This window comes from Marinobacter sp. SS21 (assembly GCF_028369065.1).
GTDB lineage: Bacteria > Pseudomonadota > Gammaproteobacteria > Pseudomonadales > Oleiphilaceae > Marinobacter.
The window spans coordinates 341,835-428,806 of the sequence record NZ_JAQNDA010000003.1 but is presented as its reverse complement, the minus strand read 5'-3'; the positions used below and the strand labels follow the sequence as shown (position 1 = coordinate 428,806).

The 86,972-nt window shown below is 60.4% G+C and carries 81 protein-coding genes (1 of these 81 only partly in view); 60 read left to right on the top strand and 21 right to left on the bottom strand.

Annotated elements, in window-relative coordinates; all coding sequences use genetic code 11:
* Positions 1 to 409: 409 nt before the first annotated feature.
* From N6L25_RS06445 to N6L25_RS06430, 4 genes are all read right to left on the bottom strand, one after another.
* On the bottom strand, positions 410 to 1,891 hold the full coding sequence (locus tag N6L25_RS06445) for an amidase (RefSeq protein ID WP_271978939.1): 1,482 nt from the start codon (positions 1,889 to 1,891) through the stop codon (positions 410 to 412).
* Complete coding sequence (locus N6L25_RS06440) at positions 1,888 to 2,913, bottom strand: hypothetical protein (RefSeq protein ID WP_271978938.1); 1,026 nt, start codon at positions 2,911 to 2,913, stop codon at positions 1,888 to 1,890. The genes N6L25_RS06445 and N6L25_RS06440 overlap by 4 nt, the downstream gene beginning before the upstream one ends.
* 193 nt (positions 2,914 to 3,106) lie before the next feature.
* A complete protein-coding gene (locus N6L25_RS06435) occupies positions 3,107 to 4,312 on the bottom strand; it encodes an acyl-CoA dehydrogenase family protein (RefSeq protein ID WP_271978937.1) in 1,206 nt (401 codons plus the stop codon).
* 13 nt (positions 4,313 to 4,325) lie between these two features.
* Positions 4,326 to 5,630, bottom strand: a complete 1,305-nt coding sequence (locus N6L25_RS06430) for an acyl-CoA dehydrogenase family protein (RefSeq protein WP_271978936.1) — start codon at positions 5,628 to 5,630, stop codon at positions 4,326 to 4,328.
* 234 nt (positions 5,631 to 5,864) lie between these two features.
* On the opposite strand from N6L25_RS06430, the gene trhA reads away from it, so the two are divergent.
* Genes trhA through N6L25_RS06415 form a run of 3 tightly spaced genes read left to right on the top strand, consistent with a single transcriptional unit; the run spans position 5,865 to position 11,958 of the window.
* Positions 5,865 to 6,527 (top strand): PAQR family membrane homeostasis protein TrhA, encoded by a 663-nt coding sequence (gene trhA / locus N6L25_RS06425; protein WP_271978935.1) that lies wholly within the window; start codon positions 5,865 to 5,867, stop codon positions 6,525 to 6,527.
* Positions 6,527 to 8,260 carry an autotransporter assembly complex protein TamA gene (locus tag N6L25_RS06420; RefSeq protein WP_271978934.1) on the top strand — a complete coding sequence of 578 codons (1,734 nt, stop codon included), beginning with the start codon at positions 6,527 to 6,529 and terminating at the stop codon, positions 8,258 to 8,260. Before trhA ends, N6L25_RS06420 begins: the two co-directional genes overlap by 1 nt.
* A complete protein-coding gene (locus tag N6L25_RS06415) occupies positions 8,257 to 11,958 on the top strand; it encodes a translocation/assembly module TamB domain-containing protein (RefSeq protein ID WP_271978933.1) in 3,702 nt (1,233 codons plus the stop codon). The genes N6L25_RS06420 and N6L25_RS06415 overlap by 4 nt, the downstream gene beginning before the upstream one ends.
* Positions 11,959 to 12,297: 339 nt before the next feature.
* Here N6L25_RS06415 and N6L25_RS06410 read toward each other — a convergent pair whose 3' ends face one another.
* Positions 12,298 to 13,032: a gamma-glutamyl-gamma-aminobutyrate hydrolase family protein gene (locus N6L25_RS06410; protein WP_271978932.1), complete on the bottom strand. Its 735-nt coding sequence runs from the start codon at positions 13,030 to 13,032 to the stop codon at positions 12,298 to 12,300.
* Positions 13,025 to 14,026: an amidoligase family protein gene (locus N6L25_RS06405; RefSeq protein ID WP_271978931.1), complete on the bottom strand. Its 1,002-nt coding sequence runs from the start codon at positions 14,024 to 14,026 to the stop codon at positions 13,025 to 13,027. Before N6L25_RS06405 ends, N6L25_RS06410 begins: the two co-directional genes overlap by 8 nt.
* Positions 14,027 to 14,318: 292 nt before the next feature.
* Between N6L25_RS06405 and lexA the strand changes: the two genes are divergently transcribed.
* Together lexA and N6L25_RS06395 are read left to right on the top strand one after the other, a co-directional pair.
* Positions 14,319 to 14,927 carry a transcriptional repressor LexA gene (lexA, locus tag N6L25_RS06400; protein WP_271978930.1) on the top strand — a complete coding sequence of 203 codons (609 nt, stop codon included), beginning with the start codon at positions 14,319 to 14,321 and terminating at the stop codon, positions 14,925 to 14,927.
* 222 nt (positions 14,928 to 15,149) lie between these two features.
* Positions 15,150 to 15,581, top strand: a complete 432-nt coding sequence (locus tag N6L25_RS06395; RefSeq protein ID WP_271978961.1) for a cell division inhibitor SulA — start codon at positions 15,150 to 15,152, stop codon at positions 15,579 to 15,581.
* A gap of 177 nt (positions 15,582 to 15,758) precedes the next feature.
* Here the strand turns inward: N6L25_RS06395 and N6L25_RS06390 are convergent, their stop codons facing one another.
* Positions 15,759 to 16,019 (bottom strand): hypothetical protein, encoded by a 261-nt coding sequence (locus N6L25_RS06390; RefSeq protein ID WP_271978929.1) that lies wholly within the window; start codon positions 16,017 to 16,019, stop codon positions 15,759 to 15,761.
* 84 nt (positions 16,020 to 16,103) lie between these two features.
* A complete protein-coding gene (locus tag N6L25_RS06385) occupies positions 16,104 to 16,580 on the bottom strand; it encodes a DUF6586 family protein (protein ID WP_271978927.1) in 477 nt (158 codons plus the stop codon).
* A 396-nt stretch (positions 16,581 to 16,976) separates the two neighbouring features.
* On the opposite strand from N6L25_RS06385, the gene N6L25_RS06380 reads away from it, so the two are divergent.
* The 24 genes from N6L25_RS06380 to flhB all read left to right on the top strand — a co-directional run bounded on the left by N6L25_RS06380 (position 16,977) and on the right by flhB (position 39,788).
* On the top strand, positions 16,977 to 18,335 hold the full coding sequence (locus N6L25_RS06380; RefSeq protein WP_271978926.1) for a DUF1329 domain-containing protein: 1,359 nt from the start codon (positions 16,977 to 16,979) through the stop codon (positions 18,333 to 18,335).
* 81 nt (positions 18,336 to 18,416) lie between these two features.
* Entirely contained in the window at positions 18,417 to 19,337 is a 921-nt protein-coding gene (locus N6L25_RS06375) for a LysR substrate-binding domain-containing protein (protein ID WP_271978925.1), read from the top strand.
* Between the two features lie 27 nt (positions 19,338 to 19,364).
* Positions 19,365 to 19,685 carry an SOS cell division inhibitor gene (locus tag N6L25_RS06370; protein WP_271978924.1) on the top strand — a complete coding sequence of 107 codons (321 nt, stop codon included), beginning with the start codon at positions 19,365 to 19,367 and terminating at the stop codon, positions 19,683 to 19,685.
* Positions 19,686 to 19,835: 150 nt separating this feature from the next.
* Positions 19,836 to 21,281 (top strand): sigma-54 dependent transcriptional regulator, encoded by a 1,446-nt coding sequence (locus N6L25_RS06365; protein WP_271978923.1) that lies wholly within the window; start codon positions 19,836 to 19,838, stop codon positions 21,279 to 21,281.
* Between the two features lie 202 nt (positions 21,282 to 21,483).
* Positions 21,484 to 22,746, top strand: coding sequence for a sensor histidine kinase (locus N6L25_RS06360; protein WP_271978922.1), 1,263 nt, complete (start codon positions 21,484 to 21,486; stop codon positions 22,744 to 22,746).
* A gap of 12 nt (positions 22,747 to 22,758) precedes the next feature.
* A complete protein-coding gene (locus N6L25_RS06355) occupies positions 22,759 to 24,180 on the top strand; it encodes a sigma-54-dependent transcriptional regulator (protein ID WP_271978920.1) in 1,422 nt (473 codons plus the stop codon).
* A 265-nt stretch (positions 24,181 to 24,445) separates the two neighbouring features.
* Positions 24,446 to 24,814, top strand: coding sequence for a flagellar hook-basal body complex protein FliE (gene fliE / locus N6L25_RS06350; protein WP_271978919.1), 369 nt, complete (start codon positions 24,446 to 24,448; stop codon positions 24,812 to 24,814).
* Positions 24,815 to 24,829: 15 nt separating this feature from the next.
* Complete coding sequence (gene fliF / locus N6L25_RS06345) at positions 24,830 to 26,548, top strand: flagellar basal-body MS-ring/collar protein FliF (protein ID WP_271978918.1); 1,719 nt, start codon at positions 24,830 to 24,832, stop codon at positions 26,546 to 26,548.
* Positions 26,541 to 27,581 carry a flagellar motor switch protein FliG gene (gene fliG / locus N6L25_RS06340; protein WP_271978917.1) on the top strand — a complete coding sequence of 347 codons (1,041 nt, stop codon included), beginning with the start codon at positions 26,541 to 26,543 and terminating at the stop codon, positions 27,579 to 27,581. The genes fliF and fliG overlap by 8 nt, the downstream gene beginning before the upstream one ends.
* A complete protein-coding gene (locus N6L25_RS06335; RefSeq protein WP_271978916.1) occupies positions 27,581 to 28,432 on the top strand; it encodes a flagellar assembly protein FliH in 852 nt (283 codons plus the stop codon). Before fliG ends, N6L25_RS06335 begins: the two co-directional genes overlap by 1 nt.
* Entirely contained in the window at positions 28,413 to 29,780 is a 1,368-nt protein-coding gene (gene fliI / locus N6L25_RS06330) for a flagellar protein export ATPase FliI (RefSeq protein ID WP_271978914.1), read from the top strand. Before N6L25_RS06335 ends, fliI begins: the two co-directional genes overlap by 20 nt.
* On the top strand, positions 29,780 to 30,220 hold the full coding sequence (gene fliJ / locus N6L25_RS06325) for a flagellar export protein FliJ (protein WP_271978913.1): 441 nt from the start codon (positions 29,780 to 29,782) through the stop codon (positions 30,218 to 30,220). Before fliI ends, fliJ begins: the two co-directional genes overlap by 1 nt.
* A 115-nt stretch (positions 30,221 to 30,335) precedes the next feature.
* Positions 30,336 to 30,641 carry an STAS domain-containing protein gene (locus N6L25_RS06320; RefSeq protein WP_271978912.1) on the top strand — a complete coding sequence of 102 codons (306 nt, stop codon included), beginning with the start codon at positions 30,336 to 30,338 and terminating at the stop codon, positions 30,639 to 30,641.
* Positions 30,642 to 30,671: 30 nt separating this feature from the next.
* Positions 30,672 to 32,387, top strand: a complete 1,716-nt coding sequence (locus N6L25_RS06315; RefSeq protein ID WP_271978911.1) for an ATP-binding SpoIIE family protein phosphatase — start codon at positions 30,672 to 30,674, stop codon at positions 32,385 to 32,387.
* Positions 32,368 to 32,784, top strand: coding sequence for an Hpt domain-containing protein (locus N6L25_RS06310; protein ID WP_334312387.1), 417 nt, complete (start codon positions 32,368 to 32,370; stop codon positions 32,782 to 32,784). Before N6L25_RS06315 ends, N6L25_RS06310 begins: the two co-directional genes overlap by 20 nt.
* A gap of 79 nt (positions 32,785 to 32,863) precedes the next feature.
* Positions 32,864 to 33,982, top strand: a complete 1,119-nt coding sequence (locus N6L25_RS06305; RefSeq protein ID WP_271978910.1) for a flagellar hook-length control protein FliK — start codon at positions 32,864 to 32,866, stop codon at positions 33,980 to 33,982.
* Between the two features lie 229 nt (positions 33,983 to 34,211).
* Positions 34,212 to 34,709, top strand: a complete 498-nt coding sequence (locus N6L25_RS06300) for a flagellar basal body-associated FliL family protein (RefSeq protein ID WP_271978909.1) — start codon at positions 34,212 to 34,214, stop codon at positions 34,707 to 34,709.
* A gap of 91 nt (positions 34,710 to 34,800) precedes the next feature.
* On the top strand, positions 34,801 to 35,799 hold the full coding sequence (fliM, locus tag N6L25_RS06295; RefSeq protein WP_271978908.1) for a flagellar motor switch protein FliM: 999 nt from the start codon (positions 34,801 to 34,803) through the stop codon (positions 35,797 to 35,799).
* Positions 35,792 to 36,343: a flagellar motor switch protein FliN gene (fliN, locus tag N6L25_RS06290; protein ID WP_271978907.1), complete on the top strand. Its 552-nt coding sequence runs from the start codon at positions 35,792 to 35,794 to the stop codon at positions 36,341 to 36,343. Before fliM ends, fliN begins: the two co-directional genes overlap by 8 nt.
* A gap of 11 nt (positions 36,344 to 36,354) precedes the next feature.
* Positions 36,355 to 36,813, top strand: a complete 459-nt coding sequence (gene fliO, locus N6L25_RS06285) for a flagellar biosynthetic protein FliO (protein ID WP_442915212.1) — start codon at positions 36,355 to 36,357, stop codon at positions 36,811 to 36,813.
* 44 nt (positions 36,814 to 36,857) lie between these two features.
* Positions 36,858 to 37,559, top strand: coding sequence for a flagellar type III secretion system pore protein FliP (fliP, locus tag N6L25_RS06280; protein ID WP_442915216.1), 702 nt, complete (start codon positions 36,858 to 36,860; stop codon positions 37,557 to 37,559).
* Positions 37,560 to 37,584: 25 nt separating this feature from the next.
* Positions 37,585 to 37,854: a flagellar biosynthesis protein FliQ gene (gene fliQ / locus N6L25_RS06275; RefSeq protein WP_271978905.1), complete on the top strand. Its 270-nt coding sequence runs from the start codon at positions 37,585 to 37,587 to the stop codon at positions 37,852 to 37,854.
* 3 nt (positions 37,855 to 37,857) lie between these two features.
* A complete protein-coding gene (gene fliR, locus N6L25_RS06270; RefSeq protein ID WP_271978904.1) occupies positions 37,858 to 38,640 on the top strand; it encodes a flagellar biosynthetic protein FliR in 783 nt (260 codons plus the stop codon).
* Between the two features lie 11 nt (positions 38,641 to 38,651).
* Positions 38,652 to 39,788: a flagellar biosynthesis protein FlhB gene (flhB, locus tag N6L25_RS06265; RefSeq protein WP_271978902.1), complete on the top strand. Its 1,137-nt coding sequence runs from the start codon at positions 38,652 to 38,654 to the stop codon at positions 39,786 to 39,788.
* On the opposite strand, the gene N6L25_RS06260 is transcribed toward flhB, so the two are convergent.
* Genes N6L25_RS06260 through upp form a run of 3 tightly spaced genes read right to left on the bottom strand, consistent with a single transcriptional unit; the run spans position 39,785 to position 42,535 of the window.
* A complete protein-coding gene (locus tag N6L25_RS06260) occupies positions 39,785 to 40,657 on the bottom strand; it encodes a class I SAM-dependent methyltransferase (RefSeq protein WP_271978900.1) in 873 nt (290 codons plus the stop codon). The two genes, flhB and N6L25_RS06260, sit on opposite strands and share 4 nt — an antisense overlap.
* On the bottom strand, positions 40,638 to 41,894 hold the full coding sequence (locus tag N6L25_RS06255; protein WP_271978899.1) for a uracil-xanthine permease family protein: 1,257 nt from the start codon (positions 41,892 to 41,894) through the stop codon (positions 40,638 to 40,640). The genes N6L25_RS06260 and N6L25_RS06255 overlap by 20 nt, the downstream gene beginning before the upstream one ends.
* A 2-nt stretch (positions 41,895 to 41,896) precedes the next feature.
* Positions 41,897 to 42,535, bottom strand: coding sequence for a uracil phosphoribosyltransferase (gene upp / locus N6L25_RS06250; protein WP_271978897.1), 639 nt, complete (start codon positions 42,533 to 42,535; stop codon positions 41,897 to 41,899).
* Between the two features lie 194 nt (positions 42,536 to 42,729).
* Between upp and flhA the strand changes: the two genes are divergently transcribed.
* The 14 genes from flhA to N6L25_RS06180 all read left to right on the top strand — a co-directional run bounded on the left by flhA (position 42,730) and on the right by N6L25_RS06180 (position 57,242).
* Positions 42,730 to 44,901 (top strand): flagellar biosynthesis protein FlhA, encoded by a 2,172-nt coding sequence (gene flhA, locus N6L25_RS06245; RefSeq protein ID WP_271978896.1) that lies wholly within the window; start codon positions 42,730 to 42,732, stop codon positions 44,899 to 44,901.
* A gap of 59 nt (positions 44,902 to 44,960) precedes the next feature.
* A complete protein-coding gene (gene flhF / locus N6L25_RS06240) occupies positions 44,961 to 46,250 on the top strand; it encodes a flagellar biosynthesis protein FlhF (RefSeq protein ID WP_271978895.1) in 1,290 nt (429 codons plus the stop codon).
* 98 nt (positions 46,251 to 46,348) lie between these two features.
* Positions 46,349 to 47,161 carry a MinD/ParA family protein gene (locus N6L25_RS06235; protein WP_271978894.1) on the top strand — a complete coding sequence of 271 codons (813 nt, stop codon included), beginning with the start codon at positions 46,349 to 46,351 and terminating at the stop codon, positions 47,159 to 47,161.
* A 36-nt stretch (positions 47,162 to 47,197) separates the two neighbouring features.
* Positions 47,198 to 47,938 carry an RNA polymerase sigma factor FliA gene (locus N6L25_RS06230; RefSeq protein ID WP_442915211.1) on the top strand — a complete coding sequence of 247 codons (741 nt, stop codon included), beginning with the start codon at positions 47,198 to 47,200 and terminating at the stop codon, positions 47,936 to 47,938.
* Positions 47,939 to 48,089: 151 nt separating this feature from the next.
* A complete protein-coding gene (gene cheY / locus N6L25_RS06225; RefSeq protein WP_271978893.1) occupies positions 48,090 to 48,473 on the top strand; it encodes a chemotaxis response regulator CheY in 384 nt (127 codons plus the stop codon).
* 21 nt (positions 48,474 to 48,494) lie between these two features.
* Positions 48,495 to 49,280 (top strand): protein phosphatase CheZ, encoded by a 786-nt coding sequence (locus N6L25_RS06220; protein WP_271978892.1) that lies wholly within the window; start codon positions 48,495 to 48,497, stop codon positions 49,278 to 49,280.
* A 13-nt stretch (positions 49,281 to 49,293) separates the two neighbouring features.
* Positions 49,294 to 51,360: a chemotaxis protein CheA gene (locus N6L25_RS06215; protein WP_271978891.1), complete on the top strand. Its 2,067-nt coding sequence runs from the start codon at positions 49,294 to 49,296 to the stop codon at positions 51,358 to 51,360.
* A gap of 170 nt (positions 51,361 to 51,530) precedes the next feature.
* Complete coding sequence (locus tag N6L25_RS06210; RefSeq protein WP_271978889.1) at positions 51,531 to 52,649, top strand: protein-glutamate methylesterase/protein-glutamine glutaminase; 1,119 nt, start codon at positions 51,531 to 51,533, stop codon at positions 52,647 to 52,649.
* Positions 52,649 to 53,389 (top strand): flagellar motor protein, encoded by a 741-nt coding sequence (locus N6L25_RS06205; protein ID WP_271978888.1) that lies wholly within the window; start codon positions 52,649 to 52,651, stop codon positions 53,387 to 53,389. Before N6L25_RS06210 ends, N6L25_RS06205 begins: the two co-directional genes overlap by 1 nt.
* 41 nt (positions 53,390 to 53,430) lie before the next feature.
* Positions 53,431 to 54,213: a flagellar motor protein MotD gene (motD, locus tag N6L25_RS06200; protein WP_271978887.1), complete on the top strand. Its 783-nt coding sequence runs from the start codon at positions 53,431 to 53,433 to the stop codon at positions 54,211 to 54,213.
* Positions 54,214 to 54,411: 198 nt separating this feature from the next.
* On the top strand, positions 54,412 to 55,203 hold the full coding sequence (locus tag N6L25_RS06195; RefSeq protein ID WP_271978886.1) for a ParA family protein: 792 nt from the start codon (positions 54,412 to 54,414) through the stop codon (positions 55,201 to 55,203).
* Positions 55,204 to 55,251: 48 nt separating this feature from the next.
* Entirely contained in the window at positions 55,252 to 56,163 is a 912-nt protein-coding gene (locus tag N6L25_RS06190) for a chemotaxis protein CheW (RefSeq protein ID WP_271978885.1), read from the top strand.
* Positions 56,164 to 56,292: 129 nt separating this feature from the next.
* Positions 56,293 to 56,781, top strand: a complete 489-nt coding sequence (locus N6L25_RS06185; RefSeq protein WP_271978884.1) for a chemotaxis protein CheW — start codon at positions 56,293 to 56,295, stop codon at positions 56,779 to 56,781.
* 68 nt (positions 56,782 to 56,849) lie between these two features.
* Positions 56,850 to 57,242, top strand: a complete 393-nt coding sequence (locus N6L25_RS06180; RefSeq protein ID WP_271978883.1) for a DUF2802 domain-containing protein — start codon at positions 56,850 to 56,852, stop codon at positions 57,240 to 57,242.
* Positions 57,243 to 57,260: 18 nt separating this feature from the next.
* On the opposite strand, the gene N6L25_RS06175 is transcribed toward N6L25_RS06180, so the two are convergent.
* A complete protein-coding gene (locus N6L25_RS06175; RefSeq protein ID WP_271978882.1) occupies positions 57,261 to 57,569 on the bottom strand; it encodes an EscU/YscU/HrcU family type III secretion system export apparatus switch protein in 309 nt (102 codons plus the stop codon).
* A complete protein-coding gene (fliK, locus tag N6L25_RS06170; protein ID WP_271978881.1) occupies positions 57,566 to 58,765 on the bottom strand; it encodes a flagellar hook-length control protein FliK in 1,200 nt (399 codons plus the stop codon). Before fliK ends, N6L25_RS06175 begins: the two co-directional genes overlap by 4 nt.
* Before the next feature lie 520 nt (positions 58,766 to 59,285).
* Between fliK and N6L25_RS06165 the strand changes: the two genes are divergently transcribed.
* The 11 genes from N6L25_RS06165 (at position 59,286) to ccmI (ending at position 68,831) form a co-directional block, all read left to right on the top strand.
* Positions 59,286 to 59,525 carry a nickel-binding protein gene (locus tag N6L25_RS06165; RefSeq protein WP_271978880.1) on the top strand — a complete coding sequence of 80 codons (240 nt, stop codon included), beginning with the start codon at positions 59,286 to 59,288 and terminating at the stop codon, positions 59,523 to 59,525.
* 416 nt (positions 59,526 to 59,941) lie between these two features.
* The gene (locus N6L25_RS06160) at positions 59,942 to 61,246 is read left to right on the top strand and encodes a mechanosensitive ion channel family protein (protein ID WP_271978879.1); all 1,305 of its coding nucleotides are present in this window, start codon (positions 59,942 to 59,944) and stop codon (positions 61,244 to 61,246) included.
* A gap of 375 nt (positions 61,247 to 61,621) precedes the next feature.
* A complete protein-coding gene (gene ccmA / locus N6L25_RS06155) occupies positions 61,622 to 62,263 on the top strand; it encodes a cytochrome c biogenesis heme-transporting ATPase CcmA (RefSeq protein WP_271978878.1) in 642 nt (213 codons plus the stop codon).
* Complete coding sequence (gene ccmB / locus N6L25_RS06150) at positions 62,253 to 62,975, top strand: heme exporter protein CcmB (RefSeq protein ID WP_271978877.1); 723 nt, start codon at positions 62,253 to 62,255, stop codon at positions 62,973 to 62,975. The genes ccmA and ccmB overlap by 11 nt, the downstream gene beginning before the upstream one ends.
* A gap of 31 nt (positions 62,976 to 63,006) precedes the next feature.
* Positions 63,007 to 63,750, top strand: coding sequence for a heme ABC transporter permease (locus N6L25_RS06145; RefSeq protein ID WP_271978876.1), 744 nt, complete (start codon positions 63,007 to 63,009; stop codon positions 63,748 to 63,750).
* Between the two features lie 5 nt (positions 63,751 to 63,755).
* The gene (gene ccmD, locus N6L25_RS06140) at positions 63,756 to 63,983 is read left to right on the top strand and encodes a heme exporter protein CcmD (protein WP_271978875.1); all 228 of its coding nucleotides are present in this window, start codon (positions 63,756 to 63,758) and stop codon (positions 63,981 to 63,983) included.
* Positions 63,984 to 64,004: 21 nt separating this feature from the next.
* Positions 64,005 to 64,466 carry a cytochrome c maturation protein CcmE gene (gene ccmE, locus N6L25_RS06135; protein ID WP_271978874.1) on the top strand — a complete coding sequence of 154 codons (462 nt, stop codon included), beginning with the start codon at positions 64,005 to 64,007 and terminating at the stop codon, positions 64,464 to 64,466.
* A 9-nt stretch (positions 64,467 to 64,475) separates the two neighbouring features.
* On the top strand, positions 64,476 to 66,476 hold the full coding sequence (locus N6L25_RS06130; RefSeq protein WP_271978873.1) for a heme lyase CcmF/NrfE family subunit: 2,001 nt from the start codon (positions 64,476 to 64,478) through the stop codon (positions 66,474 to 66,476).
* Positions 66,476 to 67,012 (top strand): DsbE family thiol:disulfide interchange protein, encoded by a 537-nt coding sequence (locus N6L25_RS06125; RefSeq protein WP_271978957.1) that lies wholly within the window; start codon positions 66,476 to 66,478, stop codon positions 67,010 to 67,012. The genes N6L25_RS06130 and N6L25_RS06125 overlap by 1 nt, the downstream gene beginning before the upstream one ends.
* 5 nt (positions 67,013 to 67,017) lie before the next feature.
* Complete coding sequence (locus N6L25_RS06120) at positions 67,018 to 67,488, top strand: cytochrome c-type biogenesis protein (RefSeq protein ID WP_271978872.1); 471 nt, start codon at positions 67,018 to 67,020, stop codon at positions 67,486 to 67,488.
* Between the two features lie 71 nt (positions 67,489 to 67,559).
* Positions 67,560 to 68,831 (top strand): c-type cytochrome biogenesis protein CcmI, encoded by a 1,272-nt coding sequence (gene ccmI / locus N6L25_RS06115; protein WP_271978871.1) that lies wholly within the window; start codon positions 67,560 to 67,562, stop codon positions 68,829 to 68,831.
* A gap of 53 nt (positions 68,832 to 68,884) precedes the next feature.
* On the opposite strand, the gene N6L25_RS06110 is transcribed toward ccmI, so the two are convergent.
* The 6 genes from N6L25_RS06110 to N6L25_RS06085 are packed head-to-tail and all read right to left on the bottom strand — an operon-like array spanning position 68,885 to position 75,794.
* Positions 68,885 to 70,597 (bottom strand): BatD family protein, encoded by a 1,713-nt coding sequence (locus N6L25_RS06110; RefSeq protein WP_271978870.1) that lies wholly within the window; start codon positions 70,595 to 70,597, stop codon positions 68,885 to 68,887.
* Positions 70,591 to 72,414, bottom strand: a complete 1,824-nt coding sequence (locus N6L25_RS06105; RefSeq protein ID WP_271978869.1) for a VWA domain-containing protein — start codon at positions 72,412 to 72,414, stop codon at positions 70,591 to 70,593. Before N6L25_RS06105 ends, N6L25_RS06110 begins: the two co-directional genes overlap by 7 nt.
* Positions 72,407 to 73,399, bottom strand: a complete 993-nt coding sequence (locus N6L25_RS06100; protein ID WP_271978868.1) for a vWA domain-containing protein — start codon at positions 73,397 to 73,399, stop codon at positions 72,407 to 72,409. Before N6L25_RS06100 ends, N6L25_RS06105 begins: the two co-directional genes overlap by 8 nt.
* Positions 73,393 to 73,860 carry a DUF4381 domain-containing protein gene (locus N6L25_RS06095; RefSeq protein ID WP_271978867.1) on the bottom strand — a complete coding sequence of 156 codons (468 nt, stop codon included), beginning with the start codon at positions 73,858 to 73,860 and terminating at the stop codon, positions 73,393 to 73,395. Before N6L25_RS06095 ends, N6L25_RS06100 begins: the two co-directional genes overlap by 7 nt.
* Before the next feature lie 10 nt (positions 73,861 to 73,870).
* Positions 73,871 to 74,824: a DUF58 domain-containing protein gene (locus N6L25_RS06090; RefSeq protein ID WP_271978866.1), complete on the bottom strand. Its 954-nt coding sequence runs from the start codon at positions 74,822 to 74,824 to the stop codon at positions 73,871 to 73,873.
* A 7-nt stretch (positions 74,825 to 74,831) separates the two neighbouring features.
* Positions 74,832 to 75,794, bottom strand: coding sequence for an AAA family ATPase (locus N6L25_RS06085; RefSeq protein WP_271978865.1), 963 nt, complete (start codon positions 75,792 to 75,794; stop codon positions 74,832 to 74,834).
* Between the two features lie 223 nt (positions 75,795 to 76,017).
* Here N6L25_RS06085 and N6L25_RS06080 point away from each other — a divergent pair, with 223 nt between their 5' ends.
* The 4 genes from N6L25_RS06080 to N6L25_RS06065 all read left to right on the top strand — a co-directional run bounded on the left by N6L25_RS06080 (position 76,018) and on the right by N6L25_RS06065 (position 83,616).
* Entirely contained in the window at positions 76,018 to 80,901 is a 4,884-nt protein-coding gene (locus N6L25_RS06080) for an NAD-glutamate dehydrogenase (protein ID WP_271978864.1), read from the top strand.
* Positions 80,902 to 81,037: 136 nt separating this feature from the next.
* On the top strand, positions 81,038 to 81,208 hold the full coding sequence (locus N6L25_RS06075) for a hypothetical protein (RefSeq protein ID WP_271978863.1): 171 nt from the start codon (positions 81,038 to 81,040) through the stop codon (positions 81,206 to 81,208).
* 152 nt (positions 81,209 to 81,360) lie between these two features.
* Positions 81,361 to 82,401 (top strand): class I SAM-dependent methyltransferase, encoded by a 1,041-nt coding sequence (locus N6L25_RS06070; protein WP_271978862.1) that lies wholly within the window; start codon positions 81,361 to 81,363, stop codon positions 82,399 to 82,401.
* Positions 82,402 to 82,764: 363 nt separating this feature from the next.
* The gene (locus N6L25_RS06065; protein ID WP_271978861.1) at positions 82,765 to 83,616 is read left to right on the top strand and encodes a UDP-2,3-diacylglucosamine diphosphatase; all 852 of its coding nucleotides are present in this window, start codon (positions 82,765 to 82,767) and stop codon (positions 83,614 to 83,616) included.
* 145 nt (positions 83,617 to 83,761) lie between these two features.
* Here N6L25_RS06065 and N6L25_RS06060 read toward each other — a convergent pair whose 3' ends face one another.
* Positions 83,762 to 84,202 carry a hypothetical protein gene (locus tag N6L25_RS06060; RefSeq protein ID WP_271978860.1) on the bottom strand — a complete coding sequence of 147 codons (441 nt, stop codon included), beginning with the start codon at positions 84,200 to 84,202 and terminating at the stop codon, positions 83,762 to 83,764.
* A gap of 146 nt (positions 84,203 to 84,348) precedes the next feature.
* Here N6L25_RS06060 and N6L25_RS06055 point away from each other — a divergent pair, with 146 nt between their 5' ends.
* Positions 84,349 to 85,491: a class I SAM-dependent methyltransferase gene (locus N6L25_RS06055; RefSeq protein ID WP_271978859.1), complete on the top strand. Its 1,143-nt coding sequence runs from the start codon at positions 84,349 to 84,351 to the stop codon at positions 85,489 to 85,491.
* On the opposite strand, the gene N6L25_RS06050 is transcribed toward N6L25_RS06055, so the two are convergent.
* Complete coding sequence (locus N6L25_RS06050; RefSeq protein WP_271978858.1) at positions 85,470 to 86,084, bottom strand: riboflavin synthase subunit alpha; 615 nt, start codon at positions 86,082 to 86,084, stop codon at positions 85,470 to 85,472. The genes N6L25_RS06055 and N6L25_RS06050 overlap by 22 nt on opposite strands.
* A gap of 222 nt (positions 86,085 to 86,306) precedes the next feature.
* Between N6L25_RS06050 and N6L25_RS06045 the strand changes: the two genes are divergently transcribed.
* A protein-coding gene (locus N6L25_RS06045) for a hypothetical protein (RefSeq protein ID WP_271978857.1) crosses the window boundary here: on the top strand, positions 86,307 to 86,972 show its 5' portion. 240 nt of this gene lie beyond the right edge of the window; 666 of the gene's 906 nt are visible here — the first part of the coding sequence; it begins with the start codon at positions 86,307 to 86,309; its stop codon lies off the right edge, out of view.

The window sequence follows — 86,972 nt, the reverse complement described above, 5'->3', positions numbered from 1 at the left end:
CAACGCTCGGGGGGAGCAGAAGCGTCTGACTGCGAGGTGTGCCTTCCTTGTGCCTCATAAAAATAACCGCGAACCATGTCGCGGTTATTTTGCCAGCTTCGGAGACTGTTTTCACACAGCCTCCAATGACTGGCCTTTCTTGCTTTTGGCGGGGGCTTTTGTGTCACCACTTTCTTTTCGCACTGCGTGCTGCAAGGTTGGTGCCGCAGAAGCTGGTCGCTTCTGCTCCCCGCTACCACATTAGATAAAGCCGGTCTGTGACCGGCTTTATCTGTTTTTGCAGGGGGGGAGCACGCGTAGGATGCCGGTGAGGCTCGCCGAACCGCATCGCCGGTATTCGCGGCGATCTGGGTTTGATGCGGTTCACTTCGTTCACCGGCATCCTACGGTGTGGAGGATCTACGTCGGGTCAAAACCCATCTGGCATTCTGAATCCTGCCAATCCCTTTTCTTCCAGCAGCTGTGAAAACCGGATCGTGGTTAGATCCTTGCCTGGCGCGCCGATCACCTGAATGTTATAGGGCAATCCGCTGGCGGTGCGGCCCACCGGCACCGAGGTGGCGGGCAGGCCGAGCAGGGTGGCCAGGGCGATCCAGCAGAACTGGTCGAGATAGGAACGGGGCTGGTCATTGACCGTCACCCGGCGTTTGAATAGGGGTTGGCTGAGGTCGTGGGGGATGGCGGTGGTCGGCGTCACCGGGGTGAGCAGGACGTCGTGGTGTTCGAACAGGGATTCGATCTGGGCGCGCATCTTCTCCCGGGTTTCGTGCCACTGAATCCACTGATGGATGGGCTGATTGACGCCGCGACCATATTGACCGACGCCGACGGTCATCGGCACCACATGCCGCAATACTTTTTCGAGACGACTGATCCACAGTAACTGCTGGCGTTGGCCCGGTTTGAACGAGGTGCTCAGCAGGCTGCCGAGCAGGTTGAAATACACTGGCATGATCCGGTCCAGGCTCAGCAGTGGATGGCGAGCTTGCGCCACCTTGGCTCCGGTCTGCTCCAGTTTTCCAGTCAGTTCCTTGTAACCTTCGCTCAGCTCTTTGCTAATGGGACACTGAGGATCGTTCAGCCACAGGCCCACCCGCGCCTCGCTCAATTCGGTCAGGTCAGCAGGTTCCATGGCCAGTTGCCAGCTACGGCTGTCGGCCGCAGTGGGGCCGGCAATAACACCCAGCAGCAGTTCCAGATCTTTTGCGGTACGGGCCATGGGACCGCCTTCGGCCAGATCGGGCTGGCTCATGGTGCCCGGTGGCCCCGGAATGTGCCCGCGCAGGGAGACGAGGCCTCGGCTGGGCTTGTGTCCGAAGACGCCGCAAAAATGGGCAGGGGTGCGGATAGAGCCGGCCAGATCACTGCCTACTTCCAACGGGGACATGCCCGCGGCCAGTGCCGCCGCCGCGCCGCCGGATGAGCCGCCGGGGGTGTGCTTGGCGTCATAGGGGTTGTTGGTAACGCCGAAGAGCTTGTTGTAGCTCTGGATATCGGCGGCATACAGCGGCACGTTGGTCTTGCCGATCACAATGGCCCCGGCGGCCGCCAGTCGCTCCGCCACGTCAGCGGAGCGTTGGGGGATGTGCTGTTTGAGGGCCGGTGCGCCGGCGGTGCAGGTCATCGCTGCAACTTCCCAGGTGTCCTTGATGGTCAACGGCAAGCCGTGCAGGGGGCCGGGCGCCGCGCCGGATTTCAGCCGCTCATCGGCTGCTGCTGCGGCTGACAGAGCGACGTCTTCGTTCAGGTGGATGACGGCGTTGATCTGGCCGTTACGCTCGGCGATCCGGTCTAGGAAGGCGCGGGTGACCTCGACACTGGACAGGCGGCCCGCCCGAAGGTCGGTGAGCAACTCGTGGGCGGGGCGATAAACAACGGGGGTATCGGTCACGGAGTATCCTTCTGTGCTTTCAGGTCAGCGCGCCAGTGCTTGACGCGGACCTGGCTCTTGATGGCTTCGATGATGTCGTGGATGAGTGAAATTAATGCCTCGCTCTGCTGGTGGCGGGGCTCGGTGGCGGCGGGCGCCGGCAACAGCACGTCCACAATGTCCTCCACGAAGGCATGATTGCCGGTAGAGGCCAAGTCCTCCAGGATCTGGTGGATGACGTTGGCGACAATGTCACCGACGGCGTCTTCCAGGGTTTCCTGAATGGTTGGCCCGACCACGGGCAGGTAACGCAAGCGGGACAGTTCCAGGTTCTGTTTCAGCGCGGCGTCAACCCGCTCCTCCAGATAGACCCTCAGTTCGCCCCGTTTGGGCATGTAGCCTTCGCTTGCCGCCTTGGCGATCCGTCCGGACAGCCAGTCGGTCAACATGGTCTTGCGAGGGTAGAGGATATCGTGCTGAATGCGCTCAAACAGGGGAGAGCCACGCTGAACTTCGCTTTGTACCCCGGACAGAACCTTGATCACGATCCGGTCCGACAGCTCTTCCAGGAATGCCTCGTAGTAAAAGCTGAAAAAACGGTAGATCCGGGATTGGGTGATGTCGATGATCTTGTATTGGTGCAGGCGATAGATAATGGAAATGACCCGCAACACCCGGAGAAAACGCAGACTGCCGACCGGGATGCAGCCCACCAGGTCGTACCAGTGGATGAATGGATAGAAATACCAGCGGTCATAGACCCGGGCACGGATGGCGTAGCCCCAACGCAGAAAAAACTCGGTGAGAAAGACTGCGACGAAGAGCAGATCATAGAACAAGAAGTTTTCATGCACCGGATGGTAGAGGTCCCTGAATCCGGTGGCGTGCTCGGCCAGCAGCTGCTGAACGGCGTTAAGCCCGTAAATGGCGTCGAAAATGATCAGTCCCAGATTGAGGATTAGCAAACCGAGCATCAAAAAATCAATGACTAACCAGACGAGCTGATGGCTGGTTCGCAGGTTCTCCCTGTTTATCGTGAGCATGAGGTCGCCTTCATCGAGTGTCCAGGCATCTGCGAGGTTTGGCATGAGCCAGGCTGGCCTTGTTGCCGGTCTGGCCCTGCTGGGCCCGAAAGGGCAATGGTTGTCGTCCAGTGCAAGCGGCGCAACAACTCAAAGGCGCGTTTCAGGGCCCGCAGAGTACGCGAGGGGTTATTCGGAAGCTCCCTATACTAGACTATTTGAGTTCGCTGGACGACTTGTCTAGCAGTCGGCGAGCGATGATAAGTAGCTGAATTTGTTGGGTGCCCTCGAAGATGTCAAGAATCTTCGAATCTCTGGCCCACTTCTCCAGCAGCTCGGTTTCGCTGTATCCCAAACTGCCACAGAGCTCAACGCAGCGCAGGGTAATGGCGTTGCCGACGCGACCGGCCTTGGCCTTCGCCATGGACGCTTCCATGGAGTTGGGCACGCCGTTATCGGCCATCCAGGCGGCTCGCAGTGTCAGCAGGCGAGCCGCTTCCAGTTCCGCCTCCAACAGCTGCAGTTCACGATCGATGGCCGGCAGGCTCCAGGGCTGGGCGGCGTAGCGGAACCTGTGACCGGCCCCGGCAAGTAGTTCCCTGGTCTTTTCTAGTGCTGCGCGCGCCACCCCGATGGCCATGGCAGCTACCACCGGCCGGGTGTTGTCAAAGGTCTGCATGGCGCCAGCGAAGCCTTTATCGACGCTGGGGTCCCCCAACAGGTTGGCCTTGGGAACCCGACAATTCTCAAAACGAAGGGTGGCGGTGTCGGAGGCTCGGATACCAAGTTTCTTTTCCAGCCGTTCCACGGTCATGCCTGGAGTGCCTTTTTCCACCACGAACGATTTGATGGCCGCCCGGCCCAGACTTCGATCCAGGCTCGCCCATACCACGACGGCATCCGCGCGATCGCCGGCCGTGACGAAAATCTTTTCGCCGTTGATCACATAATGGTCGCCATCCTCGGTGGCGGTGGTGCGAATCGCGGCGCTGTCGGAGCCGGCAGAGGGCTCGGTGATCGCCATGGCGGTCCAGGTGTCGCCGAAGCGCGCCAGCTGTTCTTCGTTGGCCACCGCCGCGATGGCGGAATTACCCAGCCCCTGGCGGGGAATGGACAGCGCCAGTCCCACGTCGCCCCAACACACCTCGGTCAGGCTGAGGACCGTGTTCATGTTGGTGCCGTTCCGATTGCCGCCGCCGTTGCCGTTGCTGGAGCGGGACAGTTTGGCGGCACCGGCAGCACCGGCTTCGCCCGCGCCGGCGTTCATGCCATCGACCACATGAGCGAACATGTCCAACTCCTTGGGGTAGGCGTGTTCGGCGCGGTCGTACTTGCGGGAAATTGGACGGAAGACCTCACGGGCGACCTGTTGGGCCTGGTGGATGATGGGGCCAAACTTACGGGGAATTTCCAGGTACATAGTGTTGGTCTCCTCAGGCGTGGACGCCGCCAAAGTGTACGGAGGTGGATCGCAGATCCCGGTACCAACGTTCCACCGGGTGCTCCTTCACAAAGCCGTGGCCGCCCAGCAACTGGATGCCGTTGGTGCCGATCTCCATGGCTTTCTCATTGCACAGGGTACGTGCCAGACAGGCCTCCCGGTGCCAGTCCAGGCCGGTTTCGGCCCGACTTGCGGCACGCCAGGTTATCAGGCGCATGCTGTCGATCTCGATGGCCATGTTGCTGATCATGAACGCCACCGATTGACGATGGCTAATCGGTTCGCCAAAGGCCTGGCGGTCGTTGCAGTAAGGAATGACGTGGTCCAGCATGGCTTGCGCCGAGCCGATGGCCAGGCCGCACCGCATCAGGCTGCCACGATCAAGGAAGCTCAGGTAGTCGAAGTCGTCATCGCCAAGCAGGGCGTCTGCCGGAACCCTGACGTTATCCAGCTCCAGGCGGGTCAGTTGGGCCGCCCGCAGGCCCATGCCCGGGTCGGCTTGCTTTCGTAGCCCCTTGCTGTTCCCGGGAACCAGAAACAACCGGGGGCTGCCCGCCAGCTGCGCCGCCACCAGGATCAGTTCGCTCACATCCCCCAATACCACGCCGTTTTTCACGCCAGACAGCCGGAAACCATCGCTGGTGCGGGTGGCGGTGGTTTTCAGGGTGGTCGGGTCGAACAGGGGGGTGGGTTCATCAACGGCAATGGTGGCGATTGGCGGTAGATCCTCGCAGAACGCAGGCAGGTACCGTGATTGTTGCTCGCCGGTTCCCCATTGGGTGACGGCCTGGGCGAACCCGAAAGGCGCCAGCAGTGCTGCGGCCAGACCCATATCGCCCCAGGCCAGATGCTCTGCAATGAGCACACTGCTGACCGGAGACTGGCTTTGTGCCACGCCGCCAAACTCCTCGGGGATGGCATAAAGCGGCAAACCCAGGGTCGCCGCTGCTTCAAACAGGTCGGCTGGTATTGCCGACGCTTCGTCGGCGCTGGCCGCGACGGGGCGTAGCGCTTCCAGAGCCAGTCGGCGAACGCTATCGACAATGAGTTGCTGGTCCTGATCCAGGTTCAGATCGAAGAGATCGCGGGCGGTCTGGTTTGGAAGTCGATTTCGGGGCAGCCAGCCCTTTACGCGCTTGTACTCGCGGGAGGCCATCGCAAGGGTTCGAAATCCGGCCTTGGTGCCCTGATACGCGACCTTTTCCACCGGACTGCGCATGCCCAGACGGTCCAGCCAGGTACTGGCGGCCAGTCTGTTCATCGCAGACAGGGCAAGGCCGATCGGATCTCGGTTCATCGAGTAACTCCTTTAATTGTTGTTGTGGCGCTGTCTTTCGATCATGTAACCAGGCTCAGGCCTCGCCATTGGCATGATCGGCGAGGCCCCGGGGCAGTCGGGTCAATTGCCGCGCACTGGGGGGCCGACAAAGGTTCTTAAGCGGACCGGCAGGCGTTACACTCACAGTTTAGGAGCGATCAGGTCCGGATTCTGGAGTTCGGTCTGGCAATTTGAGCATTGGGGAGACAGCGCGTGTCACAGTCGGTTTCGTTGGAGCCATACCCGAAGGTTGAGGAGTGGTTAAACCAGCTAACGCACGGGGTGGCGGCCCTGGCCAGCGTGGCCGGTATGGTGGTGTTGCTGGTCTTGGCGGTGGAAAAGCAAGATGTCTGGAAGATTGTCAGCTTCAGCATCTACGGTACCAGTATGACACTGCTGTTCCTGGCCTCCACCCTGTACCATTCGGCCCGGCGCTACGAGGTACGCAAGGTCTTCAAGATGGTGGATCACTGCGCCATTTTTTTGCTGATCGCCGGTACCTATACGCCCTTTTTGTTGGTCAACATGCGCGGGGGTATCGGTTGGACGCTGTTCGCCATCATTTGGGGGTTGGCGGTTGCCGGCATCGTGCTGAAGCTGGTCTTCGGGCACCGCTTCAAGCCCCTACAGATCACCATTTACCTGCTGATGGGCTGGCTGGTGGTGGTGGCCTCCCGCGAATTAGCAGACAGTGTCAACAGCCTGGGGCTGTGGCTGGTGGTTGCAGGCGGCATTACCTACACGCTGGGTGTGGTGTTCTATCTGATCAAGGCGATTCCCTATAACCATGCGATCTGGCACCTGTTTGTGGTGGGCGGCAGCACCTGTCATTTCTTCGCCATCTACCATGGGGTGCTGAACGGCTATACCGCCTGATGTCTGCGAGAACACGGACGTTTAGGGTACTGATTGCGGCCGCGTTGTGGCTGTCAGGGTCGGTGCTGTATGCCCAGCAGGTGGAGGTGAAGGTGCTTGGCGACTATCCCGGCCTGCAGGACAATGCCGAGGCGTTCATCGGCGAGGTGGAAGGGCGCAGTGAGCAGCGCCTGCGCCGATACGTGCCCACCGCGGTTCGGCAAGTGACCGACGCATTGCGTGCGCTCGGTTACTACCAGCCCACGATTGAGTGGGAAATGCTGCCAACCGAGTTGCCCAAGGTGCGCCTCACGGTAACGCCTGGTGCGCCGGTGCATATTCGTTCGGTTTCCGTCACCATCAACGGACCGGCGCGGAATGACCCGACCTTCCTGCCGGTGCTGCCGGAAAAACCGGCGGTGGGTGACGTGCTCAATCACGGGCATTACGACGCACTGCGCCAGACCATCCGCAACCGAGCCCTGAGACTGGGGTATTTCGATGGTGACTTTTCCAGCCATCGTCTGACGGTTGATCCCGAACAGCGGGTCGCGGATATGGAGCTGGCGTTCGACAGCGGTGAGCGCTACCGGCTGGGCGAGGTCCGCTTTACCGGGGATACGGAAATTGGCCTGCCGCTGTTACGCCAGTTTGTCACCATCTCGCCGGGGGAGCCGTACCATGCCGACAAGGTGGCGACGCTGAACGGGGATTTGTCCAATAGCGGCTATTTCCGTGAGGTGCTGGTGGACGCCAATCCCGCGGAGGCGGACGATTTTGTCATTCCCGTCAAGGTTCGACTCTCCATAAGGCAGCCCCGCTCGGTGTCGGCTGGTGTGGGCTTCTCAACCGACGTGGGCCCGCGCTTTCGAGGCACCTGGCGGGAGCACTGGATCAATGAAATGGGCCACCGTCGTGGCGCCGAAACAGAGTTGTCGGTGCCTCGCCAGAGCCTGAGCACCTGGTACGAACTGCCCCTGGATCCGCCGATGACCGATTTGATTCGGTTGTCGGCCGGCTATCAGCGTGAACACATCGAGGATGTGGAATCGGAACGGCTGACGCTGGGCCAGCAATGGCAGCATGAACTGGACAACGGCTGGCTGCAGATCCTGTCCATGCGCTGGGAAGGCGAACGGTTTCGGATCGGTGACGACCCGTCCACCACCAGTTCGCTGTTTTTGCCAGGCGCCGGCTACTCCAAGTTAAGGGCGGATACCGCCCTTGATCCCTCGCGAGGTTATCGCCTTCAATTCGACGTGACCGGCTCTCACCGGGCCGCCCTGTCGGATGCCGATATTCTCCACGTCAGCGTTCTGCTCAAGGGGTTGATCACCCTGGCCGACAAGCACCGTTTCCTTGGCCGCTTTCAGTTCGGCGGCGTGGCAACCAACAGTTTTGACGATGTGCCGCCGTCTCTGCGTTTCTTTGCCGGTGGCGACCAGAGTGTAAGAGGGTATGGCTATGAAACCCTGTCACCCGAGGACAGCGATGGCTCGCTGGTGGGGGGGCGCTATCTTTTGGTAGGCAGTCTGGAATACCAGTATGAGCTGTTTGAACGTTGGCGTGCGGCCGTGTTCTATGATCGGGGTAATGCCATCGATAACCCATTCGACCCCCTGGCCAATGGCGTTGGCATGGGGGTGCGCTGGGTGAGCCCGGTGGGCCCGCTTCGCTTCGACATCGCCAAGGGTCTGGATCCCGAGTTCGGGGGTGAATGGCGGGTGCATTTCTCCATGGGGCCGGAACTATGAAGCGTCATGTCCACTGGTTGCGATGGCTGGGCGGGAGCCTGCTGCTGGTGGTGGTATTGCTGGTCCTTGTCGTCACCGCGCTGATTATGGCGCTGCGCTCCGACCCGGGCACCCGTTGGGTGCTCGGCCAGGTGCCCGGGCTCGAGATTCGCGGCGACCAGGGCACCCTGCTGGGGCAATGGCAAGCCCAGTGGCTCCGCTGGCGCGGTTATGGTGTTGAGCTGGAGCTGGTTGCGCCATTCGTTGACTGGTCGCCAAGCTGCCTGTTGCAGAAGCGTCTCTGCCTCGATGTCTTGCGGGCTGAACGCATTCGTCTCGACACTCAGCCCGACAACGGCACTGAGCCATCAACTCAGGTTCAACTCCCCGCTCTTGAACTGCCAATTGCCTTGGTGGTCGGCGACATCCATCTGGGGCCGTTGGCGCTCAACGGCAATACGGTGTGGACCAACGCCAAGCTGGCGGCGTCGTCCAGTGGTTCAGCCTGGATCATCGATCATCTCCACTACCAGCTTGACGACATCAGCGTGTCGGCCCAGGGGCGGGTGGAGACGCGGGGTGACTGGCCCTTGAATCTGAGCGTCGTTGCTGAGTTGCCGCCGCCGCACGGTGATGAATGGCGAGTGGACCTGGAACTTGCCGGAAGCGTCGAGGCGTTGCGCGTCACCGGTGCCAGTGCGGGGTATTTATCCGCCCAGTTGCAGGGTTCCGTCAAGCCACTGGATTCCACCCTTCCGGCCCAGCTCAAGCTGACCTCGCCGCGATTCCGGACGCTGGATACCCTGCCGGAGACGTTGACGCTCCATGACTGGAGCATCTCGTTGCAGGGGAGTCTGGCGCAGGGGTTCCGCACGCGCAGCCGGGCGACCCTGGAAGGGACTGAAGGACCGGTTCAAGCCGACGTCCAGGGCCTGTTGACCACGAGCGCTGTGAACGAACTGCGGCTCACACTCGAGTCCCCGGCCAGCGCGGACGCCGCTGCCGGGCAATGGGCATTGCATGGTGATCTTTCCTGGCAGGAAGGCCTGGTTGCCGAAGCCAAGGCGGAACTGCAGCGATTCCCCTGGTACTCACTGTGGCCAGACCTGGCGCCTGCTGCAGTCAAGCTGGAAACCCTGATGGTTGAGGGCCGGTATGACAACGGCGCCTACCAGGCCGACCTGGAGGCGGCCGTTTCCGGGCCCATGGGCGAAGCGTCGCTGACAGGACGCGCGGTGGGCGATCTGGCATCGGTGCGGCTGGATCGTCTGATCCTGACCACGGGGGCCGGCAAGGCTAGAGGCGAGGTGGCTGTGGACTATGCCGAGGCGATGGCCTGGGACGGTCGTTTGAATCTGGACCAGTTTGATCCCGGGTACTGGCTGCCCTGGCTCCAGGCCCAGATCAACGGGGAGGTCACCAGCACCGGTCGCCTGGATGAGGGCGGTCTTCAGCTGGCGGCCGCTTGGCGGCTGGACGGGCGTTGGCAAGGGCAGGATGCCAGCAGCCGGGGGACAGTAAGCGGCCAAGGGGAGGGCTGGACGGTGTCTGACGCTACCCTTAACGTCGGTGCCAACCAGCTCCAGGCGAAGGGCGAGTGGGGGGAGCAGGTGTCCGGCCAATTGAGCCTGGCGTTCCCTGATCCGGCCGCTTTGCTCCCTGAGCTGGCAGGGCAACTTTCGGCACGCCTCCGGGTTAGCGGAGCCCCGGATGCGCTTGACGGAGAACTGCGGGCCACGGGCTCCGGATTGGCCTGGGGGGACTCGGCCACCCTCGATAGCCTGACGCTGGCGGCAACCCTGTCCAAGGGCGAATCGGTGGACGCCAGCGCTGAGGCACGGACGTTGACCTTCGCTGGCCAGTCGATAGACCGGGTGGCGCTGTCCCTGACCGGTACCGTCGAGGAGCATGTGGTGACGCTGGAATCCCGGCAGCGGGAGCTGATCACCCAACTGGCGGCATCCGGCAGTTGGCACAATGGCTGGCTCGGGCAACTGACCGAGGGCCTGCTTGCACTCCCCGAGCAAGAGCAACGGTGGGCACTTCAGCGACCCATGGCCATTGCCTATCAGCTCGATAACCGCCTCACCCTGGGGGGGCATTGCTGGCGCTGGAAGCAGAGTACGGTCTGTGCCGACGAGCAGGTGCTCATGCCCGAGCTACAGATCCGCTACCAGCTCAGCCAGTTTCCGACCTCTGCCCTGGCACCGTTGTTGCCGGATACCCTGCGGTGGCAATCGCTACTGAGCGGTGGCTTGTCGTTGTCGCTGCCGGATCAAGACCCGAACGGTCTGATCAACCTGCAGGCTGAGCGAGGCTCGTTCGATGTCTATCTAGTGGATGAGTGGCACGCCATCGCCTACGAGAAGCTGTCTGCCCAGCTCACATTAACGCCGACGGATGCAACGATTGCGGTTGATCTGGCCGGGCCAGAGCTTGGCACCTTTAGCAGTCAGGTCAGGCTGGACCCCAGCCAAGAGGGGTATCCCATGGACGGACGGTTTGAATTGCAGGGCCTCGATTTGACCCTGCTGGGCCCGCTTCTTGATCTGGAGTCTGTCGGTGGCCGGCTTGATGGCAGCGGTCGTCTTGCCGGTCCGCTGCAAGCGCCACAGGTCTATGGCGAAGTGGCGCTGAGTCAGGGGCAGCTCATCGACCAGCGGGTGCCGATCCCGCTGGAAGATGTGGCACTGGGTCTTGAACTGCGAGGGCGATCCGCCGATGTGAGTGGGCGTTGGAAAAGCAGTGATCGAAGTGAGGGGCAGCTGGATGGTGAGCTGAATTGGGGCGATAAGCCCTCGGTGAGCATGAATGTTCGGGGTTCGCGCTTGCCGATCACCTATGAACCCTATGCGGATTTGGAACTGGAACCGGATCTGTCGGTACGGTTCGCCAATGGCGCCCTCCAGGTCAGCGGGAGTCTGGCCGTGCCCAGAGGGACGGTGAAAATCCGTCGTTTGCCGGAACAGGCGGTTGCGGTCTCCGAGGACGAAGTGATCGTCGGCGAGGCGGCGCAAGAGCCGGTGGTACGTTCGATCCTGATGGATGTGATGGTGTCCGTCGGGGAGGACCAGGTCAGCTTCGACGGTTTCGGGGTGTTGGGCGACCTTGAGGGAACCCTCCGGCTGGGCAATAACCTCGATACCCGGGGTGTACTCCAATTGACACATGGCACCTTCGAAGCCTATGGCCAGGAGCTTGAGCTGCGTCGGGCCCGCCTGGTGTTTGTCGGTCCGTTAGCGGAGCCCTATCTGGACATAGAGGCGATCCGGAAAGTGGATACCGTCGTCGCGGGCATTCGATTATCCGGTCCGGTGTCCGAGCCTCAGACCGATGTGTTCTCCGAGCCGTCCATGTCTCAGGGTGATGCTCTGTCTTATGTCATTCTCGGGCGCCCCTTGCGCTCGGAGGGGGACCAAGGCCAGGTCAGCCAGGCGGCTATTTCCCTTGGTTTGACCCAGGCCAGCAAGGTGACCCAGAAGATCGGTGAGGAAATTGGCATTGAGGAATTCATTCTGGAAACCGAGGGCTCCGGCGAGGAAGCTGCGGTTGTGGCCAGCGGCTATATCACCGACAAACTGAGCCTTCGATATGGCGTTGGCATCTTCGATCCGATATCGACGGTGGCACTGCGTTACGATCTGGGGCGCTACTTCTACCTGGAAGCAGCCAGCGGCTTGGCCGCGTCGCTGGATATTTTCTATACCCGTGATTTCTGACTCCGCGAAGGCAGGCGCGGTGCAAAGCGGTGACCTATACTCTGTTCAGGAAGCAGCCTTGTGTAAAGGGACACTAAGCAGCTTGTTCTGTCAGGGACGGCGGCCAGCAGTCAGTGCGTCGGGCCGAGTTCGTATCAACCCTGTCATGGAAAGCGCTTACGTGAGTAAAAGGCATGCTTTTACACGAACAACAAGTACGGCTTACGGAGCGGGAGCGGGCGATTCTCTACCGCCTGACCGGTTCCGACCCCTGTCACATAACCACCAGACAGCAACTGAAGGAATGGGCGGACTGTTATCTTCAATCGTTTCCGGATGAAGGGATGGAGATACAGTTGATCAAGAAAGTGCTGCGTCTTCACCTTCCAATCTAGCCAGCTTAAGATCGCGGGCGGCATGAACGAAGCTGGTGAAGATTCGCCGGTGTCCGGGATGGTAAAGCAGGTATTCCGGATGCCACTGCACCCCCATGACCCAGTGTCCGTGGGTGTTCTCGATGCCCTGAACAAACAGGTCATTGTCCACGGCAACCACTCGCAAATGCCTTCCCAGCACCTTGATCGCCTGACTGTGAATGCGGTTGGCACCGATCGAGGGGGCGGGCATGATCTCACCCAACAGGCTATCGCGAACCACTCTGACCGTTTGCAAGGGAAACAGGAGCGGATGATGGCGGGTGTGAACACGCAAGGGCGCCACGTTCTGGCACAGTGAGCCACCCCGGAACACATTCAACAGCTGCGCGCCGCGGCAGATTCCCAGTACCGGCAAGCCCAGTTTTTCAGCCTGTTCCAGCAAGTGCCAGTCGGTGTTGTCTCGTCGATTGTCGTAGCGGGCGGTCACTTCCGGTTCCTGGCCGTACCGACCGGGATGTACGTGGGTGCCGCCGGACAGCACCAGACCATCCAGCAAGGTGACATCGACCCGATTGCCGGGGCGAATATACAGGGTACCGGCGCCTGACAGTTCCAGCGCCAGACTGATCAGCCGGTGGGGCAGCCCTTTGCGGCTGGGGCCGCTAACGCCAATAGTCAGACCCGGGTGCTGGCTCAGGGGTTTGTCGGAGTCATACATAGCCACGCTTTTGAAGCCATTGGTGACAGGTATCCAGCCAATTGTGTGTCAGGTTATGCAAGTTCAGCTTTCGGCTGGTGCGAAACTCAATCATCAGGTCGGCCAGGTCGGCGGCGTTGTGGGCAAGCTGTTCCACAACTACCCAGTCATTCCATACTGTGGAAAAGTGCCATTGGGGATTGTCGATGTCGCAGTCGGGCAGGCGGTAGTGCAGGGTGGGCCTGGCTTTTATGCGGGGGTCATTGGTGTAGTTCAAAACCAGTTCGGGATCGATGAACGCAAACAGCGGCAGTAAATCCAGAGCGCGATTGCGGGTAGGGTTGTTGCGCAGATAGTCCACCATCAGCTCGCTCCGGGTAGGCGCGTAATTGGGGGCGATGAGGCGATCGACGAACAGGTTGTCCCAAGGCTCGATATAACTGGTGAGCTTGCGACTGATATCAAGCTGGTGCCGGGCTTTTAGCCAGTCGTACAGGCAGGCAAACACCCTCAGATAGCGCACCAACGTATCGGTTCGCAGGTCCGGAAGTTCGGGGTTGAGCTGGAGGGCAAAGGCATAGTAGATGGCTTCCCGGCTGCCCAGCGCGCCGGCATCCCGCAATTGATCGCACAAGTGTTCGATGCGTTCCAGGTCGGTGAAGCGAATGGGCGGTGTGACAATCTCAAGGGGAACGATCTTTTCCGCCGCAGCGTCGATCAGCTGCATCGCCTGCTCCCCAAGTTCGCGAAGAGCTTCTGGCAATTCCTCGTCCTGCAGGTCCAGATCCTTGATCGGGTCTGAGTCCAGCTCGATGGTGAAGTCGCCGAACCCGGATCGAATCCGGCTGATGTAGCGTGACTCCTCCACCGCTGTGCCGTCCAGCAATCCAGCCGCTAAGTCAACCAACCGGCGATAACTGAGGCCCGAGATCTCAATCTCGATTCCGACACGACGCTCAGACTGGTCTTTGGTAAAGCAGATATCCGGAAGACGACAAGTCCTTGGGCTGTCCACTGTTTTCCCTCCCCAGTGCGCGAAAATATAGCGTTTGGGAACCCATGTACCGGCGGCGAACAGCTATGACCCTGACCGCTCGGTAGCTGCCGGCCCTGATGACAAAGCTGGCTGAAAGTGCAGGGTTCTGGGCGTTATTCCAAGGCTCCCTTCTGCCTACAGTATCTGACTTGGTTGTGGAAACGGCCAATGAAAGTGGGGTGGTATTCAGTGGCTCCTAAAAAATCCCGCTTTACACTGGATAAAACACTGTATATATTTTCGTTACTGTATAAAAAAACAGGATTGAACCATGAAGCTGACCGCACGGCAAAGCCAGGTCTTGGACATTATTCGCCGCTATCTGGACGAAACAGGCTATCCGCCAACCCGGGCCGAAATTGCCTCGGAACTTGGTTTCCGCTCAGCCAACGCCGCGGAGGAGCATCTGCGTGCCCTGGCCCGCAAGGGTGCGATCGAAATGGTACCGGGCGCCAGCCGGGGCATCCGGCTGCCGGAATCGGAAGAAGATCTGGGGTTGCCGGTGATTGGTCAGGTTGCTGCAGGCAGTCCGATCCTGGCGCAGGAGCACATCGAAGACCATTGCACGCTCAAGCCGGACTTCTTTTCACCCTCCGCCGACTATCTGCTGCGGGTCCGTGGGATGAGTATGAAGGACATTGGCATTCTAGATGGCGACTTGTTGGCCGTACATCGTACCCAGGATGTCCACAATGGCCAGGTCGTGGTGGCCAGGGTGGGGGAGGAGGTGACGGTCAAGCGTTATCGCCGTGATGGCACCAAGGTGCTGCTGATTGCTGAGAACGAAGAGTTTGCCCCCATAGAGGTGGATCTGCAGGAGCAGGAGCTGTTTATCGAGGGGCTTGGTGTGGGCGTCATTCGTCGTTCGGATATGCACTGATCGCCGCCATTCGCGGAGCATTTGGTCATCCAAACCCGCGTTGTCGAACAGTTTGCTGGCTGTTTTCAGGTATCGGGTGTTTGCAGGTTAAGGGGAATCACGATGGAACAACTCAACTTCAGTCAGGTATTTGCGTGTGCTCAACCCGTTCGGCAGCCGTCGGGCCAGGCCCGTCCCGGCGTCGAGCGGGTGATCGGTTCTGTCGCGGTCTCATCCCCATTAATGGCGTCACCCCGCGGCGGCGCAGAACGCCCCGCGGCACTGGCGAGCCGGAGTGTGACCAAGCGTCCGGCCGAGAGCGTCGGTAACGTCACCGAGATCATTCTGCCGGAGCGGCAGGTTGAGAATTTCCAATTGCTATTGCCGATGCTGACCCAGCTCAACCAGGAACAGCGCTGGCTGGCCTGGATTGACCCTCCCCAGGCGCTGGTCAGCAAGTGGCAGACGATGCATGGCATCGTGGCCAGTGAGTTGCTGGTACTGCGTTCTTCCGAGGAGTATTCCGCTCAGGATCTGGCGGAAAGGGCGCTCAGCGCTGGCACCTGTCATGCGGTCGTTTTGTGGACCCAGAAACTCGGCCGACAGGCCTTCGATGCCCTGCAGCGGGCTTCAGCACAGGGAGACAGTCATGGCGTGGTGCTCCGGCAACGCTAACCATCCCCAGTGTCAGCGAGGGCGCAGGTAGTGCATGCAAGCGGGCCTGGGACAGCTACCGGGTAAATCACAGCCACTGTATGGCGTTCAGGCTGGCACCGCCGCGAGTGTGTTTGCGGCGGCGAGTTGTCGCTCTCATGGTGCGGGGCCGTCAGGCGTTGTGGCGGTTAGACATGGTCAGTGCAGGGTGTATGACGGGCGTGTTTCAACGGTATCGTTGTCGTCTTCTTCCCAATCAATATCGTGGGTAACGTTACCCACGGCCTCAATGCCGGCGGCGATCATTGCCTTGGCTACCGACATATCCCGATCTTCCATCATTTCCCGAGCTTCCGGAGAGAAGGAGATACGTACCAGCGGTGCGCTGTCATCATCGATTCGGCGCAAGGCATAGTCGCCATTGGTCAGCTGAACGATTTCAAAGTAGGACGGTGACATGTGCTCTGCCTTTAGCTAGGTGGTTAAGTGCGAATGATCGGTGATTCGTTTGGCTGCGCTGTTCACGGCGGTTAAAACCGGGAGCTACCACTCCTGGTGCCGTTCGGCGATAGAGTCGGCGTAGAGCTTCATTGCCGTGATGATGTTCTGCAGCATTGCCGTTGAGCGGTCAGGGCCGGTGTCTACCGATACGGCGATGATGTTGTCATCCGATACCGACTTTTTCTTGGCCGGAGGTTGCCCCAGGGCCCTGTCCAGTTGGTCGAGTTGCGACCACCAGTTTGCTGGTTGGCGGGTCAAGGACTCCAGCTCGACCGCTTCCGGAGCATCGGGACCGATAAGCGTCGTCAGGTTTGCCAGATTGCTGGGTGTTGTGCCCTTGTGCTGGTAGAGCTCTGCAATCAACGTCAGTACCATGACCCTGGCCCGAAGAATCAGCTCAATTGCGCCTTGGCTCGCGGCTTCTTGTTCCGCCGGGTTGCTGGTGGTTTCCCTGTGGGCAAGCAGCGTCTTGGCGAGATACAGCTTCTGGGAAATCTGGGTATGCCACTGGGATGCCATCAAGAACCTTGCGTCAGCCTTAAACCGTTCGATCAAATTCCAATCGGACCAGTCTACCATTTTCGAGACCCGATTTCCTCTGCTTGACCGATATTCCCGATACGCAAACACCACGACTCGCCGCTGTGATGAGACGGTGCCAGGCACCCGGTTTCAGGGGGCGCCATACAAGAAGCTACAAAAAAAATCTTGTCAGGCTACCCCCCAATCGGGCAAATAGGCGTGCGGATTTTAAGGGTGTTTGAATAACCCAAGGTGTTGCACAGGCTGGCGCAAATCCTTGACGGTCGAATCTCGGACATCCCGAATGCAACAGACAGTCGCGTGACAGGTTGGACGCCCAGGTAGCAATGGCCGGCAACCAGAACCGCGCAGTTAATGGTGAGGTAACAGGAGATGGGAAAGCTGATTGGCCTCGGGGCCGCTTTGCTGGCGGTGCTATGGGGAAGCCAGGCAATGGCCAAGGTAAGCGAAGCGCAGGCCGCAAGACTTGGGGCGGACTTAACCCCGGTGGGGGCCGAAAGGGCGGGCAATGACGCCGGTACAATCCCTGCGTGGACGGGAGGCTTGTCGAAGCCGCCGGGCGGATGGTCTCAGGGGGACCGGGAATTCAGTCCGTTCCCCGAGGATCAGTTGCTGTTTACGATTACCAAAGACAACTATCAGCAGTACCGCGATCAGCTCACCGATGGCCATGTGGCCATGCTGGAAGCCTACGGCCCCGACTATTTTCTGCCGGTCTACCGGACCCGTCGTACCGCCGCGTTTCCGGAACATGTCTACGACAAATTCCGGGACAATGCATTGAGTGCCGCGTTGCTGGACAATGGCAATGGGGTACGGGATACCATCATGACGAGTCCGTTCCCGATTCCACAGAATGGGCTGGAGGTGATCTGGAATCACATCCTCCGTTACCGGGGCGAGCAGCTGTCCTTTCGTTCCGCGTCCGCCACACCGGCAGTGAGCGGCGCCTTCAATCCGATTTTCACCCAGTACGATTATTACTTTGCCTATGCGGAACCGGGCATTCAGCTGGCGGACATCGACAACAAGATTTTCTACCTCAAGACCGAGACCATCGCACCGACCAGTCTCGCGGGTTCCATCACCCTGGTCCACGAAACCCTCGATCAGGTTCGTTCCCCCAGACTGGCCTGGCGCTACGAGACCGGTTCCCGGCGCCTGCGTCGCTCGCCCAATCTGGCCTACGAAACCGATCTGCCCAACGCCTCGTCGTTGCGTTCGGTCGACCAGAAAGACATGTATAACGGTGCTCCTAACCAGTATGACTGGCACCTGCTGGGCAAGCGGGAGATCTATGTCCCCTACAATGCCTACGAGCTGCACTCCGACCGCCATTCCTCGGAAGACATCATTCGGCCCGGACACATTAACCAGGAATTGGCCCGCTACGAACTGCACCGAGTCTGGGTGGTGGAAGCCAAGGTCAGAACCGGAATCAGTCACATCTACGGGCGCCGGGTGTTCTACGTCGACGAAGACAGCTGGCAGATTCTGGCGACCGAGGAGTATGACCAGGATGGCAATCTCTGGCGGGTATCGGAAGCCCATAACATCAGTTACTACAGCGAACCGGTGTTCTGGACCACGCTGGAAATGACCTACGACCTGAAAGCCCGTCGCTACTACATTGACGGTCTGGATGAAGGGCAAGCGTCTTACAACTTCGAGCCCGGATTTCGCAGCAATGAGTTTACCGCGTCGGCTGCCAGAAGGGCTGCCCGCCGCTGACCGGGTATCCGGTATCGGCTGTATCCCGGAGCGAATATGAGGCAATATTGCGTCAATACTAACGATTGATGAATTGGCTTCATGCTCGATCTTAAGCACCTGAAAACCATCCACGCCTTGCAGGAGGCTGGCAGCCTGACGCGAGCGGCCGATCAGCTTCATGTTACCCAGTCGGCGTTGTCCCACCAGATTCGGGACCTGGAGGACTGGTTCGGGGTGCAGCTGTTCGTCCGAAAAAGTAGACCGCTGAGGTTTACGCCAGCCGGCGAGCGACTGTTGAATACCGCGAAATCGGTACTGCCGGAGCTGGTTGCCGCCGAACACGCACTGTTTGCGTTAGGTCGGGGGCAGCGAGGGCGGTTGCATATGGCCATTGAGTGCCATAGCTGTTACCTCTGGCTCATTCCTGCGGTGAACAGCTACCGGCCAGCGTGGCCGGACGTCGAACTCGATTTCGTCGGCCACTGGCATCTGGACGCCTTGCCGGCATTGGCCCGGGGTGAGTTGGACCTGGTGGTCACCGCCGATCCGGTGCCGATGGATGGCGTGGTTTACGAGCCTCTGTTCCGATTTGAAATTCTACTGGCGATTGCACCGTCACACACACTGGCCAAAGCGACGCGCATCGCCGCCGAAGATCTGGCAACGGAAACCCTGATTACTTACCCGGTGGACCCGGATCGGCTTGATGTTTTTCGCAATTTTTTCTGGCCGGCCAGGGTTGAACCGGCACGGGTCCGAACTGCCGATATGACCATGATGATTGTTCAGCTGGTGGCGAGCCAACGCGGCGTTGCTGCCTTGCCGTCCTGGGCGCTTAGGGAATACATGGATTCGGGATTGCTGGCGGCTCGCCCCCTGGGCAAAGCGGGTGTATGGTCGGATCTGTACGCGGCCGTGCGCACAGACGATCGCCAGGCGCCCTACATGAGCGCTTTTTTGGCGTCCGTCAGGGAAACGTCATTCAATACCCTCAGTGGGATTCGGGGCGTACAATTGTAATCAGTTTCAATCTTGCAGGAGTGGGGCATGCCTTTGACGTTGGAGAAACTTGACGACCTGAACGATGAGCTGCGTCAGGCGCTGGTGGCCGAGAACTGGTCAGGGTTTTCGGATCTCAATAGCCTGATTCAGCCTGCCGTTGAGGGCGTGATGACCAGCCTCAGGGCCGGTGAGGTAAGCCCAGAGGCCGTTCAGGAGCGCCTCGAAACCCTGCAATCCCTTTGTCTGGAAGCTCAGGGTGGGGCCGAACGCACGCGCGAGGAAGCCCGGGCAGCGTTAAAGGACATCCAGCGGAATCAGCAAGCCACTCGTGCTTACCACAACGTACAAGGCGGCCCGGCGGGATAACTGTCACATTTGTCGCCGATTCTCTCCCTGTGAAAGCGTCATAAAATTGACTCCCTCTGGTTAACGGTCTTAAATACCGCATCAAAGATGATGGAACTTTGCGGAGCGCGCGTGTTCGCAGGAACTTTTCAACGCAAGAGATTCGATTGAATGGCCAAAAATAATAATGTGCTGGTGCTGTGCGAGGACGCTGATCGTTGCCGGGATATTCGAACCATCCTGGAATTCATCGGGGAAGATCGAGTCGAGACCAATTCACTGGCGCGGGAACGACTGTCCGAGGCCGAGGCGACGGCCGATATCACTGTCGCCATTGTCAATGGCGAGGAGGCGGCGGCAGAGAGCGTCGTCAGTGAGGTACACAGTGCCGACCCAGGCCTGCCCATACTGTTGATTGGCAACCCGGAGTTCAAATCGCTGTCTGAGCAAGAGCAAAGCCGGGTCATCGCCAGAATGGATTGGCCGCTGAACTACACCAAGTTTGTCGATTCCCTTTATCGTGCCCAGGTATTCCGGGACCAGTTTTCCCGATCTCGGGAGCGGGGAAGGCAGCGTGGCGTACAGTTGTTTCGCAGTTTGGTGGGTACGAGCCGTAGCGTGCAAAGCGTCCGCCAACTGATGGAGCAGGTGGCCGATAAAGATGTCAGTGTGCTCATCACCGGGGAGTCCGGTACTGGCAAGGAGGTGGTCGCCCGTAACCTTCATTACCATTCCGCCCGCCGTGACAAGCCGTTTGTGCCCGTTAACTGTGGCGCAATCCCTGCGGAGCTGCTGGAGAGTGAGTTGTTCGGCCATGAGAAGGGGGCCTTTACCGGCGCCATAACCGCCCGGGTGGGGCGCTTCGAAATGGCCGAGGGCGGTACTCTGTTCCTCGACGAAATTGGCGATATGCCACTGAATATGCAGGTGAAAATACTGCGGGTGTTGCAGGAACGCACTTTTGAGAAGATCGGCAGTAACCGCACCCAATCGGCCGATGTCCGCATCATCGCCGCGACCCACAAGAATCTGGAGGCAATGATCGAGTCGGGTGACTTCCGGGAAGATCTTTATTACCGCCTGAACGTGTTTCCGATTGAGATGCCGGCCTTACGGGAGCGGGTTGAGGACATTCCGCTGCTGATCAATGAGTTGGTCTCCCGCATGGAGAAAGAGAAGCGGGGTTCGCTGCGGCTAAATTCCGCAGCGATCATGAGCCTGTGTCGCCATGACTGGCCGGGCAATGTTCGCGAGCTTGCCAATTTGGTTGAGCGCCTGGCCATCATGCATCCCTATGGCGTCATCGGCGTGCAGGAGCTGCCCAAGAAGTTCCGTTATGTGGATGACATCGATGAGAACCGTCCGGTGGAGGACAGCGGCATGCCGGGCGGGATTCCCGGGCTGGTGGGGCTGGATGCGCCGGCATTGTTGCCGGTGAACGGTATCGACCTGAAAGATTACCTGTCCAGTCTTGAGCGTCAATTGATCCAGCAGGCGCTGGACGAGGCCGGTGGCGTGGTCGCCCGCGCAGCGGAGAAGCTGCGTATACGCCGGACGACCCTGGTGGAAAAAGTGCGTAAGTACGGTCTCCGCCAGGATGAGTCCGAAGAGGTGTAGGCCACTGACGAACCGCCGTCAATGCCTCCCCAAGGGAGGCGTTGACCGAATCCTCCGCGACAAAAAATTGTCGCCAGCCCTCCGAAATAAATTCCATCCAATTGAAATTTAACAATAAAAACATAGTGGCATGACATTGGCTTATTACCCCTGAAACGACCCATACGCCCGTGTGATGGGCAGGACTTCGTTAGGGGGAGCCATGAGTCAGCCACAGTTTGTTGTTCCGTCGTCCCAGTCTGGCGCGGTAGCCAATGCCGCCGCGGATGCCAACGACAAAGTCACCGCACTGTTCCCAGCGCAGGAAGAGGATCAGGCGGTGGGGACAGCGCTGGAACTGTTCAACCAGATGTCCCGCCAGATCACCGATTCCTACCGTACGCTGGAATCCCGTGTAAACCAGTTGTCGGGAGAGCTGTCCGCGGAATCTCAGCAGCGGCAGCGGGAGCTGGAAGAAAAAGAGAAGCTGGCTGATCGACTGTCCACACTGTTGTCAGCGCTGCCAGCGGCGGTGGTGGTGCTGGACAGTCAGGGTGTGGTGAGCCAGTCCAACCCGGCGGCCGCCAACCTGCTTGGTGAGCCCCTCGACGGCGAGCGCTGGGTGAACATTATTCACCGTTGCTTTGCCCCGCGCCGCGATGACGGCCATGAAGTGTCGCTGCGGGATGGTCGACGGGTCAGCATCGAAATCCGGACGATGGAAAACCAGCCGGGCCAGCTTATCCTGCTCACCGATCTCACCGAAACCCGACAGCTCCAGGCTCAGTTGGCTCACGCACAACGCCTGTCTGCCATGGGCAAGATGGTCGCGTCCCTGGCTCACCAGATTCGTACCCCCCTCTCCGCTGCGATTCTCTACGGCGGTCACCTCTGTCAGGACGAGCTTGATACCGAATTACGCCAGCGTTGCGCCAATCGGTTGATGTCTCGGCTGACCCACCTCGAGCACCAGGTCAGGGATATGCTGATCTTCGCTCGGGGAGAAACCCGCCTGGCGGAAGAATTGTCGGCCGAGTCACTGGTGCAGGGGCTGCGCGGTGCCATCGATGCGCTTCAGCTGGCCGGTGGCGCCGACGTGTCGCTGAGTGCGGACCTGCCAGAGCTGAGTCTGCTGTGTAACCGGGAGGCGTTAGTCGGCGCCTGCACAAATCTGCTGAACAACAGCCTGGAAGCTGGTGCGACCCATGTGACCATAAATCTGGGGCTGGTGGATGAGCAATTGGAGATTCGGGTGGCGGATAACGGCCCGGGGTTCGCGGCGGAGCAAGCGGCTCAGCTGATGGAGGCGTTCTACACCACCAAATCCCACGGTACCGGACTGGGGCTGGCGGTCGTTCAGGCGGTGGTGAAAGCCCATCAGGGCGGTTTTAGCCTGCAGGCATCCGAGCAGGGCGGAGCCTGCGCAAAGATTCGGTTGCCGCTGACCGGTCGGATGAATCCAGAACAAGCAGCAAGCGTTAGATAAGTGGAGGCAAAGATGGCTCGGGCTCAGATACTGATAGTTGAAGACGATCACGACCTGCGAGAGGCCTTGGTCACCACGCTGGAGCTGGCCAGGTTTCGCATCAAGGAAGCCGACTCCGCGGAACGGGCGCTGGCGGTGCTGGCCGAAGACAGTGTCGATATGGTGATCAGCGACGTGAACATGCCGGGCCTGTCCGGTCATGAGCTGTTGGCGGAGGTGCAGCGACTGTATCCGGGGCTGCCGATGATGCTGATGACGGCCTATGGGCAGATTGATCAGGCGGTGTCGGCCATGCAATCCGGTGCCACTGACTATCTGGTCAAGCCGTTCGAGTCCCAGGTGCTGGTGGAGGCGGTAGGACGGATTGTCGGCGGCGGTCAGAAACGCAATGCGGACCAGCCGGTGGCGGAAGACCCGATCAGCAAGCGAATGTTCCAGCTGGCGAGCAAGGTCGCGGCCAGCGAGTCCACCGTGATGATCTCCGGCGAAAGCGGCACCGGCAAGGAGGTATTGGCGCGCTACATTCATCAGCAATCGCCCCGTGCCGAACAGCCCTTTGTGGCCATCAACTGCGCCGCCATCCCGGAGAACATGCTGGAAGCCATTCTCTTCGGTCATGAAAAAGGGGCGTTCACCGGGGCGCATGCGGCATCCCCGGGCAAGTTTGAGCAGGCCAACGGTGGCACGATCCTGCTGGACGAGATTTCCGAGATGGAGCTGGGGCTCCAATCCAAACTGCTGCGGGTGCTGCAGGAGCGGGAAGTGGAGCGTGTCGGCGGACGTAAGACGATTCCGCTCGACGTTCGGGTGCTGGCCACCACAAACCGGGAGCTGGCTGAGTACGTCAAGGAAGGCAAGTTCCGGGAAGACCTCTATTATCGCCTCACGGTGTTTCCGATGCAGTGGCAGCCGCTGCGGGAACGTCGGTTGGACATCATGCCGTTGGCTCAGGCGCTGCTGAAAAAACACAGTCGCAAGATGAAGCTGGCGGCCATCAGCTTTGCACCGGACGCCAAACACGCCTTAATGGCGCATCCCTGGCCTGGTAATGTGCGGGAGCTGGATAACGCGATCCAGCGGGCCCTGGTGCTGCATCAGGGCAATGTCATCCGCGCTGCGGATCTGTGTCTGGAATTCGGCATCACCGGTCAGGGCAGTGGCGTGACAGCGCCGGCCGCCGCGGTGCCGGAGCCCGCGGAGATCGCCCCGCAGGTTGAGCTGCCAGACACTTTTGCGCCCGAGGAGCCGGCGTCGTTGGGGGACGATCTGCGACAGCAGGAATTCCGGATCATTATTGACACTCTCCGGCGCGAACGGGGGCGGCGTAACCGGGCGGCGGAGCAGTTGGGCATCAGTCCACGCACCCTGCGCTACAAACTTGCCCAGATGCGAGAGTCGGGCATCGACCTGAATGCCGAGCTGGCGATGGCCTGATACCGGCTGCGCCATTGCCTCGAAACCGCTTTTCCATACTCCTTCGTGCGGCGCCTCAGGCGCCGCTTTTTTTGCCCGCTCTGGGCGCTTTTGCGCTGTCAATTCTTTGTCGCCAGCTCGGATCTGTTGTTAATTGTTCTTTTTATCCTAATGAATATTAAGGGAATATATGGCTTGGCCGAATATTTGCTTTTTACGCGATTAGAACAGAACCAACGAATGCAGCCGCCAGCTAGGCCTGCTGACGGTGACCCTGGAGGGAGATATGGTACAGCGTGCCGACATCAACAACGTGCTTTCGGAGATTCGCTCCCTGCGGTCCCAAATGATGCAAAACCAGCGCATCGATCAGGACAACGCCATCCGGGGGCGGGTGGACGATCCTGCCAAGGTCCAGCAAACCGGTGAAACTCCAGCGTTCGCGGACATGCTGAGCAAGGCGGTCAACAACGTCAACGAACTGCAGCAGAACTCCAGTGCACTGCGAACCGCCTACGATATGGGAGACCCCAATGTGGACATCACTCGGGTGATGGTGGCCTCCCAGAAGGCGTCTGTATCCTTCGAAGCGTTGACTCAGGTCCGCAATCGGGTCGTTAAGGCCTACGAAGACATCATGAACATGCCGATGTAATAGCGGAGACCAGTCATGTCGAGCGTTCCAGCCGAAACTACCGCCAATAATCCACCGGCCGCGACCACCAACGACCCGGAAGGCCTGGAGAACCGCAGCGACCTGCTGTTTGGTTTCAATCGGCTCACCTTGTTACGCCAGATCGGCCTGATGGTCGGGCTTGCCGCCAGCGTGGCGCTGGGTGTGACCGTGGTGTTGTGGGCCCAGGAGCCCAACTACCAGCCGGTGCTGGGGGATCTGTCGAGCTATAACCCCCAGGATGTCACCACCATTCTCGAGCAGAACAACATTGATTACCGCCTCGAACCCCGTACCGGCGCGCTGCTGGTGCCGGCCGAGGACGTCTATAACGCGCGCCTGAAGCTGGCGGCCGAGGGCGTGACCGATGAACGCACCATCGGCTATGAGCTGCTGGATCAGGAGCGGGGGCTGGGGACCTCCCAGTTCATGGAAACCATCAGCTATCGTCGGGGGTTGGAAGGCGAGCTGGCCCGGACCATCAGCAGCATGCGCAACGTTCGCAGTGCCCGCGTGCACCTTGCGATTCCCAAGCGCTCGGTGTTTGTTCGCGACGCCCGCACCCCCACCGCGTCGGTTTTTCTGGAGGTGTTTGCCGGTCGCAGACTGGAACAGGAACAGATTGCCGCCATTATCAATCTGGTTGCTGGCAGTATCCCGGAACTGACCAAAGACAATGTCACCGTGGTGGATCAGAGCGGTAACCTGCTCACCGGCCGGCGCGAGCAGAGTGGTCGCCAGCAGATGCAGGACCAGTACGAATACAACGCCCGGGTGGAGGAGCGGTTAACCAGCCGGGTGGCCTCCATCGTCGGACCGATTGTCGGCGATGGCCGATTCCGGGCCGAAGTCACCGCCGACCTGGATTTCTCCTCGGTCGAACAGGCCGAGGAATTGTTCAACCCCGATCAGCAGGCGGTGCGCAGCGAACGGGAACTGACCGAGCAACGCCGTAGCGGATTCATGGGCGGTGTGCCCGGTGCTTTGTCCAATCAGCCGCCCGGAGCGGCGGAAGTACCGGAGCAGGCCGGCCAGGGGCAGGGTGGTGACGACGAGGACGCACCGCCGCCGCCCGTCAATGTGCGCAGCGAGGCCACCCGAAACTATGAAGTGGATCGAACCGTCAGCTACGTGCGCCAGGAGCAGGGTCGGGTGAAGCGATTGACCGTGGCCGTCGCGGTGGATGACATGAAGGTCATGGATCCGCAGACCGGTGAAGTCAGCTACCAACCCTGGCCGGAGCAGGAGCTGCAGCGTTTGACCATGCTGATTCGTGATGCGGTGGGTTACTCGGCGGTTCGGGGCGACAGCGTCACCGTGATGAACACCGCGTTCGCACCGGAAGAGGTGGTGGCGTTCGAGGCACCAGGCTTTTGGGAGCAGCCCTGGTTCTGGGATCTGATGAAGCAGGTGCTGGCCGGGCTGGTAATTCTGGTGCTGGTGCTGGGACTGCTGCGGCCAACGCTGAAGAGCCTGTCAGGCAGCGGCCGGCGTGAACGTGGAGACGAGCTGGAAGGCGCCGATGGCTACGACGACATGAAGGGCCTGGGCAGCGACGGCGCCCTGCGGGAGGCGCTGAGTTCCCAGGATGAACTGCTTTTGCCCGGTGCAACGGACAGCTATGATAGGCAATTGAACGCACTGAAAGGGTTGATTACCGAGGATCCGGCCCGGGTCGCTCAGGTAATGCGCCAGTGGGTAAACGTTGATGACTGATCCGAACGATCAAAAGGCCGAAGGTGGCACCCAGCCGCGACGCAAGATTCCCCGCGTCGAGCAGGCAGCGATCCTGCTGATGACTCTGGGCGAGGCCGATGCGGCGGAAATACTCAAGCACATGGGCCCGAAGGAAGTGCAGCGGGTCGGTGTCGCCATGGCACAGATGAAGGATGTCAGCAAGGATGACGTCAGCTACGTGCTCGACCAGTTCGTGGACGCCGTAGGCGGCCAAACCGGGCTCGGTGTTGGTAACGACGACTACATCCGGGCCATGCTGACCCAGGCATTGGGGGAAGATAAGGCGGCCAGTCTGATCGACCGTATCCTGATCGGCGGCAACACCACGGGCCTGGATACCTTGAAATGGATGGAGCCGCGGGCCGTGGCCGATATCATCCGCTACGAGCATCCGCAAATCCAGGCCATCGTGATTTCCTACCTGGACCCAGATCAGTCCGCCGAAATTCTGGCAACCCTCGATGAGAAGGTCCGCCTCGACGTGGTGATGCGGGTGGCGTCACTGGAAAGTGTGCAACCCCAGGCCCTGCAGGAGCTGAACGACATCCTTGAAAAACAGTTTTCCGGTGGTTCCTCCACCCAGACCAGTCGAATTGGTGGGGTCAAGCGGGCCGCGGACATCATGAACTTCATGGACCGCAGTGTCGAAGGCACGCTGATGGATTCCATCAAGGACATGGATCCGGATCTGGCCTCCACCATCGAAGATCTGATGTTCGTGTTTGATAATCTCAAGGACATCGACGACCGCGGTATCCAGTCGCTGTTGCGGGAGGTGTCCTCCGATGTGCTGGTGGTGGCGCTCAAGGGTGCCGACGATGCCGTCAAGGACAAGATCTTCAATAACATGTCCAAGCGGGCGGCGGAATTGCTGCAGGATGATCTGGAGGCCAAGGGGCCGGTTCGCGTCAGTGAGGTGGAAGCAGCCCAGAAAGACATCATCACCATCGCTCGGCGTATGGCCGAAGCGGGTGAAATCACCCTGGGTGGTTCCGGCGAAGAAATGATGTAATGAAAGACGACCCTCGTAATCGCATCCCATCCGAGAACCTCACCGCCTACGAGCGCTGGGAGTTGCCGCTGCTCGACCAACAGGGCAACGAGGTGGCGCGGGAGGAAGAACGCGAGGTCAAGCCCCTCACGGCCGGTGACCTGGAGGAGATTCGCCAGGCCGCATGGGAAGAGGGGCATCGGGAAGGGCGCGAAGCCGGTAGGCTGGAGGGGCACGCCGAGGGCCGCGAACAGGGCTATCAGGAAGGCCATGCCGAAGGCGTGGCGGACGGCCGCCGGGTTGGCCATGACGAAGGCCTTGCCCAGACCCAGACCGAAGTGAATGAGAAGCTGGTCCGCCTTGAGGCGCTGATGGGAGAATTGCTGGTGCCTATCCAGCGTCATGGGGACGAGCTTGAAACTGCGTTGTTCAACCTGGCAACCGTCATGGCCAGAGCCATCGTGTTCCGGGAATTGCAGATGGATTCCAGCCATATGGCCGCCGTGGTGCAACAGGCCATGGCCTCACTGCCCTCCACCAGCGACAACGTCAAGCTGCTGGTCAATCCAGCCGACGCCCAGTGGGTGCGTGAGGTGGCGGAGCAGTTTGAGGCCGGCACTTCTATTATCAACGACGACACTATCCTGCCGGGCGGCTGCAAGCTGGAAACCCGCCACAGCCTGGTGGACTTCACCGTTGAGAAGCGTTTCCAAAAGGCGGTGCAGAGTATGTTGGACCAACAGCTGGACAGCGATGAGCCCGGCGACAGCGCCGAGCTGGATGCGATGATGGGCGACCTCACCGATTTCCATCGCGATGTGCTCAGCGCACCGGACGAAACAGGCAAGAACGATGACAGCGTCCCTGAGTGACCGGCTCGAACGCCTGAAGGATTACCTGCCGCCTCGCATTGAGCCGGAATTGTCCGGCCGGCTGACCCGTATGGTGGGACTGACCCTGGAGTGTGTCGGCTGTCCGATGGTGGTGGGTGACCGCTGCCTGATCCAGGGGCAAGGCGCAGGCAATGTGGAAGCAGAAGTGGTGGGGTTTGAGGACGACCGGGTCTATTTGATGCCTCTCACCGCCATCGAGGGATTGCGCCCCGGCGCGCGGGTGGTGCCCATGTCGGCGGCCAGTCGGGTGCCAGTGGGGCCGGAATTGCTGGGACGGGTGGTCAACGGCACCGGCGATCCGCTCGATGGCAAGGGACCGTTGAAAGCCCAGGCGCAGGTCTCGTTGGGCGGTGACATCATCAACCCGCTCAACCGTGCCCCGGTCCGCCAGTCGATGGATGTGGGGATTCGCGCCATCAATTCGCTATTGACGGTCGGCCAGGGCCAACGCCTGGGACTGTTTGCCGGCAGTGGCGTCGGCAAGAGCATGCTGCTGGGCATGATGACCCGGTTTACCGATGCCGATATCACCGTGGTGGGCCTGATTGGTGAACGGGGCCGGGAGGTGAAGGAATTCATCGAGGATATTCTCGGTGACGAAGGTTTGGCGCGCTCGGTGGTGGTGGCATCGCCGGCAGACGATTCGCCCTTGATGCGACTGCGGGCTGCCATGTTGACCACCCGCATCGCCGAATATTACCGGGATCAGGGCAAGCGCGTGCTGCTGCTAATGGACTCACTGACCCGCTATGCCCAGGCCCAGCGGGAGATCGCCTTGGCAGTGGGCGAGCCCCCGGCCACCAAAGGTTATCCGCCGTCGGTGTTTGCAAAACTGCCCCAGTTGGTGGAGCGCACCGGCAATGGCGAACCCGGTGGCGGCTCCATCACCGCCTTTTACACGGTGCTCACCGAAGGCGATGACCAGCAGGACCCCATTGCCGATGCGGCTCGGGCCATTCTCGATGGTCATATCGTGCTGTCTCGGCGGTTGGCGGAGGAAGGCCACTACCCCGCCATTGATGTGGAGGCGTCGGTCAGCCGGGTCATGCCGCAGGTCACCGAGGACCAGCATTTTGCTCGGGCCCAACGCTTCAAGCAGGTGTATTCCCGTTATCAGCAGGCCCGGGATCTGATCAGTGTGGGCGCTTACGTTCAGGGCTCGGACCCGGAAACCGATTTCGCCATCGCCCGCATCGACGATATGCGCCAGTTCCTGCGCCAGGGCTTGAAGGAGAGCTCAGCGCTGGCCGCCAGCATCGATCAGCTCATGCAGGTGTTGCCGGCGAACGGCAGTGCCACATCCCGCGCTCCAGGGGCCGGTGAATAATGCTCCGATCCAAGCGCCTTGAAGTGGTGCTCGGGCTGGAGGAGCGCCGTGAGCAAGCGGCACTGGAGGAGTTGGCCGCGGCCAGGCAGCAGGTGCAGAAGCTCAAGCAGAGGCTGGAGGAGCTGCAGCGTTATCAGACCGATTACCGGGAACAGATGCGCCAGGGGCAACAGGGTGTGGTTTCCGTGAATCGCTTGCAGGGTTGGCAGGCGTTTATTGCCCAGCTCAACCAGTTGTTGGCCCAGCAGGAGCTGCAGTTACAGGGTGCCGTCAAAGCGTTTGAAGCCTGTCGACTCAAGTGGCAACAGGCCTACGAACGCCGACGCGGAATGGAAAAGTACATAACCGGCTGCCGGGAGCAGGAACAGCGTGCTCAGGATGTCCGGGAACAGAAAGCCATGGATGAAGCCGCCGCTCGCGCCCTGAACCGCAGGCGGTAGCATTGTGAGAGGGATAAAAAAAAACCAAGTGCAATTCGCTACCGCTGGGCTATCCTTGGACAAGGCACGTAGACGTGCATGTTCGTCAGTCGGAGCAAGTGATGGAGGACCGAGGATGCCGATACAGACGCGCCGAAGCGATGATGGCCGAACGCTGACCATAAAGATTGAAGGGCGTTTCGATTTCAGCACCCATCAGACATTCAGGGATGCGTACGAACACAGTGACCAGGGAATTGTTAACTATGTCGTCGATATGACCGACACGACCTACCTGGACAGTTCCGCTCTGGGAATGCTCCTGCTTCTGAGGGACTATGCGGGGGGGGATTCCGCCCAGGTCCGCATCGAGAACTGCAATGGAGATGTCCGCCGAATCCTCTCGATCTCCAACTTCGAACAGCTTTTCGCTATTCGTTGACCCCTTCCTGATTAGAACTGGGAGCCTGTTGTGGATGAATCCCTTCCGGAGCAAGGCCCACTGCGCATACTGATTGCCGATGACAGTGACTCCGATCGGCTGATTCTGGCCAGGCTGGTGGAACGCCAGGGCCATCAGGTCGTTTGCGCCAGGGACGGTATGGAAGCCGTGGAGTGCTTTCGCGAGCACAGTCCCCATATTGTGTTGCTCGATGTCATGATGCCGCGGCTGAATGGCATGGAGGCCGCCCGTCAAATCAAGGTGATGGCGGGGGAGCGTCTGGCCCCCATTATTTTTCTGACCTCCATCTCAGACGCCCAGACTCTGGCCAGGTGCCTGGAATCCGGCGGTGACGACTTTCTTTCCAAACCCTACAACCGGGTCATCCTGGAGGCGAAGATAAACGCCTTTAACCGGATGCGTCTGATGCACCGGACCATGTCCCACCAGCGGGATTTGATCAGGGACCGTAACCGATTGTTGCTCTCCGAGCAGAGAGTGGCCAAGCGGGTCTTTGACAACGTCGCCCACACCGGTTGCCTGGATGCGCCCAACCTGCGTTACCACGCCTCGCCGTTGTCGATTTTCAATGGCGATGTGCTGTTTGCCTGCCCCATACCGGCCGGCGGCATGCACATTCTCATCGGCGATTTCACCGGCCATGGCCTGCCCGCCGCCATCGGGGCCATGCCGGTGGCGGAAATTTTTTACGGCATGGCCAGCAAAGGCTTCGGCTGCGAGGATGTCCTCAAGGAAATCAATCAGAAGCTGAAGCGAATATTGCCCACGGGCATGTTTTGTTGCGCCCTATTCATCCAGGCGGATTTTCACCTGAATCAGTTGCGGGTCTGGAACGGTGGGCTGCCGGATGGCTATCTCGTTCGTCACAATGGCGAGCGGATCAAACTTCCTTCGAACCATTTACCGCTCGGGGTGTTAGGCAGTGAGCGTTTTGCAGTCGAAGTCGACGTTATTTGCACGGAGCCGGGTGATGCGTTGCTGGTGGCAACCGATGGCATTCTCGAGGCCGAGAATGCCGACGGCGAAATGTTTGGGGAAGATCGACTGCAGGACGCCATGGCCGGGTGTACCGGCGGAGATGATCTGTTTGATTCGGTGATGGCGGCGGTGAGTCAGTTTACCGGCGATCAGGGGGTGCAGGACGACCTGACGGTCTTTGCGCTGGAAATGGTCGATGAACAGGTGCTCGCCGATATACCCAGCGGCCTGCCGCAGTCGCCTCTCAGTGGCGCGACCGAGTGGCAATGCGTGTACGAATTGACCGACCGGACTCTGGGACAGTTCAACCCGCTGCCTCTGCTGTTGCAGATCTGTTTGGAGGTTCCGGGATTGCGCCGCCGCAGCGGAGAGATCTATACCCTGTTGTCGGAGTTGTATAGCAATGCCCTCGAACATGGCATTCTACAGCTGCCTTCGGAGTGGAAAATTTCTCCCGAAGGCTTCGGACAGTACTATGCTGAAAGAGAGAAGCGGATGTCAGAAACGGTCGGGCACTCGATCCGTTTCACGCTTCGTCATACCTCGCAAGAGCAGGGCGGACGGTTGGAGATTCTCTGCGAAGACAGTGGAAAGGGGTTTGACTATCGGCCTTGCCTTGCTGAAACATGCTCTGACAATAAGTATTCGGGACGAGGGCTTATGCTGTTGAGGCAGATAAGCTCCTCGCTGAGTTTTAACGACAAGGGAAATCAGGTAGGTGTCGTTTATGACTGGAAGTTCACTTAACCCGGCTTACGAATCACCCCGGGATACTCAGGCAGACAAGGGGGGCGTCATGAACGACAAACCGCACCTTGATCACGAAGCGCTGGCAGAGCTGAAGGAGGTCATGGAGGATGAGTTTGACGTCCTGATTACCACCTATCTTGCCGATTCTCAGGATCGCATCGCAACCCTCAGAGCATCCCTGGAGAATCAGGACGCGGAAGCGTTAACCAAGGCGGCTCACAGTTTCAAAGGCAGCTCGGTTAATATCGGGGCACCGCAACTGGGTGAACTCTGCCTGCTCACGGAGAAGGTCGGACATTCCGCACAGCTGGATGATGCGGCTGTCCTCCTGGATCGGATTGAGCGGGAGTACGACACGGTCCGAACCTTGTTTGAAAAGCTGCTGAACGCTTGACGCCTCTCATTTCTGGCACCACTTTTGCCTAGCTTTCTTAAGCACCAGCTTATTCCCAAGAAAGCGGCAAGAGGTTGCCATGACTGCACCGTTATTACCTTCCAGCCCTGTCCCTGCGAAACCGGGGCAGGCTAGCGATAGCAAGGCTGCCCGCGCCTCCGATAAACACGGCGACAGCGAGTTTGACGCGATTAGCCGGCAGGAGCGCAAGCGCCTTGAACGACATTCTGATGGTGATGATCAGCAAGACCGGGCCAGCCAAGTCCGTCAGGACCGGCAATCAGGCGCCGGCGAGGGCGCGACGGCCTCTGGCCAGTCCCGCCATGACGCGCAAGCGCAGGATGCCGAAACGGCGGAGGTCAGCGAGCCGGATCGGCATCGAACCTGGCGGGACGATGACCATTCGGCCCTGTTCACCTTTGCCAGCGCTCAGGCGGCCAACGGCCTGCCGGCGATGGGGGTAATGGGGGGAATGGTCGGGCAGGCGGGTGCAGAGGGTGAGTTAATGCCGGCGTTGGCGATACAGCAGGCCAACGGTCTGGAGAGCGGCGGCAAGGTGCTTCCGGGCCAGCCCGCCACCCAGGTGCTGGAATCGCTACTCGGTCAGGCCTCCGGTGATAGTGGCAAGGCGCTGGATTCCGCCTCCGGGCTCGCGTCACTCAATCGCCTCGGCGCTGCTGAGCAGGCCGGCCAGATGCCTCAGCCCCAAACCAGCGCCAGACTGATCGACGCCACCACCCCCCTGCGGGCCTATGCGACCAGCATCGACCTGCCTGTAGGCCATGCCGAGTGGGGCGATAAATTGGTCGGCAAATTGACCTGGCTCACCGCAAATAACCTGTCGGTGGCGGAGATTCACCTGACGCCGCCGGATATGGGGCCGATGGAGGTGCGGGTTCAGGTCCAGCAGGACCAGGCTTCAGTCACGGTGCATGCGGCCAATGCGGCGGTTCGGGATCAGCTTGAACTGCACAGTCATCGGTTAAGGGATCTGCTGAACCAACAGGGCATCGCCCTGGACCAGTTCGACGTGTCGGACTCTCCGGGCCGTCATGACCGCGACCGGGACTCCGGTGACGACGAGGGGCGTGGTGTAGTGGCCCAGCAGCGCCACGACGATGAAGACTCCCTGAGCCGGGTTGCCGCTGGTGGGCAGCTGGACCTCAGCTGGCGGGGCGAAGTGGATCTTTACGCCTAATCCGAGGCGCCCGAAAGCTTGCTGTTTGCCAGGGGAGCGGAGCCTTCCGTTCCCGGATTCCCCCCAAGATCCCTTCGCGCCTGGCCTTTCTTCACCGAGCGCCCTTTGCCCTCCCAGGGCGTGGGCGCTAAACTGCTGATTTGAAAGATCAGGCCACGTGGTTTGGCCTAACCTTTGCTTTATTTTCCTTAATCCGAGCTAAACGACAAATATCTGGCGGAAGCAACCCATGGCTGACGACGCGCCCGAAGAGGCCCCGAAGAAAGGTAAACTGAAACTGATCCTGCTGCTGACGGTGGTGGTGGTGCTGGCTATCGGGCTGTCGATTGCCGGTACCCTGTGGTTCCTGAAAGATCAGGCCCCGGAGGCGGCAAACGGCGACGACGCCGAAACACCGGAGGTCGAATTCCAGCCCAGCCAATACACCGTGCTGGAGAAATCCCTGGTGACCACCGTGCAGGCCGAAGGCAGGCAGCGTTACGCCCAGGTCTATGTGGCCTTCGAGGCGGATAATGCCGAGACCCTGGCGGCCACCGAGCTGCACATGCCACTGCTGCGCAGTCAGCTCATCAATGTACTCGCCAGCAGTGACTTTCTTGTGTTGCAGACACCGGAAGGCCGTGCAGGCCTGGCTGAGGACATGTTGGCTACGGTGAACGAAACGTTGGCGCAGGAAGGGGAGCAACCCCTGAAACGGGTGCTCCTGCGGAACTTTGTGTTGCAGTAAGTGGGTAATGCAGTAAGTGTGTATTGCAGTGAACGTGTATTGCAGTAAATGAGACCCGGTAACGGGCCGTTGATCAGGGGCAGGACCGAATATGCAGGATCTACTGTCACAGGACGAAATTGATGCGCTCTTGCACGGTGTGGATGACGGCGACATCGATACCTACGATGAAACCGACGACACCGGAGTAAAGACCTACGACCTGGCCAGCCAGGATCGCATCGTCCGTGGACGGATGCCGACCCTGGAGATGATCAACGAGCGATTCGCCCGGTACACCAGAATCAGCCTGTTCAATTTGCTGCGTCGCAATGCCGATGTGTCCACCGGCGGCGTGCAGATCATGAAGTTTGGCGAGTACATTCATACGCTGTACGTGCCCACCAGCCTGAATCTGGTCAAGGTGCGGCCGCTGCGGGGTACCGGTCTGTTCATTCTCGACGCCAAGCTGGTGTTCAAGCTGGTGGATAACTTCTTCGGCGGCGAGGGTCGCCATGCCAAGATCGAGGGCCGGGAGTTCACGCCCACCGAAACCCGGATTGTCCAGATGGTGCTCAACCAGGTCTTCCACGACATGCGCGAAGCCTGGCAGGCGGTGTTGAAGGTTGATTTTGAGTACCTCAGTTCCGAGGTTAATCCGGCCATGGCCAACATTGTCAGCCCCAGTGAGGTGGTGGTCATCAGCACCTTTCATATCGAACTGGATGGCGGCGGGGGCGAGCTGCACATGGCGCTGCCGTATTCGATGATCGAGCCCATCCGCGAGGTGCTCGATGCCGGGGTGCAGAGCGACATCGATGATGTGGATGAACGTTGGGTCAACGCGCTTCAGGAAGACATCAAGGACGTGGATGTTCCCATCAACAGCCTGGTTTGCCGGCGCCGAATATCTCTACGGGACGTGGCCCAGTTCAAGGCCGGCGATGTAATCCCGATAGAGATGCCGGAGATGCTGACGGTCACCGCCAATGGCATCCCGATCTACAAAGCAACGCTGGGAACCCGGGATGGCAAGCTGGCGCTGCGGATCAATGCCCGGGCAGAGCGGCCCAAGGTCAAAAAACAACTGAAGGTAGGGCGAAATGGCTGACGACGACAAGAAAGACGACCAGGACATGAGCGAAGACGAAAAGCTCGCGGCCGAATGGGAGGCTGCCATGGAAGAAGCTGGCGACGGCTCCGAAGCGCAGGCTTCAGACACGAAGGATTCGCAAACCGAGAGCGCCGATGCCGCACCGGCCGAAAACCGGGACGACGAGTGGGCGGCGGCCATGGCTGAGGCCGGCGCTGAGGATCCTGAAGAATCGGTGCGTGCCGCACCCATGGAGGAATTCGGTGTAGATACCGCCGTCGCCACCGGCGGCGGGCCTGCGCCGGACCTGGACGTTATTCTGGACATCCCCGTCACCATCTCGATGGAAGTTGGCAACACCCAGATTCCAATACGTAATTTGCTGCAGCTTAACCAGGGCTCGGTGATCGAACTGGACCGGCTCGCGGGCGAACCGTTGGATGTGCTGGTTAACGGCACCTTGATTGCCCACGGTGAGGTGGTGATGGTGAACGAGAAGTTCGGCATTCGGCTCACCGACGTCATCAGTCCAGCCGAGCGCATCAAGCGGTTGCAGAAATGAGGAAAGCCGGGGTGTCCAGGCAGCGATGGACTCGGCTTACGGCTGCCCTGGCCTGGCTGCTGCCACTGAGCGCGGTGGCCGCGGAGAGCGAGCCGGAGAGTCGGCCGTCGGTGCCCGATGCGGTGGGCACCCTCACCAGCCTGGGGCTCGGGCTGCTGTTCGTGATCGGCATGATTTTCCTCTGCGCCTGGCTGGTCCGGCGTATGAGCGGGTTGACCGGCATGAACAATCAGCTGATGAAGGTGGTGTCGGTGATGAATCTGGGAGCGCGCGAACGCATCGCGCTGATTGAGGTGGGTGACCAGCAGATCCTGGTGGGGATTACGCCTTCCACCATTCGCACCCTGCACGTATTTGAAGAACCGGTCACCGACGCCGAGGCAGCGGGCTCCAGCGAATTTGCCCGTCGCCTGCAAGGCATGATCAGCAAGCCCTGGAAGGGCGACAGACCATCGGGGGATGCGTCGTGAAGCGAGTCTGGCTTACCCTGGCGGGTGTCGCGCTGGTTACCCATATGCCGGTGGCGCTGGCGGATCTGCCCGGAATACCTGCCGTTACCATGACGCCGGGTGACGGCGAAGGAGTCCAGGAATACTCAGTCACCCTGCAGATCCTGGCGCTCATGACCGCGCTGACGTTCCTGCCGGCGATGCTCATGATGATGACGTCATTCACCCGCATCATCGTTGTGTTTGCCATTCTGCGCCAGGCACTGGGGCTGCAAGCGACGCCGTCGAACCAGATCTTGCTCGGGCTGGCGCTGTTTCTGAGCATCTTCATCATGAAACCGGTCCTGGAAGAGGCCAATCAGGTCGCGTTGCAGCCGTACGTTGCCGAACAAATCACCTCGCTCGAAGCCGTCGAGCGGGCGAGCCAGCCGTTCCGGCGTTTCATGCTGGCCCAAACCCGGGAAGATGATCTCGCCCTGTTCATGCGCATCGCCGATGAGCAGTACGACACCCCGGAAGATGTCTCGTTCTGGGTGTTGATGCCGGCGTTTGTAACCAGTGAGCTGAAAACCGCGTTCCAGATCGGGTTCATACTGTTTATCCCGTTTCTGATTATCGATATGGTGGTGGCCAGTGTGTTGATGGCCATGGGGATGATGATGCTGTCGCCCATCATTATCTCGCTGCCGTTCAAGATCATGCTGTTCGTGCTGGTGGACGGCTGGGCCCTGATTATGGGGACTTTGGCCGCCAGCTTCGGCATCTAGTCCGGCACTGCGGGGAGGAAGCCTGATGACACCGGAAACCGTTATTGACATCATGCGGGAGGCGTTATGGATGATCGTGCTGTTGTCTGGCGTCATCATTGGGCCGGGGCTGGTGATCGGCCTGGTGGTGAGCACCTTCCAGGCGGCAACCCAGATCAACGAGCAGACCCTCAGCTTTCTGCCCCGGCTGATCGTCACCCTGTTGGTGATCATCGTTACAGGACCGTGGATGCTAACGCAGTTGTTGGATCACGCCCGTAACCTGATCTCCAACATCCCCTACCTGATCGGGTAAGTTGTGGTACCTCTGGCGTTAGGCGCAGACCAGATTGGCCAGTGGGTGGGGCAGCATCTCTGGCCGTTGTTTCGCATCGCCAGTTTCATGATGGTGATTCCCTTTATAGGCACTCAGCTGGTCCCGATGCGGGTACGCCTGGGACTGGCGCTGTTAATGACGGTGCTGGTGGTGCCGCTGATTGGGGACGTGCCCCGGGTCGACGCCTTGAGCGCGGACGCGGTGGTCATCACCCTGCAGCAGGTTCTGATCGGAGTCGGCATGGGCTTCGCTCTGACCGCCCTGTTCCAGCTGTTTGTGGTGGCGGGCCAGATGATTGCAATGCAAATGGGGCTCGGGTTTGCCTCGATGAACGATCCGGCCAACGGTGTCACGGTGCCGGTCCTGTCCCAGTTGTACACCGTAAGCATCACCCTGCTGTACCTGGCGATGAACGGCCATCTGGTGGCCTTCGAGGTTTTTCTTGAGAGCTTCAGAACTCTGCCCATAGGGCTGGAGGGGTTGGGGCAGGCCGGCGTCTGGCAATTGGCTCACCGCATCAGTTGGGTGTTTGTTTCCGCCATGCTGCTGGCGTTGCCGGCAGTGACTGCGGTGTTGATCGTCACCATCTCGTTTGGTGTGATGACCCGCGCCGCGCCGCAGATGAACATTTTCGCGCTGGGCTTTCCCATCGCGCTGATGTTCGGACTGTTTGCCATCTGGGTGCTGGAAAGCAACTTTGCGCCCCATTTTCAACAATACACGGAAGAGACCTTCGAATTTATGCGCCAGTTACAGGGGCGCTAGGGTAGGCGGCAATGGCTGAAGACAACGACGACAGTCAGGAAAAAACCGAAGAGGCCACCCCCCGACGATTGGACAAAGCGCGGGAGGAGGGCCAGACCGCACGCTCCAAGGAGCTGGCCACCATGGCGGTACTGCTGGCCGGCGCCGGTGGTTTGCTGGTGTTTGGCACGACGCTCGGGGGCGCCTTCGCCAATATCATGCGCAGCAGTTTCGCCATCGAACGGGAGTCCCTGTTCGACACCAACTTCATGGGCCTGCACCTGCTGGCGGCGGCGGAGGAAGCCACCACCGCGGTTGCGCCGCTGCTGCTGATACTGCTGGTTGCGGCCATTGCGGGCTCCATCGGGATCGGTGGGCTGCTGTTCAGTGGCAAGGCCATCGCGCCCAAGTTCGATCGCCTCAACCCGCTCAAGGGCCTCAAGCGCATGTTCTCGCTGCGCTCGCTGGTCGAGCTGGTCAAAGGGGTGGCCAAAGTGGCGCTGGTGATGGTAGTGGCGGTGCTGATACTGGACCTGCGTACCGCCGATCTGCTGAGCATCGCCGAAGAGCCCGCCATTCCCGCGATGGCACACGTAGCCTGGACGCTGGGCTGGAGCTTTTTCCTGTTGTCCTGCGCCACCATCGTCATCGCCGCGCTGGATGTGCCCTACCAGATTTACGACCATCACAAGAAACTGCGAATGACCAAGCAGGAGGTCAAGGACGAGTTCAAAGACACCGAAGGCAAGCCGGAGGTGAAGGGACGAATTCGACAGTTACAGCGGGAAATGGCCCAGCGTCGTATGATGCAGGACGTGCCAGAAGCCGATGTGGTGATCACCAACCCCAGCCACTACGCGGTAGCGCTGAAGTACGACCAGAAAACCATGGCGGCGCCGATCGTGGTGGCGAAAGGGGCCGATGAGATTGCCTTCAAGATCATGGAAATTGCCCGCGAGCATCGGGTCGAGGTGCTGCGTACTCCGCCGCTGACCCGGGCGGTATTCCACAATACCGAGATTGGCGGCGAGATACCCGATGGCCTGTATATGGCGGTAGCCCAGGTGTTGGCCTATCTGTTCCAGCTCCGGCAATACCGCCGGGGCCAGGGGGCCAAGCCGGGGATGCCGGATTTCCCCATCCCCAGCGAGTTGCGGCGGGATGTTTAAGCTTTCTCTGAGGCTGGCCCGCGGGCTTCGATGACCCGCACCAACGGCTCATTGCGGCTTTTGGGGATGGGCAACTGGCCGTAGAACTGTCGTGGGTTGTGGATGTCAACGTCCGCAAAGCCAAGGCGGCTCATATGGCGCGCGGCCTCGGCATCGCTATCGAAATGGATGGTGACCTGGCTGTGGGTCATGCCGCCAAGCATTCGGCGCAGAACGTTAATGCCCCCTCGAATCACCGGCTGGGAGGGCAGCAGATAGCTGTCGGTCAGATAAACGGATCCGGGGCGTTTGGCGAGGATGGCGGCCAGGCGACGCCAGAAATCGCTGATCACCTCCAGCGCGAAGTAGTTGCTCAGACCTTCGGTGACCACAACGATTGGCCCATGGGCATCAAAGACCCGCTCAATCACGGCCTCCAGCGTCTGCTCACCATCCTCTGCAAGGATGTCGATGGGCGTCACCTGATGCTGCGGGCTCAGGTGGCCACTGGCGGCAAGCTTTGCGGCCTTGCGGGCGGCCATGTCCGGCAGGTCGGACTCGACCATGTGCAGCTGTGGGAACTGGCGGCGTAGCCGGATGCCCCGGGGCGAAAGACCGCAGGCGATTTCCAGTACCTGGGTGACTCCCCGCTCGGCGACGGCTTGTTCGATCAGGTGGTCGATGATCAGGTGGCGTTGCAGCAAAAAGGTTCTGAGATTGCCGCCAGCGACGGTCTTGCTGGCGGCTTCGAAGGGACTCATCAGGCTATACAGCCAGCGGCCCTGGGCGGTGATCAGGCTATCGTCGGACAGCCCGTTCCGGTGCCAGACGGCACCGGTGTACAGGGCGGTGAAACTGATGCCGGAACTGTCAGTCGGTTTGGTGTTCATGGATGGCTTTTTCCCAGGCTTCCCTGTCGCCGGGCAGCACCAGGTTCAGGGCGATGGCCACCACCGCGCACAAGGCGATGCCCTCCATCTGGCCGAGGACCATACCGCCGATGCCGAACACCAGGGTAACCCCGACAATAACCAGATTGCGTGCTTCCGACAAATCCACCTGATGGCGGATCAGGGTGTTGAGGCCCACCACGGCTATGGAGCCGAACAGCAGGCACAGTATGCCGCCCATCACCGGAACCGGTATCGATTGCAAGGCGGTGCCGAACTTACCGACGAACGCCAGGACAACCGCGATCAGGGCGGCCCAAATCATGACTCTGGGGTTGAAGTTCCGGGTCAACATAACGGCCCCGGTAACTTCCGAATAAGTTGTGTTCGGTGGTCCACCCAATAGCGCGGCCGAACTGGTGGCCAGGCCGTCGCCCAACAAGGTGCGATGCAGGCCGGGCTTTTGCAGGTAATTGCGGCCAGTGACGTTGCCAATGGCAAGGATGTCGCCGATGTGCTCGATGGCCGGGGCGATGGCCACCGGCACCATGAACAGGATGGCCGACCAGCTGAACGCCGGTGCCACGAAATCAGGCACGGCGAACCAGGGGGCCTGGGCAATGGGGCTGTAGTCGATAATGCCGGCAACGGCGGAGAGTGCGTATCCGGTCAGCACGCCGAACAGGATCGGGATCAGCCGGAAAAGGCCCTTTGCCCACACGGCGGCGCCAATGGTCACCGCCAGGGAGGCCATGGCGATCAGAATGGCGGTGTCGTAGGGCACCAGCACCGCGCTGCCATCGCCGGCGCGTCCCGACGCCATGTGCACCGCGACCGGGGCCAGGCTCAGACCGATCACCATGATCACCGGCCCGATCACCACCGGCGGCAAGAGTCGATGGATGAAGCCGGTGCCGCGCATCCGGACAAGGCCGCTCAAGAAGATGTAGAGAAGACCGGCTGCCACCAGGCCGCCGAGGGTTTCTGCCAGCCCGAACCGGGTCTTGGCCGCCAGGATGGGGGCGATGAAGGCGAAGGACGACGCCAGAAAAATGGGGATCTGGCCACCGGTGACGAGGTGAAAAAGCAGGGTGCCGAGACCCGCAGTAAACAGCGCCACATTGGGGTCCAGCCCGGTAATCAACGGCATCAGCACCAGTGCGCCAAAGGCCACCAGAAGCATCTGCGAGCCGGCCAGGGCCTGTCGCACCGGGGAGTGGGTTACACCGTCCTGCATGGTCAGGCGTCCTTCTGTTTGGTGCCGAATATCTTATCTCCGGCATCACCAAGTCCCGGCAGGATATACCCTTTTTCATTCAGGCACTGGTCAATTGAGGCCGTATAGATGGAGACGTCCGGGTGCGCCTCCAGCACCTTGTCAATGCCTTCCGGCGCGGCGACCAGCACCAGCGCCCGGATTTCGGTGCTGCCGGCGGTTTTGAGCAGGTCGATGGTGGAAACCAGCGAGCCACCGGTGGCCAGCATGGGATCGATGATGATGGCCATACGCTGGTCCAACTCGCCCACCAGCTTTTCCAGGTAGGTGCTGGCCTCAAGGGTTTCTTCGTTGCGTACCTGGCCCACCACACTGACCCGGGCGCCGGGGATCAGGCTGAGAACGCCGTCCATCATGCCCAGGCCCGCCCGCAGGATCGGAACAATCGTCACCTTCTTGCCAGTGATTCGTTCCACCGTGACCGGACCGGCCCAGCCTTCGATCGTGTCCTCGGCCAGGGTGAAATCCTTGGTGGCCTCGTAGGTGAGTAGGGCCGAGACTTCCTGAGCCAGTTCGCGAAAGTTCTTGGTGCTGATGTCGGCCCGGCGCATCAGGCCAAGTTTGTGTCGAATCAGTGGGTGTTTCACCTCGTGAATGGGCATGGCTCACCTGCTTGCGTATCGATTGAAAGGGTGCGGCAAGGATAGCGTATATCCATGGGGGCGTCAGGAACGGCGGGGCTCGTTCATGTAAGGAGTGGTACGGATATTGCGATGATCACCGGTACGTGACGCCCGAGCGTCAAAATATCGACCGGCGCCGTCTTGCTGACGGGAAAACGGGGTAATTACCAGAGATGGATCGAGCCTTAGTCCTCAGTAACGTCAAATCCATGACGCGTGGCAGCCTGGGCATCCCCATCATGCTCATGGCGTTGCTGGGCATGATGATCCTGCCCATGCCCACCTTCATGCTGGACGTGCTGTTCACCTTTAACATCACCTTGTCCATCGTGATCTTGCTGGTGTGTGTCTATGCCCTGCGGCCGATGGAATTCGCCTCTTTCCCCACGGTGCTGCTGGTGGCGACCCTGTTGCGGCTGGCGCTGAACGTGGCCTCCACCCGGATCGTGCTGCTCAACGGTCACGAAGGCGGAGACGCCGCCGGTAAGGTGATCGAATCTTTCGGGGAGGTGCTGATTGGCGGCAATTACGCGGTCGGCCTGGTGGTCTTCGCCATTTTGATGATCATCAACTTCCTGGTGGTGACCAAGGGCGCGGGTCGGGTTTCCGAGGTGAGCGCCCGTTTCACCCTGGACGCCATGCCTGGCAAGCAGATGGCCATCGACGCCGACCTCAATGCCGGCCTGATCAATCAGGACGACGCCAAGGCCCGGCGCTCAGAGATTGCCCAGGAGGCGGATTTCTACGGCTCCATGGACGGTGCCAGCAAGTTCGTCAAGGGCGACGCCATTGCCGGGCTGTTGATCCTCTTTATCAACATCATCGGTGGGGTGAGCATCGGGATGTTGCAGCATGACCTGGACTTCACCACCGCCATGCAGAACTACGCCCTGCTGACCATTGGTGACGGCCTGGTGGCGCAGATCCCGTCGCTGTTGCTGTCGACCTCTGCCGCCATCATGGTGACCCGGGTAACCGCGTCCCAGGACATGGGCGGCCAGATCCTGCATCAGATGTTCAGCGCCCCCAAGGCCCTGGCCATTGCCTCCGGTATTCTGATCCTGCTGGGGCTGATTCCCGGGATGCCCCACGTCGCCTTCCTGGGGCTTGGGGTGATTGCCGCCGCGGTGGCCTACTTTATCTGGCAACGAGAGCGCCAGACCGTGGAAGAAGGTGGGGCCTTCCCGCCCAGGGCCGGGGGCGCCGAAAGGCCGCGACCCGCCGGACCGGAAGCGCCGGCGGGCAGAGCTGTGGCCGAGGCCGGATTACCGGCACCCGCGGAAAGCCGGGAGCTGGGCTGGGACGACGTGGCCACCGTCGACATCGTCGGGCTGGAAGTGGGCTATCGTCTGATTCCGTTGGTGGATAAATCCCAGGGTGGGCAATTGCTGACTCGAATCAAGGGCGTGCGCAAAAAGCTTTCCCAGGATCTGGGGTTCCTGATGCCGTCGGTACATATCCGGGACAACCTGGATCTTATGCCCAACGTCTATCGCATCACGTTGATGGGGGTCACCCTTGCCGAAGCCGAGATTCACCCGGACCGGGAGCTGGCCATCGACCCCGGCCAGGTGTTTGGTCAGGTGGAAGGCATTGAGGGTAAGGACCCGGCTTTTGGTCTCGATGCGGTCTGGATCGAGGAGAATAAAAAGGATCAGGCGCAAACCCTAGGTTACACCGTGGTGGATGCCAGTACCGTCGTCGCGACCCATCTCAATCAGGTGCTGCAGAAGCATGCCCATGAACTTCTGGGGCACGAGGAAGTTCAGAAGTGGCTGGAGCAGCTCGAAAAAACTTCCCCCAAACTGGCCGAGGAGTTGATCCCCAATACGGTGTCTCTGAGCATCCTGCTGAAGGTGCTGCAGGGCCTGTTGCAGGAGGAAGTGCCGATTCGTGACATGCGTTCCATCGCCGAGGCGATGGTGAATGTCCACCCCCGTAGCCAGGATCCCAAGGTGCTGACCACGGCAGCGCGTCAGGCTTTGCGCAGAATGATTGTTCAGAGCATCTGTGGTGGCGACGCGGAAATCCCGGTTATCACCTTGGATCCAGATCTGGAACAGTTGTTGCTTAAATCTCTTCAGCAGAGTCAGCAATCCGGCGCTGGCGATGACATCGGGCTGGTGCTGGAGCCGAGCATGGTGGAGAAGCTTCAGCGTTCGCTGCAAGAGAGTGTGCAGCGTCAGGAAATGCTCGGTAAGCCCGCCATATTGCTGGTTTCCGGGCCCTTGCGGCCGGTGCTGGCAAGGTTTGCGAGCTATGGGGTAGAGCGACTGCACGTGCTCTCTTACCAGGAAATCCCGGACAACAAACAGATTACGATTGTGGCTTCGGTCGGCCAGTGACCGACGGCGGTCAGACATCCGGTGACGTTTTTTCGACGGTTACCGCAGGAGAATGAATCATGAAAGTAAAACGGTTCTTTGCATCGACCATGGCAGAAGCGCTGAAAAGTGTTCGGGATCAGATGGGGCCGGACGCCGTGATTCTATCCAACCGACGGGTCGATGGCGGGGTTGAGATCGTCACGGCACTGGATTATGACGAGAACGTGGCCCGCCAACGGCTCGGCGAATCGGCGCTGGAGGCCTCCAACGGCTCCCGCCTCGCGGAGCTGCAGGCGGAACAACATCGACGCCTGGAAGATGAACTGAGCCGCTCCCGTGAGCGAATCACCGAAGTTCGGGATCGGCGTAGCCAGCGCTCCGCACTCCATTCTCCCGCTTCCGCTATGACGGCCACCGCCGCTGCGGCAAGTCCGCGGGAGGTCTCCGGGAGCGCTCAAAGCGAACTGGCCCAGATGCGAGCGGAGATCGACTCTCTGCGGGAACTGGTCAGTGGCGAGCGCGCACCCGCCAGTAACGCTGCGGTGACCGGTAACGCCGCGGCGCAACAGCGACTGGCGGAGCGTCTGCAGGAATACGGTCTCAGTTACGAGCTGGCGGCGGCACTGTCCCGCAACCATCTGACCCGAAATAACGGTGGCGGGCGCCTGGAAGATGGTTGGAAACAAGCGTTAAAGGCGCTGGCGACTGGGGTCAGGACCGCCCGCAGCGAGTGGCTTGAGCAAGGCGGCGTCTACGCCCTGGTGGGACCGACCGGTGCCGGTAAGACCACCACCATTGGCAAACTGGCGGCTCAATATGTTCTGCGCCATGGCGCGGATTCCCTGGCACTGGTCACCACTGACCGGTTCCGGGTTGCCGCCCATGAGCAGCTGTGCGTGTTTGGGCGGATTCTCAATGTGCCGGTTAGAGTGGTGGATGACAGCCACTCCCTGGACAGCATTCTCGACGAACTCGGCGACCGCCATCTGGTACTGATCGACACGGCGGGGCTGACCCGCTCAGACAAGGGTTATGAAGAGCAGTTGTCGGAATTGGCGAAAAGCCGCCATGACATTCGCTCACACCTGGTGGTGTCGGCAACCAGCCAACCGCGGATTATGAAATCGGTCTGGCATTACTATAAGATGGCAAATCTTGCGGGCTGCATCATCACCAAACTGGACGAAGCGTTGACGCTGGGGGAAAGCCTGGGGTTCGCCATGGAGACCGGGCTGGCCGTGGCCTATTATACCGATGGCCAGAAAATTCCTGACGACCTGCACCATGCCGATGCGGTGCAGCTGGTTCGCCTGGGCGTCGAACGCCTGAAACTTCAACAGGCAACCCTGGTTGCCGAGGGCGCTTAGGGCGGCCCTGTAGCCCGCCCTAACGCTGGTCACTAACAAAAACCGCTGACCCGGGCTCCGGACCGTGTTGGCAATAACGGCAAGAGACAATATTCACTATGAGTAGAGCACATCCGGTTCAGGTCATTGCGATAACCGGCGGTAAGGGCGGGGTTGGCAAAAGCAACGTCTCGGTCAACCTCGCGATTGCTCTGGCGCAAAAGGGGCGCAGGGTGGTGCTGCTCGATGCGGACCTGGGTCTTGCCAATATCGATGTACTGTTGGGCATTACCGCCAACCGCAACCTGTCCGATGTGCTCAATGGCGAATGCGATTTGCGGGAGGTGCTGGTAGACGGCCCCGGGGGCATCAAGATCGTTCCTGCCTCGTCCGGAACCCAGAAGATGACCCAGTTGTCCTCCATGGAGCATGCCGGGCTGATCAATGCCTTTAGCGAACTGGGCGACCAGATCGATGTGTTGATCGTCGATACCGCCGCGGGCATCTCGGAATCGGTGGTCAGTTTTCTGCGGGCTTCCCAGGAGCTGCTGCTGGTGGTCTGCGACGAACCGACCTCCATCACCGACGCTTACGCCCTGATCAAGCTGATGAACCGGGATTACGGCACCAACCGGTTCCGCATCCTCGCCAACCAGGTTCGTTCCGAGCAGGAAGGCCGTCATCTGTTCAACAAACTCAGTCGAGTGACTGAACGCTTCCTTGATGTGGCGCTACAATATGAGGGTATGGTGCCGTTCGATGAGGCCGTCAAAAAGGCGGTGCAACGCCAACGTGCGGTTCTGGAAGCCTATCCTCGTGCCAAGGCCTCCCTGGCCATCAAGGCATTGGCGGAGCATGTCGATAGCTGGCCACTGCCATCCTCGCCACGAGGGCACCTTGAATTCTTTGTCGAACGGCTGGTTGAGGTCTGAATTCCATCCCGTCAACGATAAGCTGGATACATAACATTGGCGAATAAGCTCGGGATATACCAACGGACGGGGGCCGGGACGCCCCATCAACTGGTGGAAACCCACGCCCCCTTGGTCAAGAAGATTGCGTTGCACCTGCTGGCGCGGCTGCCGGATTCGGTACAGCTGGATGATCTGATGCAGGCCGGGATGATGGGGCTGCTGGAAGCCGCCAACAAATACGAATCCACCAAGGGCGCCTCCTTTGAAACCTACGCCGGTATCCGTATCCGTGGCGCCATCGTGGATGAAATTCGAAAGGGAGATTGGGTGCCGCGCTCGGTACACCGCAACGCCAGGCGAGTGGCTCAAGCCATCAAGGCGGTGGAATCCCGTCAGGGGCGGGAGGCGCAGGACGCTGAGGTGGCGCAAGAGCTGGGCATGTCCCTCGATGAGTATCACGCTTGCCTGAATGACGCCAACGGCGGTCGACTATTTAGCCTCGATGAACTCAATGAATCGGGCGACGTGCCGATAGCAGAAACAGATGACTCGGATAACCCGCTCGCCGGCATTACTTCGCAGGCGTTTCGACGCAGCTTGGCCGACGCCATTGAGGAGTTGCCCGAACGGGAAAAACTGGTGCTCAGCCTCTACTACCAGGAAGAGTTGAACCTGAAAGAAATTGGCGCCGTGCTGGAAGTCAGCGAGAGTCGGGTGAGCCAAATTCACAGTCAGGCCGCCATGCGACTGCGGGCGCGGTTGTCCGACTGGCAGTCGGCAGACAGCGGCCTGTAACCGGTGGCGCTGGCAGAACTGTGTAGCATTTGGTAACCGGTGCTTTACAAGTCGATGAAAGCCCACACAATAGGCCGGGTTTGCCGGAAACCCGTTCGGGGCCAGGAGTCCCGAATGCAAGAATGCCGCATGCGATTAACTGGAGGTCCCATTGGACAAAAACATGAAAATCCTGATTGTGGATGATTTTTCCACCATGCGCAGGATCATCAAAAACCTGTTGCGAGATCTCGGGTTTACCAACACCGACGAGGCCGATGACGGTAATACGGCGCTGCCCATGCTCAAGAGCGGCAAGTACGATTTTCTGGTCACCGACTGGAACATGCCGGGCATGAGCGGCATGGATCTGCTTAAGGAAGTCCGTGCCGACGACAACCTGAAGTCGCTGCCGGTGCTGATGGTGACGGCGGAAGCGAAGCGCGAGCAGATCATTGCCGCCGCTCAGGCCGGCGTCAACGGTTACGTGGTCAAGCCGTTTACCGCGGCGGTACTCAAGGAAAAGATCGAGAAAATTTTCGAACGAATTCAGTGACAACGGGTCGGAAGAGCTCCCATGAGCAATAACAATGATGACCAGCAAGGCCTCGACCCGGAAGCAATCGATACACTGCGGTCCCAGGCAGCCGAATTAATGAATCAGGTCTCCGCCGGGAACTACGCCCGTGCGATGAGCGTGATCAACGATCTGAAGGACGTTCGGGACCAGAGCCTGTACCGGGAAGTGGGCCGACTTACCCGCAGCCTGCACGAGGCGATTCGAAACTTTCAGATTGATCCGCGCAATTCCGAACAGCAAGAGGCGCTGTCGAAAATGACCGATGCCTCCGATCGCCTGGAATACGTGGTGAAGATGACCGGTAAGGCGGCCAATCGCACCATGGATCTGGTGGAAGACACCATGCCGCGGACGCAGGCCTTGAAGGACGAGGCGAGGGCGTTGCGCGATGATTGGTTGCGTCTGCGACGCCGGGAAATGGCGCCGGCGGAGTTCCGTGAGCTGTACGGCCGCATTGACCGCTTCCTGGTCAACCTGACGGAAGAGTCCGATACCATTCACGCCGGCCTGTCGGAAATCCTGCTGGCCCAGGATTATCAGGATCTCACCGGCCAGGTCATTCAGAAAGTGACGCAACTGGTCAAGGAGGTCGAGGAACACCTGCTCAACCTGGTGGTCATGGCCAGCCACGTCGACCAGATTACCGGTACGGTCCACGACCTGCCGGAATCGAAGGAATCGCCTGAACAAGGGGTGGGACCGCAAATCAAGGCGGCGGAACGATCGGATGTGGTATCGGGACAGGATGATGTCGACGACCTGTTGTCCAGTCTCGGGTTCTAGATGAGGGAAACGCATGGCCTTTGATGCCGACGAAGAGATCCTTCAGGATTTCCTGGTTGAAGCGGGCGAGATCCTGGAACAGCTCTCCGAGCAACTGGTGGATCTTGAGCAGAATCCGGATGACAGTAACCTGCTCAATGCCATCTTCCGGGGATTCCACACCGTCAAAGGCGGGGCTGGTTTTCTCCAGCTTGAGGCTCTGGTGAGCTGCTGCCATTCCGCGGAAAACGTGTTCGATACGCTGCGTAACCACAAGCGTCGGGTCGATGCGGAGCTGATGGACGTGGTCCTGCGGGCGCTGGACTACGTTAATGCCATGTTTGACCAGGTCCGCAACCGTGAGGAGCCAACACCTGCGCCCGCTCAGTTGATTGAAGCGCTTGACCAGTTTGCCGAGCCGGCCACCGAAGCGGTTGAGCCGGAAGCCACCGGGCAAGCGTCAGTCGCGGATACCGGTGGCGACATCACCGATGAAGAGTTCGAGCAGCTGCTGGATGCGCTGGATGGCGGGCAGTCCGCTGCGACCGCTGACGATTCCGCCATGGATAGCCCGGGCGGGGAAGCCGTCGCCGGTGACGACATTACCGACGACGAGTTCGAAGCGCTGCTGGACGAATTGCATGGTAAGGGCCAGTTTTCCGGTGCGCCCGAGGCTGGCTCGGACCAAGCGAGCGACGGCGACGCGCCTGAGGTCCCGGCAGCGGGAGCCGACCTGATCGGTGACGATGAGTTCGAACGGTTGTTGGATGAGTTGCACGGCAAGGGCAGCGGACCGACCTCGTCAACCCCCGTCGAGAGCGCACCGAGCAAGACCGAACCCGCACCACAGCCTGCCGCAACGCCGGCACCGAAATCTCCCTCACAGCCCGCGCCTTCGCCGGCCAGGGCTGAACCGGCGTCGTCCGCCAGTTCGCCGGCGGCAGAAACCACGGTGCGGGTGGATACCAAGCGGCTGGATGACATCATGAACATGGTGGGGGAACTGGTGCTGGTTCGTAACCGACTGCAGCGCCTCGGAGCGGAGAGTGAAGACGAGCAGATGCACAAAGCCGTCTCCAACCTCGATGTGGTCACCACCGATCTCCAGGCGGCGGTGATGCAGACCCGGATGCAACCCATCAAGAAGGTGTTTGGACGGTTCCCTCGGGTGGTTCGGGACCTGGCTCGGAATCTCAGGAAAGAAATCAACCTGGTCATGCACGGGGAAGACACCGACCTGGACAAGAACCTGGTCGAGGCGTTGTCAGACCCGCTGGTTCACCTGGTGCGAAACTCGGTCGATCACGGCATCGAGTCGCCAGAGGCGCGTGAGCAGGCCGGTAAGCCAAGGGTCGGCCGGATCACGCTGTCGGCCGAGCAGGAAGGGGACCACATCCTGCTGGCCATTGAAGACGATGGCGCGGGCATGGACCCCGAAAAGCTCCGTCAGAAAGCCGTCGAAAAAGGCCTTTACGATCAGGACGCCGCCGATCGGCTCACCGACACCGAGTGCTACAACCTCATCTTTGCCGCCGGATTCTCTACCAAGGACCAGATTTCCGATGTCTCTGGCCGCGGGGTAGGGATGGACGTGGTCAAAACCAAGATTGGCCAGCTCAACGGCATGATCAATGTCGAATCGGAGCTGGGTAAGGGCTCACGCATCGTGATCAAGGTGCCGCTGACCCTGGCCATCATGCCGACGCTGATGATCATGCTGGGCGATCAATCCTTTGCTCTGCCCTTGGTCAACGTGGTGGAAATTTTCCATCTGGATTTGAGCAAAACCAACGTCGTGGACGGGCGCGAGTGCATCGTGGTGAGGGACAAGGTGTTCCCGCTGTTTCACATCAAACGCTGGCTGGTCAAAGGCGGGGCCTTGGAGTCGGTGCCGGTGAATGCCCATGTGGTCATTGTGGCCATGGGCACCAAGCGGGTGGGCTTCGTCGTTGATCAGCTCATCGGTCAGGAGGAGGTGGTCATCAAACCCCTGGGTCGGGCGTTGCAGGGTACGCCGGGCATGGCGGGGGCGACTATCACTGGCGACGGTCGCATTGCGCTGATCATCGATGTACCGAGTCTGCTCCAGCACTATGGATAACGGAACGCTATAGGTAACGGAACGCTATAGGTAATGGAGTGCTAAGGGTATTGGAGTGCTAAGGGTATTGGAGTGCTAAGGGTATTGGAGTGCTAAGGGTAATGGAGCGCTATGGGTAACGGATTCGCTATGACAAACCGGAGAATCAAATGGATGTGGGGGAGGCGTGAATGACGGTTTCTGTCCTGGTCGTGGATGATTCGGGCTTTTTCCGCAAGCGGCTGACCGAAATCCTCAATGCCTCCGGCAATATCCGGGTTGTTGGCGTCGCCAGCAATGGTCGCGAGGGCGTCGAGCAAGCGGAAAAGCTGAGGCCTGACGTGATCACCATGGATTATGAAATGCCGGTGATGGACGGCATCAGCGCCGTGCGCGAGATCATGAAACGCCGGCCCACGCCGGTGTTGATGTTCTCCTCCCTGACTTACGAAGGCGCCCGGGTGACGCTGGATGCCCTCGACGCCGGGGCGGTGGATTTTCTGCCCAAGAATTTCGAGGAAATCGCCAGGGATTCCAGCCAGTTGCAGCAGATCCTCAAACAGCGCATCCTGGACGTCGCCCGCAGTCGGCCGGGTGCCAACCCCGCATCGGCACCGGCCCGGACTGTGGCTTCACCGGCGCGGCCCACCCCGGCGCCACGGCCGGCACCAGCGCCGCGACCTCAATCGCCTCGGCCAGCACTTGCCAGGTCGGTCACCAGTAAGCGCACGCCGCCCCGCAGCTACAGTGTAGTGGCCATTGGCACCTCCACCGGTGGGCCGATTGCCTTGCAGCGGGTTCTGACTACCTTGCCCGCGGATTTCAAGGCACCGATCCTGCTGATCCAGCACATGCCGGCCAGCTTTACCCCGGCTTTTGCCGACCGGCTCAACAAATTGTGCCGCATTGAAGTGCGCCAGGCCGAGGACGGCGACGTACTCAAGCCAGGCCTGGCGTTGCTGGCGCCCGGCGGCAAGCAGATGATGATTGAACACCGCGGCGGGCAGGGGCGGGTACGCATTCTGCCCGGTGACGACCGGCTCAATTACAAACCCTGTGTCGATGTGACTTTCGGCTCGCTGGCCCGCAGCTTCCCTGGCAATACCCTGGGCATAATCCTCACGGGCATGGGGGCCGACGGTAAAGAAGGTTGCCGGATGATGAAGCAGACCGACTCCGTGGTGTGGTCCCAGGACGAACGCTCGTCCGTGATCTACGGCATGCCCATGGCCGTCGCCAAGGCCGGTCTGAGCGATGAGGTGTTGTCGCTGGATGAAGTCGGCCCACGCCTCATAGAGGGTGTGCGCTGATGGATATCCTCAGTCTGCTGGGCATTATCCTCGCGTTTGCGGCGATCCTGGGGGGGAACCTGCTGGAAGGGGGCGCGCTGAGCTCGCTGTTCAACGGTCCCGCCGCGTTGATCGTCATCGGCGGCACCCTGGCCGCCACCATCCTGCAAACCTCCTGGCCCATTCTGAAACGGGCGGTCGGTCAATCCCGCTGGGTATTCCTGCCGCCCTACATCGGCATGGAGGACGGCATCGGTAAGGTGATCGACTGGAGTGTGAAGGCCCGAAAACAGGGTTTGCTCGGCCTGGAAGGTCTGGCTGAACGGGAACCGGAGCGGTTCGCCCGCAAGGGCCTGCAACTGCTGGTGGACGGTTCTGAAACGGAAGCCATTCGCAGCATTCTGGAGGTTGAACTGGAATCCCGGGAGCAGCGGGATCTGGATTCCGCCAAGGTGTATGAGGCCATGGGCGGCTATGCCCCCACCATCGGCATTATTGGCGCGGTGATGGGGTTGATCCAGGTGATGACCAACCTGGAAGACCCGGCCTCCCTGGGAAGCGGCATTGCCACCGCCTTTGTCGCCACGATCTACGGTGTCGCCTTGGCCAACCTGCTGTTTTTTCCGGTGGCGAACAAACTGCGGGGCATCGCTCGAGAACGCTCCCGTTATGAAGACATGATGATCGACGGTATCGTGGCCATCGCCGATGGGGAAAACCCCCGCTCCATCGAACTGCGCCTGCGCGGATTCCTGTCCTGACGGTCGCTCTCCAGCGCAGGGCGTAATAAGGCTGACTCGCTATGAAACGGCTTCGACACTCGGAAGACGATCTCCACAACAAAGAACGTTGGCTGGTGTCCTATGCCGACTTTATTACCCTGCTGTTCGGCTTTTTTGTGGTGATGTATTCCGTGTCCTCGGTCAACGAGGGCAAGTACAAGGTGCTGTCAGATACGTTGATCGGCGTTTTCAATGCGCCGCAGCAATCGCTGGACCCCATCACCGTGGGCGAAGCAACCTTGGCCTCTGTGCCGGCCGACACCGATGCGGTGATTCCGCCACCGATCAGCGAAAGTCCCCGTCATCGAACCGACGACAGCGAAAGCCGGCGGGCGGCGCTTCGAGCCATGTCCGAGCAGCTGGCCATTGAATTTGACGAGCTGATTCAGCAAGGCGTCGTCACCATGGAAACCAGCGACGAGTGGCTGGAGCTGAGTTTGCGTGACAGCCTGCTGTTCAGCAGCGGCGATGCCGAACCCCACTACGATGCCTTTGCCGTCATCGAGAAAATTGCCGGAGTGTTGGCAGCCCGGGATAACGCGGTGCGGGTTGAAGGCTTCACCGACAACCTGCCCATCCGTTCCGGCAGGTTCCCGTCCAACTGGGAGCTCTCCACGGCGCGGGCATCGGCTGTGGTGCGCATGCTTGCCATGGAAGGAGTCGACCCGCAGCGCATGGCTGCGGTGGGTTATGGCGAGTTTCAGCCGGTCGCCCGTAATGACACGGACGAGGGGCGCAAACGAAATCGTCGCGTGGTCCTGCTGATTTCCCGCGACGCCAGTATCCGTGGCGCCATGCGCTAGGCAGGTTCAAACTCCACGCTGCTGCGCCCCTGGAATCAGCATCGGTCCCAAGAGGGGATTGGCACGCTTTCTGTATTTAATGCCCTGGACGGCTTCAATCGGCAAAGGGTTGCCGGTAAGGGCCTGCTCGGCGGCGAACCGATTCAAGAATTGTCCCGCCAGGCCGATAGCATCCGTACTGTTTCTGGAGCTTCCATAGTGCGAATTTGGGCGGTAGCCAACCAAAAAGGTGGTGTAGGAAAGACAACGTCGGTGGTCGCGCTGGCGGGATTGCTGGCCGAGCGTGGCAAGCGGGTGCTGGTGGTGGATCTGGATCCCCATGGCTCCCTCACCAGCTGGTTCGGGTATGACCCGGACCGGCTTGCCCACAGCGTCTTCGATTTATTTCAGCATCAGGGCAAAATGCCGGATGGCCTGCCGGCCCAGCTGGTGGTCGAAACCAGTCAGCCGGGCCTGTCGCTGTTGCCGGCCAGCACCGCGTTGGCGACGCTGGAGCGTCGTATGGTCGGCGTCGAGGGCATGGGGCTGATCGTGTCGCGGGCGCTGGCTCAGCTCTGGGACGATTTTGATTTTGTTCTGCTGGACAACACGCCTACGCTGGGGGTGCTGATGGTCAACGCCCTGGCGGCCAGCCAGCACCTGGTGATCCCGGTACAGACCGAATTTCTCGCCATCAAGGGGCTGGAGCGTATGCTGCATACGCTGCAAATGGTCATGCGTTCGCAAAAGAATCAGCTTGGCTACACCATCGTGCCCACGATGTTTGACCGTCGAACCCAGGCCTCGGTCAAGAGCCTGAACCTGTTGCGCAAGACCTACACCGATCCGTTGTGGCGTTATGCGATCCCGGTCGACACCAAATTCCGTGACGCCAGCCAGGGCGGCCTGGTGCCGTCAGCGCTGGACAGCGAGACCCACGGCGTGCGGGCGTACCGTCACTTGCTTGACGATCTGCTGGCCCAGACCGGCCCCCAGGACGCGCGGGCATGACCGTCGGGATTTTGACAGCTTGGTGTCGTGGTTGGGGGACTTCGTGACATGACGTCGAGCCGAAAGACCGATCTGGCCGATCCCGCCTACGCCCTTGCCAGCTACCTGGACGACCTCCTGCACACCGCCACGGACGCCGCAAAAACGGTTGAGGTAAAGGCCGAGGATTTCGGGAACGACGATACCAGGGACAGGGCGAAGAAAGGTGCCGACGAAGGCGTCAACGAAAACGTTAATGTCGACGACAGCACCAAGCACGAACGGAGCCAACAAAGCCACGCCGGAGCCGGGCAAAATACCGCCACGGCAGGCCGGACCACGCCAGTGTCGCCGGTGGTTGACGCTCGAACGGCGCTCCAGCCTGAGCGGCCACCGGTGATCATGCCGGTGTCTGCGCCCATGGAGCCAGAACCGGTGCCGGTCGCCCAACCGGTGGAATCGCCGACCCTGGAGTCACCGGCGAAATGTCCGGATGACGGTGAGCCGGCGGCACGGCCAGAATGGTCAGAGCGTCCCTTCGAGTGTCTTATTTTCCGGGTGGCCGGCCTACAGCTGGCGGTGCCGCTGATCCTCCTTGGTGCCATTCATCGCCTGGAACAGGACGTAAAACCCTTGCCCGGCAGTCCCCGCTGGTACATGGGCATCCTGCCGGATCGCAGCCAAACCCTTCGGGTGGTGGACAGCGCCGAGTGGATCATGGCGGGCCGGGTACCAGAGGGAGCCCGCGATAACTACCGCTTTGTCATCCGGCTCGACAACAGCGAATGGGCGTTGGCCTGCGACGATGTCGCCCAGTCTTTCACCCTGGACCCCAGCGAGGTACGTTGGCGTACTTCCCGCAGTAAACGTCCCTGGCTGGCCGGCACGGTGATCAGTCACATGTGTGCGCTGATTGACGTAGGGACCATGGCCCAGTTGCTGGCCCGGGCGGAGCGGGAGCATCACCTGCGCCTGGAGTGACGGCCGTTACCGATTGACACCGTGCGATGCTGGCACGGTTTGTGCCGTTAATTATAGTATTGGGCACTGACGATGGATTTTTGACGATCAGGTTGCCCGTGGGGGGTGGCCTGCCGAGGAGACGAACACATGGCTTCCCACAACGGACATCAGAATCAGGCCCAGGACGATCAGGTACTCCAGTACGTCACGTTCCGATTGGACGATGAGACCTACGGTATCGACGTCATGCAGATTCAGGAAGTGCTGCGTTACACCGAGATCGCCCCGGTACCAGGTGCCCCGGATTATGTGCTGGGGATCATCAACCTGCGGGGGAATGTGGTCACCGTCATCGACACCCGTCGGCGCTTCGGTTTGTCCGAGGCGGACGTCACCGACGCCACCCGCATCGTGGTGATGGAGTCGGCCAACCAGGTGATGGGCATTCTGGTGGATTCGGTGGCGGAAGTGGTGTACCTGAAAGCCAGTGAAATCGAGACGGCACCGAACGTGGGTAACGAGGAAAGCGCCAAGTTTATCCAGGGTGTCTGCAACAAGAATGGCGAACTCATCATCCTGGTGGAGTTCGAAAAGATGCTGTCAGACCACGAGTGGGCTGAAATTTCGGCGCTCTAGCCAGTGTTGACGCTAGGGAGCAGGAGCCGGCTCGGGGTGACCACTGATACTGATTGGAGGATCAACTTATGTCGGCAACCTGGACCACCCTGGCACCCTGGCTCCTGACCGCTGCCGTGATGGCAGCCCTGCTGGTTCAATCGGTGTGGAACCAGCGCCAGCTTCGCGATCTTCGGGCACAGCTCAAGTCCCGATGCGACACCCTGGGCCGGGAGCTCCACGCCACCGGCAGCGGCAGCCTGGGCGTTGGCCACCGCGTGGTCAACTGCGAGCGGCAGCTGCATGAGATGCGGGCCATGCTCGACGAAATGCGGCAGAACGATCCCCTGCGCATTTCCTACGACGAGGCGGCCAGGCTGGTGGAGCTGGGAGCGGACGTTGAAGACCTCATGAACACCTGCGGCATTTCCCGGCCAGAAGCGGAATTGGTGTCGGCCCTGCGCAAGAAGAGCGCGGCTTGAGGAAAAGGGTGTTCGCTGTCAGGCGCTCGGGTGCGCGTCGTCCGGGGTCTTGCCCTGCAGGTTGAAGGCAAACGCCAGAATTTCCGCGATGACCCGGTAAAGGGTTTCCGGAATCTCGTCATTCAGTTCCAGCCGGCTGAGGATGCCGGCCAGCTCTGCATTCTCATACAGCGGCACACCATGCTCCCGGGCGATACGGACGATCTCCTCGGCCAATTCGTCGGTACCGCTGGCAGAGATGGTTGGCGCTTTGGTGCCGTCATACTTCAACGCGACGGCGGCATTGGCCGGTCGATCCGCCGCGACGGAGCCCTTGTCGTTACTCATGCCTTGATATCCACCAAACGATGCTCCAGCTGGGTTCTGGCCGCCTCCGGCTGACCTTTGTGGCATTCCAGATCGACCACCTCCAGGCCCAGTTCGTTCAGCCCTTGACGAAGATGGCCGAGCTCAGACGTGACCCGGTCGAGGGTGCTCTGCCGTTCGGCCCAGACCTGGGCCGAGAGCTGATGTTGGCGAAGGGCGACCTCGAAGTACAGTGGCCCCATCTCGTCCAGGTCGATGGCCAGGGTCAGGCGCCATTCCGCCACCCGTTTGCGGGCACCGGCGCGTTCCGCACCCGCTTCCTGCTCGTAGTGCTCAAGCCGCAGCTGCGCCAGGCGGGGTTCGGCCTCGGTATTGAGCCAGGGCAGTTCCATCACCCAGGTGGCCGGCGCGGCCCCGTCCGCGGATGCCCGGCTGGACAGCGTCTGGCTGTGGAGCTGGTTCACCGAGATTCGGTTCAACATGCCTGCCAGCATACGTAGCGTTTGACCCACGCTCATCATCTCGGCCTTCTGGGCGGGCGTCTGTTGCGCCGTGGGAAACTGCAGCGGTGCCTGCACCAGTTCCGGGCTGGTCAGAGGCGTCAGCCGGTTCAGCTGAGCGAGGCTGTCGTCGCCTTGGCTGGCCAGCAACGAAGCGACAACACGGCCCAGCGCCAACTTGAGGTCCGATTGCAGCGGATCGCCCCCACGGGCCAGCCGGGTTTCGGCGAACAGGCCGCTCTCCGCCAGCCACTGCTTGATGCCTGCCGTCGCGTCGCCGCCACCGGCCAGGTTGCCCTGGGTGGGCAGGCCGGCCAGCAATTTGGCAATGGCCTGCTGCGCGGCTGGCGTCAGCTCCGGGCTCTTGACCAGTGCGGTGGCTTGCTCTGCCGCTGGCGTGAGGACGGCCATCAGCTGATTCAGCCCGGTGTCGAGCCGGTGTTGCCAGGGCAGGCGCTGGGCCAGCGCCGACGCCAGCTGGGCCTGGGGAGTTGGCGCCAGTTTGCCGAGTAACTGCAGTTCGTTCCCCGCCCGCATCACCTTGACCAAATCACCGGCCTGCAGCTGGGTCTCGCCGATGGCACTGTTCACCGACAGGGTTCTGCCGCGAATCTCCAGCACCAACTGCTCCACCTTATCCTGGCTCTGCCGCACCACCTCCGACACCCGCGCCAGGGCACTGGCCTGGTTCGCCAGCTGCAGTTGGTCCAGCTGCACCTGCGCGCTGACCTGAACGTTAGCCCCTTGCGCAGGAGAGCCCTGGGGACGCGATGGGAAGATTCCCCCTGACGCTGGTTGCTGGGGGGGCGAGGGGACTGTGCCGTTGGGTAGCTTCATGGGTTTAGCATACAGGGAATCTGGTGCTGGTGAAGGCGTGCCGTCATGTCGTCCAGTGTACGGCAATGTTCTCTCTGTAATTCTGGTTTGTGGCGAACAGATACGACTGGATAGCACTTTTCCGGTGATCCTGGGTGCGCGCAGCGAGTCCACGCCTCAACTATATAGCTTTTATATTCCGTTTTGGTTAACCAAATTTCTAGAAAAGATGAAGTCCACGTACTTGTGAACATCTCCTGGATTGCCCTGAAAGTACCGCTGAGCGGCACCTTGGCCTGCCACACAGAAAATCCGCTCTATACTGAAATGGTAGCGAGAGGTCGATTTTAGTCGAATCGCGTTACACATTTCGCCGCGAGGCGCTCGATTACATCAATGTCCTGTCCAGGAGGTAAAGACCATGCCGATGTTCATTGACGTCCACGCCATGAAGCCGTTTACGGCTGAGCAGTTGAAGAAATTGCAGAATGCCCCCCCGGACGAGTTTGGGGTCACGCACCACGACATCCTGTTCAGCGAAAAGGATGACAAAATTTATTGCGTTCTGGATGCCCCAGACGCCGAAGCCATTCACAAGCATCACGAGAAGGCCGGTATCCGGTGTGAGTGGGTCCGCGAGGTGCAGTCCACGCGCGAGTAACGGTGACCGCTGGCCCCTGTCGGAGGTGGTGCGCTCAAGCGGCAGTGGGGCGGAGCCGCATCGTTCTTGTTGCCTGCATGCAGTTGGCCGTGGTGCGGTGGGCGTCCCTCTCCGCACCAGAGCGAGAGCCGATGCGTTGTGAGCCAGGTTCTTGAGAAATGGGGTTGGAGTAACCTTTCCTGAGCCCCAATTTACTTTGCTCTGCCCCAACTTATGCTGTTTCTATGGCCAGCTCGCTGAGGTTTTAGAGTATTTGCCTGCTGCGCTTCTTGTTCTGGCACTTGGATTGGAAGCCGGTCATCTGCTCGACGGCGGCTATGAATCCTATGGACTTGGGAGTGGCCGCATAAGCGCTGGTCTCGGGGAAACGGTCAGAGGCTCCCTGATAACATGGCACACGAGGTCTTGGCTAAATAATGGATAATGGTGATTATTTGGTTGAGTTAGGTGTTAGGTTGCAGTCTGTTTTGGGCGAGCTGGCCCAGCCAAGTACTTACAGCCAAATTGGCATCATTCTATTTGTTTATTTAATCGCTTACGTCGTATCAATTCGAATCCGAAAGTACATTCCTATTCTGAAATGCCCCCCTGACTCAGCAGAACAATCCCCAATCAAGACACTTGTCTATCGGCTCGGCAAGCTACTTTTCCCGGTATTTGCGATCGTATTGTTACGCATAGCCATCGGGTTCAGTGAGCTGATTACCGAGGACGGCTGGGTCATCCAGGCCGCTTTCGCCATAGCGATGCTTCTGCTGTTTTACTCTTTTGTCAACTTGGTCATTACCAATAAATTGGTCTCAAGTGCGTTTCGCTGGATTGGTACGCCGATCGTTCTTTTGCATGTTGTTGGTTTCCTTGATGATGTGATTGCTGTACTCGAATCCATGTCTGTCCAGCTTGGTAACATAGAGCTTTCCGCCTATGGCGTTTTACGCACGGTTATATTCGGGTCATTGCTTTTCTGGTTGGGGAGGATATCCAACAGTACCGGAAAGACCATCATAAGGAAGCAGGAAACGCTGGATTTCCGTACGCGGGAGATTTTTGCCAAGTTGTTCGAAATCGCATTGTTTCTGGTCTTTATACTATTGCTGTTTCAGCTTATGGGGATCAACCTAACTGCATTGGCGGTGTTTGGAGGGGCGCTCGGGGTTGGGCTTGGATTTGGGTTGCAGTCCATTGCATCCAATTTTATATCAGGGGTGATCATCATTTTTGACCGATCACTTTCTGTTGGGGACTATGTTGAGCTTGAAGATGGTCTAACCGGTATGGTAACGCAGCTTAATATGAGATCCACCACACTTGAAACCTACGATGGCAAAGATGTTGTCGTTCCAAACGAGAAGTTCATTACCAGCTCCTTCACCAACTGGACTCACAAGAACGAAAAGCAGCGGTATCGAGTCGATTTTTCGGTTTCCTATAAAACCGATGTGCGCGGCATGGTGGAATTGATCAAGGCGGCGGTTGCAACACACCCACAGGTGCTCAGTGGCCCAGAGCTTCCATTTGAGGAGCGCCCGGATTGCGAAATTGACAGCTTCGGCGATTCCGGCATCAATATGTTTGTAGAGTTTTGGATGATTGGCATTGATGACGGGAAAAATCGCGTGGGTGGTGATTTGCTGCTGATCATCCTGGAAACGTTACAGGAGAACGGTATTGAGATTCCGTTTCCACAGCGAGATGTTCGAATCTATCCTGCCGACAGCTAAGCAAAACTGGGGTCAGATCCAAATTAGCCAAACGAAGCCCGTTCTTGTTGCAAGTGACTCTCCTGGAGCCACTGTGACGCCGCACCGAATCCCGGTTTGTTAGTCACTCCTCGAAGGTTACTGGACTCCATTTTCGGTTCTGGAGTTAGGCGCTGTCGGTCCTGCATCGCGGGAATTTGGTTGTTCGGTAGACGGCGCTGCGAGGCGAGTACCAGGCACCAGAACCGATTTGTGGCCGGACAAGGGCAATCCGACCCCGCTTTGGTTATAATACCGCGCGCTGGAAGTGTGGAACTTCCTAACGCTTGCCCTCCAAGGGTTTTTTTCAATATCCATGCCGTTAAGCAATGCCTTGACCGATGTTCTGAGGCCCTGATGACCGAGCCGCTTTTACAGGCTGTCGATTTACAGTGTGAACGAGACAATCGTATTCTGTTTCAGGGACTTGGCGTCTCCATTGCGCCTGGCAGCATCACCCGTGTGGAAGGCCCCAATGGGGCGGGCAAAACCACCTTGTTACGCATTCTGGCCGGTCTGAATGACAGCTACACCGGCGATATCCGTTGGCTGGGCGCGCCGCGCCATCATCAGCTGGAGCAGTTTTTACGCAATCTGCTCTACATTGGCCACCGCCCGGGCATCAAGCCGCTGTTAACCCCCCTGGAAAACCTTCGGGCACTGACCGCGGTACGACGGCCGCTGGCCGATGCGACCTTGCGCCAGGCACTGGATGGCACCGGTCTGCACGGCTACCACGACGTACCCTGCCGGCAGCTGTCGGCAGGGCAGCAGCGCCGGGTGGCGCTTGCGCGGCTACTGATCTCAGACGAACCATTGTGGATACTGGATGAGGCGTTCACCGCGCTCGATAGTCACGGTGTCGAAGGGCTCGAACAACTGTTGGTACAACACGCCGAACAGGGTGGCGCGGTGTTGGTAACCACCCACCACCATCTGGATTTGCCGGGAATGATCCGCTTGCGCCTGGGACGGGGAGGGCACAACGATGACCAGTAACGCGCCGCGGGCGGTATTGGCGGACCACAACGTCAGTGTGGGCCGGGCTATGTGGGCCGTGGTGCGGCGGGATCTGCGTTCCAGCTTTCGCCAGCGCCAGGATTTGCTCAACCCGCTGCTGTTCTTCTTTATGGTGGTGACGCTCTTCCCCTTAGGTGTTAGCCCGGAAGTGTCATTCCTGCAGCAGGCCGGAACCGGTATCCTGTGGGTGGCGGCTCTGCTGTCAACGCTGTTGTCGCTGGATCACCTGTACCGGCACGATTTCGACGACGGTACCCTGGAGCAGATGGTGCTGCAGCCGCACCCGCTGTTTCTGCTGGTGCTGGCCAAAAGTCTGGCGCACTGGCTGCTCACCGGCTTACCGCTGGTCATTCTGGCCCCGGTATTGGGTATCATGCTGCATCTCGAAGGGAACTCCATTGCAGTTTTGTGTCTAACGCTGCTGATTGGCACTCCGGTCCTCAGCCTGATCGGTGCCATCGGCGCGGCGTTGACTTTGGGTTTAAGGGCCGGCGGGGTACTGCTGTCGCTGTTGATTATTCCGTTGTACATTCCGGTACTGATTTTCGGCACCGGTACCGTGGCGGCGGCAACGGAAGGTGCCGCGGTGGAAGGCTACCTGGCGCTGATGGCGGCCTTCCTGGTCCTGGCGCTGACGCTGGCACCGTTTGCCGGGGCGGCGGCGCTGCGCATCAGTTTGTCGAACAGTTAATCGGGAAGGGCGATAGGAAGGTAATTACCGGATGTGGACACTTTTTCACAAATTTGGCTCGCCAAAATGGTTTTTCGGAATTGCCGGCCGGTTGATGCCGTGGTTGTTGGCATTGGGGCTTGGCTTGCTGGTGGCGGGACTGGTTTGGGGGCTGGCGTTCGCGCCGAAGGATTACCTGCAGGGTAACAGCTACCGGATCATCTTCATTCATGTGCCCAGTGCCTTCCTGGCCCAGTCGGTTTACCTCATGATGGCTGTGGCGGCGGTGGTGACGTTGGTGTGGCGAATGAAACTGGCCGATCTGTTCGTCCAGGCCGTGGCGCCGGTCGGCGCGGTACTGACCTTTCTGGCGTTGTTCACCGGTGCGGTCTGGGGCAAGCCCACCTGGGGCACCTGGTGGATCTGGGATGCCCGTCTGACCTCAATGCTGATCCTGCTGTTCCTGTATTTTGGCGCTATTGTACTCGGCAGCGCCATTTCCGATGAGAAAGCCTCCGCCCGGGCCGTCGCCGTGCTGATTCTAGTCGGGGTGGTGAACATTCCGATCATCAAGTATTCGGTGGAGTGGTGGAACACCCTGCACCAGCCAGCCACCTTCAAACTGACCGAAAAGCCCAGCATGCCGCCGGAAATGTGGGTGCCCCTGCTGTTGTCGGTTCTCGGTCTTTACCTATGGTTTGGCTGGCTGGCCTGTTATCGAATGCAAACCGAAATACTGCGGCGTGAACGCCGGACCCGTTGGGTTCGGGAACTCGTTCGTGCAGAGGGGCACTAAACACTATGGCGTTTGATTCCTTGTCCGCGTTCCTCACCATGGAGGGCCACGGGTCCTATGTGTGGGTGTGTTATTGTGTCTTCGTGCTGTTGCTGACGGCGCTGGCACTGTGGTCCCGCTCCCGTCGCCATGCGGTGCTTCGCGAGCAGCGTCGTCTGCTTGAACTTGAGGAGTCCGGCACCCGTGAACAGGCACCCGCCGCCGCTACCTTTTCCCGTATTCACCCATCCTGACGTCGAGTACTTACTTTGGCCATGCATCCGCTTCGTAAAAAACGACTGACCATTATCCTGTTCCTGCTCGCCGGCGTCGGTGTCGCGGTCGGCTTGACCACCTACGCGCTGAGACAGAATATCAACCTGTTCTACGATCCAAGCCAGATCGCCGCTGGCGAAGCGCCGGCCAATGTACGGATTCGGGCCGGGGGCATGGTGGAGCAGGGCTCGGTGGTAAGGGCACAACAGGATCTCACGGTGCACTTCCGGGTGACGGATTTCGCCTCGTCGGTGCCGGTGCAGTACACCGGAATCCTGCCGGACCTGTTTGCCGAAGGGCAGGGGGTGGTTGCGGTTGGCCGGCTGAATACCGAAGGCACCTTTGTGGCGGAGCAGGTGTTGGCCAAGCACGATGAAAATTACATGCCGCCGGAAGTCAGCGATGCGCTGAAAAAAGCCGGTGTCGACAATCCCTATACCGAGTCCACCGTGACGCAGTGAGGTAGATTAATGTATCCCGAACTCGGTCAATTCAGCCTGATTCTTGCCCTGCTGCTCGCGATACTGTTGGCAACGGTGCCGTTGGTGGGGGCGATCAGTGGTCGCGACCATTTGCAGGCATTCGCCCGGCCCCTGGCCAGTGGTTTGTTTGTCTTCGTCGCCATCGCCTTCGGTTTGCTCACTCAGGCGTTCGTGACGGACGATTTTTCAGTGGCCTATGTGGCCAATAACAGCAACAGCCTGCTGCCCTGGTATTACAAGTTCAGCGCGGTATGGGGTGGCCACGAAGGCTCCCTGCTGTTGTGGATCCTGATGTTGGCCGGTTGGACCCTGGCGGTGGCGGTATTCAGCCGGCGTCTGCCCTCGGTGATGATCGCCCAGGTGCTGGCGGTGATGGGCATGGTCACGGTGGGTTTCCTGCTGTTTATCCTGATCACCTCCAACCCGTTTGAGCGCTTACTGCCCAACGTGCCGGCGGATGGCGCGGATCTGAACCCGCTGCTGCAGGATTTCGGGCTGATCGTTCACCCGCCGATGCTGTACATGGGCTACGTCGGATTTTCGGTGGCCTTTGCCTTTGCCATCGCCGCCTTGATCAACGGTCGGCTGGACGCAGCCTGGGCGCGCTGGTCGCGGCCCTGGACCACCGTGGCCTGGTCCTTCCTGACGGTGGGCATTGCGCTCGGCAGCTGGTGGGCCTATTACGAGCTGGGTTGGGGCGGCTGGTGGTTCTGGGACCCGGTGGAGAACGCCTCGCTGTTACCATGGCTGGCGGGCACCGCCCTGGTTCACTCGCTGGCGGTGACCGAAAAGCGGGGGGTGTTCAAGTCCTGGACCGTGCTGTTGGCCATCGTTACCTTTGCCCTCAGTCTGCTCGGCACCTTCCTGGTTCGCTCTGGAGTGCTTACCTCGGTGCACGCTTTTGCCTCCGACCCCACCCGGGGCGCGTTCCTGCTGGGACTGCTGGCGATCACCATTGTTTCCAGCCTGACGTTGTACGCGTTTCGGGCGCCGGTGGTCCACACCCGCACCCGTTACGGTTCGTTGTCCCGGGAAATCTTTCTGCTGCTGAACAACGTGCTGCTGGTGGCCGCCACGTTGCTGGTGCTGGTGGGTACCCTGTATCCGCTGGTCCTCGATTATCTTGGCGCGGGTCGTTTGTCCATCGGCGAGCCGTTCTACAACCTGACCTTCAGCCCCCTGGCCATTGCGGTGGGGTTAATGCTGGGGGCGGGCATTTTCTCCCGCTGGAAACGAACCGATGGCGGCTGGCTGGGCCGCCGGTTGCTGTGGCCGGCGGCGTTTAGTCTGGTGTTGAGCTGCGCAGGCCTGCTGGTGTATGGCGGCTTCACTCCCTGGGCGTTTGCCGGCCTGCTGGCGGCCGCCTGGGTGACGGTGACCACACTGCTGGATTTGTGGGACAAATCCGGCTCGCGACACGGTCGCTGGCACGGCCTCAAACGTCAATCCCGCAGCTACTACGGCATGGTGCTGGGCCACCTCGGGGTCGCGATGACCATGGCCGGTGCCACCGTGGTATCGAACTACGGTGTGGAACGGGATGTGCGCATGAGTCCGGGGGATAGCGCCGAAATCGGTAACCTGCAGGTCACCTTCAGTGAGCTGGGACAGCGTCAGGGCGCCAACTTTGTTGCTCAGTACGGACGCTTCGATATTTCCCGTGACGGCCGCCTGATCGCGACGTTGTACCCGGAGAAACGGCAGTATCACGTCCAGCGCAACGTCATGACTGAGGCGGGCATTGACGCGGGGCTGACCCGTGACATCTTTGTCGCCCTGGGCGAACGGGTGGGCGATGACGCCTGGGCGGTGCGCATTCAGTACAAGCCGCTGATACGCTGGCTGTGGCTGGGTGCGTTGTTCATGGCCGGAGGCGGCGCGCTGGCCATCGCCGACCGTCGATACCGGATCAAGGTCCGATCAGAGCAGCCCGCCACTGGCGATAGTCGCAGCCGTGGGCAGGACGAGGGAGTGGCGGAAGCACTATGATGAGGCGTGTGTTGTTGTTCATTCCGGTGGTGCTGGCGGTGGCACTGGGTATCGTGCTGTTCGCCGGCATTGGCAAGGACCCTACCCATCTGGAGTCGGCGTTGATTGGCAAGCCGGTACCGGTGTTCGAGCTGGCGGACCTGCAGGATCCCGACACGATCCATCGCGATGACATCTTTGTGGGCGAGGTGTCGCTGCTGAATGTCTGGGGAACCTGGTGCCCGGCCTGTCGCGACGAGCACGACGATCTGGTCTGGCTGGCTCGGGACGAAGGGGTGCGGATCGTTGGCCTGAACTACAAGGACAACCGGGATCTGGCCCTGGAGTGGCTGGACTCCCTGGGCAACCCCTATGCCTTGAGTCTGTACGATCCCCAGGGCCGGCTTGGCTTCGACCTTGGGGTTTATGGCGCGCCAGAAACCTATGTGATCGATGCTGAAGGGGTTGTTCGCTTTCGCCATGTCGGCGTGGTCACCCCGCAGGTCTGGCAGCAGACACTCCAACCGCTGGTTGAGCGGTACGGTAAGGGGGGCTGATGCTGATGGGTCGCATACTGTTCGCTGTCTGGGTACTGCTGTTACCCCTGGCGGCATCCGCCACCAGCGAAGTCTACCCGTTCGATACCGCTGCCGATCAGGAACGGTTTCGAACCCTGATTTCGGAACTCCGCTGTCCGAAATGCCAGAATCAGAACATCGCCGATTCCAATGCGCCCATCGCCAAGGACATGCGTGACGAGGTGTACCGGATGCTGCGGCAGGGTGCCACGAACCAACAGGTCACCGATGCCCTGGTCGGCCGGTTCGGTGAATTCGTGTTGTACAAACCGGGTTTCGATGAACGGACTGCGCTGCTTTGGGCAACGCCGCTGATTGCGGTGCTCGGCGGCGTACTCGTGGTGATTGGCATTGTGATCCGTGGTCGCCGGCGCGATCCTTCGGAGTCGTCATTGAGTGACGCCGAGCGCCGCCGCGCGGAGCAGTTGCTGGAGGACCGGGACGACGGCGCCTGAGCTGTGCCTCAGCCCGGTCTTCTCCTGCCGTCCTTTTCTACCCGATTTACTGAGCAATTAATGGTCTATCTATGACAACCACTTTCTGGCTGGCCGCGACGGTGCTGATCGTCCTGGCGCTGGCGTTTGTTGCCTACCCCCTGCTGTACCCCCGATCCGCACAACGGCATCAACGGGATCTTCGTCAACAGAACCTGATGGCGTACCGGAGTCGGCTTGAGGAGTTGGACCGGGAGCTGGCTACCGGCAACCTCGATGCGGACAATCATCGTCAGCTGAAAGATGAGCTGGAAGGCAGTCTGCTGGATGACGTGGGCGCGAGCCGATCGGTGCCTCACGTTGGCGGCGGACGACGGGCATCGGCCATGGTCGTTGGCCTGGCAAGCCTGGTGTTGGTGCCCGCTGCCGCGGTGTACCTGTACCAGCAGTGGGGCGCCATGGAGCAGTGGCAGCAGTACCGTTCGATGCTGGCCATGGCCGCCGATCAGGGGGATCGTGTCGCCCAGATGGAGACACTGACGGCCGAGTTGCGGGCGCGTCTTGAGGCGAGCCCCGAAAACCCGGATGGCTGGGCCATGCTGGGACGTTCCTACATGCGTATCGAACGCTACCCCGATGCGGCCTGGGCGTTTGAACAACTGGCCGGGGTGGTTCCGAACGATCAGGCCCGGGCCGTGGCTTGGGGGCTGTCCGCCCAGGCGTTGTTCTTCGAATCCCGTGGCGAACTCGATGGCAAGGTTACTCGGGCCATCGACAAGGCCCGGACCCTCAATCCCGATGAAGTGAACGCGTTGGGGCTGTTGGGCATCCATGCCTTCAGTAGCCAGCGTTTTCAGGACGCCATTGGTTACTGGGAGCGGATTGTTGAGGTTGCGCCGGAGCACCCGCAGCGCCCGGCCATTGAGGAAGGCATTGCCCAGGCCTACCAGAACCTGGGGCTGACCAACCCGGCCGATAGCCGCCAGCAGACCAGCGATGCCGCAACGGCCGGGGTGTCGGTGCGGATTGAGCTGGATGAGGCGTTGCTGGGCGAGGTGCCGCCAGAGGCGACGCTGTTTGTGTTCGCCCGTGCCCCGGGAGCGGAAGGCGCGCCTCCGGTCGCGGTGGCCCGTCGGCGTGCCGCCGATCTGCCGCTGGAGCTTTATCTGGATGACAGCTTCGCCATGAACCCGGCGCTGGGGATCTCAGCGAGCGCCGAGGTGATGGTAACGGCGCGGCTGTCGTCGTCGGGGAATGCGCTGCCCCAGCCCGGGGACTGGCAGGGGCAGGCGTCGAATCCCATCGCCGTGACAGCGGAGGCGCAGGGCCCGGTCACCATTACCATCGATCGGCAATTGCCCTAAATAAACTGCAATTACGCTGGAGCCCCCTGGGCTTCAGCCATGATCCGTCGCTATCAGACCCGACTCGTCAGACTGGCGGGGTAGAGCGGGGCCAGATCCGAATCCGTCGGAGTCCTGGGCACGGTCTTTCTTAGCCGATTCAGCGACGCCACCAGCGGCTCCCCATCCCATGCTTCGCCGTCGTTCGGGCGGCGGCCAAAACTGTGCCGCTGGAGCCGGCCCAGCTGCGCGGCCAGTTGTTCGTCCTGAAGGTACGCCAGCAACTGGGACAGCGTTCGAAAATCCCCCTCGCGGTGGAAGCGGTTATACCAGTTCAACAGCAGTTCCGGAGTATTGTTCAGCCCCTGTCGGGCGGCCGCGCATAGGATCTGAAACAGAGCCTGCTCTTGAGGCGCTTTGGTATCCTCGCGCTGTGCAGGACGATTCGGGACACGGTTTTGCAACCACCAGGCCAGTGCGGTGCCGGTCCAGCCGAGGGCCAGGACAAGACTGATCCAGCGCCACAGCGATGGGCTGGCTTCAGCCGGTGTGGCCGATGGCGCCGAGGCCGTTGCCGAGGGCAGCGCAGGCGTGGCCGGCTCGACCACAGCGCCGCCCGCACCTGTGATGGTCACGGTGCGGGCGGGAAGCACCGCCACTTTCTCGCTGTCGCTGGTGGTGTCCCACCAGGGAATTCGGATTTCCGGCAGTTCCACCACACCGGGCGTCACACCAACCAGCGCCGTGGTTTGGGTGAGGCTACCGATCAGACTGCTGGCACCGGTGTCGGTGGTCCGCTCGGCCGGTTCCGGGTAGCTTCGAATACCGTCCGGTGAGGCGGTGGGCAAGGGCGGCAGCGCCTCGGCGGTGAGCCCCTGGGCTTTGAGCAGCAGCGTACGGGAGAGGTTTTGTCCGGGTTCGATGGTCAGCTCGCCGGCCAGTCCGGTTTCGGTAAGAGTGAGGCTGCTTGCGGGCAACCAGACGTCACCGGTAAATCCGGTCGGCGGTGTTTTTACGGGAATCTCAAACAGCTCGGCACTGTCCCTCAGGTACTTCAGGCGGCCCACCGCATCCCGGCTTTGACCTTCGAATTGCAGTGGCGGCAGCGACAGGCTGCCAGGCTGCTGCGGGAAGATGGCATAGCGCCGTTCCACCACCCGGTATTGCTGGTTGTCGCGAAAGCGTTTGTACTCGCGCTGGGTACCCAGGGTTTCGATCAGGGCGGTGGGGTGCTTGGGCTCAGACAGCTCGCCGCGAATCAGGTTGCCGGTGAAGAACAGGCGCACAGTGATGACCAGCTGTTCCTGGACATAGAGTTGGTCCTTGTCGGCGGATAGCTCGATGAACGCCGGTTTTGGTTCTGCGGTGGAATGTGGCGCAGTGCCGCTGCGAACGCTGATGTCGATGGGCTCCGAGGTTGCGCCCTTAAAGCTGAGGGCGGGAATCTGCAAGGTCCCGGTGCGGGTCGGGGCGATTTCGAAGGTCCAGGTGACATCGCCATGCATGTCGCCATTGATGGTTTGAATGCTGTAGCTCTGGTTTTGCGACAGCACCTTGAAATCGGGTTCCAGCTTGTCGATGTCGGGCATGGGCAAATCGGGCATGCCCAGATCGAAAATATTGTCGAGACTGAAGGACAGTTTCATGGTGGACTTGATCACCAGCGTCAGCGTCTCACCCTCATGCAGTTCCGTGCGGCTGGGCTCTACCGTCAGATTGGCACCCAGTGCCGGCACGACCGGGAGCATCAGCAGTAGGGCCAATAGTGTTCTGAGACGGCTTACCATGGCGTGTCACTCTCGTCGGATTGGGGGGCTCGGTTCTGGTATTGATGCAGGAACTTGCGTCGCAGCAGGCCGCCGGGGTCGTCCGGCACCCGTCGTAACCATTGTTCCTGGCCCTGGCTAAGTGGCGCGGTGTCGAGTTCGCTGAGCGGTGCGGGCTGGGGGTCGCTTGGGGCGTCGGAGCCTTCATCGGACGCGTTGGGGCTGTCCGCTTCGGCATTCTGCGGTTGTTCGGGTGACGTGTCAGGCTCCTGATCCCCCCGATCGCTTGGAGAATCATCGGCTTCACCCCCACCGGAACCGTCTGGCGGTTGGCTGCCTCTGTCACCCTGGTCACTCGGATCGTCTGGCTCGTCGGACGGTGGGGCCTGATTACGGTCGTTCCCAGAGGGAGGCTGTTCGCCCTCCCCATTCTGTGGGTCTTGTTGGTTCTCGCCGGAGTCCGCTTGCTGATTCTGCTGATCTAACAGCTGTTGCACCAATTCACGGTTGGCTCGGGCGTCCTCGTGGTCAGGCGCTTGCTCCAGCACCGCGTCATAACCGGCCAGGGCAGCCTGCAGATCGCCGGCTCTGGCCAGGGCATTGGCGCGATTGTAGGCGGCGGTGGTGCTGTCCGAGTGGGCAAAGGCGTCAGCCGCGCCTTGGTAGTCTTCGGCCCGGTACAACGCACTGCCCCGCCATTCGGGATCGCTGAACCGTGTGGCCGCCTGGCCGGGGTCTTCCGCAATCAATGCCTCACCACGTTGATCCGGGCGCGCCCACAGGCTTTCCCAGTCTATTGCCAGTGCGGTTCGTGGCAGTGTGGGCAGGGTGACCGTCGCCACCAGCATCAGCACCGCGCCACGGCGCCATCCCAGCAGAAGCAAAGGCAAAACTGCCCAAAGCAGCCAGTAACCGTCGTCCTGCCAACGTTCCACGGTCAGCTCCCGTTCGCTCTGCTGCCAGTCGTCGCGGTCGACAGAACTCAGTTGCAGGGCCTGGATGTCGCGGCCATCCAGACTCAGTGGCTGGCTCAGGCCGCCTGCAGCAGATGCGAGCTGCCGCAAGGCATCGGGATTGGCCCTGGTCACCACGATGTCCCCCTGGTCCCGGATGAAACCCCGTCGCGCCAGCGGGATTGGACCGCCACTTTCGGTGCCCACCACCAAGGTGTGCAGCGGGTAGGGCACGTCCGCAAGCTGGCGCAGAATGTTATCGCGGTAGCGCGGGGCAACATCGTCCGTGATGAGCACCATCCGGCCGGCGCCGGGGGCGCCGTGTTGCAGCAACGACACTGCCTGGGCGATCCCGAGGTCTGCCCGATTGCCGGCAGCAGGCATAACCAGGGGGTCCAGGGCCTCCAGCATGCCTTCAATGGTGCGTTGGTCATCGGTCAATGGGGTGACGACATGGCCCTCGGCGGCATACACCACCAGGGCAGTCAGGCTGGCGCGTCGTACCGCGAGAATGTCGCGAATCTTGCGTTTGGCCTGAGTCAGCCGGTCGGGCTGTACATCGGTGGCGAGCATGGACAGCGACAGGTCGAGTACGATCACCAGGCTGTCATTCTGTTGCTGCAAGGGGGTCGGGGCCTCTCGCCAGGCTGGGCCGGCGAGTGCCAGCGCCAGCACGATCAGCAGCAGTGCGGGCAGCAGCCAGGGTTTGCGCTCTCGGGCTTGTCCATTGCCCGCTCGGCTCAGCAGCGGTGCCAGCAGATGAGCGGGGATGATTCGGTGCCAGCCACTGTCACTGGTAATGCGATAACGCCAAAGCAGCGGCAACAGGGGGATAACCAGTAACAACAGCAGCCACCCTGGGCGCAGAAAATGCAGGTCAGCCATGGCGTATTTCCCGGTTGATGGCGGCCCCGGCCAGGCCCAGCTGCAATATCAGCCAGATCGCGGCGGCGCCCCCGGCCGGCCAGTAGAACAGGTCGGTGACCGGACGGTAGAACCGACCTTCCAGCTCGATCGGCTCCAGCTGATTGATGCTGTCATAGATCAGCTCCAACTCTGGCAGGCTGCGGGCGCGGAAATACCGGCCCCCGGTTTCATCCGCAATGCGGTTGAGCAGGGCCTCGTCCAGATCTCGGGACGGATTGACCTGCCTGCCACGCTGGATCAGGGTGTCGGCGCCAATACCCACCGTGTAGATGCGCACACCCGCGTCCCGGGCGATGTCGGTGGCGGTATCCGGAGACACTTCGCCGGCGGTGTTGGCACCGTCGGTTAACAGGATGACTACGCGCTGTCCTTCCGGCCTTTCCCGCAGCCGCTTGATGGCCAGCCCGATGGCATCGCCGATGGCGGTGGCGCGTCCGGCCATGCCGATACCGGCCTCATCCAGCAGGGTGTTGATGGTCGGATGGTCGAAGGAGAGCGGTGCCTGGATATAGGGCTGGCTGCCGAACAGCAGCAAGCCCAATCGGTCGCCCTGGCGCTTGCTGATGAATTCCCGCAAGACGCGTTTGACGGCCTGCAGCCGGTTGATCGTCCGCCCCTGCACAACCATGTCGCGTTCGTCCATGCTTGGGGAAATGTCCACCGCCAGTAGCAGGTCGCGGCCGGTGACCGGCATTTGGACCTGCTCGGCGACGTGCTGGGGCCGCGCCAGTGCCAGCACCAACAGGCTCCAGGCCGCCAATAGCACTAGCCTTTGCCATTGTGGTAGGGCATTGCCGTGCCGACTCACACCAGGCAATCCGCTAATCCAGTGCCCCACCGGTAACACCGGCGCCTGTACCGGCCGCTGGTGGGCATTACGTAGCATGGTCAGCAGTGGTAACGGTAGCAGTACCAGCAGCCATGGATAGGCCAGGCTCAGCATGTTTGACCCCTCAGCCAAAGGCGGCTAACCGCCAGCGCCTGATCGGCATCGCAGGTCGGAACGGGGCGCCAGCTACTGGCGACCATCTCTTCCACCACCGCGCGCGAGGCGATGCGGTCCCGGGGCAGGGTGTCCAGCAAAAAGTCGACCCAGCCCTGACCGCTCAGCGATTCCGGCGATTGCTCCGGGTAGCGGTGGCGCGCTCCCCGTTTCAGCAACTCATTGAGTCGGGCAAACCAGGCGCTGTCCCGGCACCCTTCCACCGCAAGCCTGTCCAGCTCGGTCTGGACCCGGGCGATCCACTGATTGCGGCGACGTTTCCGAAGCCGCCAGGCCACCAGGGCGGCTGTCACCAGGATCACCAATAGTGCCAGTAGCCACCAGCCTGGGGCCGGCGGCCAGAAGCCTCCCGGGGCCGGCAGATGAATGTCGCGAAGTTGGCTTAGTGGATCTTGTTCCATGGTTTGGTCTTTATCTCAACTGGCCGCGAGGCCCAAGCAGCGTTTTCAGGGATTGCGCCGCATTTTCCGCCGTGGATACGGTCTGGGCATCGACGGCGGAGCGGCGGAAACAGTGCGCCAACCGTTGTTCATGCTGCCCGACCCGGTTCGAGAAAGCGGCCTGGAAACGGGAATCGCCAGCGTCAAACCAGAGGGGGCCGTCGGGACTTGCGACGGCGAACCGCCCGGTGTCTGGCAGCGCCTGTTCCAGCGGGTCGGTAATGCGCAAGGCCGTTACCGTATTGTGCTGGGAGAGGCTTGCCAGCAGGGCTGGGGTCTCGTCGCTGACCGACAGGAAATCGCTGAGCACGAAGACGCGGCCGCCGGTGTGGCTGACCCGCCGGGCTTCCTGGAGCGCGGTATCGAGCCCGATTGCCGCAGGCGCGTCGGTTGAACGAGCGGGCAGGGGATCGTTCGGTTGGTGCTGGAACTGGGCGAGATTATCCAGCAGCCTGAGCACGGTCTTTTTCCTGCGTGCCGGGCGCAGAACGTCGATGCGATTATCATTGAACACTATGCCACCGACCTGATCGCCAGACCAGAGCCCGAGCCAGGCCAGCAAGGCGGCCAATTGGGCGCAGCGAACCTGTTTGTAGGCGCCGACACTGCCGAAATAGAGCGAGTTGCCAAGGTCGCAGATCAGCAGTAGCGGGCGTTCCCGCTCTTCCTCATAGAGTTTGGTGTGGGGCGTCTGCCGTCGGGCGGTCACCCGCCAGTCGATGCTGCGAATGTCGTCGCCGGCCTGGTACGGGCGAACTTCCGCAAAGGCCATGCCCCGTCCCTTGTGGGGGGAATGTTGCAGCCCGGCCTGGCGGCTGTTGGCCGGGCGGGCGCTCGGTAATCGCAGGGTCCTGGCCTCGGCCTGTAGGCGGATCAGGGCGGGCAATGTGATGTGCGTGGCCGGTGAGGTCATGGCTTCGGGCATGGGGGCCTCAAGCGGTGACCGGGACGCGGTCGATCAGTCGTTGAATCACCGTATCCGGTGTCATGCCCTCGGCCTCCGCCTCGAAGGTGAGCAGCAGCCGGTGCCGGAGGACATCGAAGGCAACGTTGCGAATATCGTCCGGGGTCACGTAGTCCCGCCCGGAGAGCCAGGCCAGGGCGCGCGCGCATCGGTCGAGGGCAATGGTGCCCCGCGGGCTGGCGCCGAACGACGTCCAGCGATCAAGCTCAGGGTCCAGGCTGGCGGGATCACGGCTTGCCAGCACCAGGGCCAACAGGTAGTCCTCCACCGCCTCCGACATGAACACGTCGGAAATCGCGCGGCGGGCTTCGAACACCTGCTCGGCGGTCACTCGAATGTCGGCTTTGGGTTGGCCAGTGCGGTAATCGTTTCTCGCCAGGTGAAGGATCGCCCGTTCCGCCTGCGGCGACGGATAGTCGATGACGACGTGCATCAGGAAGCGATCCAGTTGGGCTTCCGGAAGCGGGTAGGTGCCTTCCTGCTCAATCGGGTTTTGGGTCGCCATGACCAGGAATAGCTGATCCAACGGGAAGGTGCGCATGCCGACGCTGACCTGGCGTTCGCCCATGGCCTCCAGCAGCGCCGACTGCACCTTGGCGGGTGCACGGTTGATTTCATCCGCCAACACCAGGTTATGGAAGATGGGGCCCTTCTGGAACTCGAACTGGCCCGTCTCCGGGCGATAGATTTCACTGCCGGTTACGTCGGATGGCAGCAGATCGGGGGTGAACTGAATGCGATGGAAGTCGCCTTCGAGATGATCCGCCAGGGCTTTGATGGCGGTGGTTTTGGCCAGCCCCGGTGCGCCCTCGACCAGCAGATGGCCGTCCGCCAGCAGCGCAATCAGCAGCCGTTCCACCAGCTTTTCCTGGCCAATGATCCTTTTGGCTAGTTGAGCCCTGAGTTCCCCAAATGTGTACTGTAACGACATCGGCCGATTCCGCTCCATAGGTGTAATTTCGGATCTCCAAAACGGTTCCAGTTTTTGGGGCTGGCCGGCAAAAATCAAGGGCTTGACTATGCTTGTGTGACAGTAAACGAGTTTCTGGATGCCTGTCTGTTCCCGTAAGGGCTCGGTTTGCTGGCTCTAAGTGGAACCGAGGGCTGATATGCCTGTGAAAATTACCATTTCATTAACCTGACCGAGGTTGATCATGAACGCGCTGACCGTGGCCAGCAAAGAGCAGTTTTTCGGGCAGTTATCCGAGGCTTTTGCTGAGAAAATTGAAAAATCCGAAGCCAAGCGACTCAATGATTTTGCCGTTCAGTACCTGGCTCACATGCCGCTGGACGAGCTGGTCAGTCGTCGATTCTCCGACACCTACGGTTCGGTGCTGGCGGCCTGGCAGTTCTTCCAGACTCGCAAAACGGATGAATCCCCGGTATCGGTGTTCAATGCGGATCTGGAGAGCGATGGCTGGCAGTCGTCCCACACCGTCATTTTCGTGCTGCACCCTAACATTCCGTTTCTGATCGATTCCATTCGCATTGCCATCAATCAACGGGAAATCGGCACCCACACCATTCACCATGCCGTGCTTCAGGTAGATCGTGATCGCAATGGCAAGCTGAAGAAACTGTATACCAGCCAACGCTCGACCAAAAAGACCGATTACGAAGCCTTCATCATGCTGGAGATTGATCGACACAGTGACCCCGATGACCTGACCAGGTTGGAGGAGGTGCTGCAAACGGTGCTGCACGAGGTACGCATCGCGGTCGAGGATTACCCGCTGGTGACTGACAAGGTGAATGCCATCATTGAAGAACTCGATACCACGTCCGCTAAAATCAACGACGAGGACCGGCAAGAGGCGAGGGAATTTCTCAAGTGGTTGTCGCTGGACCGGTTTACCTTTCTTGGCTATGACGAATACAACTTCGTCAAGGACGGCAAAGGCACCGTGGTGCGCCGGGTGGCGAATTCCGAACTTGGCATCTTGCGGGTTAACAATGAGCGCCCGGCCAAAGTCCGGCTGAGCGAACTGCCCAAACGCACCCGCCAGGAAATGACCCGGACCGAGGACATCTTCATTTTCGCCAAGTCCGCGCAGCGTTCCCGGGTTCACCGCCCAGCTTACCCCGACTACATCGCGATCAAGAAGTTCGACGACAAGGGGGAGGTGGTCGGAGAGCGGCGATTCCTCGGGCTGTATACGTCTCGGGTTTACAACGAGCGCCCGGACGAAATTCCGCTGCTGCGGCGCAAGGTGGAAGCGGTCATGGTGAATTCCGGTTTCCTGCGGGACGATTACGCAGGCAAGGAGCTGGAGCAGATTCTGGTGCTGTACCCGCGGGATGAGCTGTTCCAGATCGACCACCAGGAGCTGCTTAAGACCGCGCTTGATATCCACTACATTCAGGAACGCCGCAAGGTACGGCTGTTCATGCGGGAGGAAGTGTACGCCCAGTTCGTGACCTGTCTGTGCTTCTTTCCCCGGGACATCTACAACACCGAGCTGCGGCTGAGGGTCGAGCGGGAGTTGTGTGAGCGCCTTGATGCCCAGGATATCGAGTTTGTAACTCATTTCTCGGAATCGGTGTTGGCACGGGTCCAGTTCACGATCCGGGTTCCCCAGGTGGAAAACCGCCAGCTACCCACCGCCGAGCTCCAAGAGAGAATCATAGAGTTGGCTCAGTCCTGGCGCGATGGTCTGGACGAAGCGTTGAGCGAAACCTACGGCGAGGAGCGCGGTAACGAAATTTACCACTTGTTCAACTCTGCCTTTCCGTCATCGTACCAGGACATGTTTTCGCCAAGACGCGCGGCCATCGATCTGGACCACATCAGCGATGTGGTTAACACCAAACGGTTGGGCATGAGTTTTTATCGGGCTTTGGAGGAGGCGGAGAGCACCTTCCACTTCAAGCTGTTCCACCCGGATGTGCCGCTGCCGCTGTCCGATGTCATGCCCATTTTTGAAAACCTCGGGTTCCGGGTGATCGGAGAGCACCCTTTTGAGGTGATCGACCGCAACGAGCGTACCGTGTGGATTCACGATTTTTCACTTGAGGCCCGCCGTGGCGTGGTGGTGGATATCCACCGCATCAAGCCGATTTTCGAGGACCTGTTTCGTCGGGTCTGGTATGGCGAAGCCGAGAACGACAGCTTTAATCGCCTGCTGCTGTCCGCCTACATGAATTGGCGGGAGATCGCGCTGTTGCGTACTTACGCCCGCTACATGCGTCAGATCCGAATTTCCAACAGTCAGACCTTTATCTCCAACACCTTGGTCAATCACGTCGAGCTGGCGCGCTTGCTGCTGGACTTTTTTGAGGTCAGATTCAATCCCGACCGCTATCAAAGCGCCACCAAGAGTGGGGCCGGGCAGCAGAAGCTGGAGATTGAATTTACCTCAGCGCTGGAAGGGGTCGAGAACCTCAGCGAAGACCGGGTTCTGCGGCTGTATCTGGAGTTGATGCAGGCAACCCAGCGGACCAACTATTACCAGCTCGATGGCGGCCAACCCAAGGCCTTTATCAGTCTCAAGTTTGATCCTTCCCGAATTCCCGATATGCCACTGCCAATGCCCATGTTCGAGATTTTCGTGTATTCGCCCAGGGTCGAGGGGGTGCACCTGCGGGGCGGGCGAGTGGCGCGGGGCGGATTGCGCTGGTCAGACCGGTTCGAGGACTATCGCACCGAAATTCTGGGTCTGGTAAAAGCGCAGCAGGTCAAGAATTCGGTCATCGTGCCAGTGGGGGCCAAGGGCGGGTTTGTTGCCAAGCAACTGCCTGATCCGTCGGACCGGGACGCCTTTCACAAGGAAGGGGTGGAGGCTTACAAGTGTTTTATCCGGGGTTTGCTCGATGTGACCGACAATCTTGTCGGTGGCGAGATTTGTCCACCGGAGCGTCTCATTCGTCACGATGACGACGACCATTACCTGGTGGTTGCCGCTGATAAGGGCACGGCCACCTTTTCCGATATCGCCAACGGCCTGGCGGCGGAGTACGGCTTCTGGATGGGAGATGCCTTCGCCTCTGGCGGAAGTAACGGCTACGACCACAAGAAAATGGGCATCACCGCCAAGGGCGCCTGGGTCTCGGTGGAACGGCACTTCCGGGAGCTGGGGATCAATCCTGCCACTGACGAATTTACCGCCATTGGTATCGGAGACATGGCTGGGGATGTCTTCGGCAATGGCTTGTTACGGTCGGATAAAACCCGGTTGGTGGCAGCGTTCAATCACATGCACATTTTTGTGGATCCGCAACCGGACCCCGCCAAGAGCTTCGCCGAGCGGGAGCGTCTGTTCAGCATGCCCCGTTCGGCCTGGAGCGATTACAACGCCGAGCTGATATCCAAAGGCGGGGGCGTGTTCAGCCGCAGCGCCAAGTCGATTCCAGTCAGCGCTGAAATGAAAAACCTGCTGGGAATCAAGGTAGACCGGGTGCCTCCCAATATGCTGATCAATCACATTCTCAAGTCCCAGGTGGACTTGTTGTGGTTCGGGGGAATTGGCACCTATATCAAGGCCGCCAGCGAATCTCACGGTGACGTGGGCGACAAGGCCAACGATGGTCTGCGAATTAACGGCTCTGAGCTGCGCTGCCGGGTTGTTGGGGAAGGTGGCAACCTCGGTATGACCCAGCTTGGGCGGATTGAATTCGCCCTGACCGGAGGGCGGCTCAATACCGACTTCATCGACAATGCCGGAGGCGTGGATTGTTCTGACCATGAAGTCAACATGAAGATCCTGCTCAATGGCGTGGTCGCCAGCGGCGATCTCACCGAGAAGCAGCGCAACCAGCTGTTGGAGAGGATGACGAATGACGTCTCCGAGCTGGTGCTGAAGAACAATTATCGTCAGACCCAGGCCCTGAGCATCGCCACGGTGGAAGCGGCGACCCGGCTGGAGGAGTATCGCCGCCTGATGAATTCAATGGAGTTGGCGAACAAGCTTAACCGGGAGCTGGAGTTCCTGCCGGACGATGAAACCCTGAACGAACGAAAGCTCGACAAAAAGGGCCTGACCCGGCCGGAACTGTCGGTGTTGATCTCCTACGTCAAGGGCGACCTGAAACAGACCCTGATCGACAGCGACCTGCCTGACGAGCCGTTGCTGATTCAGGAAATGCACAAGGTCTTCCCCGAAACGCTGGTCCACAAGTTCGCCACCGAACTGGAGGCCCATCAACTCAAGCGTGAAATCGTCGCCACCCAGATCGCCAACGATATGGTGAACCACATGGGAATCACCTTTGTCGAACGACTGGCGCAGTCAACAGGGGCTTCGTCGTCGGCCATTGCGCTGGCCTGGATCATCGCCCGGGACATCTTCCGGCTTGATACCTGGTGGGACAAGATCGAAGCCCTGGACTACCGGGTGCCGGCCCAGCTACAGATGGAGTTGATGAACAGCCTGATGCGCCTGATCCGCCGGGCGGTACGCTGGTTGTTGCGTAACCGCCGCGCCGAGTTGGACATCGAGAGTCACATGGCGCGCTTCCATGACAGCATCGGTCTGATTGCCGCTAATTTCCCGGATTACCTGGGCGAGCAAGCCAGGGCGGATTGGACCCGGAAAAACGAGACCTTGGTGGCCAAGGGCGTGCCGGAGGATTTGGCGTCAGTGATTTCCGGTTGCGACTATCTGTACTCTGCGTTGGGCATCATCGAGGCCAAAGAAGCGACTGGCATGCCGCTGAAGTCGGTGGCGAACCTCTATTACACGCTGGGCGACAAGCTGGAGCTCACCTGGTTTGCCAATGCCATCGCCGCGCTGGTGCCGGCGTCCCACTGGCAGGCCCTGGCCCGAGAAAGTTTTCGTGAGGATCTGGATTGGCAGCAGCGGTCGCTGACCACCGGGGTGCTGAACCTGGCCTGCAAGGTGGAAGGGGCGGAAACCTGTGTGGAGCACTGGATTGCCCAGTACAAGCCGATGGTCCGTCGGTGGCGTGGCATGCTCGCGGAGCTGAAAGGCGTACGAGAACCCGAATATGCCATGTTCTCCGTGGCCCTTCGTGAACTGCTGGATCTTGCCCAAAGCACGATGCACACGTCGGCGGGACTGGAGGGCAGTGCGAGCGGTTAAGCCCGGCAAGTTGCCTGTTGCGGCAACAAATTGGCATACAGAATGTTAATAAATGTCAAAAAATCGTGAAATGCGTCAACATGTGCCCCCGCGTGTCGCTTGTATACTGAGTCCGTGAACTGGAGGAGGTACTACGATGCGCAATGTAATCGATAAGGCTATGAGTGTGTTTGGTCAACGTAAGTCCAAGTCGTCCCGCCAGGGGCAGTCGCAGGCCCAGTCGGCTGGCGTTGCGGTCAAGCCGGCTGATTGGGATATGTCACCGGAAGACGCCTTGCGTGTGGGTACCGTCGCCGGTTACAAATAGGGCGCGCCGGCTTCGGTGGCGCCCTCAAGTCACCGTAGCGTCCTCAGGTTGTCGGCTTTTTGCTTTTGGGCTCCTCCCCCCGCGAGACTCCAGCATACAATCGCGTTACAGTATCCCGCTTTCGATCAACGACCTACGGGATACGGCCTTTCATGTCTTCAATGCTGAACTCTCACGCTGCCTTGCTGAAAAATCGTGAACTCCTGCAAGGGCGACTGGTGCTGGTCGGACTCCAGGATTCGGCGATTCTGGGCCAGCTTCCCGAGGGCGGGCATGTGGTTACCGAACATTACGGCGTTTACCGGTCGCTACCGGCGGCTGGCCCATGGAGCCCTTTGTTCGGCTATTTCGATGACTCCAACCCCTACGGCAACGCCGACACCGTCGTGGTGTTCATGCCCAAGGCCAAGGCCGAGCTCGGACTAAGATTAAGGCTCGCCGGCGCGTTGTTGGCGCCGTCTGGACGCTTGGTTCTGGTGGGCGAGAAGCGTGAAGGTGTTGCTAGCGCGGTCAAACAGCTGCAGAGCCTTGCCGACTCCACTGCCAAGGTCGATAGCGCCCGTCACTGCCAGGTCTGGCTGGCGGAGCGGATGGTGAGCCAGGCCCCGTTGACGGTAGCGGACTGGTTAACCTGGCATTCGGTCGAGGTGGCGGGCGTTTCGGTGGAGGTGGCTGGATTGCCGGGTATTTTCAGCGATGGCCGGCTGGATGAGGGGACTCGCCTGTTGCTGCAGAGTCTGGCTGACGAGCCTGTGGCCGGTCCGGTGCTGGATTTTGCCTGTGGTGCAGGGGTTATCGGCAGCTGGCTACACCAGTGGGCGACTCCCCGGGGGCTCGCGTTCACGGTGGATGGCATCGACGTTCAGGCTCAGGCCGTGGCCTGTGCATGGCAGAGCTATCAGCGCGCTGGCGCCCAGGGGCAGATCGAGCCCGGCGATGGCCTGGCCGGTGCCGGGCGACAGTACGCCACGCTTGTGACCAATCCGCCGTTCCACCGTGGCGTACGCACCGACACCTCCATGACTGAGCGCTTTCTGGCCGAGGCGGCGCGCCACTTGCAATCCGGCGGTGAGTTGCGGCTGGTGGCCAACAGTTTCCTACCCTACGAACGCCTGATTCGGCAATTCGTTGGTCCCTGCCGAATCCTCGCCCAGGACAATCGCTTCACCGTTTACAGCGCCAAGCGGCTCTGAACATGCGGTAAGCGACTCAGAACATTGCGGTAAGCGTGTCAGAACATTGCAGTAAGCGTCTCTGAACATAGCAGTAAGCGTCTTAGAACATTGCAGTAAGCGTCTCTGAACATAGCAGTAAGCGTCTTAGAACATTGCTGTAAGCGTCTCTGAACATGCATCAAGCGTCTCTGAAGGTTACGCCAGGCGTCTGCGAACGTTGTGTTGGGTATTTCTGGTGAAGGTGCCAGGCGTCACTGAGAACTATGCCCGACGTCACTGAGAACTATGCCCGACGTCACTGAACTGTCCTGAGTCTGTCACATCGCCGTCATCCCGCTGCGCGACTTTAGGGGTAGAGATCAAGCAAGCTGGAGGCGGCGGATGGACAGATACCGGAGCGTATTTATCTCGGACGTGCACTTGGGGTCGGCGGATTGTCAGGCCGAATACCTGCTGGACTTTCTGGACAATGTTGAGTGCGAAACCCTCTATCTGGTGGGGGATATTATCGACCTGATCGCCATGCAGCGCCGGGTGCATTTCCCGGATTCCCATCAGGCCATCGTCCGCAAGATTCTCGATATCGCAGCCAGTGGCACACGGGTCATATACGTGCCGGGCAACCATGATGAATTCTTGCGGCACTTTTGTGGTCAGACCTTGTCCGGCATCGAACTGCGGCAGAAAGCCATTCATACCACCGCCGACGGCCGCCGCTTCGTGGTGTGTCACGGCGACCAGTTTGATCAGGTGGTGCGTTGCAGCCCTTTGATGCTATTGGTCGGTGACCGGGCCCACGGACTGCTGTTACGGCTGAACCGCTGGTTTAACGCCTGGCGCCGCTTGCGCAGGAAGCCGTACTGGTCTCTGGCGGCTTGGGTCAAAACTCGCATCGGCAAGGCCCGCTCCTTCATTCGCCGGTTTGAGATGGCCGCGCTGACCGTTGCCGAGCGCGGCAACTACGATGGCTTCATCTGTGGTCACATCCATTCTGCTGGCTTCTTGCGTAGCGCTGAAGGCTTGTACTGCAACGATGGTGATTGGGTCGAACACTGTACCGCACTGGTCGAACGTGCCAATGGGCGACTGGAAATATTGCACTGGTCTGAGGAGCCACGTCTGGTGGAGCGCGAGCCCGATGCGCCGGCGCCCGAGTTTGAGCGTGGTCCCCGCCCGGTGATTGATGCGCTGACGCCGGCGTTTATCGAGCAGGTTAACGCCGAGCCGAAGTGAACCTGGGGGAGGCTTGGAATCGGAGGTCGGAAGGGCCAGAAGCATGGCACCCTTCTGGCCCAATTATGCTTGCCCGGAAACGAAAAAAGCCCCTGGGGTAAGGGGCAAAAATAGGCATGCATCCAGAGAGGAGCACAACCTGAAATCAGTCTTTGCTGGCTTCCTCGGCGTTGCCGGCAAACTGCTGGCCCAGCTCGCGAACCTGGTCGACGGCACGACGAGCCTGTGCTTCTGCGCGGTCGCGGGCTTCGATCAGTTTCGGCTTAACTTCTGCTTCGAAGGTTTTGCCGGCCTTGTCGGTGAAATAAGCCGTCATCATGTTGGCGTTCCACCACAGCTTCTTGCGCAGGTCGTAAGTGGCTACGTCGAGCTGACGGGCCAGGGCGCGCAGAGACGGGTTCTTGCTGCGAATCTGGTCAACCACGTCGGCCAATGAGGTCGGTTCGCTGACATCGGCACCCATCTCATTGAGCACTTTCTTCAGTTCGGCGGTGGCCCAGTCCAATTGCGGGCGCAGCTGCGTTTCCAGGCGCTTGCGAGTGCTTTGTACGGACTCCAGTCCGTTTTTGATGGAATCTTGGATCATCGGAACCCTCGTATCTCGAAAAAAGTAACAGTGCGTTGCCGGGCGCGGTGCGCCGTTCGAATCTTAAGACGCACTCTAGGGTTATTTTCTAGAATAATCAGCCTAGAATGGCGTCAGATTCAAAACCACGAGTATGGGTGCCACCTATGAGCCTCGATAGACTCCATCTGAACCACGTCGATCTGGCCCTGAGCCGGCCGGGCGCGCGCGGTCGTGGCCTGCAAGCCTGGGATGCTGCCGACGAGCTGCTGATTGAGGCGGCCAGGGCGCGGCTGCAACCCGGCCAGCGGGTGGCCATAGTGGATGACAGTTTCGGAGCGCTGAGTCTGGCACTGGCCGACCACCAGCCCGCGATCATTGCCGACAGTGCGGTTCTTGATGGCGCCTTGGCACACAATGCAGGACGTAATGGGATCGCCGCAGGGCCGGTTAGCAGTTGGCAAGGGTTGTCGGCCGGCCCGTTCGATTTGCTGGTGCTGCGCATTCCCCGGCAGTTGGAGTATCTGGAGTATCTGTTGCGCTGGGCCAACGATGTTCTGGCGCCAGGAGGGGTGCTGCTCGCCGGGGGCATGATCAAGCACCTGCCGAACAGCAGTGTGGAGGTGTTTGCCCGGCTGGTTACCACCGAGGAGGTATTGCCGGCCCGCAAGAAGGCCAGGGTGGTTGTCTGTCGGGCCGGCTCGGACGGGCTGGCTCACTGGCCCGCGCTCTGGCGGGGCTATACACTGGCCCCCGAAGGTTTGCCGCTGCAGGCGTTACCGGCGGTGTTTGCCCGGGATCGGCTGGATATCGGCGCCAGCGTTCTGCTGCCTTGGGTGCGTGAGCAAGTGGCGGGCCTTGCAACCGGAGCCAGAGTGCTGGACCTGGCCTGTGGCAATGGCGTTCAGGGTATTGCCGCGATGGCGCAACGGCCGGATCTGGACGTGAGTTTCGCGGATGTATCCAGTCAGGCGGTGCTCAGTTGCCAGCGCAACGTCGCCACCCATTTTGGCGAACACCGAGCCCATTTCTACCATGGGGATGGCATCGTTAAGGACGCCGGCGACTTCGACCTGATCCTGCTCAATCCGCCTTTCCATGAGGCTGGCGTGGTGGGTGACCACATCGCGCTGAGGCTGTTTCGGCAGGCCGCTGAGCAGTTGCGCCCCGGTGGCCGGCTACTGGTGGTCGGTAACCGGCACCTGGGCTATCACAAAACTTTGCGCCGCGATTTCAGCCAGGTTCGTCAGCTCGATGCCAATCCCAAGTTTGTGGTGTTTGAGGCATGTCATGAGCCGGGGCGGTCGTAGCCCAGCCGGGCCAGGGTATCGACAATGGTTTGAGTCTGGCTGTCGATCTCGATATTGACCCGATCACCGATCTGGATGTCGGAGAACGTCGTGGCCCGCAGTGTTTCCGGAATCAGGTGAACGTTAAACCGGTTGCTGGTCACTTCGCCCACGGTCAGGCTGGCGCCATTGATGGCGATGAAGCCTTTCGGGAAGACATAGCGTAGCCACTCGTCGTCGAGTTCAAACTGCAGGATGCAATTATTCTCGGGGCGCTCGATGGCCTGGCAATGCGCGGTGGTATGGATGTGGCCGGAAAGCAGGTGGCCGCCAATCTCGTCGCCGATGCGTGCCGCCCGCTCGAAGTTGACCTCGTCGCCGGGCTTGAGCTCGCCCAGGGTGGTCAATCGCAAGGTTTCCTGCATGGCGTCGAACGTCAGGCAATCCCCCTGCTGACTGGTAACGGTGAGGCAGGTGCCATTAATGGCGACGGAGGCGCCAATCGTCACGTTGTCCAAATGAGCCCGGGGGAAACGGATGCCGAAGGTTTGGAGACCCGGTTGGGTATCGATGTGAGCTATGGTCGCAATACCCTGAACGATGCCTGTAAACATGCCTTTCCTCTTTCATGCGTGCGCTGGGAGCGAGCCAAGCATAACGGCCGCCGTCACCGGTGCCAACCCTGCATGTTGCGACCGACTCAAGTTTGCGGCTGCGCCGCCGATACCCGAATAACTGGTGCGTCCGGGTTGGGTGGATTCAACGGCTGGCGGCACGCCCTTCGGGAGCCCCGCACCGGCAGTCGACGAACTTGTGTTAAGGGACATTAGACAGTTATGGCTGAGACAACCGGCAGAGAACAGGCAGAGGTAGCCGAGGGGGCGCCCAAGCTCCACCCTGGGCGGCCTGCGGACCCAGTGGCGGGCACCGAGCCCACGCTGGTCAAGCCGGGTGCGGATACGCTTAGCGCTATGTCTCCGGGTGCCAGCGAAGCCGTCGCGGCAGAGTCGGGCACGCAACCGTCGGGGTCGCAGCAATCGGCACAGCAAGATCCGCCCAGCGAAGGCGGAGAGGTCGAGCTCGGGCCATCAACACGGCCCCAGCAGGCGGGTCAGCGACAGAAGAAATTGCGGCTGTTGCTTCGTCAGTGCGATCGGGTGTTGTTGCTGGACTTCAATCTCCTCGCCATGCCGGATTGGCCCGACAACTATACCGTTGCAGCAGCCCGCCGGCGTCGAGACATCTGGCTGTTTTGTGTGGTCCTGGCCGGCCTGGTATTCCTCAGCGGTCTCACCGGCCTGGTCCCCGCCTGGCTGGCGGGCAGCGGGTTTGGCGCCTTCGTCATTATCTTATTGTCGGGAGTGCCGTTTATTCGGCGCCTTTACTCCAGTCTGCCTTCATACTGGGAGCTGGTGTTATTGCGACAGCGGTTGGTACGAGATGCCCGCCGCCACATCGCTCATCTTGAAGGGCATGCCGGATTGCTCTGGCAGTGTGCGCAA

What these genes read in the sequence shown, in the direction of transcription:
- N6L25_RS06440 (WP_271978938.1), bottom strand. Translation starts at nt 2,913, where the DNA reads ATGCTCACGATAAACAGGGAGAACCTGCGAACCAGCCATCAGCTCGTC.
- N6L25_RS06435 (WP_271978937.1), bottom strand. Translation starts at nt 4,312, where the DNA reads ATGTACCTGGAAATTCCCCGTAAGTTTGGCCCCATCATCCACCAGGCC.
- N6L25_RS06430 (WP_271978936.1), bottom strand. Translation starts at nt 5,630, where the DNA reads ATGAACCGAGATCCGATCGGCCTTGCCCTGTCTGCGATGAACAGACTG.
- N6L25_RS06420 (WP_271978934.1), top strand. Translation starts at nt 6,527, where the DNA reads ATGTCTGCGAGAACACGGACGTTTAGGGTACTGATTGCGGCCGCGTTG.
- N6L25_RS06415 (WP_271978933.1), top strand. Translation starts at nt 8,257, where the DNA reads ATGAAGCGTCATGTCCACTGGTTGCGATGGCTGGGCGGGAGCCTGCTG.
- N6L25_RS06410 (WP_271978932.1), bottom strand. Translation starts at nt 13,032, where the DNA reads ATGTATGACTCCGACAAACCCCTGAGCCAGCACCCGGGTCTGACTATT.
- lexA (WP_271978930.1), top strand. Translation starts at nt 14,319, where the DNA reads ATGAAGCTGACCGCACGGCAAAGCCAGGTCTTGGACATTATTCGCCGC.
- N6L25_RS06395 (WP_271978961.1), top strand. Translation starts at nt 15,150, where the DNA reads ATGGCGTCACCCCGCGGCGGCGCAGAACGCCCCGCGGCACTGGCGAGC.
- N6L25_RS06390 (WP_271978929.1), bottom strand. Translation starts at nt 16,019, where the DNA reads ATGTCACCGTCCTACTTTGAAATCGTTCAGCTGACCAATGGCGACTAT.
- N6L25_RS06385 (WP_271978927.1), bottom strand. Translation starts at nt 16,580, where the DNA reads ATGGCATCCCAGTGGCATACCCAGATTTCCCAGAAGCTGTATCTCGCC.
- N6L25_RS06380 (WP_271978926.1), top strand. Translation starts at nt 16,977, where the DNA reads ATGGGAAAGCTGATTGGCCTCGGGGCCGCTTTGCTGGCGGTGCTATGG.
- N6L25_RS06375 (WP_271978925.1), top strand. Translation starts at nt 18,417, where the DNA reads ATGCTCGATCTTAAGCACCTGAAAACCATCCACGCCTTGCAGGAGGCT.
- N6L25_RS06370 (WP_271978924.1), top strand. Translation starts at nt 19,365, where the DNA reads ATGCCTTTGACGTTGGAGAAACTTGACGACCTGAACGATGAGCTGCGT.
- N6L25_RS06365 (WP_271978923.1), top strand. Translation starts at nt 19,836, where the DNA reads ATGGCCAAAAATAATAATGTGCTGGTGCTGTGCGAGGACGCTGATCGT.
- N6L25_RS06360 (WP_271978922.1), top strand. Translation starts at nt 21,484, where the DNA reads ATGAGTCAGCCACAGTTTGTTGTTCCGTCGTCCCAGTCTGGCGCGGTA.
- N6L25_RS06355 (WP_271978920.1), top strand. Translation starts at nt 22,759, where the DNA reads ATGGCTCGGGCTCAGATACTGATAGTTGAAGACGATCACGACCTGCGA.
- fliE (WP_271978919.1), top strand. Translation starts at nt 24,446, where the DNA reads ATGGTACAGCGTGCCGACATCAACAACGTGCTTTCGGAGATTCGCTCC.
- fliF (WP_271978918.1), top strand. Translation starts at nt 24,830, where the DNA reads ATGTCGAGCGTTCCAGCCGAAACTACCGCCAATAATCCACCGGCCGCG.
- fliG (WP_271978917.1), top strand. Translation starts at nt 26,541, where the DNA reads ATGACTGATCCGAACGATCAAAAGGCCGAAGGTGGCACCCAGCCGCGA.
- N6L25_RS06335 (WP_271978916.1), top strand. Translation starts at nt 27,581, where the DNA reads ATGAAAGACGACCCTCGTAATCGCATCCCATCCGAGAACCTCACCGCC.
- fliI (WP_271978914.1), top strand. Translation starts at nt 28,413, where the DNA reads ATGACAGCGTCCCTGAGTGACCGGCTCGAACGCCTGAAGGATTACCTG.
- fliJ (WP_271978913.1), top strand. Translation starts at nt 29,780, where the DNA reads ATGCTCCGATCCAAGCGCCTTGAAGTGGTGCTCGGGCTGGAGGAGCGC.
- N6L25_RS06320 (WP_271978912.1), top strand. Translation starts at nt 30,336, where the DNA reads ATGCCGATACAGACGCGCCGAAGCGATGATGGCCGAACGCTGACCATA.
- N6L25_RS06310 (WP_334312387.1), top strand. Translation starts at nt 32,368, where the DNA reads ATGACTGGAAGTTCACTTAACCCGGCTTACGAATCACCCCGGGATACT.
- N6L25_RS06305 (WP_271978910.1), top strand. Translation starts at nt 32,864, where the DNA reads ATGACTGCACCGTTATTACCTTCCAGCCCTGTCCCTGCGAAACCGGGG.
- N6L25_RS06300 (WP_271978909.1), top strand. Translation starts at nt 34,212, where the DNA reads ATGGCTGACGACGCGCCCGAAGAGGCCCCGAAGAAAGGTAAACTGAAA.
- fliM (WP_271978908.1), top strand. Translation starts at nt 34,801, where the DNA reads ATGCAGGATCTACTGTCACAGGACGAAATTGATGCGCTCTTGCACGGT.
- fliN (WP_271978907.1), top strand. Translation starts at nt 35,792, where the DNA reads ATGGCTGACGACGACAAGAAAGACGACCAGGACATGAGCGAAGACGAA.
- fliP (WP_442915216.1), top strand. Translation starts at nt 36,858, where the DNA reads ATGCCGGTGGCGCTGGCGGATCTGCCCGGAATACCTGCCGTTACCATG.
- fliQ (WP_271978905.1), top strand. Translation starts at nt 37,585, where the DNA reads ATGACACCGGAAACCGTTATTGACATCATGCGGGAGGCGTTATGGATG.
- flhB (WP_271978902.1), top strand. Translation starts at nt 38,652, where the DNA reads ATGGCTGAAGACAACGACGACAGTCAGGAAAAAACCGAAGAGGCCACC.
- N6L25_RS06260 (WP_271978900.1), bottom strand. Translation starts at nt 40,657, where the DNA reads ATGAACACCAAACCGACTGACAGTTCCGGCATCAGTTTCACCGCCCTG.
- N6L25_RS06255 (WP_271978899.1), bottom strand. Translation starts at nt 41,894, where the DNA reads ATGCAGGACGGTGTAACCCACTCCCCGGTGCGACAGGCCCTGGCCGGC.
- upp (WP_271978897.1), bottom strand. Translation starts at nt 42,535, where the DNA reads ATGCCCATTCACGAGGTGAAACACCCACTGATTCGACACAAACTTGGC.
- flhA (WP_271978896.1), top strand. Translation starts at nt 42,730, where the DNA reads ATGGATCGAGCCTTAGTCCTCAGTAACGTCAAATCCATGACGCGTGGC.
- flhF (WP_271978895.1), top strand. Translation starts at nt 44,961, where the DNA reads ATGAAAGTAAAACGGTTCTTTGCATCGACCATGGCAGAAGCGCTGAAA.
- N6L25_RS06235 (WP_271978894.1), top strand. Translation starts at nt 46,349, where the DNA reads ATGAGTAGAGCACATCCGGTTCAGGTCATTGCGATAACCGGCGGTAAG.
- N6L25_RS06220 (WP_271978892.1), top strand. Translation starts at nt 48,495, where the DNA reads ATGAGCAATAACAATGATGACCAGCAAGGCCTCGACCCGGAAGCAATC.
- N6L25_RS06215 (WP_271978891.1), top strand. Translation starts at nt 49,294, where the DNA reads ATGGCCTTTGATGCCGACGAAGAGATCCTTCAGGATTTCCTGGTTGAA.
- N6L25_RS06210 (WP_271978889.1), top strand. Translation starts at nt 51,531, where the DNA reads ATGACGGTTTCTGTCCTGGTCGTGGATGATTCGGGCTTTTTCCGCAAG.
- N6L25_RS06205 (WP_271978888.1), top strand. Translation starts at nt 52,649, where the DNA reads ATGGATATCCTCAGTCTGCTGGGCATTATCCTCGCGTTTGCGGCGATC.
- motD (WP_271978887.1), top strand. Translation starts at nt 53,431, where the DNA reads ATGAAACGGCTTCGACACTCGGAAGACGATCTCCACAACAAAGAACGT.
- N6L25_RS06190 (WP_271978885.1), top strand. Translation starts at nt 55,252, where the DNA reads ATGACGTCGAGCCGAAAGACCGATCTGGCCGATCCCGCCTACGCCCTT.
- N6L25_RS06185 (WP_271978884.1), top strand. Translation starts at nt 56,293, where the DNA reads ATGGCTTCCCACAACGGACATCAGAATCAGGCCCAGGACGATCAGGTA.
- N6L25_RS06180 (WP_271978883.1), top strand. Translation starts at nt 56,850, where the DNA reads ATGTCGGCAACCTGGACCACCCTGGCACCCTGGCTCCTGACCGCTGCC.
- N6L25_RS06175 (WP_271978882.1), bottom strand. Translation starts at nt 57,569, where the DNA reads ATGAGTAACGACAAGGGCTCCGTCGCGGCGGATCGACCGGCCAATGCC.
- N6L25_RS06165 (WP_271978880.1), top strand. Translation starts at nt 59,286, where the DNA reads ATGCCGATGTTCATTGACGTCCACGCCATGAAGCCGTTTACGGCTGAG.
- N6L25_RS06160 (WP_271978879.1), top strand. Translation starts at nt 59,942, where the DNA reads ATGGATAATGGTGATTATTTGGTTGAGTTAGGTGTTAGGTTGCAGTCT.
- ccmA (WP_271978878.1), top strand. Translation starts at nt 61,622, where the DNA reads ATGACCGAGCCGCTTTTACAGGCTGTCGATTTACAGTGTGAACGAGAC.
- ccmB (WP_271978877.1), top strand. Translation starts at nt 62,253, where the DNA reads ATGACCAGTAACGCGCCGCGGGCGGTATTGGCGGACCACAACGTCAGT.
- N6L25_RS06145 (WP_271978876.1), top strand. Translation starts at nt 63,007, where the DNA reads ATGTGGACACTTTTTCACAAATTTGGCTCGCCAAAATGGTTTTTCGGA.
- ccmD (WP_271978875.1), top strand. Translation starts at nt 63,756, where the DNA reads ATGGCGTTTGATTCCTTGTCCGCGTTCCTCACCATGGAGGGCCACGGG.
- ccmE (WP_271978874.1), top strand. Translation starts at nt 64,005, where the DNA reads ATGCATCCGCTTCGTAAAAAACGACTGACCATTATCCTGTTCCTGCTC.
- N6L25_RS06130 (WP_271978873.1), top strand. Translation starts at nt 64,476, where the DNA reads ATGTATCCCGAACTCGGTCAATTCAGCCTGATTCTTGCCCTGCTGCTC.
- N6L25_RS06125 (WP_271978957.1), top strand. Translation starts at nt 66,476, where the DNA reads ATGAGGCGTGTGTTGTTGTTCATTCCGGTGGTGCTGGCGGTGGCACTG.
- N6L25_RS06120 (WP_271978872.1), top strand. Translation starts at nt 67,018, where the DNA reads ATGGGTCGCATACTGTTCGCTGTCTGGGTACTGCTGTTACCCCTGGCG.
- ccmI (WP_271978871.1), top strand. Translation starts at nt 67,560, where the DNA reads ATGACAACCACTTTCTGGCTGGCCGCGACGGTGCTGATCGTCCTGGCG.
- N6L25_RS06110 (WP_271978870.1), bottom strand. Translation starts at nt 70,597, where the DNA reads ATGGTAAGCCGTCTCAGAACACTATTGGCCCTACTGCTGATGCTCCCG.
- N6L25_RS06105 (WP_271978869.1), bottom strand. Translation starts at nt 72,414, where the DNA reads ATGGCTGACCTGCATTTTCTGCGCCCAGGGTGGCTGCTGTTGTTACTG.
- N6L25_RS06100 (WP_271978868.1), bottom strand. Translation starts at nt 73,399, where the DNA reads ATGCTGAGCCTGGCCTATCCATGGCTGCTGGTACTGCTACCGTTACCA.
- N6L25_RS06095 (WP_271978867.1), bottom strand. Translation starts at nt 73,860, where the DNA reads ATGGAACAAGATCCACTAAGCCAACTTCGCGACATTCATCTGCCGGCC.
- N6L25_RS06090 (WP_271978866.1), bottom strand. Translation starts at nt 74,824, where the DNA reads ATGCCCGAAGCCATGACCTCACCGGCCACGCACATCACATTGCCCGCC.
- N6L25_RS06085 (WP_271978865.1), bottom strand. Translation starts at nt 75,794, where the DNA reads ATGTCGTTACAGTACACATTTGGGGAACTCAGGGCTCAACTAGCCAAA.
- N6L25_RS06080 (WP_271978864.1), top strand. Translation starts at nt 76,018, where the DNA reads ATGAACGCGCTGACCGTGGCCAGCAAAGAGCAGTTTTTCGGGCAGTTA.
- N6L25_RS06075 (WP_271978863.1), top strand. Translation starts at nt 81,038, where the DNA reads ATGCGCAATGTAATCGATAAGGCTATGAGTGTGTTTGGTCAACGTAAG.
- N6L25_RS06070 (WP_271978862.1), top strand. Translation starts at nt 81,361, where the DNA reads ATGTCTTCAATGCTGAACTCTCACGCTGCCTTGCTGAAAAATCGTGAA.
- N6L25_RS06065 (WP_271978861.1), top strand. Translation starts at nt 82,765, where the DNA reads ATGGACAGATACCGGAGCGTATTTATCTCGGACGTGCACTTGGGGTCG.
- N6L25_RS06060 (WP_271978860.1), bottom strand. Translation starts at nt 84,202, where the DNA reads ATGATCCAAGATTCCATCAAAAACGGACTGGAGTCCGTACAAAGCACT.
- N6L25_RS06055 (WP_271978859.1), top strand. Translation starts at nt 84,349, where the DNA reads ATGAGCCTCGATAGACTCCATCTGAACCACGTCGATCTGGCCCTGAGC.
- N6L25_RS06050 (WP_271978858.1), bottom strand. Translation starts at nt 86,084, where the DNA reads ATGTTTACAGGCATCGTTCAGGGTATTGCGACCATAGCTCACATCGAT.